Origin of the sequence: Mesorhizobium sp. WSM4311, assembly GCF_002295115.1 — a bacterium.
Lineage (GTDB): Bacteria > Pseudomonadota > Alphaproteobacteria > Rhizobiales > Rhizobiaceae > Mesorhizobium.
Window position 1 is genome coordinate 1 of sequence record NZ_NSFV01000016.1, and the last position, 114028, is coordinate 114028.

At 62.9% G+C, this 114028-nt stretch carries 103 protein-coding genes, 1 tRNA gene and 1 pseudogene (1 of these 105 cut by a window edge); 66 read left to right on the forward strand and 39 right to left on the reverse strand.

Annotation, left to right across the window (positions count from 1 at the left end):
* Positions 1-413 precede the first annotated feature (413 nt).
* Positions 414-1166 (forward strand): DUF502 domain-containing protein, encoded by a 753-nt coding sequence (locus CK226_RS29030; protein WP_095789669.1) that lies wholly within the window; start codon positions 414-416, stop codon positions 1164-1166.
* On the opposite strand, the gene recG is transcribed toward CK226_RS29030, so the two are convergent.
* Positions 1118-3226 carry an ATP-dependent DNA helicase RecG gene (recG, locus tag CK226_RS29035; RefSeq protein ID WP_095793687.1) on the reverse strand — a complete coding sequence of 703 codons (2109 nt, stop codon included), beginning with the start codon at positions 3224-3226 and terminating at the stop codon, positions 1118-1120. The two genes, CK226_RS29030 and recG, sit on opposite strands and share 49 nt — an antisense overlap.
* A 92-nt stretch (positions 3227-3318) precedes the next feature.
* Here recG and CK226_RS29040 point away from each other — a divergent pair, with 92 nt between their 5' ends.
* The 3 genes from CK226_RS29040 to CK226_RS29050 all read left to right on the forward strand — a co-directional run bounded on the left by CK226_RS29040 (position 3319) and on the right by CK226_RS29050 (position 8684).
* Positions 3319-3606, forward strand: a complete 288-nt coding sequence (locus CK226_RS29040) for a succinate dehydrogenase assembly factor 2 (protein WP_095775332.1) — start codon at positions 3319-3321, stop codon at positions 3604-3606.
* Positions 3607-3678: 72 nt separating this feature from the next.
* Positions 3679-7176 carry a transcription-repair coupling factor gene (gene mfd / locus CK226_RS29045; RefSeq protein WP_095793688.1) on the forward strand — a complete coding sequence of 1166 codons (3498 nt, stop codon included), beginning with the start codon at positions 3679-3681 and terminating at the stop codon, positions 7174-7176.
* A 134-nt stretch (positions 7177-7310) separates the two neighbouring features.
* Positions 7311-8684 (forward strand): 3-deoxy-7-phosphoheptulonate synthase class II, encoded by a 1374-nt coding sequence (locus tag CK226_RS29050; protein WP_095775334.1) that lies wholly within the window; start codon positions 7311-7313, stop codon positions 8682-8684.
* Positions 8685-8797: 113 nt separating this feature from the next.
* Here CK226_RS29050 and CK226_RS29055 read toward each other — a convergent pair whose 3' ends face one another.
* Positions 8798-9868, reverse strand: coding sequence for a diguanylate cyclase (locus CK226_RS29055; protein WP_095793689.1), 1071 nt, complete (start codon positions 9866-9868; stop codon positions 8798-8800).
* 402 nt (positions 9869-10270) lie between these two features.
* On the opposite strand from CK226_RS29055, the gene CK226_RS29060 reads away from it, so the two are divergent.
* On the forward strand, positions 10271-10687 hold the full coding sequence (locus tag CK226_RS29060; protein ID WP_095775336.1) for a GFA family protein: 417 nt from the start codon (positions 10271-10273) through the stop codon (positions 10685-10687).
* 78 nt (positions 10688-10765) lie between these two features.
* Positions 10766-11125, forward strand: coding sequence for a diacylglycerol kinase (locus CK226_RS29065; protein WP_095793690.1), 360 nt, complete (start codon positions 10766-10768; stop codon positions 11123-11125).
* Between the two features lie 23 nt (positions 11126-11148).
* Here the strand turns inward: CK226_RS29065 and CK226_RS29070 are convergent, their stop codons facing one another.
* On the reverse strand, positions 11149-11736 hold the full coding sequence (locus CK226_RS29070) for a DedA family protein (protein ID WP_095793691.1): 588 nt from the start codon (positions 11734-11736) through the stop codon (positions 11149-11151).
* The gene (locus CK226_RS29075; protein ID WP_095775339.1) at positions 11733-12296 is read right to left on the reverse strand and encodes a DUF1003 domain-containing protein; all 564 of its coding nucleotides are present in this window, start codon (positions 12294-12296) and stop codon (positions 11733-11735) included. Before CK226_RS29075 ends, CK226_RS29070 begins: the two co-directional genes overlap by 4 nt.
* 86 nt (positions 12297-12382) lie before the next feature.
* On the opposite strand from CK226_RS29075, the gene CK226_RS29080 reads away from it, so the two are divergent.
* The 6 genes from CK226_RS29080 (at position 12383) to CK226_RS29105 (ending at position 20420) form a co-directional block, all read left to right on the forward strand.
* A complete protein-coding gene (locus CK226_RS29080) occupies positions 12383-13099 on the forward strand; it encodes a DNA-3-methyladenine glycosylase I (protein WP_095775340.1) in 717 nt (238 codons plus the stop codon).
* A gap of 73 nt (positions 13100-13172) precedes the next feature.
* A complete protein-coding gene (locus CK226_RS29085) occupies positions 13173-14849 on the forward strand; it encodes an NAD+ synthase (RefSeq protein ID WP_095793692.1) in 1677 nt (558 codons plus the stop codon).
* A 53-nt stretch (positions 14850-14902) separates the two neighbouring features.
* The gene (locus CK226_RS29090; RefSeq protein ID WP_095793742.1) at positions 14903-15313 is read left to right on the forward strand and encodes a GNAT family N-acetyltransferase; all 411 of its coding nucleotides are present in this window, start codon (positions 14903-14905) and stop codon (positions 15311-15313) included.
* Between the two features lie 392 nt (positions 15314-15705).
* Positions 15706-17511 (forward strand): ABC transporter ATP-binding protein, encoded by a 1806-nt coding sequence (locus CK226_RS29095; protein ID WP_095793743.1) that lies wholly within the window; start codon positions 15706-15708, stop codon positions 17509-17511.
* Between the two features lie 206 nt (positions 17512-17717).
* On the forward strand, positions 17718-18899 hold the full coding sequence (locus tag CK226_RS29100) for a hypothetical protein (protein WP_095793693.1): 1182 nt from the start codon (positions 17718-17720) through the stop codon (positions 18897-18899).
* Between the two features lie 147 nt (positions 18900-19046).
* Complete coding sequence (locus CK226_RS29105; RefSeq protein ID WP_095793694.1) at positions 19047-20420, forward strand: glutamate--tRNA ligase; 1374 nt, start codon at positions 19047-19049, stop codon at positions 20418-20420.
* Here CK226_RS29105 and CK226_RS29110 read toward each other — a convergent pair.
* From CK226_RS29110 to CK226_RS29125, 4 genes are all read right to left on the reverse strand, one after another.
* Entirely contained in the window at positions 20338-21543 is a 1206-nt protein-coding gene (locus CK226_RS29110) for a DUF2865 domain-containing protein (protein WP_095793695.1), read from the reverse strand. The genes CK226_RS29105 and CK226_RS29110 overlap by 83 nt on opposite strands.
* A gap of 155 nt (positions 21544-21698) precedes the next feature.
* A complete protein-coding gene (locus CK226_RS29115; RefSeq protein ID WP_245437877.1) occupies positions 21699-22352 on the reverse strand; it encodes an outer membrane protein in 654 nt (217 codons plus the stop codon).
* 219 nt (positions 22353-22571) lie between these two features.
* Entirely contained in the window at positions 22572-24896 is a 2325-nt protein-coding gene (locus tag CK226_RS29120) for an NADP-dependent malic enzyme (RefSeq protein WP_095793696.1), read from the reverse strand.
* Between the two features lie 176 nt (positions 24897-25072).
* The gene (locus CK226_RS29125; RefSeq protein ID WP_095793697.1) at positions 25073-25852 is read right to left on the reverse strand and encodes an SDR family oxidoreductase; all 780 of its coding nucleotides are present in this window, start codon (positions 25850-25852) and stop codon (positions 25073-25075) included.
* 152 nt (positions 25853-26004) lie between these two features.
* Here CK226_RS29125 and CK226_RS29130 point away from each other — a divergent pair, with 152 nt between their 5' ends.
* Positions 26005-26787, forward strand: a complete 783-nt coding sequence (locus tag CK226_RS29130) for a UDP-2,3-diacylglucosamine diphosphatase (RefSeq protein ID WP_179296547.1) — start codon at positions 26005-26007, stop codon at positions 26785-26787.
* A gap of 124 nt (positions 26788-26911) precedes the next feature.
* On the forward strand, positions 26912-28177 hold the full coding sequence (locus CK226_RS29135; RefSeq protein WP_095793698.1) for an MFS transporter: 1266 nt from the start codon (positions 26912-26914) through the stop codon (positions 28175-28177).
* On the opposite strand, the gene dgcA is transcribed toward CK226_RS29135, so the two are convergent.
* Positions 28097-29080 (reverse strand): N-acetyl-D-Glu racemase DgcA, encoded by a 984-nt coding sequence (gene dgcA, locus CK226_RS29140; RefSeq protein ID WP_095793699.1) that lies wholly within the window; start codon positions 29078-29080, stop codon positions 28097-28099. The two genes, CK226_RS29135 and dgcA, sit on opposite strands and share 81 nt — an antisense overlap.
* A 77-nt stretch (positions 29081-29157) precedes the next feature.
* Between dgcA and CK226_RS29145 the strand changes: the two genes are divergently transcribed.
* The 4 genes from CK226_RS29145 to CK226_RS29160 are packed head-to-tail and all read left to right on the forward strand — an operon-like array spanning position 29158 to position 33235.
* Entirely contained in the window at positions 29158-30345 is a 1188-nt protein-coding gene (locus CK226_RS29145) for an ABC transporter permease (RefSeq protein WP_095775350.1), read from the forward strand.
* 4 nt (positions 30346-30349) lie between these two features.
* Entirely contained in the window at positions 30350-31159 is an 810-nt protein-coding gene (locus CK226_RS29150; RefSeq protein ID WP_095775351.1) for an ABC transporter ATP-binding protein, read from the forward strand.
* A gap of 14 nt (positions 31160-31173) precedes the next feature.
* A complete protein-coding gene (locus CK226_RS29155; RefSeq protein WP_095793700.1) occupies positions 31174-32547 on the forward strand; it encodes an MlaD family protein in 1374 nt (457 codons plus the stop codon).
* A gap of 37 nt (positions 32548-32584) precedes the next feature.
* Positions 32585-33235, forward strand: coding sequence for an ABC-type transport auxiliary lipoprotein family protein (locus CK226_RS29160; protein WP_095775353.1), 651 nt, complete (start codon positions 32585-32587; stop codon positions 33233-33235).
* A gap of 25 nt (positions 33236-33260) precedes the next feature.
* Here CK226_RS29160 and CK226_RS29165 read toward each other — a convergent pair whose 3' ends face one another.
* Together CK226_RS29165 and CK226_RS29170 are read right to left on the reverse strand one after the other, a co-directional pair.
* Positions 33261-33875, reverse strand: a complete 615-nt coding sequence (locus CK226_RS29165) for a 3'-5' exonuclease (RefSeq protein ID WP_095793701.1) — start codon at positions 33873-33875, stop codon at positions 33261-33263.
* 99 nt (positions 33876-33974) lie between these two features.
* A complete protein-coding gene (locus tag CK226_RS29170; protein WP_095793702.1) occupies positions 33975-40388 on the reverse strand; it encodes a kinesin in 6414 nt (2137 codons plus the stop codon).
* Between the two features lie 273 nt (positions 40389-40661).
* Here CK226_RS29170 and CK226_RS29175 point away from each other — a divergent pair, with 273 nt between their 5' ends.
* The 3 genes from CK226_RS29175 to CK226_RS29185 all read left to right on the forward strand — a co-directional run bounded on the left by CK226_RS29175 (position 40662) and on the right by CK226_RS29185 (position 42800).
* Complete coding sequence (locus CK226_RS29175; RefSeq protein WP_032930394.1) at positions 40662-41030, forward strand: Hpt domain-containing protein; 369 nt, start codon at positions 40662-40664, stop codon at positions 41028-41030.
* A gap of 99 nt (positions 41031-41129) precedes the next feature.
* A complete protein-coding gene (locus CK226_RS29180; protein ID WP_010909663.1) occupies positions 41130-41450 on the forward strand; it encodes a 2Fe-2S iron-sulfur cluster-binding protein in 321 nt (106 codons plus the stop codon).
* Between the two features lie 318 nt (positions 41451-41768).
* Entirely contained in the window at positions 41769-42800 is a 1032-nt protein-coding gene (locus CK226_RS29185; protein ID WP_095789684.1) for an NAD(P)/FAD-dependent oxidoreductase, read from the forward strand.
* A gap of 9 nt (positions 42801-42809) precedes the next feature.
* Here the strand turns inward: CK226_RS29185 and CK226_RS29190 are convergent, their stop codons facing one another.
* Complete coding sequence (locus CK226_RS29190; RefSeq protein ID WP_245437878.1) at positions 42810-44303, reverse strand: MDR family MFS transporter; 1494 nt, start codon at positions 44301-44303, stop codon at positions 42810-42812.
* Positions 44304-44520: 217 nt separating this feature from the next.
* Entirely contained in the window at positions 44521-45141 is a 621-nt protein-coding gene (locus tag CK226_RS29195) for a DUF922 domain-containing Zn-dependent protease (protein ID WP_095775357.1), read from the reverse strand.
* Positions 45142-45240: 99 nt separating this feature from the next.
* Between CK226_RS29195 and folP the strand changes: the two genes are divergently transcribed.
* The 3 genes from folP to folK are packed head-to-tail and all read left to right on the forward strand — an operon-like array spanning position 45241 to position 46951.
* Positions 45241-46092: a dihydropteroate synthase gene (folP, locus tag CK226_RS29200; RefSeq protein ID WP_095775358.1), complete on the forward strand. Its 852-nt coding sequence runs from the start codon at positions 45241-45243 to the stop codon at positions 46090-46092.
* A gap of 3 nt (positions 46093-46095) precedes the next feature.
* Positions 46096-46455 (forward strand): dihydroneopterin aldolase, encoded by a 360-nt coding sequence (gene folB, locus CK226_RS29205; protein ID WP_095775359.1) that lies wholly within the window; start codon positions 46096-46098, stop codon positions 46453-46455.
* Entirely contained in the window at positions 46439-46951 is a 513-nt protein-coding gene (gene folK, locus CK226_RS29210; RefSeq protein ID WP_095775360.1) for a 2-amino-4-hydroxy-6-hydroxymethyldihydropteridine diphosphokinase, read from the forward strand. Before folB ends, folK begins: the two co-directional genes overlap by 17 nt.
* Before the next feature lie 3 nt (positions 46952-46954).
* Here the strand turns inward: folK and CK226_RS29215 are convergent, their stop codons facing one another.
* Entirely contained in the window at positions 46955-47500 is a 546-nt protein-coding gene (locus tag CK226_RS29215) for a DUF924 family protein (protein WP_095793703.1), read from the reverse strand.
* Positions 47501-47515: 15 nt separating this feature from the next.
* Positions 47516-49351, reverse strand: a complete 1836-nt coding sequence (locus tag CK226_RS29220) for a monovalent cation:proton antiporter-2 (CPA2) family protein (RefSeq protein WP_095793704.1) — start codon at positions 49349-49351, stop codon at positions 47516-47518.
* Between the two features lie 161 nt (positions 49352-49512).
* Here CK226_RS29220 and CK226_RS29225 point away from each other — a divergent pair, with 161 nt between their 5' ends.
* The 3 genes from CK226_RS29225 to CK226_RS29235 all read left to right on the forward strand — a co-directional run bounded on the left by CK226_RS29225 (position 49513) and on the right by CK226_RS29235 (position 52217).
* On the forward strand, positions 49513-50502 hold the full coding sequence (locus CK226_RS29225; RefSeq protein WP_179301153.1) for an AraC family transcriptional regulator: 990 nt from the start codon (positions 49513-49515) through the stop codon (positions 50500-50502).
* A gap of 59 nt (positions 50503-50561) precedes the next feature.
* The gene (locus CK226_RS29230; protein WP_095775364.1) at positions 50562-51770 is read left to right on the forward strand and encodes an MFS transporter; all 1209 of its coding nucleotides are present in this window, start codon (positions 50562-50564) and stop codon (positions 51768-51770) included.
* 180 nt (positions 51771-51950) lie between these two features.
* Positions 51951-52217, forward strand: coding sequence for a hypothetical protein (locus tag CK226_RS29235; RefSeq protein ID WP_019858327.1), 267 nt, complete (start codon positions 51951-51953; stop codon positions 52215-52217).
* 94 nt (positions 52218-52311) lie between these two features.
* Here the strand turns inward: CK226_RS29235 and CK226_RS29240 are convergent, their stop codons facing one another.
* From CK226_RS29240 to CK226_RS29255, 4 genes are all read right to left on the reverse strand, one after another.
* Positions 52312-52863, reverse strand: coding sequence for a hypothetical protein (locus CK226_RS29240; RefSeq protein WP_095793706.1), 552 nt, complete (start codon positions 52861-52863; stop codon positions 52312-52314).
* Positions 52864-52986: 123 nt separating this feature from the next.
* Positions 52987-54072: a YcjF family protein gene (locus tag CK226_RS29245; RefSeq protein ID WP_095793707.1), complete on the reverse strand. Its 1086-nt coding sequence runs from the start codon at positions 54070-54072 to the stop codon at positions 52987-52989.
* Entirely contained in the window at positions 54069-55544 is a 1476-nt protein-coding gene (locus CK226_RS29250) for a YcjX family protein (protein ID WP_095793708.1), read from the reverse strand. The genes CK226_RS29245 and CK226_RS29250 overlap by 4 nt, the downstream gene beginning before the upstream one ends.
* A gap of 140 nt (positions 55545-55684) precedes the next feature.
* On the reverse strand, positions 55685-56188 hold the full coding sequence (locus CK226_RS29255; RefSeq protein ID WP_095793709.1) for a histidine phosphatase family protein: 504 nt from the start codon (positions 56186-56188) through the stop codon (positions 55685-55687).
* Between the two features lie 246 nt (positions 56189-56434).
* On the opposite strand from CK226_RS29255, the gene dksA reads away from it, so the two are divergent.
* Positions 56435-56851 (forward strand): RNA polymerase-binding protein DksA, encoded by a 417-nt coding sequence (gene dksA / locus CK226_RS29260; RefSeq protein ID WP_010909647.1) that lies wholly within the window; start codon positions 56435-56437, stop codon positions 56849-56851.
* A 151-nt stretch (positions 56852-57002) separates the two neighbouring features.
* Here dksA and CK226_RS29265 read toward each other — a convergent pair whose 3' ends face one another.
* Positions 57003-57746 carry a flagellar biosynthetic protein FliO gene (locus CK226_RS29265; RefSeq protein ID WP_095775369.1) on the reverse strand — a complete coding sequence of 248 codons (744 nt, stop codon included), beginning with the start codon at positions 57744-57746 and terminating at the stop codon, positions 57003-57005.
* A gap of 328 nt (positions 57747-58074) precedes the next feature.
* Here CK226_RS29265 and CK226_RS29270 point away from each other — a divergent pair, with 328 nt between their 5' ends.
* Together CK226_RS29270 and CK226_RS29275 are read left to right on the forward strand one after the other, a co-directional pair.
* Positions 58075-60651 carry a PAS domain-containing sensor histidine kinase gene (locus CK226_RS29270; protein WP_095793710.1) on the forward strand — a complete coding sequence of 859 codons (2577 nt, stop codon included), beginning with the start codon at positions 58075-58077 and terminating at the stop codon, positions 60649-60651.
* 89 nt (positions 60652-60740) lie between these two features.
* The gene (locus tag CK226_RS29275) at positions 60741-61454 is read left to right on the forward strand and encodes a DeoD-type purine-nucleoside phosphorylase (protein WP_095793745.1); all 714 of its coding nucleotides are present in this window, start codon (positions 60741-60743) and stop codon (positions 61452-61454) included.
* A gap of 123 nt (positions 61455-61577) precedes the next feature.
* Here the strand turns inward: CK226_RS29275 and CK226_RS29280 are convergent, their stop codons facing one another.
* Positions 61578-61766: a hypothetical protein gene (locus CK226_RS29280; RefSeq protein WP_095793711.1), complete on the reverse strand. Its 189-nt coding sequence runs from the start codon at positions 61764-61766 to the stop codon at positions 61578-61580.
* 39 nt (positions 61767-61805) lie between these two features.
* A complete protein-coding gene (locus CK226_RS29285) occupies positions 61806-62213 on the reverse strand; it encodes a hypothetical protein (RefSeq protein ID WP_095789694.1) in 408 nt (135 codons plus the stop codon).
* Between the two features lie 342 nt (positions 62214-62555).
* Here CK226_RS29285 and urtA point away from each other — a divergent pair, with 342 nt between their 5' ends.
* The 6 genes from urtA to CK226_RS29315 all read left to right on the forward strand — a co-directional run bounded on the left by urtA (position 62556) and on the right by CK226_RS29315 (position 68751).
* The gene (urtA, locus tag CK226_RS29290) at positions 62556-63836 is read left to right on the forward strand and encodes an urea ABC transporter substrate-binding protein (protein WP_245437879.1); all 1281 of its coding nucleotides are present in this window, start codon (positions 62556-62558) and stop codon (positions 63834-63836) included.
* 107 nt (positions 63837-63943) lie between these two features.
* Positions 63944-65557: an urea ABC transporter permease subunit UrtB gene (urtB, locus tag CK226_RS29295; protein ID WP_095789695.1), complete on the forward strand. Its 1614-nt coding sequence runs from the start codon at positions 63944-63946 to the stop codon at positions 65555-65557.
* Positions 65554-66789 (forward strand): urea ABC transporter permease subunit UrtC, encoded by a 1236-nt coding sequence (gene urtC, locus CK226_RS29300; RefSeq protein ID WP_095793713.1) that lies wholly within the window; start codon positions 65554-65556, stop codon positions 66787-66789. Before urtB ends, urtC begins: the two co-directional genes overlap by 4 nt.
* A gap of 5 nt (positions 66790-66794) precedes the next feature.
* Positions 66795-67541 (forward strand): urea ABC transporter ATP-binding protein UrtD, encoded by a 747-nt coding sequence (urtD, locus tag CK226_RS29305; RefSeq protein WP_095793714.1) that lies wholly within the window; start codon positions 66795-66797, stop codon positions 67539-67541.
* 69 nt (positions 67542-67610) lie between these two features.
* Positions 67611-68306 (forward strand): urea ABC transporter ATP-binding subunit UrtE, encoded by a 696-nt coding sequence (gene urtE / locus CK226_RS29310; protein WP_013895283.1) that lies wholly within the window; start codon positions 67611-67613, stop codon positions 68304-68306.
* A 268-nt stretch (positions 68307-68574) separates the two neighbouring features.
* Positions 68575-68751, forward strand: coding sequence for a hypothetical protein (locus tag CK226_RS29315; protein WP_019858306.1), 177 nt, complete (start codon positions 68575-68577; stop codon positions 68749-68751).
* 72 nt (positions 68752-68823) lie between these two features.
* On the opposite strand, the gene CK226_RS29320 is transcribed toward CK226_RS29315, so the two are convergent.
* The 8 genes from CK226_RS29320 to CK226_RS29355 form a co-directional block, all read right to left on the reverse strand.
* Positions 68824-69972 carry a GGDEF domain-containing protein gene (locus tag CK226_RS29320; protein ID WP_095793746.1) on the reverse strand — a complete coding sequence of 383 codons (1149 nt, stop codon included), beginning with the start codon at positions 69970-69972 and terminating at the stop codon, positions 68824-68826.
* 183 nt (positions 69973-70155) lie between these two features.
* Entirely contained in the window at positions 70156-70962 is an 807-nt protein-coding gene (locus tag CK226_RS29325) for a DUF72 domain-containing protein (protein WP_095793715.1), read from the reverse strand.
* 59 nt (positions 70963-71021) lie between these two features.
* Entirely contained in the window at positions 71022-71492 is a 471-nt protein-coding gene (locus tag CK226_RS29330; RefSeq protein WP_095793716.1) for a GNAT family N-acetyltransferase, read from the reverse strand.
* 34 nt (positions 71493-71526) lie between these two features.
* On the reverse strand, positions 71527-74448 hold the full coding sequence (gene uvrA / locus CK226_RS29335; RefSeq protein ID WP_095793717.1) for an excinuclease ABC subunit UvrA: 2922 nt from the start codon (positions 74446-74448) through the stop codon (positions 71527-71529).
* Between the two features lie 700 nt (positions 74449-75148).
* Positions 75149-75409 (reverse strand): hypothetical protein, encoded by a 261-nt coding sequence (locus CK226_RS29340; RefSeq protein ID WP_245437880.1) that lies wholly within the window; start codon positions 75407-75409, stop codon positions 75149-75151.
* A 121-nt stretch (positions 75410-75530) separates the two neighbouring features.
* Positions 75531-76136: an ATP-dependent Clp protease proteolytic subunit gene (locus CK226_RS29345; RefSeq protein ID WP_095775382.1), complete on the reverse strand. Its 606-nt coding sequence runs from the start codon at positions 76134-76136 to the stop codon at positions 75531-75533.
* A 22-nt stretch (positions 76137-76158) separates the two neighbouring features.
* Positions 76159-76629, reverse strand: a complete 471-nt coding sequence (locus CK226_RS29350) for an SRPBCC domain-containing protein (RefSeq protein WP_245437881.1) — start codon at positions 76627-76629, stop codon at positions 76159-76161.
* Between the two features lie 14 nt (positions 76630-76643).
* Positions 76644-76958 carry a metalloregulator ArsR/SmtB family transcription factor gene (locus CK226_RS29355; protein ID WP_010909628.1) on the reverse strand — a complete coding sequence of 105 codons (315 nt, stop codon included), beginning with the start codon at positions 76956-76958 and terminating at the stop codon, positions 76644-76646.
* Between the two features lie 226 nt (positions 76959-77184).
* Here CK226_RS29355 and CK226_RS29360 point away from each other — a divergent pair, with 226 nt between their 5' ends.
* Positions 77185-77703 (forward strand): single-stranded DNA-binding protein, encoded by a 519-nt coding sequence (locus CK226_RS29360; protein ID WP_064985641.1) that lies wholly within the window; start codon positions 77185-77187, stop codon positions 77701-77703.
* A 129-nt stretch (positions 77704-77832) separates the two neighbouring features.
* Positions 77833-78258 carry an OsmC family protein gene (locus CK226_RS29365; RefSeq protein WP_095793719.1) on the forward strand — a complete coding sequence of 142 codons (426 nt, stop codon included), beginning with the start codon at positions 77833-77835 and terminating at the stop codon, positions 78256-78258.
* Positions 78259-78284: 26 nt separating this feature from the next.
* Here the strand turns inward: CK226_RS29365 and CK226_RS29370 are convergent, their stop codons facing one another.
* The 3 genes from CK226_RS29370 to CK226_RS29380 all read right to left on the reverse strand — a co-directional run bounded on the left by CK226_RS29370 (position 78285) and on the right by CK226_RS29380 (position 79956).
* Complete coding sequence (locus CK226_RS29370) at positions 78285-78914, reverse strand: MarC family protein (protein ID WP_095775385.1); 630 nt, start codon at positions 78912-78914, stop codon at positions 78285-78287.
* A gap of 101 nt (positions 78915-79015) precedes the next feature.
* The gene (locus CK226_RS29375; protein ID WP_095789741.1) at positions 79016-79393 is read right to left on the reverse strand and encodes a VOC family protein; all 378 of its coding nucleotides are present in this window, start codon (positions 79391-79393) and stop codon (positions 79016-79018) included.
* A gap of 32 nt (positions 79394-79425) precedes the next feature.
* The gene (locus tag CK226_RS29380; protein WP_095793720.1) at positions 79426-79956 is read right to left on the reverse strand and encodes a hypothetical protein; all 531 of its coding nucleotides are present in this window, start codon (positions 79954-79956) and stop codon (positions 79426-79428) included.
* An 85-nt stretch (positions 79957-80041) separates the two neighbouring features.
* On the opposite strand from CK226_RS29380, the gene CK226_RS29385 reads away from it, so the two are divergent.
* A complete protein-coding gene (locus tag CK226_RS29385) occupies positions 80042-80926 on the forward strand; it encodes an AraC family transcriptional regulator (RefSeq protein WP_245437882.1) in 885 nt (294 codons plus the stop codon).
* Here CK226_RS29385 and CK226_RS29390 read toward each other — a convergent pair.
* Positions 80890-81513 (reverse strand): ParB-like protein, encoded by a 624-nt coding sequence (locus tag CK226_RS29390; protein ID WP_095793721.1) that lies wholly within the window; start codon positions 81511-81513, stop codon positions 80890-80892. The genes CK226_RS29385 and CK226_RS29390 overlap by 37 nt on opposite strands.
* Entirely contained in the window at positions 81510-83213 is a 1704-nt protein-coding gene (locus tag CK226_RS29395; protein WP_095775439.1) for a SulP family inorganic anion transporter, read from the reverse strand. The genes CK226_RS29390 and CK226_RS29395 overlap by 4 nt, the downstream gene beginning before the upstream one ends.
* A gap of 210 nt (positions 83214-83423) precedes the next feature.
* Between CK226_RS29395 and gyrA the strand changes: the two genes are divergently transcribed.
* Positions 83424-86225 carry a DNA gyrase subunit A gene (gyrA, locus tag CK226_RS29400; RefSeq protein ID WP_095793722.1) on the forward strand — a complete coding sequence of 934 codons (2802 nt, stop codon included), beginning with the start codon at positions 83424-83426 and terminating at the stop codon, positions 86223-86225.
* Between the two features lie 67 nt (positions 86226-86292).
* Here gyrA and CK226_RS29405 read toward each other — a convergent pair whose 3' ends face one another.
* Entirely contained in the window at positions 86293-86445 is a 153-nt protein-coding gene (locus CK226_RS29405) for a hypothetical protein (RefSeq protein WP_019858284.1), read from the reverse strand.
* Positions 86446-86640: 195 nt separating this feature from the next.
* Between CK226_RS29405 and coaD the strand changes: the two genes are divergently transcribed.
* From coaD to tgt, 7 genes are read left to right on the forward strand one after another with little or no spacing between them, the layout of a single operon-like run.
* Positions 86641-87141: a pantetheine-phosphate adenylyltransferase gene (gene coaD, locus CK226_RS29410; protein WP_095775389.1), complete on the forward strand. Its 501-nt coding sequence runs from the start codon at positions 86641-86643 to the stop codon at positions 87139-87141.
* A gap of 17 nt (positions 87142-87158) precedes the next feature.
* Complete coding sequence (locus tag CK226_RS29415) at positions 87159-87746, forward strand: peptidylprolyl isomerase (RefSeq protein ID WP_095789706.1); 588 nt, start codon at positions 87159-87161, stop codon at positions 87744-87746.
* A 28-nt stretch (positions 87747-87774) separates the two neighbouring features.
* Positions 87775-88287 carry a peptidylprolyl isomerase gene (locus CK226_RS29420; RefSeq protein ID WP_095775391.1) on the forward strand — a complete coding sequence of 171 codons (513 nt, stop codon included), beginning with the start codon at positions 87775-87777 and terminating at the stop codon, positions 88285-88287.
* 12 nt (positions 88288-88299) lie between these two features.
* On the forward strand, positions 88300-88749 hold the full coding sequence (locus CK226_RS29425; protein ID WP_095775392.1) for a DMT family transporter: 450 nt from the start codon (positions 88300-88302) through the stop codon (positions 88747-88749).
* Complete coding sequence (gene queA / locus CK226_RS29430) at positions 88749-89834, forward strand: tRNA preQ1(34) S-adenosylmethionine ribosyltransferase-isomerase QueA (protein ID WP_095793723.1); 1086 nt, start codon at positions 88749-88751, stop codon at positions 89832-89834. Before CK226_RS29425 ends, queA begins: the two co-directional genes overlap by 1 nt.
* Entirely contained in the window at positions 89827-90096 is a 270-nt protein-coding gene (locus tag CK226_RS29435; protein ID WP_095793724.1) for a hypothetical protein, read from the forward strand. The genes queA and CK226_RS29435 overlap by 8 nt, the downstream gene beginning before the upstream one ends.
* The gene (tgt, locus tag CK226_RS29440) at positions 90089-91219 is read left to right on the forward strand and encodes a tRNA guanosine(34) transglycosylase Tgt (protein WP_095793725.1); all 1131 of its coding nucleotides are present in this window, start codon (positions 90089-90091) and stop codon (positions 91217-91219) included. Before CK226_RS29435 ends, tgt begins: the two co-directional genes overlap by 8 nt.
* 62 nt (positions 91220-91281) lie before the next feature.
* Here tgt and CK226_RS29445 read toward each other — a convergent pair whose 3' ends face one another.
* Positions 91282-91701, reverse strand: coding sequence for a DUF4864 domain-containing protein (locus tag CK226_RS29445; protein ID WP_095775396.1), 420 nt, complete (start codon positions 91699-91701; stop codon positions 91282-91284).
* Positions 91702-91954: 253 nt separating this feature from the next.
* On the opposite strand from CK226_RS29445, the gene CK226_RS29450 reads away from it, so the two are divergent.
* From CK226_RS29450 to CK226_RS29525, 16 genes and pseudogenes are all read left to right on the forward strand, one after another.
* Positions 91955-92191 carry an Lrp/AsnC family transcriptional regulator gene (locus tag CK226_RS29450; protein ID WP_010909609.1) on the forward strand — a complete coding sequence of 79 codons (237 nt, stop codon included), beginning with the start codon at positions 91955-91957 and terminating at the stop codon, positions 92189-92191.
* Positions 92192-92361: 170 nt separating this feature from the next.
* On the forward strand, positions 92362-93774 hold the full coding sequence (locus CK226_RS29455) for a circularly permuted type 2 ATP-grasp protein (RefSeq protein ID WP_179301152.1): 1413 nt from the start codon (positions 92362-92364) through the stop codon (positions 93772-93774).
* 139 nt (positions 93775-93913) lie between these two features.
* Positions 93914-94855, forward strand: a complete 942-nt coding sequence (locus CK226_RS29460) for an alpha-E domain-containing protein (protein ID WP_095775397.1) — start codon at positions 93914-93916, stop codon at positions 94853-94855.
* Between the two features lie 7 nt (positions 94856-94862).
* On the forward strand, positions 94863-95654 hold the full coding sequence (locus CK226_RS29465) for a transglutaminase family protein (protein ID WP_095793727.1): 792 nt from the start codon (positions 94863-94865) through the stop codon (positions 95652-95654).
* Between the two features lie 31 nt (positions 95655-95685).
* Positions 95686-96417, forward strand: a complete 732-nt coding sequence (locus tag CK226_RS29470) for a peptidase (protein ID WP_010909605.1) — start codon at positions 95686-95688, stop codon at positions 96415-96417.
* A 206-nt stretch (positions 96418-96623) separates the two neighbouring features.
* Positions 96624-98035, forward strand: a pseudogene (locus CK226_RS29475) (aspartate aminotransferase family protein).
* Between the two features lie 126 nt (positions 98036-98161).
* Positions 98162-98929, forward strand: coding sequence for a DeoR/GlpR family DNA-binding transcription regulator (locus CK226_RS29480; protein WP_095775440.1), 768 nt, complete (start codon positions 98162-98164; stop codon positions 98927-98929).
* Positions 98930-99058: 129 nt separating this feature from the next.
* Positions 99059-100585, forward strand: coding sequence for a glycerol-3-phosphate dehydrogenase (glpD, locus tag CK226_RS29485; protein ID WP_095793728.1), 1527 nt, complete (start codon positions 99059-99061; stop codon positions 100583-100585).
* A 41-nt stretch (positions 100586-100626) separates the two neighbouring features.
* Complete coding sequence (locus CK226_RS29490; protein ID WP_095775401.1) at positions 100627-101706, forward strand: ABC transporter ATP-binding protein; 1080 nt, start codon at positions 100627-100629, stop codon at positions 101704-101706.
* A 10-nt stretch (positions 101707-101716) separates the two neighbouring features.
* Entirely contained in the window at positions 101717-102784 is a 1068-nt protein-coding gene (locus CK226_RS29495; RefSeq protein ID WP_095775402.1) for an ABC transporter ATP-binding protein, read from the forward strand.
* Complete coding sequence (locus CK226_RS29500) at positions 102785-103651, forward strand: sugar ABC transporter permease (RefSeq protein ID WP_013895315.1); 867 nt, start codon at positions 102785-102787, stop codon at positions 103649-103651.
* Between the two features lies 1 nt (position 103652).
* Positions 103653-104570, forward strand: coding sequence for a carbohydrate ABC transporter permease (locus CK226_RS29505; RefSeq protein ID WP_095775403.1), 918 nt, complete (start codon positions 103653-103655; stop codon positions 104568-104570).
* Positions 104571-104572: 2 nt separating this feature from the next.
* Positions 104573-104860, forward strand: coding sequence for a DUF2160 domain-containing protein (locus CK226_RS29510; RefSeq protein WP_038652733.1), 288 nt, complete (start codon positions 104573-104575; stop codon positions 104858-104860).
* 79 nt (positions 104861-104939) lie between these two features.
* Positions 104940-106664, forward strand: a complete 1725-nt coding sequence (locus CK226_RS29515) for an ABC transporter substrate-binding protein (protein WP_095775404.1) — start codon at positions 104940-104942, stop codon at positions 106662-106664.
* 90 nt (positions 106665-106754) lie between these two features.
* The gene (gene glpK / locus CK226_RS29520; protein ID WP_095775405.1) at positions 106755-108248 is read left to right on the forward strand and encodes a glycerol kinase GlpK; all 1494 of its coding nucleotides are present in this window, start codon (positions 106755-106757) and stop codon (positions 108246-108248) included.
* 34 nt (positions 108249-108282) lie between these two features.
* Positions 108283-108759, forward strand: a complete 477-nt coding sequence (locus tag CK226_RS29525; protein ID WP_095789718.1) for a DUF6882 domain-containing protein — start codon at positions 108283-108285, stop codon at positions 108757-108759.
* A 114-nt stretch (positions 108760-108873) separates the two neighbouring features.
* On the opposite strand, the gene CK226_RS29530 is transcribed toward CK226_RS29525, so the two are convergent.
* Entirely contained in the window at positions 108874-109320 is a 447-nt protein-coding gene (locus tag CK226_RS29530; RefSeq protein ID WP_095793729.1) for a BA14K family protein, read from the reverse strand.
* Between the two features lie 304 nt (positions 109321-109624).
* Here CK226_RS29530 and CK226_RS29535 point away from each other — a divergent pair.
* From CK226_RS29535 to CK226_RS29545, 3 genes are all read left to right on the forward strand, one after another.
* Positions 109625-109700, forward strand: a tRNA-Lys gene (locus tag CK226_RS29535).
* 431 nt (positions 109701-110131) lie between these two features.
* On the forward strand, positions 110132-112555 hold the full coding sequence (locus CK226_RS29540) for a phosphoketolase family protein (protein WP_095793747.1): 2424 nt from the start codon (positions 110132-110134) through the stop codon (positions 112553-112555).
* Between the two features lie 51 nt (positions 112556-112606).
* A complete protein-coding gene (locus CK226_RS29545) occupies positions 112607-113806 on the forward strand; it encodes an acetate/propionate family kinase (protein ID WP_095775409.1) in 1200 nt (399 codons plus the stop codon).
* Here CK226_RS29545 and CK226_RS29550 read toward each other — a convergent pair.
* Positions 113803-114028 carry the end of a GNAT family N-acetyltransferase gene (locus tag CK226_RS29550; RefSeq protein ID WP_095775410.1) on the reverse strand. Its footprint extends 290 nt past the window's final position, so 226 of the gene's 516 nt are visible here — the last part of the coding sequence; its start codon lies beyond the right edge, outside the window; it ends in the stop codon at positions 113803-113805. The two genes, CK226_RS29545 and CK226_RS29550, sit on opposite strands and share 4 nt — an antisense overlap.

Genomic DNA, 114028 nt, shown 5'->3' on the forward strand with positions numbered 1-114028 from the left:
TCATCCTGCCGGACGTGCCGGAAATCATCTCGCCGATCATCTACGCGCTGCCGATCCAGATGCTGGCCTATTTCGCCGCCGTGTTCATGGGCACCGACGTCGACCAGCCGCGCAATCTGGCGAAATCGGTCACGGTGGAATAGCACTGTCACTGCTTGCTCGGCGGGCAGCAATTCGAAGTCCAGCTGGCGATAGCCCTTCTTTCGTCATCCACGGGCGGAGCAAGAGCGAAGCTCTGTCGCGCAGACCCGAGGATGACGAGGGAGGGATGTTTCGGCCTAATCGCGAACGGCAGCAGCTTCCGTTTGGAACACTGAGAGCCGCGTCATAGAGCGGGTCCTTTTAAAAACTTCGCAGTTCCAAACGGCGTCCCGGTTCACTAATGTTGCGCTGCAACCCGCGCCCGGTGAACCATGTCCGATGCTTCCAAGACCTCAGGCATGACCCGGCTGAGGAACTATTTCCTCACGGGGTTCGTCGTCTGCGCACCGCTGGCGATCACCGCCTATATCGCCTGGTCGTTCATCGGCTGGGTCGATTCCTGGGTAAAGCCCTATATTCCGGCGCGTTACAGCCCCGATACCTATCTGCCGTTTCCGGTCCCCGGGTTCGGGCTGATCGTCGCACTGATCCTGGTCACGCTGATCGGTTTCCTCACCGCCAACATTGTCGGCCGCGCCATTGTCGGTTTCGGCGAGCGCCTGCTTGGCCGCATGCCGCTGGTGCGCGGCATCTATGGCTCGCTGAAGCAGATCTTCGAGACCGTGCTGTCGAACAAGGGCGACATGTTCCGCCAGGTCGGACTGGTCGAATATCCGCGCAAGGGCGTGTGGTCGCTGGTGTTCGTCGCCAGCGAGAAGGAAACCGAGATCAATGAGAAGCTCGATCAGGAAGGCGATCCGCTGATCGCCGTGTTCATGCCCTGTACGCCGAATCCGACGACCGGGTTCCTGATGTATGTGCTGAAGTCCGACATCGTGCTGCTCGACATGACGATCGAGGACGGCGCCAAGCTGATCGTTTCGGCCGGGCTGGTGGCGCCCGAGGTGAAAAGCAAGATGGTGACGCTGAATGGCGAGCCGATCAACGGAACCGTCGCCAATCCGCCATTGGGGCCTCACCCGGCGCGCAGAAGCCGAACGGCCGCGTCGCGGCCGAACAAATAGAGCAGCAGGCGCAGCGCCTGGCCGCGGTCGGATTGCAGCTCCGGGTCGCGTGACAGGATAAGCCTTGCATCGTCGCGGGCTGCCTCCAGGAGATCGGCATGCGCCTCGATGCGCGCCACCTGGAAGCCCGGTGTGCCGGACTGGCGGGTGCCCAACAGCTCGCCTTCGCCGCGCAATTTCAGGTCTTCCTCGGCGATCAAAAAGCCGTCCTCGGTCTCGCGCATCACCGACAGCCGGCGTTTTGCCGTCTCGCCGAGCGGGTCCTTGTAGAGCAGCACGCAAGAGGATGGCTTGTCGCCGCGCCCGACCCGGCCGCGCAGCTGGTGCAGTTGCGCAAGGCCGAAGCGCTCGGCATGCTCGATGACCATGACGGTGGCATCGGGCACGTCGACGCCGACCTCGATGACCGTGGTGGCGATCAGGATGCGCGTCTCGCCCTCCTTGAAGGCGCGCATCGCCTCGTCCTTCTCGGTGCCCTTCATGCGGCCGTGGACAAGGCCGATGCGGTCGCCGAACAACGGTTTCAGCGAGGCAAAGCGATCCTCGGCCGACATCAGCTTGATCTCTTCGGATTCCTCGACCAGCGGGCAGATCCAGTAGATTTTCTGGCCCCCGGCGACGGCATCCTCCATGCGGTCGACCAGTTCGTCGAGACGCTCCAGCGGCAGCGTGACGGTACGGATCGGCTGTCGCCCGGCGGGCTTTTCCGTCAGCTTGGAGACATCCATGTCGCCGAAGGCGGTCAGTACCAGCGTGCGCGGGATCGGTGTGGCGGTCATCACCAGCATGTCTGGCGCGTCGCCCTTGGCGGTGATGGCAAGCCGCTGGTGGACGCCGAAACGATGCTGCTCGTCGATGACGGCGAGCACCAGATCGTGGAAGGTCACCGTCTCCTGGAATAGCGCGTGGGTGCCGACGACGATGTCGAGCTCGCCGCTTGCCAGGCCGGCCAATGTTTCGGTGCGTTCGCGGCCCTTTTCGCGGCCGGTGAGGATGGCGATGCGCAGGCCGACCTTGGCGGCGAGCGGCGCGATCGTCGCCAGATGCTGGCGCGCCAGGATTTCGGTCGGTGCCATCAGTGCCGCCTGGCCGCCGGCCTCGACGGCGCGCGCCATGGCAAGCAGCGCGACCACCGTCTTGCCCGAGCCGACATCGCCCTGTAGCAGCCGCAGCATGCGCTCGGGGTCGGCAAGGTCGGCATTGATTTCGGCCAGCGCGAATTCCTGGCTTGCGGTCAGCGAATAGGGAAGGGCTGCACGGAGTTTCTCGACGATGCGGCCGTCGCCGACCAGGGGGCGGCCGGACAGGCGGCGGATCTTTGCCCGCACCAGCGCCAGCGAGACCTGGCCCGCCAGCAACTCGTCATAGGCAAGACGCCGCCAGGCCGCGCCGTCGATGGAAACGTCGATGGGATCGGCCGGATTGTGGATGCGGGTAAGCGCGTCGGCAAAGCTGGGAAAGGTGTGCCGGCGCATGAAGGCGCCGTCCTGCCACTCCGGAAATTCGGGCAGTCGCGCCAGCGCCTGGCCGATCGCGCGGCGCAGCACCTTGCCCGAGAGGCCCGCGGTGAGCGGATAGACCGGCTCGACCAGCGGCAGGTTCTCCGCTTCGCTGGCCAGCGCGATGTGGTCGGGGTGAACCATGGTCGGGCGGCCGTTGAACCATTCCATGCGGCCCGAGACCACGACATGCTCGCCCACGGGCATTGCCTTTTCGAGATAGGCGGCGTGCGCATGAAAGAAGGTCAGGCCGATCTCGCCGGTATCGTCATGGGCGTAGACCCTGTAAGGCACCGACCGGTTGCCGCGCGGCGGCGGCTGGTGGCGGTCGATGCGCACGTCGAGGGTCACGATCTGGCCTTCCGCGGAACCGGCAATGCCCGGCCGACTGCGGCGGTCGATGACGGTATGCGGCAGCACGAACAGAAGGTCGCCGGCGCGGGCCGCTCGATCACCAAGATCAGCGGTGACGACCTTCTCGATCAGCGCGCCGACCTTCGGTCCGACGCCGGCAAGCGAAGTGATCGGAACAAACAGCGGATCGAGGATGGAAGGACGCATGATGTCAGCTTATGTCGCGACGGCTACAGCGCAAGGCTGACAGCCCCTTCTATCCACGCTATATGCGCCGCAGCAAGTGAGGATGCGCCACAATGACCGGAACGAAACGATCAAGCGAGGGGCTGGACGCCCACCGCCGCAAGCTGTTGTTCCGCTCCTGGCATCGCGGCATGCGCGAGATGGATCTCATCCTCGGCACCTTCGCCGACGCCGAGATCGGCGCCTTGACGGCTGATGAAATCGAACAATATGAGGGGCTCCTCGACATTTCCGACACCGAATTCCTACCGCTTATCACCGGTGAACGCCCGATCCCGGCGGATATCGATTGTCCTGTCCTGCAAAAGATCCTGGCGTCCCGCCGGACCATGACTTTCTGAACAACAGCAATTCCAGGAAAAGTGCGAAGCGGTTTTCCCACAGGAATTGCGACAAACAAAGACCGTGATTTGATGAGCCTCATTCCCACCATTGGTCTGCCGAAAGGCCGTGCCGGCCAATTCATCGTCGATGGTGTCGCCGATGGGTACGAGGCGTTCGCACTGGTGCAGGCCGCACTCGAGATCGCGCCCGACAAGCCGGTGCTGTTCGTGGCGCGTGACGGCCAGCGCCTGCCTGTTATCATCGAGGCACTGGCCTTTGCCGCGCCCGGCCTGCCGGTGCTGGAACTGCCGGCTTGGGACTGTCTGCCCTACGATCGCGTCTCGCCCGGCTCGGATGCCGCCGCCAAGCGCCTCGATGCCCTGACAGCGATGATCGCGCTGGCGAAGAAGCCGCATCGCGCCGTCATCCTCACCACCGCCAATGCGCTTCTGCAGCGCGTTCCGCCGGCCGACCTGGTCGAGGCACAGACCTTTCATGCGAGGCCTGGCAACCAGATCGACATGAACGTGCTGATTGCGCGGCTGGAAACGTCCGGCTTCGAGCGGGTGCCGACAGTTCGCGGCATCGGCGAGTTCGCGGTGCGCGGCGGCATTCTCGACCTGTTTGCTCCGGGTTGGACCGAGGCGCTGCGCCTCGATTTCTTCGGCGATACGCTGGAATCGATCCGCGTCTTCGATGCCGCCACGCAGCGCACCACCGGCCAGCGCAAGTCGATGGCGCTGCAGGCGATGAGCGAAGTGGCGCTGACGCCTGAAACCATCAGCCGCTTCCGCCGCTCCTATATCGAAGCGTTCGGCGCGCCGCAGCGCGACGACGGGCTCTACACGGCAGTCAGCGAGGGCAGGCGGTTCGCCGGCATGGAGCATTGGCTGCCGTTCTTCTATGAGCGGCTGGAGACGGTGTTCGACTATCTGCCGGATACGCCTGTCGTTTTCGACCATCTGGCGCATGAAGCGCTGGCCGAACGCCACACGCTGATCCTCGACCATTATGAAGCGCGCAAAAAGCAGGCCGACGCCGCGCTGAAGGATGCGGTGCCCTACAAGCCGGTTGCGCCCGATCTGCTCTATCTCTCGCCGGAAAACCTGATCGCCTCGCTCGGTCCGCGCGAAGCGATCGACTTCACGCCCTTCGACGCGCCCGATGCCGGCGCGAAAAAGGTCTACCACGCCGGCTCGCGCCATGGCCGCAGTTTCGTTGAGGAGCGCGCCGATCCGAACGTCAACGTCTTCGACGTCGTCGCCAGGCATATCGCCGACGAGCGCGCGGCACGTCGGCGTATTGTCATCGCCGGCTGGACGGAAGGTTCGCTCGACCGGCTTGGCCAGATCCTCACCGAGCATCACCTCGGCAATCTCAAGCAGGTCGGGACGCTGGCGGAAGCCGAACAGCTCGAGCCGGGGCAGGCGGCATTGGCCGTGCTGCCGCTCGAATCCGGCTTCGAGACCGAAAAACTGGTCGTCGTCGCCGAACAGGATATTCTGGGCGACCGGCTGATCAGGCGTTCAAAGCGCAAGAAGCGCGCCTCCGACTTCATTGCCGAGGCTTCGGCGCTGTCGGCCGGCGATATCGTCGTCCATGCCGACCATGGCATTGGCCGCTTCATCGGTCTGCGCACCATCGAGGCGGTCGGCGCGCCGCATGATTGCCTGGAAATCCACTATGCCGGCGACGACCGGCTGTTCCTGCCGGTGGAAAACATCGAGCTGCTGTCGCGCTACGGTTCTGACACGGCCGAAGCGACGCTGGACAAGCTCGGCGGCGGCGCCTGGCAGTCGCGCAAGGCCAAGCTGAAGCGGCGCCTGCTCGACATGGCCGGGCAGCTGATCCGCATCGCCGCCGAGCGGCAGATGCGCGCCGCGCCGGCTCTGGTGCCGGCCGAAGGCCTCTATGACGAATTCGCCGCGCGTTTCCCCTACGAGGAAACCGACGACCAGCAGACGGCCATCGACTCCGTCAGGGATGACCTCGGCGCCGGCAAGCCGATGGACCGGCTGATCTGCGGCGATGTCGGCTTCGGCAAGACGGAAGTGGCGCTGCGCGCCGCCTTCATCGCGGCGATGGAAGGGTTCCAGGTCGCGGTCGTGGTGCCGACGACGCTGTTGTCGCGCCAGCATTACAAGACGTTCTTGCAGCGTTTCTCAGGCCTTCCCATCCGCGTCGCCCAGGCCTCGCGGCTGGTCGGCGCCAAGGAACTGGCGGAGACGAAGAAGGCTTTGGCCGAGGGGCAGGTCGACATCGTTGTCGGCACGCATGCGCTGCTCGGTTCGTCGATCTCGTTCAAGAATCTCGGCCTGCTGATCATCGACGAGGAGCAGCACTTTGGCGTCAAGCACAAGGAAAGGCTGAAGGATCTGAAGACCGACGTCCATGTGCTGACGCTGTCGGCGACGCCGATCCCGCGCACGCTTCAACTGGCACTGACCGGGGTGCGCGAGCTGTCGTTGATCGCCACGCCGCCGGTCGACCGCATGGCGGTGCGCACTTTCATCTCGCCCTTCGATCCGCTGGTCATTCGCGAGACGCTGCTGCGCGAGCGCTATCGTGGCGGCCACTCCTTCTATGTCGTTCCACGTATCAGCGACCTCTCGGAAATCCATGATTTCCTGAAAGAATCCGTGCCCGAACTGAAAGTGGCGGTTGCCCATGGCCAGATGCCGCCGGGCGAGCTCGACGACATCATGAATGCCTTCTATGACGGGCAATACGACGTACTTCTGTCGACCACCATCGTCGAATCCGGCCTCGACATCCCGACCGCCAACACGCTGATCATCCACCGCGCCGACATGTTCGGCCTGTCGCAGCTCTACCAGCTGCGCGGCCGGGTCGGGCGCTCGAAGGTGCGCGCCTATGCGCTGTTCACGCTGCCGGCCAACCGCAAGCTCACCGACACGGCCGAGCGCCGGCTGAAGGTGCTGCAATCGCTCGACACGCTGGGCGCCGGCTTCCAGCTCGCCAGCCACGATCTCGATATAAGGGGCGCCGGCAATCTCCTGGGCGAAGAGCAGTCCGGCCATATCAAGGAGGTCGGCTTCGAACTCTACCAGCAGATGCTGGAAGAGGCTGTCGCCGAGGTGAAGGATTCCGGCGAGGTCCTGGATGGCGGCTGGTCGCCGCAGATCGCCGTCGGCACGGCGGTGATGATCCCCGAAAGCTACGTGCCGGACCTGCAGCTCAGGCTGGCGCTCTACCGCCGCCTCGGCGACCTCGAAGACACCGAGGAGATCGACGCTTTCGGCGCCGAACTGATCGACCGTTTCGGCCCGCTGCCGGACGAGGTAAAGCATCTGTTGAAAATCGTCTTCATCAAGGCGCTTTGCCGCAAGGCCAATGTCGAGAAGCTCGACGCCGGGCCGAAGGGCGTCGTCATTCATTTCCGCAAGCGCGAGTTCTCCAACCCGGTCGGCCTGGTCAAGTTCATCGGCGAGCAGGGTTCGCTGGCCAAGATCCGCCCGGATCACAGCGTCGTCTTCGCCCGCGAATGGCCGACCGCCGAGAAACGGCTGGCGGGCTCGGCGGTGGTCATGACACAACTGGCGCGCCTGGTTGAGAAGGCTGCGTAGCCCCCCGACCCATTCGCCAGCGCTGAAATTCCGGTCTAGAATAGGAAATCGGCTTCGTGTATGGAGCCGCCAACCCATATAGGGGCGGAAATGGCGGGCGAGGGTGCTCGCCGGAAAGAGTGTTGGGTGCAGCGATGACGAAATGGTCGCCGAATTCGTGGAGAGCAAAGCCGATCAAGCAGGTTCCTGCCTATCCGGACCTTGCCGCGCTGAAGAACACCGAAGCCCAACTCGCCACCTACCCGCCACTGGTCTTTGCCGGCGAGGCGCGCAAGCTCAAGAAGCAGCTCGCGGCGGTCGCCGCTGGTGAGGCGTTCCTGCTCCAGGGCGGCGACTGCGCCGAAAGTTTTGCCGAGCACGGCGCCGACAACATCCGCGACTTCTTCCGCGTCTTCCTGCAGATGTCGGTCGTGCTGACTTTTGCCGGCGCACAGCCGGTGGTGAAGGTCGGACGCGTCGCCGGCCAGTTCGCCAAGCCGCGTTCGTCCGACAATGAGACCAAGGGCGAGGTGACGCTGCCGAGCTATCGCGGCGACATCATCAACGGCATCGAATTCGACGCCAAGTCCCGTATTCCCGATCCTGCCCGCCAGGAAATGGCGTACCGCCAGTCGGCGGCGACGCTCAACCTTCTGCGCGCCTTCGCCCAGGGCGGCTATGCCAGCCTGGAGAACGTGCATAGCTGGATGCTCGGCTTCGTCGCCGACAGCCCGCAGGGCGAAAAATACGGTGAGCTCGCCAACCGCATCACCGAGACGATGGACTTCATGAAGGCCGTCGGCATCACCTCGGAGACCAATTACGCGCTGCGCGAGACCGATTTCTACACCAGCCATGAAGCGCTGCTGCTTGGCTATGAGGAAGCTCTGACCCGTGTCGATTCGACCTCCGGCGACTGGTATGCCACGTCGGGTCACATGATCTGGATCGGCGACCGCACGCGCCAGCCCGATCATGCCCATGTCGAGTATTGCCGCGGCATCAAGAACCCGCTCGGCCTGAAATGCGGCCCGTCGCTGACCGCTGACGGCTTGCTGGAGCTGATCGACCTGCTCAACCCCGAGAACGAGCCCGGCCGGCTGACGCTGATCGCCCGCTTCGGCTCCGACAAGGTCGCCGACCATCTGCCGAAGCTGGTGCGCGCGGTGCAGAAGGAAGGCCGCAGCGTGGTCTGGTCGTCGGACCCCATGCATGGCAACACGATTGAGGCCGCCGGTTACAAGACGCGGCCGTTCGACCGCATCCTGAAGGAGGTGCAGACCTTCTTCGAGGTGCACCGCGCCGAAGGCACGCATCCGGGCGGCATCCATGTCGAGATGACCGGCAAGAACGTCACCGAATGCACGGGTGGCGCGCGCGCCATCACGGCCGAGGAATTGCAGGACCGTTACCACACGCATTGCGACCCGCGCCTCAATGCCGACCAGGCGATCGAGCTCGCCTTCCTGGTGTCGGATCTCCTGAAGAAAAGCCACCCGGTCCAGCACAAGCAGGCCGTCAACGGCTGATGCCGGCCAATGACCCGATTAAGGAAAGGCGCTGGAGAAATCCGGCGCCTTCTTCGTTTTAGCTCACGTTTGTGTTCTCAGCAGCTGCCAGCGCGATCAGCTGATAGAAGGCGTCAATCCTTCTTGTAGAGCAGCCAGCTCTTGCCGGCGCGGCCGACCATCGTCGAATGCTTGGTGACGCGGTTGCGGCCGCTCACTTTCGAACGGTAGAGTGCACGGTCGGCCTTGGTGTAGAGGTCCTCCGGGCCCTCGGCCTCGGATGCCATGCAGATGCCCATCGAGACGGTCACGGTTCCGTAATTCATGCCGGTCTGGCTGCTGGTGAACGGCGTCTGCTCGATCAGGGCGCGAATGCGCTCGGCGATCTCGTAGGTGGCGTCTTCGCTGGCACCCTCGATGATCAGCGCGAACTCCTCGCCGCCGGTGCGGGCGACGAACATGTCGCCGCGAATGCTGGTTTGGAAAATCTCGGCGATGATCTGGATGATCTTGTCGCCGACAGGATGGCCGTAGCGGTCGTTGATGTCCTTGAACCGATCGATGTCGGCAAGGATCAAGGCGTTGAACAGGATACCCTTGTTGCTGGTGTAGATCCGGGTGATTTCCTTGTCGAAGGCGCGGCGGTTCCGAATCTGGGTCAACGGGTCCGTATCGGCCAGCCGCTTGTATTCCTCGAGCTTCGACTTGACGCTTTCGAGTTCGGCCGTCTTGTCGCTGAGCGTCGAAGCGATCTGCTTGCCGTGATCGATCGTCGAATTGGTGGCAACGGCCATGGCGTTGGCGATTTTTTGCAGAAGGTCCTGCGAGAGCAAGCTGCGGCCACTCAGGCCGTTCGATGTCTCGTCGAGGATCCTGCCGTATTTTTCGATGTGGCTGCGTTCGCTCCGCAAAAGCGCCGCGACCTCCTCGAGTTCCCGGGCGATGACGTCCCGCGCATGCTCGACGATACCGGGGCCGTGGTTCTGGGCAAAGAAGGCGCGTCCGATCTTATCCAATTCATCCTGCGTCGGCCGGCTGCTCAGCGACACGACGGCGAGACTGAGCTCGCGGTTGGTGCCGCTCAATGCCTCGTAGAAGATTTCGTAGTTGCGCGGCAGGCCGAGGACGCCAAGCTGGCGCATGGTCGCGACAACCGTGGCTGCGATGTCGGTGTTTCGTTCGGTCGTGGCTGCTGCCGGCTGCATGTCTGATCCACTCTTCCCCTCGGATCCCGACGCGGAATTTGCGGGTTCCATTGATCGCCGACCTGGGGAGCGCGACCCGATAGTCCAGAACATCTTGCGAAGAGACGCGTCCCCACCCGCCATCTTCGCTTGGCGTGACCATAGATGCGGTGGCGCTAAAGTTTCCTTAATCCGCGCGACCTCCATGGGTTTTTCGCTACCTGTGGCTGTAGAAGCATAGATCTTGTACCACCACAGCGGGAAAGCGTCCGGTTTGAGGGCTTTGACTTCGAAATCCGCCTGTTGTGCCGATGGAATTTCGAATCTGTCACGCCAATCGATGTCGCATTTGCTTGCGCGCAACCACCGCAAAGCTGGAATCCTGGCAATGATGCTGGGCGAGGTTTCTCCAGGAGCGCCGAAATGAGTGACAGTCACCAGGGATCATGCCTGTGCGGAGCGGTCCGCTTCCGGACAAGGGGAGCATTGCGCGGCGTCGTCTACTGTCATTGCTCGCAATGCCGGAAGCAAAGCGGGCATTTCTATGCCGCGACCAATGTCGCCGACGCCGACATCGTGATCGAAGGCGCCGAAAGCATCACATGGTATGAAGCGTCCGCTTTCGCCGGGCGCGGCTTCTGCAAGACTTGCGGCTCCGTGCTGTTCTGGAAGCCAAGGGCTCAAGATTATATTTCGGTCATGGCGGGAGCGTTCGACAAGCCGACAGGTCTCAAGGGCGACTGTCATATCTTCGTTGGTGACAAGGGCGACTATTATTCGATCGACGACGGGTTGCCGCAGTTTGAAAAGTCGACGCCTTCGATAGCGGTCGCTGAATGAATTTTGGACAAGACGCCTTATTCCCTTGATCGGGCCGTTGCTTTATCTCGTGCCGGTAACTCGCAAAGAGGTTTGGGCATGCAGCGGCTGATCGACGCTTTTTTCAATTCGGTGCGGGCGTTTCGCAAGCTGGCCGCCAGCGAGAAGGCTTTCCAACAGGAACTGATGCTGCTGGTGCTCGCCTTGCCCGCTGCGTGGTTCGTTTCAGTCTCCTGGCGTGGTTATGCGCTTCTGGTCGGGGCGGTGCTGTTGCTGATCATGGTCGAGGTGCTGAACACCGGCATCGAGGCGGCCTGCGATGCCTTCAGCCGCGAGTTCAATGTCGACATCCAGCTGGCCAAGGATTGCGGTTCGCTGGCGGTGCTGATCTCGGTGGTCATCGTCGCCGGCGTCTGGGGCATCGCGCTCATCGAGCGGATCACCGGCCTTCCAATCTGACCTTCCGAGCGAGGCCGGCGGCATCACTGCTCCCGGCGACGTTCCCACTTGGCGATGTGGCGGGCGACAAGCCAGGCCAGCACGGCCACGGTGAGGCCAATGCCGAGCCCGATGAACAGCCGCTCGTGGCGCATCAGCGCCTGGCCGACGAAATGCTCGGCGCCCAGCCCGAAGACATAGCCGATCGTACTGAACAGCACCGCCCAGATCGTCGATGAGATGGCGTTGAGGATAACGAAGCGGGGTGCTGCTATGGTCGACAGGCCGGCCGCGATGCCACCAACCAGGCGCATGCCGTAGACATAGCGATTCGACAGCACGAAGATGTTGGGATGGGTGTTGAGCAGACGGTAGGCGCGGCGGAAGCCCGGCCGCCTGCGCAGCCTGACGACATGGCGGTTATCGGCAAAACTTCTGCCCAGGATGAAGAAGCAGGTGTCGCCGGCGAAGGCGCCGAGCGCTGCCGCGACAACAGCGTGCCACAGCACGAAAACATTCTGGTGGGCGAAGAAACCGCCGAGGATGGCGGCGCTTTCCCCTTCGGCGACGCAGCCGAGAAAGACGGCAAGCAGCCCATATTGTTCGATGAAAGGATGGATCGCTTCGGTCATGAGGCCGACTGCTGCCGCGCCAGCCTCTCGTCGATGCGCTTGACCGCTTCCGTCAGCCGCACGATCTCGTCGCGCATGCCGATGATCTGGCTGTGGCGCAGTTCATCGAGTTTCTCGTGCAGCGCCATGATCTCGATCTCGGCCTTCAGATTGACCTCATAATCATGGGCGGCGTCGATGCGGTCGCGTTCGGTCTGGCGGTTCTGCGCCATCATGATCACCGGCGCCTGCAAGGCGGCGACCATCGACAGCACCAGATTGAGGAAGATGAACGGGTAAGGGTCGAAGGCATCGCGCGTCAAAAGCCAGACATTGCCGACTGTCCAGACAACCAGGAAAGCGATGAAGCCCAGGATGAAGGACCAGGAGCCGCCGATGCGGGCGATCGTATCGGCGAGGCGGTCGCCAAAGGTCTGGTGGAAAGCGACGGCCTTGTTGGTGTCCCTGGAGATCGTGGTGCGCTCGAGCGTCGATTGCAGCACGCGGCTCTCCAACTGGCTGAGGCCGTCCGGCCGTCGCTTGAGCCAGCGGTTCGCCAGGTCGTCGATTGTCTTGTTCATGGCCGTCTCCGTCGTCAGTGGAGATAGACGTAGAGGCTGCCGCCTCTCGCGGGAAGTGTTACATTCAAGCCAGCAGCGAGGGACCCATGGCCGATTTCCAGAAAATTCGCCTGCGCGCGGCAAAGCGCAAGGGCGGCGAAGCCGAGCTTGCAACGCTGCTTGGGCCAGTGCCCGACAATGCCGCGGTCGCCGATACCCCGGACGACCGCATTCTCTCGACCATGGCCGAGCGGATCTTTGCCGCCGGTTTCGTCTGGCGGGTCATCGAGCAGAAATGGCCCGGTTTCGAGGAGGCGTTTCTGCGCTTCGAGCCGAAGCGGCTGTTGTTCCAGCCTGACGATTTCTGGCACGATCTGGCTTCCGACCAGCGCATTGTGCGCAACCCGCAGAAAATCAAATCCGTGCGCGACAACGCTGCCTTCGTCGAACGCGTGTCGAAGGAGCATGGCGGCTTCGGCGAATTCCTCGCCAACTGGCCTGCCGACGACCAGGTCGGGCTGATGGCCTATCTCGGCAAGCATGGCAGCCGGCTGGGCGGCAATACGGGCCAGTATTTCCTGCGCTGGCTGGGCTGGGATGCCTTCGTCATCTCGGCCGACATGGCAGCAGCGCTTCGTGACGCCGGCCTCGACATCGCCGAAAGCCCGACCTCGAAGAGGGACCTCGACAAGATCCAGGCGCAGATCAATCAATGGGTGGCGGACACCAGCCTGCCGCGCCGGCACATTTCGCGCATCCTGGCGATGTCGATCGGCGAGAACCATTCTCCGCAGTCGCTGCGCGAATATATGGGCGACGACTGATCGACGGTCTCGGTCGGGGTGGTCCAAGCCAACGCCATTGCGAGGCGAATTGTGCCGCGCTAAGTCAGCAGGCATGACCAAGAAGCCCGACCTACTGCGCATCGCGATCGCCCAGCTCAACCCGACCGTCGGCGATGTCGCCGGCAATCTCGCCAAGGCCCGCGAGGCGAGGGCGGATGCCAGGCGCCAGGGCGCCGATCTCGTGCTCTACACCGAGCTTTTCCTCGCCGGTTATCCTCCCGAGGACCTGGTGCTGAAGCCGGCCTTCCTGAAGGCCTGCGAAAAGGCGGCGCAGGAGTTTGCCGCCGATACATCGGATGGCGGCCCCGGCGTCATCATCGGCACGCCGCTGAAGCGCAAGAGCGGCACGCACAATTCGATCGTCGTCGCCGATGGTGGCAAGATCATCGCCGAACGCTACAAGCTCGACCTGCCGAATTATGGCGAGTTCGATGAGAAGCGCGTGTTCCAGGCAGGACCCGAGATCCAGGGACCTGTCAATTTCCGTGGCGTGCGCATCGGCATTCCGATTTGCGAGGACATCTGGGGCGATGTCGGCATCTGCGAATCGCTGGCGGAAAGCGGGGCAGAAATCCTGCTGGTTCCGAACGGCTCGCCTTACTATCGGGCCAAGATCGATGTCCGCCATCAGGTCGTCATCCGCCAGGTCATCGAATGCGGATTGCCCATCACCTATGCCAATCAGCTTGGCGGTCAGGATGAGCTGATCTTCGACGGCGCGTCGTTTGCCATCGGCGCCGACAAGACATTGGCTTTCCAGATGAGCCAGTTCGAGGAAGCGGTCGACGTCATCACATGGAAGCGCGGGGAGGACGGCTGGGTCTGCTCGGAAGGGCCAATGTCGAAGATCCCCGAGCGGGAGGAGGCCGACTATCGCGCCTGCATGCTGGGCCTGCGCGACTACGTCAACAAGAACGGCTTCAAGAATGTGGTGCTCGGCCTGTCCGGCGGCATCGATTCGGCGATCTGTGCCGCCCTTGCCGTCGACGCGCTCGGCGAAGAGCGGTTGCGCGCGGTGATGATGCCCTACCGCTACACCTCGAAGGATTCGCTCAAGGACGCCGAGGATTGCGCCCGCGCGCTCGGCTGCCGTTATGACATCGTGCCGATCTTCGAGCCGGTCGAAGGTTTCCTGCATGCGCTGACGCAGCTCTTCGAGGGCACCAAGGAAGGCATCACCGAGGAAAATTTGCAGAGCCGTGCGCGCGGCACCATCCTGATGGCGATTTCCAACAAATTCGGCTCGATGGTGGTCACGACAGGCAACAAGAGCGAGATGTCGGTCGGTTATGCCACGCTCTATGGCGATATGAATGGCGGCTTCAATCCGATCAAGGACCTCTACAAGATGCAGGTCTACGCGCTGTCGCGCTGGCGTAACAGCCATGTGCCGCCTGGCGCGCTCGGGCCGTCGGGCGAGGTCATCCCGAAGAACATCATCGACAAGGCGCCGTCGGCGGAGTTGCGCGAGAACCAGACCGACCAGGATTCGCTGCCGCCCTATCCGGTGCTGGACGACATTCTCGAATGCCTGGTCGAGAATGAGATGGGCGTCGACGAGATCGTCGCGCGCGGCCATGACCGGGCGACGGTGACGCGCATCGAACACCTGCTTTACATCGCCGAATACAAGCGCCGGCAGGCGGCACCGGGGGTGAAGATCACCCGTAAGAATTTCGGCCGCGATCGCCGCTATCCCATCACCAACCGTTTCAGGGATCGTGGGTAACGCGCAGTTCGTCCAATGGGCGAAAATACGCGATGCCGCGAGGCGAGACAGCCATGCTGGACTGTGAGATCAGCTTCGACCTTGCGCGAATCGACTTCCGTGCGACCTCCAACCTGCTGATGGCGAGCTATTGGGGGGCTGGACGCAGCGACGAGTTTCATCGCCGGGCCTTCGCCAATTCGTTCTGCGCCGCCGCCTACATCGACGGAAAGCAGGTCGGTTTCGGCAGGGCGATCACCGACCGCACGGTGTTCGCCTATCTTGCCGACATCATCGTCTGGCCCGAGAATCGCGGGCAGGGCATTGGCCAGCGGCTGGTGCAGGCACTCATCGATCATCCCGAGCTCGGCACCGTCTCGCACTGGAGCCTGTCGACCGGTGATGCGCATGGGGTCTACGAAAAGCTGGGCTTCAAGGCATCGACCGATGGCCGATACATGCGCTTGGACCGCACGCCCCAGTGACCGCAACGCGGCGAAAGCTCCCGCCGCCGTTGTTGCAAAATAATCGCACTGGTTGCACCGGATACGCTTTTTGGCAAGGCCCGTCTTGGCGTTGCATCAGAGCGTCTCTATAAGGACCACTCCGCGATTCATTTGCGGGAGGTCCGAATGGCAGTATTTAAAATGGTAATGCGAGGCCGCGAAGCCTAGGCCTCATCTGGCGCCGCGCGAAGGTCCGCCCTTCGCATCGGAGCCAAATTGAGCACAGGCTTATGCCGATGCCGGTCGCCGCCCGATTACGGGCGTGACGCCAAAATATGCCATTCCGCTTCTGGGCAATCATTCGCCCCTTGCGCGGCTTCTTCAATTTTCGACCTTACTGGGATCGGGCTCGTTTGCGCCCGAATGACATCATGGCTCGTTTCAAGATCGATTTGCGCGCGAGCGCCTTTCGCAGCGTTCTTGGTTTCACACTTACCCATTGGCGGCGCCAGCCCTGGCGGCTTTCGCTGATCATGGGTGGTTTCCTGCTGTCGACGCTGGCCGACGTCCTGACGCCGCTCTATTCCGGCCGCCTGGTCGACGCCGTCGCCAGCAGCGCCGGCGCGGACGCCATTGCCTGGAACGCCGCCATGACGGCGTTTTCGATATTGATGGCGCTTGCCTTGACGGGCGTCGTGCTGCGCAACCTGGCATTCATGGGCATCGTCGAACTGACGCTGAAGATGATGGCCGACATTGCCGCCGATGCCTTCCATCGCGTCCAGCGCTTTTCCACCGACTGGCACGCCAACAGCTTTGCCGGCTCGACCGTGCGCAAGGTGACGCGCGGCATGTGGGCGCTCGACCTGCTCAACGACACCATCCTGATCGCGCTCTTGCCATCGGTGGTCATGCTCGTCGGCTCGACGCTGCTGCTTGGCTGGTTCTGGCCGCTGATGGGCGTGGTCGTTGCCGTCGGCTCGGTGCTGTTCATCACTGTGACGGCGATGCTGTCGCTTGGCTATGTCGCGCCGGCGGCCAGGCTCGCCAACACCTGGGACACGCGCCTTGGCGGTTCGCTTGCCGACGCTGTCAGCTGCAACGCCGTGGTCAAGGGCTTTGGCGCCGAGGTGCGCGAAGAGCGCCGCCTCGCCAAGGTTGTCGCCAAATGGCGGGCGCGCACGCGGCGCACCTGGGTGCGCGGCACCGTCAACGGCACCACGCAAGGGGCGTTGCTGCTGGTCATGCGCGCCGCGGTGATCGGCCTGTCGCTGCTGCTGTGGTCGTGGGGGCAGGCGAGCGCCGGCGACGTCGCCTTCGTGCTGACCTCGTTCTTCGTGCTGCAGGGCTATCTCAGGGATATCGGCACGCATATCCGCAATTTGCAGCGTTCGATCAACGACATGGAGGAACTGGTCGATTTCCAGTCCGAACCGCTCGGCATCGAGGACCGGCCCGGCGCCAGGCCGATCCGGATCACGCAAGGGTCGATCAGCTTCGACAAGGTCACTTTTCACTACGGCAATCACCGGTCGCCGCTCTATCGCGACTTTTCGGTCGATATCGCGCCGGGTGAACGCGTCGGGCTCGTCGGTCACTCCGGTTCGGGCAAGACGACATTCGTCAAGCTGATCCAGAGGCTCTATGACGTCAATGCGGGCAAGATCCTGATCGACGGCCAGGACATCTCGCAGGTGGCGCAGGCGTCGCTGCGCGGGCAGATCGCGATCGTCCAGCAGGAGCCGATCCTGTTCCATCGCTCGCTGGCCGAAAACATCGCCTATGCCAGGCCAAACGCGACGCAGGAGGAGATCGAGCATGCCGCGAAGCTGGCCAGCGCGCATGACTTCATCACCAGCCTGCCAAAGGGTTATGGCACGCTGGTCGGCGAGCGCGGCGTGAAATTGTCGGGCGGCGAGCGGCAGCGCGTGGCCATCGCGCGCGCCTTCCTGGCCGATGCGCGCATCCTGATCCTGGACGAGGCGACGTCGAGCCTCGATTCGGAATCGGAGGTGCTTATCCAGCAGGCGATGGAGCGGCTGATGGTCGGCCGCACCACGCTGGTCATCGCGCACCGGCTGTCGACGGTGCGAGCGCTCGACAGGCTGCTGGTCTTCGATCGCGGCAACGTCGTCGAGGAAGGCTCGCATGACGAACTGATCCGGCTGAAGGGTGGCATCTACCGCCGCCTGTTCGAGCGTCAGGCGCTCGAACTCACCAAGGGACTGGTCATCTGACCTGAGATGGCCTCCGCCATCGGCCGGAGGCCATCTCCATCAGGCGCTGTCAGACAGAGTGACCTGCGCGGCATACTTTTTTATAATGCCGGGGTACAACACGCTATTTCTACCACTGGTTGCGGGTTGTTTACGCAAAAGCAACCCAGGGATCGTAAGCCCGTGCCCTGGGATCAAACTGGTCAGCGCAGGATTTCGGCTTCACTATGCATCTTGCTTCCGAAGATACCGGTGCGGAAAAAGTAGCTGCGCCGCCGGTGCTGGCAATTCACCATGGCTCGGTTCGGCCACTCGCCGCCGAAGATCTCGAGCGGGTCGCCGCACTCTTCCTGACGAAGTTTCGCCGTCGGCGACGTCACCTCCTCGATCGCGCCATCGCTGAGACGGCCGAGTATATGAGAAAGATCTATCTCGACCCTGCCGGCCAGCCAGGCGCGAGCAACGCTCTTGTCCAGATCAACCCGCAGGGAGATCTGGGTGGCTTCCTCGGTGTCCTGAAGGCCCGCTACGAGCTCAACGGCGCGACATTGAATGCCGCGATCATCGGTCCGCTCATGGCTGACACCGGCACCGATCACGGTTCGGCCGGGCCGCAATTGCTGCGTGCCGTGCATCAAGGCGAATTCGATCTGCACCTGACCGATTCGGCCAACCGGGTATCCCTGGCCTTCGCGCGCCCGATGAAATACCAGTTGCTGCCGACGCATTGTCTGGGATGGACCCGCATTTTCCGCCCGGCCGCGGTGGCATCGGCCGTGGCGCGCGGTAAATGGCCGGGCCTGCCGCGCTTCGTGCTCGATCCCTGCGCCCGAGCATTCGATGCTTTTACGAGAAAAAGGTTCGAGCCGCCTGTCCAGCATTCCTCGTCACACCGGATCCATCGCGAACCGATGGATGCCGCGCTATTTGCGGAGCGGCTGCCGACCCTTGTCTCAGATTACTCGCTGCGGCCGCGCTGGCAGGATGGCGAGCTGCCACGGCTGCTGGCGCTGGCGGCCGAGAAACGGGCCGACGGCCCCCTTCATTTTGGTGGGACCTACGACGAAGCCGGTAAAATGCTCGGTTGCTACGCTTTCTACGGTCAGGCCGGCGGCATCGCGAACCTGCTGCAACTCCAGTCCTCTGGACCTCACTGGGGTGCGACGCTGGATGGCGTGATGGAGGACGCGTGGAATATGGGCTGCGCCGGCATCATCGGGCAGACGCAGAGCAGGTTCATGCCGCAACTCTTCAGCTACAAGAATGTCTTCTTCCGCTATGCCGGGGGGACGATGGTGCGCTCGCGCATCCCCGAGGTCGCGCAAGCGGTCCGCTCCGGCGACATCTTTATCGGTGGGTTGATGGGCGACCGCTGGACCCGCCTCAGTTCCGACGACTTCGGCCGCTGATCGCTTTCAACCAGCTGTTCTGATCGGATAAGGGCCATGCGCCGCGCATGGCCTCAGTCTTTTCATCGCCCGCGTCATGTTCTATGTGTGCCGACCAGCGCGGGGGCGCATCTTGTCAATCACAAAGGCATCCGGTACGCCCCGCTCATGACAGTTACCGTTCGTTTCGCCCCGTCACCGACCGGCCGCATCCATATCGGCAATGCGCGCACCGCTCTGTTCAACTGGCTGTTTGCCCTGAACAACAAGGGCCGCTTCATCCAGCGCTTCGACGACACCGACATTGGCCGTTCGAAGCAGGAATTCGCCGACGCCATCCTCTACGACCTGCATTGGCTGGGCATCTTCCCCGATGCCACCGAATATCAGTCGCGGCGCTTCGAGGTCTATGACGCGGCGGTCGAGCGGCTGAAGGCGGCGGGCGTTCTCTACGCCTGCTATGAAACGCCGGAAGAACTCGACCTGAGGCGCAAGGTGCGCCGCACGCGGGGCCTGCCGCCGGTCTATGGCCGCGAGGCCCTGGCGCTGACACAGGAGCAGGTGGCCGAATACCGGGCCGACGGGCGCCGGCCGCACTGGCGCTTCCTGCTACCCAATTTCACCAGCGATCCGCTGCAGCCCGAACGCACGGAGGTTCATTGGAACGATCTGGTGCGTGGCGACGAAACGGTCGATCTCGCTTCGCTCTCGGATCCAGTGCTGGTGCGCGAGGACGGCACCTATCTCTACACTTTGCCATCCGTCGTCGACGACATCGAGATGGGTGTCAGCCACGTCATCCGCGGCGACGACCATGTCACCAACACCGGCGTGCAGATTGCCCTGTTCAAGGCTCTGGACGCCGAGCCGCCTGTCTTCGGCCACCACAATCTCTTGACCACCGTCTCGGGCGAAGGGCTGTCTAAGCGCAGCGGCGCACTCTCCATCGAAAGCCTGCGCGAGGATGGCATCGAGCCGATGGCCGTCGCGTCGCTCGCCGTTCTGGTCGGCACCTCGGAGAATGTCGCGGCCGCGCATGATCTCGCCGATCTCGCCGGCCATTTCGACCCGGCCGCGACCTCGAAATCATCGGCCAAGTTCGATCCGGACGAACTGTTCGTGCTCAACCGCGTGCTGCTGCACCACATGCCGTTCGACGAGGCGCGCGACAGGCTGATGGTGCTTGGCATCTCCGGCGAACAGGCCGAGCCGTTCTGGCTGGCGGTACGCGGCAATCTCGACCGGCTCGCCGATGCGGTGGGCTGGTGGCGCATCCTGCGCGAGGGGCCGCAGGACAGACCGGAGTTCTCCGACGACGATCGTGACTTCCTCGGACAGGCCTTCGAAGTCCTGCCCGAAGAGCCCTGGAACGGAGCGGTCTGGAAGGACTGGACCGGCAAGATCAGGGAAGCGACAGGGCGCAAGGGCAAGGGGCTGTTCATGCCGCTGAGGCTTGCCCTTACTGGACTGCCTTCGGGGCCGGAGCTTGCAGATTTATTGCCGCTGATGGGTCGGGAAGGAACGTTGGCCCGACGACCCTGACCTTGCGCTGCTCCGGCGGCAAGGCGGATACCGGCGACGTCACCGGCTTGGCGGAAAGCCGCTTGATGGCGTCGCGGTCGAGCCCGCCGTCCCTGTTGGCCAGGGTTTCCGGGTCGGCCCCCGGATCGGGCTTGGAGGCCGGCATGGGAACCAACGGTGCCGCTTCCGTTTCCGGCAGCGACTGTTGCGGGGCCGGCGGGTTGCCGCCAATGATCTGGAAGTTCTGCGCGGCATTGCAGCCGCAGGCCGGCGGCCGCGATATGTTGGACTGCTTGTAGAGATAGGCGGTCGGCAGCTCGCTGTAGGGCCTTCCGGTGACCGATGAGGTCATCGAGGCCGAATCGTCGTCCATGCCGCGCGAATAGAAGACCTGCATCTCCGTGCCGGGGCAGCTGGATTCGCAATTCTTCTGGTCTCGCTCGAAATCGCCGACCGAGGCGGCATTCGACATCGGGAAGAAATAGCCGTCGCAGGTGCGCACGCAGGTGGTGTGGAACTCGCCGCCGGTGCCCGGAGCGTCTGGAACGCCGGGCAGGTTCAGGACGCGGCCGACATTGCGTTCCTCACCGGGATCGTCCGTCTGGTCAGGCGTGTCGCTCGGCTGGTCGTCGCCGCCGAAAAGCTGGTCGAACAGGTTGGCGTTGCCGTCTTCCTCGCGGTCGGCTTCCTGCAGCGGCGCGCGGCGCGGCGCAACCGTGTCGTCGCGGCAGCCATTGGCGTCGAGTGCGGCCAGGATGCGGCCACGGTCGCGACGCGAGCCGCCGCCACCGGCGAGTTGGGCACGCTTGGCCTGGAGACCGTCGAGATTGGCGTTCATGCGGTCGATGGTGGCGTTGAGCCCGGCGCATCGATTGATGTTGCGGGAAAACAGCGAAAACCCGCAACCGGCATTGTCCGCCTGGCTGCGGGCCTTGGAGATCTGTTCGCGCTGCCGGTCGATCGCGGCATCGTATTTGCGGATCATTGCCGGACCACCGCCGCCGCCACGCGAAGCCGCGGCAAGATCGGCCTCCAATTGACGGCAGACCCGCGAGGCGGCCTGTGGTTCGGCGATGGTGGCGCCTGACAGCAGGAGGCCAAGCAGCATGGCAGCATGCGCCCGCTTCAACCCTCCGCTTGTCATCCGCCTCAATCCCGCTGGCCTGTGCCCGCCAAACTACCCCGTTGCCGGTTAATCGTCTATTTCGGATGCGGTCCGCTACCTGCCCTCGATCGCGGCAGCGGGCGGGTTCAATCAGCCGGAAAGCGACGGGGCGCGGCAGATCTCTCCACCGACTGTCAGAACTTGTAATTCATACCGATCTTGACCGCGTTGAACGTGTTGTCGAACGTGGTGTTGGAGTTCGGGGCATAGTCGATGGTCTGGTCCCTCAGATCGACATATTGATATTCGAACTTCGCCGACCAATGGTCCGTGATCGCCTGCTCCAGTCCGGCGCCGATGGTCCAGCCAACCTTGGTGTTCTTCTCGGAAAAGCTATCGAGGGGACCGTCGAGATACCGGTTTTCGACGTTTCCAAACGCCAGGCCACCGGTGCCGTAGATCAGGCTACGATCGAGCGCGTAGCCCGCCCTGGCGCGCAGCGTACCAAACCAGTCCACCTTGGTGTCGTAAACATCGCCCAAGCCGGAGGTGATCTCGTCGGAGTGCCCCTTGATGTCGGCTCCGGAAACATCGGCCTCGACGCCAAGAACCGCGGAGTTGATCTGATAGTTGTAGCCGATCTGCACGCCGCCCAGGAAACCATCGGTATCGTAATCCTGCGAACCCCGGATCGTTGGGGTGTTCGGCAAATTGTAAGTCGCGTCAGTCCGTCCAAAACCGTAGCCGATCTGACCGCCGACATAGACCCCGGACCAGTCATGAACCGTCGCGGGCTCGGCACTGATGGCGTCCGCGGCCAGAGCTTGTCCGCCGATCAGCGACAGCAATGCGGATGCGAGCAACAAGCCTTTCATGACGTCCTCGCCGTCAGATCAGATGCGCAACCATATCAGGTCGGTCTTCCCCGCGAAATCCGCTTCCGGGCAACGTTGATTTTCCGCAATCGCAAGTTGCCGGTCGGCAACACCCCGTTTGCAACAACTTGTCGCCGGCATGTGAGGATGCTGCCCGGAAGACCGGGCCAGCCTGTTGAAGCCGGCTTCAGCCTAGTCCAGATTGGCGATGGCCTGCGCCTTGTGCGCGGCCTCGACCACCGCGAGAGCCGTCATGTTGACCACACCGCGCGACGTGACCGAGGGCGTCAGTATGTGCGCCGGCTTGTCGGTGCCGAGCAGGATCGGCCCGACATGGAGAGCATCCATCATGGCGCGCAACGCCGTCAACGTGATGTTGGCTGAATCGAGGTTGGGGAACACCAACAGATTGGCTTCGCCCTTGAGCCGCGAATGCGGATAGACGCGCTGGCGCAGATGCTCGGACAGCGCGGAATCGGCATGCATTTCGCCGTCGCACTGCAATTCCGGCGCGATGCGCGCCAGGATTGCCGCCGCCTGGCGCATCTTTAGCGCGCTTGGTGAATCGCGCGAACCGAAATCCGAATGCGACAGAAGGGCCGCCTTCGGCTCGATGCCGAACCGCTGGATTTCCTCGGCCGCCAGCACGGTCATCTCGGCGATCTCCTCGGCCGTCGGGTCGACGGAGACGTGGGTGTCGGTGAGGAAGATGATGCCGCGCTGCGAAATCAGCATCGAAAGCGTCGACAGGTCATAGTCCTTGATGCCGGCGCGAGGGCCAATGATGAGCGTCACGTTGCGCAGATGCCGCTCGAAGCGCCCTTCGAGGCCGCAGACCATGGCATCGGCGTCGCCACGCTTGAGCGCCAGCGCCGCGATCACCGTGTTGTCGGTGCGCACCATGGTGCGCGCGGCTTCCGTCGTGACGCCGCGCCGGCCGGCAAGTTCGATCAGCAGGTCGACATAGTGGCGATAGCGCGGATCGTCCTCGGGATTGATCAGGCCGAAATCGACGCCCAGCTTGATGCGCAGTCCGTAGCGCTTCAGCCTGACCTCGATGACGTGCGGGCGACCGATCAGGATCGGCTCGGCGATGCCTTCCTCGAGCACCACCTGGGCGGCGCGCAGCACGCGCTCGTCCTCGCCATCGGCATAGATGACGCGCTTGGCGCTCGATGCCTTGGCGGACGAGAATACCGGCTTCATCACCAGGCCGGAGCGGAAGACGAAGCGATTGAGCTTGTCGATATAGGCGGCGAAGTCGGTGATCGGCCGTGTCGCCACACCGGTGTCGCAGGCCGCCTTGGCGACGGCCGGCGCGATGCGCAGGATGAGCCTGGGATCGAAGGGCGAGGGAATCAGGAAATCGGGTCCGAAGATCGGCGTCTCGCCCGAATAGGCGCGTGCGGCGACGTCCGAAGGCTCTTCGCGGGCAAGGGCGGCGATGGCCCGCACCGCAGCCATCTTCATCTCCTCGTTGATGGCGCTGGCGCCGCAGTCGAGCGCGCCACGGAAAATGTAAGGAAAGCACAGGACGTTGTTGACCTGATTGGGAAAATCGGAGCGGCCGGTGCAGATCATGGCATCGGGACGCGCCGCGCGCGCCACTTCCGGCATGATCTCGGGATTGGGATTGGCGAGCGCCAGGATCAGAGGTTTTGGCGCCATGTGCTGCAGCAGTTCCGGCTTCAGCACACCCGCCGCTGACAGGCCGAGGAAAACGTCGGCGCCAGGGATGACATCGGCCAGCGTGCGCGCCTCGGTATCCTTCACATAGGGGTCTTTCCAGCGGTCCATCTCGTCGGTGCGGCCCTTGTAGGCGACGCCGAAACGATCGGTGACCCAGATGTTTTCGATGCGCACGCCGAGCGAGACCAGCAGGTTCAGGCAGGCAAGGGCGGCGGCACCGGCGCCGGAGGTGACGACCTTGATGTCCGAGATGGTCTTGCCGGCGAATTCCAGTCCGTTGAGCACGGCGGCGGCGACGATGATGGCGGTGCCATGCTGGTCGTCGTGGAACACCGGTATGCTCATGCGAGCTTTCAGCCGTTCCTCGACTTCAAAACACTCCGGCGCCTTGATGTCCTCGAGGTTGATGCCGCCGAAAGTGGGTTCGAGAGCGGCGACGGTCTCCACCATGCGCTCGATCTCGGGTGCGTCGATCTCGATGTCGAAGACGTCGATGCCGGCGAACTTCTTGAACAGAACCGCCTTGCCTTCCATGACCGGCTTGGAGGCCAGCGGGCCGATATTGCCGAGGCCGAGCACGGCCGAGCCATTGGAGACGACGCCGACGAGGTTGGCGCGCGCCGTGTAATCGGCGGCGGTTGCCGGATTGTCGCGGATCTCAAGACAAGGCGCCGCCACGCCGGGCGAATAGGCGAGCGCCAGGTCGCGCTGGTTGCCGAGCGGCTTGGTTGCCTGGATCTCGAGCTTTCCCGGCGTCGGGTGCTTGTGGAAGTAGAGGGCGGCTTCGTCGAGGTCCGAACGTGCCGTTTTCTTGTTCTCGCCTTCCATGCGGCCGCTCCCTCGAAACCTGTGTCGGGAGTCCTTTTAGCATGCGGCCAAGATTTTTCGCGACGCTAATTGACGCGCCGGCAGCATTAAGTGACGGCGCGTCGAAAAGCAAAAAATATCAAATGCTTATGATCATTTCATGCCACACGAGTCGCGCCGCTTCGCAGACCTTGCGATCAAAACGCGCTGACGTAGAGGCCGCCATCGACCGGTATGTTCTGGCCCGTGAGATAGCCGGCATGGACCGAGCAGAGGAAGGCGCAGATCTGGCCGAATTCCTCCGGCGTGCCGAGCCGCTTGGCCGGGACATCGGCGCTGATGCGGCTCTTGCGCGCGGCCGCCGCGGCAGGGTCCTCGACGGTGCCGGCCTCATGCGGGCCGCGCAGCCGGTCGGTGTCGAGCTTGCCGGGCAAGAGGCTGTTGATGGTGACGTTGCGGTCGATCACCGTTCGCGCCACGCCGGCGAGGAAGGAGGTCAGGCCGGCGCGCGCTCCCGACGACAGGTCGAGACCGGGAATTGGGACATAGACCGACAGCGAGGTGATGTTGACGATGCGGCCGAACCCGCGCTTCGCCATGCCGTCGAGGACGGCCTGCACCAGTTCGATCGGCGTCACCATGTTCTGGGTCACGCCTTCGAGGATTTTCACACGATCGAGTTCGCGGAAATCGCGCAGCGGCGGGCCGCCATTGTTGTTGACAAGGATGTCGGGTTCCGGGCAGGCGGCGAGCAGCGCCTTCTGCACTTCCGGTTTCGAAACGTCGCCGACGACTTCCGTCACCGTCACGCGGTAACGCGCGCGCAGTTCCGCGGCGGTCTTGGCCACCAGTTCGGCGTTGCGCCCATTGACGACGATATCGCAACCGGCCTCGGCCAGCGCCATGGCGCAGCCTTTTCCAAGACCCTTGCTCGAAGCGCAGACGATGGCCTTCTTTCCGCGGATACCAAGATCCATGACGATTTCTCCTGTGATTTGGCCGGCAAGCTAGTCCCTAGGCTGGACCAATCGCAACCGTCATACGGTTGTTGCATGAATCGGGGCATAGGCTGCGCGAAAGCAAGGATGAAATCGCGATGCCAGGCCACGAGCCCCGCACTTTCCGCAGCATGTTCATTTCCGACGTCCATCTCGGCTCGAAGGCGGCGAAGGCCGAGTTCCTGATCGATTTCCTGCGCTACCATGACGCCGATATCATCTATCTGGTCGGCGATATCGTCGATGGCTGGCGGCTGCGGCGCAGCTGGCACTGGCCGCAAAGCCACAATGACGTCGTGCAGAAATTGCTGCGCAAGGCGCGCAAGGGCGCCTCGATCACCTATATCGCCGGCAATCACGACGAATTCGCCCGCCAGTTCCAGGGCGTGCATTTCGGCGGCATCGTCGTCGCCGACCGCGCCATCCATGAAACCGCCGACGGCAAGCGCCTCCTCGTCATCCATGGTGACCAGTTCGACACCGTCGTCCACAATCAGCGCTGGCTCGCCTATCTCGGCGACCACGCCTATGACGCGGCTATGAACGTCAACCGGGTGGTGACCCGGCTGCGCCAACTGCTCGGCCTGCCTTACTGGTCGTTCTCGTCCTGGGCCAAGGTCAAGGTCAAGAAGGCGGTCAACTTCATCGGCTCGTTCCAGACCGTGCTGACCGAGGAAGCCCGCCGCTCGCATGTCGACGGCGTCATTTGCGGCCATATCCACCATGCGGCGATCGAGAATTTTGACGACGTTCGCTACATCAACACCGGCGACTGGGTGGAGAGCTGCACGGCCGTGGTGGAGCACTTCGATGGCCGGATGGAAATCCTGACCTGGGCGCAGGTGCTGCCGGAGTCGTGGGACGAACCTTTCATCCCGATGCTCATCGAGGATCGGGTCGGGCAGGCGGCCTGACACGAAGTTCGCGACGACTTTAAGCGTCAATCATTGGTCCAGCCGGTTCCGCCTGCTTTTCCGCCATGTTAAGGGATCGATCCACGTCGCCGGCAGATCGAGCGCGGCGTAATTGGATCGATTCATGTCCCTGCCGCCGCTTTCGCCAGAACAGCTCGTCAAGCCGCGCCATTTCGAACTGCGCATGAGCCTGATCTTCGGCACACTGTTCATATCGCTCGGCACGCATCTGCCGTATTTTCCGCTCTGGCTGCAGGCCAAGGGGTTTCACGCCGAGCAGATCGCCGTCATCCTGGCCGCGCCGATGTTCCTGCGCGTGGTGACCACGCCGCTGCTGACGACGCTCGCCGATCGCGCGAGGGACCGCGCCAATGTCTATGTCGCGCTGGTGGCAGCCTCGCTGCTGCTCTCGGCGGGCTATTTCCTCACCCCGACCTACGCGATGGTGCTGGCTGTGTCGCTGGCGCTCACCGTTGTCTGGACGCCGCATTCGCCGATCGCCGATTCGCTGGCGCTTTCGGGCGTGCGCCGCTTCGGCTCGAACTATGCCAGCATGCGCAAATGGGGATCGATCTGTTATCTCTGCGCCAATGTCGCGGGCGGCTTCATCCTGGCGGCCACCGGACCCCAAGCCGTTCCGGTGATCATAGTCCTTGCCCTTGGCGCGGCGCTCGTCGCCGGGCTGCTGGCGCCGCGCATGGGGCGCCCGCGCAAGGCCTCGCCGTTGTCGGCAGTGGAAATCCAGCACGCGGCCCCGAGCCTGTTCAATGCCTATTTCCTCTACTTCACCTTTGGCGTCGGCATTATCACCGCCAGCCACGCCTTCCTCTACGGTTTCGTTTCCATTTACTGGAAATCGATCGGCATCAGCGATTCCGTCGTCGGCCTGCTGTGGGCATGGGGCGTGGTGTCCGAAGTCTGCATGTTTTTGTTTTTCAACCGCATTTTCGCTTCCGTGTCGGTCGTCAAAGTGATGGTGATCGCCGGCATCGGCTCCATCGTGCGCTGGATCATCTTTCCATTGGTCTGGCCGCTCGGGCTCGGTATCGCCGGCTTCTTCGCCGTGCAGTCACTGCACTCGGTGTCTGTCGCCATGGTGCTCATCGGCCTGCAGAGAATGATCGCCGAGACCGTCTCCGAAGAGCGCACGGGTGCAGCGCAAGGCATCGCCTATTTCTTCAACGGCTTCTTCATGGCCGCCGTTACGCTGGCTTCCGGCCCGCTCTATGACCGTCTCGGCGTCGATGGTTTCCTGGTGATGATCCCGATCGCGATCGCCGGCCTGGTGCTGATCGGGCTTGCCGCGCGCTCAGCCCCAAAGCGCCCGGTCCGGGGGGGAGACGAGCGATCCCTGGTAGACGAGACCCGGCACACGGTCGCCGGCAAGTAGCAGCGGACCGTCAAGGTCGACGAAATCGGCGTCCTGGGCGAGCAGCACCGCCGGCGCCATGGCAAGCGACGTGCCGACCATGCAGCCGACCATGATGCCGAAACCGAGCTCGCGGGCGCGGTCGCGCAGCATGAGCGCCGCCGTCAGTCCGCCCGACTTGTCGAGCTTGATGTTGACGGCATCGTAGAGGCCGAGCAGCGTTTCCAGATGCTTCGCCTCATGCACGCTTTCATCGGCGCAGATCGGCACAGGATGGGCGATGTGGCGCAGGATCTGGTCCTGGCCGGCGGGCAGGGGCTGTTCGACCAGCGCAATGCCTCGCTCCGCCGCAAAAGCGAGGTTTGCCACGATGTTGTCGTCGGTCCAGCCCTCATTGGCATCGAGGATGATTCGGCTCCGAGGCGCTGCCTCCGTCACGGCGCGAATCCTGGCCACGTCGTTGTCGCCGCCGATCTTGACCTTCAGCAGCGGCCGGCCGGCATTGGCGCGGGCCTGTGCCGCCATCGCTTCGGCTTCGCCGAGCGACAGTGTGTAGGCGGTTTCCAGCGGACGCAGCGGCGCCGGCCAGATTGCGCTTGCCACCGGCTTGCCGCTAATCTTGGCTTCAAGGTCCCACAGCGCGCAGTCGACGGCGTTGCGGGCGGCTCCCGCCGGCATAGCGTCGAGCAAAGCGGTCCGGTCGATGCCATCGGCGATCCGCTCGCGCATGGCCTCAATCGCGGCGTGTACGCCGTCCATGGTTTCCCCATAGCGCTTGTAGGGAACGCACTCGCCGCGCCCGCTATGACCGTCCTGGCTGATCGTGCAGGTGATGACCTCGGCCTCGGTCTTGGAGCCGCGCGAAATGGTGAAGGTGCCAGCGATTGGAAAACGCTCCGCCTCAACCGAAATGACACGCGCCATATTTTTCTGCTCCGGCTGTGCGAGAAGGGTTGTCGGCAAATCGACAAGGTCGGACCCATCAGGCTAAACAGGACGCCATGTTGACCATCGGCAAGCGCGACGCAAGCGGCACCACCGCCTCGGAGGCTGACCACCAACCGCGCGTCGCGGTCGGCGAGGAGGGTGGCGTGCTCGGCTGCGCGTTCTCCGGAATCTGGACGACACGGACTGTGGCGCTGGTCGACGCCGACATGCGCAAGATCGAGAAACGAAACGGTTTCAAGACTTTGGCGCTCGATCTTTCGAAAATCGAGAAGATCGATACCGCCGGCGCCTGGTTAATCGACCGGCTCGTCAGCGCCTTCGAGAAGAAGAAGGTCGAGGTTCGGCTGCAAGGCCAAAGCGAGATCGCCGCCATCCTGCTCGACGCGGTCGGCGAGGCTGTCCGGCGCGAACCCGAATCCGGCCCGGCGCGGCCGCCCAATATCGTCATTCGTGCCCTCGAGGCGGTTGGCCGGCGCGTCTACGAGATGCGTGACGATTTCCTCGCCTCGATGAATATTCTGGGCGCCACCATCCGCGGCGCGCAGATGAAGCTCGGCCGTGGCCATGCCGTCAACCCGGCGGCGATCTTCAACCAGATCGACCGCATGGGCGTCGGCGCCATTCCCGTGGTGGTGCTGATGTCGGCGATCGTCGGCGCCATCGTTGCCCAGCAAGGCGCCTACCAGCTCAGCTATTTCGGCGCCGACATCTTCGTCGTCGACCTCGTCGGCGTGCTGATCCTGCGCGAACTCGGCGTGCTGATGACGGCAATCATGATCGCCGGCCGCTCCGGCAGCGCGATCACCGCCGAGATCGGCTCGATGAAGATGCGCGAGGAGGTCGACGCACTGAAGGTCATCGGTCTCAATCCGATTGGCGTCCTGGTCTTTCCGCGCCTGGTTGCGCTGGTGATCGCCTTGCCGTGCCTGACGATCATCGCCAATTTCGCGGCACTCGGCGGCGGCATTGCCGCGGCCTGGCTCTACTCCGATATCCCACCCGCCGCATTCATCGACCGCCTGCGTGTCGCCATCGATCTCAGCACGATTTTCGCCGGGCTGATCAAGGCGCCGTTCATGGCCATGATCATCGGCACGATCGCCTCGGTCGAAGGCATGAAGGTCGGCGGCAGCGCCGAATCGCTCGGCCAGCACGTGACCGCCTCCGTGGTGAAGTCGATCTTCGTCGTCATCATCCTCGATGGGCTTTTCGCCATGTTCTACGCAGCTATCGAGTTCTGACACAATGGCGAAGGGCAATGGCATCAAGACGGAGGAAAAGGACCAGAACGAGATCGTCCTTTCGGTGCGTGACGTCACCGTTGCCATCGACGACAAGCTGATCCTCGACAAGCTTTCGCTCGACATCAAGCGCGGCGAGATCCTGGGGTTCGTCGGCGCTTCGGGCGCCGGCAAGTCCGTCCTGTTGCGCACCATTCTCGGGCTGATGCCCAAGCAGTCCGGAACGATCAGGCTGTTTGGCGTCGACGTCGACAAAGCAAGCGATATCGAGCGCCTGCGCATCGACATGCGGCTTGGCGTGCTGTTCCAGCATGGCGCGCTGTTTTCGGCGCTGACCGTGCAGGAGAATGTGCAGGTGCCGATGCGCGAATATCTCGACCTGCCAAGGAAGCTGATGGACGAGCTGGCACTGCTCAAGATCGAGCTGGTCGGGCTGCCGCCGGACGCGGCGCAGAAATTCCCATCAGAACTTTCCGGCGGCATGATCAAGCGCGCAGCACTTGCGCGCGCCCTGGCGCTCGATCCGGATATCGTCTTTCTCGACGAGCCGACGTCCGGCCTCGATCCCATCAGTGCTGCCGAGTTCGACGAACTCGTCGTCAAGCTGCGCGACACCATGGATCTGACCGTCTATATGGTCACGCACGACCTCGACACGCTGTTTACCGCTTGTGACCACGTGGCGGTGCTCGGCAAGAAGAAAGTATTGGTCGAGGGCACCATCGACGACATGCTGAAGAGCGAGGAACCGTGGGTGAAATCCTATTTCCGCGGAAAACGCGCCCGCCAACTTGATCTTGCCGCACGTGCATAGCCATAAGTGAAATAATGGAAACCAGAGCCAACTACGTCATTGTCGGCATCTTTACGCTGGTTGCGATCCTGGCGGCGTTCGGCTTCGTCTACTGGACGGCGGCGATCGGTGACAGGGGCGAGACGACGCTGCTGCGCGTGCGCATCCCTGGTTCGGCTTCCGGTCTTGGCCGCGGCAGCTTCGTGCTGTTCAACGGCGTCAAGGTCGGTGACGTCAAGCGCGTCTATATCGACGTCGACAATCCGACGGTCGCCATCGCCGACACCGAGATCGATCGGATGACGCCGATCACCAAGTCGACGCAGGCCGATATCGGGCTTGCCGGCCTCACCGGGCAGGCCAATATCGAGCTCAAGGGAGCCGATCCCAAGGAAGTGAAACTTCTCGATCAGGCCGAGAAGGAAGGCAAGGTCGCCGAGATCGTAGCCAACCCTTCCGCCGTGACCAATCTGCTGCAGACGGCGCAGAACATCTTCACCCGCGCCGACAAGGTGCTGTCCGAACTCGAGGGCTTCACCAGGGATGTTCGCGGGCCGCTGACACAGACTGTCCAGAACGTGCAGACATTCTCCGATGCGCTGGCCAAGAATTCCGACGGCATCGACAAGTTCCTGTCCAGCGTCAGCGCGCTGTCCGAAGAACTGAAGGGCGTGTCCGGCAAGCTCGACGGCACGCTGAAGGCGGCGGAGGGCCTGCTCAACGCCGTCGACAGGGACAAGATCAAGAGCATCGTCGCCAATGTCGATACGGTGACCGCGAACCTCAAGCAGACATCGCAGCAGCTCGACGGCGTGATCAAGAATGTCGACACGGCGGTCGGGTCAGTCAATGATTTCGCCAAGCAGACGCAAGGCACGCTGACCAAGGTCAACGGCGTGCTCGACGGTGTCGACCCGGCGCAGGTGCGTACGGCTCTGGCCAACATCCAGAAGGCCAGCGAAAACGCCAACAAGGCCGCCGCCGACATTGCAATGGTGACCGACAAGTTCGCCAACCGCGCCGACGATATCAATCAGACGATCAAGGACGCCAAACAACTCGCGCAGCGCCTCAACGATGCCTCGGTGCGGGTCGACGGCATTCTGGCCAAGGTCGACAATTTGCTCGGCTCCGGCGAGGCCAACGGCGTGATGGCGGACGCCAGGGCCACGCTGAAGTCGTTCAAGCAGGTCGCCGACACGCTGAATGCGCGCCTTGGCACCATCACCGACAATCTGTCGCGCTTCTCAGGCCAAGGCCTCTCGAATGTCGAGGCGCTGGTGCAGGACAGCCGCCGCTCGATCACGCGTATCGAGGAAGCGGTCACGGATCTCAGCCGCAATCCGCAGCGCATTCTTTCAGGTGGCGAGGGCGAGGTTCGGCAATTCGACGGCAGGGCGCGGCGTTGACTTCGGCGTCTGCTCGCCCCAAGAACATGAGCCGCGGATGCGGGTTGATCTTACGATCCGGGGACAACGGGGATCGCGCGTGAAGTCGGTATGGGTGAGAACGGGTGGATTGACACCGGCTGCGGCGCTGCTTGCGCTATCGCTTGCCGGCTGTGCGGTACTGGGCGGCAAGCCTGCGCCGCTCGACACATTCGAGCTTTCGGCGCCGTCGGTTGACGCCCGTGGCCATAGCCGCAAGCAAATCCTGATCGCCCAGCCCTCGGCGCTCAAGGCGCTGGACAGCCAGAACATCGTCATCAAACCCTCCGACCGCTCGATCCAGTATCTGAAGGGCGCGCAATGGGCCGACCGGCTGCCGGTGATCGTGCAGGCGCGGCTGGCGGAGACCTTCCAGCGTTCGGGCAGCTTTGCCGGCGTCGGCAAGCCGGGCGAGGGCCTGGCGATCGACTACCAGGTGATCGTCGAGATCCGTTCCTTCGAAGTGAGTGTCGACGGTGGCGAACATGCCGAAGTCGACCTGTTCGTGCGCCTGCTCAACGATCGCAACGGCGAGGTACGCGCTTCCAAGAGCTTCACCGCGTCCGCGCCGGTTTCGGGCAGCGGCAATCCTGCCTATGTCAGTGCGCTCGACAGCGCGTTCGGCGATGCCGCCAAACAGATCGTTCGCTGGACCGATTCGGTGATCTGAGCGCAATCCCGCCAGACGCTTCAATCTACAAGCTGTCGAAGGCTTCCGGCTGCAGCTTTCCAGTCTTCATCAAGTGCTGCAGCGTGTAGGTGACGGACAGCGCGTCGTCGAGCGCGTCATGTCCCTGCAATGGCGGGTGTTCGACGCCATGATAGTCCGCAAGCTTGTTGCTTGGCGTCCGTGCGAGATCCTCGAGCGGCATCCCCGCCGCGATCAGCAGCTTGACGGCGTTGTCGAACCGGGTGGCGGGGATGGACGGCTGAATGCCCGCGACATAGCAACTGATGGCGATCATGTTCAGTTCGTCCTTGCCCCAGGACCAGAACCGCGCGCCATCGGAAAAGCGATCGACCCTGGCAAGTGCTTCTCCAAGCGCAACCCCTTCGGTCTCGATGTTTTTCTCGGTTATGCCGGTCAGTCTGGTGAAGAACGGATCGAGTTCGTATTTCCGGCCAAACCGGTCGATCGGTCTGATATAGGCCTTGTGCGTGCCGAGCAGCGGAAAGTCGTCTTCGAGACCAAGCCTGACCGCGCCGATCTGCGCTATGACAGGGTCGGGATCGTGAGCCGCGCACCAAAACCGACGTTGCGACCCCTCAAGGCAGAGAAATTCGCAGTCGAATATGATTGCCGTCTTCACGGTCAGCCCCCTTTTATCGGTGAACCGGGCGTTTGGGTGCCTGCTTGCGGAAACGCAGAGGTTTCCGCAAGCAGATCCCGGCCATCTGGCCGCTGACGCTTAGTGCAGGCGCCCGCTGGCGTGGGCCAGCATGGTGTAGACCTTGCCGGTGTCCGAGGTCAGGTAGGTCTGCGCCATGATGTTGTCGCGGTCGTTGCGCGAGACGTCCTTGAGCAGTTTTTCGAAGTCGTCGCAGTAACGGTCTACGGCGGCGCGGAATTCGGCCTCGCCCTGATACTTGCGGCGGATTTCGTCGAACGTCTGCTGGCCCTTCAGCGTGTAGAGCCGGCGCGTGAACACGTCCCGCTCGCCACGCCGATAGCGGTTCCACAGCTCGATCGAAGCATCGTGGTCAATTGCCCGTGCGATGTCGACGGATAGCGAGTTCAGCGATTCCACGACATGCAGCGGCGAGCGCTGGGCAGGGGCCGCGCGCGGCGCTTCCACGGGCGCCGAGGGTGCTGCCGCCGGCCTGAGATCCGCATCGTTCGACGCCGCTGTCAGGAGGTCGCGCACCCAGCCGCCCTGTGGCGTGCGGGCGCCGGCTTCGGGACGCTGGCGCGGCTCGGCCGGACGCTCGAGATCGAGCGTGCCGCGCAGCGCCGTGCCGCCCAACGGCGCCTGAGGCGTGCGAAGCTCCGGCTGCGGTGCTGCCGGCGCGCGACGTGGCGGTTCGGCGGGACGTGCTGCCGGCGCTTGCGGCGCCGGGCGCAGATTGCGTGGCTCCGAGGTGTCGCCGCCGCCGCGGCCGGACTTCGCGACGATGTCGGAAAGCTCCTTCAAGGCGTTGATCTGCTCGGAAACGGCGCGGCGGATCGCCGAGGTCGATTCCTTTGCCTCTTCCGGCATCTCGATGACGCCCTTCTTGAGTTCGGCGCGGGTGAGGTCGAGTTCGCTCTTGATCGAGCTCGCGGTGCGCCGCATCTCATCGGTGGCATCGGCGAAGCGCTTGGTTGCCGAATCGACCACGTCGGTGATGGCATTGCGGATCTTGTCGGCCGACTCCATCGTCTTGCCTTCGGCGTTCTGCAGCGTCTGGCCGACGAGGTTTTCGAACGAGCGCATGACCCTTTCGAGATCCTCCGACTTCTTGACCAGACCGACGGCGAGGTCTTCGAGCGATGACTGCCTTTCCAGCGTGTGCTCGAGGTTGCTCTGGGCCGAGCTCAACAGGTCCGAGGCGCTGGCCAGGAGGCGGCTGTGTTCATCGAACTTGGTGGCGATCGAGGCCACTTCGCGCAAGGTCGACGACGACAGTTCCGTCAGCCTTGTGGTGTTCGAATCGACAAGGCGCGCCGAGCTGGCAAAGGTCTGCGCCGCCTTTTCTGTTGTCGCCGCGAAGCTCTGCGTGCTGCCGGTCAGGCGTTCGTCGACCTGACCGAGATTGACCGCGGCCTGCTCGATCAGCTGACCGAGCTGCGAGCTGGACTTGGTCATGCGGCCGATGAGATCGGCAACACTGTCGGACAGCGACGAGCGGGCGCCTTCGACCGCCGACAAGGTCTCGGCGGTGCGGTTGGCGAGCGCGTTGACCAGGGCGGCATTTTCGCTGCGCAGCTTCTCGGTGGCGCGTTCGGTGACCTCTTCCATGCTCTTTTGCAGTTCCGAGCCACCCTGGGCGAAGCGTTCGACCAAAGGCCGCGCGGTTTCGTCGAGGATCTTCGACATTTCGGCCGACCGCGCCGCGAGCATGGTGTTGAGTTCGCGTGTGTTGGCGCCGATCGTCTTGGCGGCGTCGTTGGTGCTCTGGCCGATATGCTGGCCTACAGCGGTGAAGGTCTCGGCGATCACATTGGCGCGCGAAACGAGCTGTGCCTCGGCGCTCGACACCTGCTCATTGAGCCTCTGGCCCATTGTTTCGGTGGTATGGGCGAGGCGGTTCTCGACGCTGGCGATCTGCTCCTCGACACGGGCGGCCGCAGCCGCCGCGGTCGATGCAAGACGCTCGTCGGCGCCGGCAAGTGCCTGCTCGATTTCGCGGGCGTGCACGGCCAGTTCCTGGCCGGTCTGGCGCGCACGGTCGGCGACCTTCTGCTCGGTGCTGGCGAAAGCCCCGACGATGGTCTGCGCATGCTCGCCGATCGTCGAAGAGCTGTCGGCGATGCGCGAGACCAGGCGTTGGTCGGCCTCGTCGAAGATGCGGCCGATCTCGGACGCACGGCTGGACAGAGCATCCGAACCTTCGGCGATGCGCGAGACCAATTGCTGATCGGCGGCATCGAAGATGCGGCCAAGGTCGGTTGCGCGGGCGGCGAGCGCCTCGGCGGATTCGCCGATGCGCATGCCGAGCCGCTGGTCGGCGCTTTCGAAGTTGCGCAGGATGTCCCCGGCGCGGGCGGCCAGCGATTGTGCCGTCTCGACAGCGCGGGCGACCAGTTTCTGGTCGGCTGCGTCGAAGGTGCCGGCAATCTCGCTTGCACGGGCCGCCAGATGGTCCGCGGTATCCTGGGCCCGGGCAGCCAGCTGGTCGGCCGTTTCCTGGGCGCGGGCGGCGAGCTTCTGGTCCGCCAGTTCGAAGGTGCCGGCGATCTCGCCGGCGCGGGCGGCCAGTTGATCGGCGGTTTCGTGGGCGCGGGCCAGCAGCGAGCTGGAGGCGTCGTCGGCGCGGGCGAGCAAGGCGTTGGACGTATCTTCCGCACGGGCGTGCAGGCGACGGTCGGCTTCCTCGAAGGTGCGGGCGATGTCTTCGGCCCGCGCCAAAAGGGCGGCGGACGTCTGTTCGGCGCGCTCGGCGATCTTGCGGTCGGCATCGCTGAAGGCTGCACCGGCCTGCTCATGCAGCGCGCTGGTGACCTCCAGAACCTTTTCGCGCAAGGCGCCGGCGACGAAGACCGCGCTCTTTTCGAGCACGCTGCGGACATTGTCGACGCCGGTCGAGAGCGCGCGCTCCATGGTTCCGGCGCGTTCCTCGATGATCCCGGTCTGACGGCTGAACGCCTGCTCGATCTTCTCTACATCGGCGGCGATTGCGGCCGAAATGTCGGTGCTTCTGGCAGCGATCTGGTCGATGTGGCCGGACAGCGAACGGTCGACGTCCTTGCGGGTCTCTGCGAGCTTGCCGAGATCGTCTTCCAGCGCGCGGCTCAGCATGTTGCGGCCTTCGGCCAGCTTGCCGACATGGCCAGCGATGACGCCGTCGATCTCGCCGCGGCTTTCGCTCAGCTTCTGCAGGTCGGCCTCGAGGGCGCGCTTGAGAATGTCACGGCCTTCGGCGAGCTTTTCCACCTGGCCGGCCACCAGCCCGTCGATGCTGGAGCGGCTTTCGGCGAGCTTGGCGAGATCGGCTTCGAGGGCGCGTTTGAGAACGTCGCGGCCTTCGGCCAGTTTCTCCACCTGGCCGGCGACCAGGCCGTCGATGCTCGAACGGCTCTCGGCCAGCTTGGCAAGGTCGTCCTCGAGCGCCCTGGACAGGGTCGAGCGCTCCTGGACAAGCCTGTCGGCGTGGCTGCCGACCAGGCCGCTGACGCTTTCGAGGTCGGCTTCCAGCGCCTTCGACAGCGTCGAACGGTCCTGGATGAGTCGCTCGGCATGGCTGTTGACCAGGCCGTTGACGTTGTCGAGGTCGACTTCCAGCGCCTTCGACAGGGTCGAACGATCCTGGACGAGCCGATCGGAATGGCTGCTGACCAGGCTATTGACGCTTTCGAGATCGGCTTCGAGCGCCCTGGCGAACTGGGCGCGGTCGTCGACCAGCTTCTGCGACTGGTCGGCAACGGTGTTCTTGATGGTGTTGAGGTCGGCTTCGAGGGCGCGCTTGAGAATGTCGCGGCCTTCGGCCAGCTTCTCGACCTGACCAGCGACCAGCCCGTCGATGCTGGAGCGGCTGTCGGCCAGCTTGGCGAGGTCGTCCTCGAGAGCCTTCGACAATGTCGAACGATCCTGAACGAGCCTGTTCATGTGGTCGGCGATGACGCTGTTCACATTCTGCAAGTCGGCTTCGAGGACCTGCGAAAGCAGTCCGCGATCCTCCGCCAGCCTTTCCGATTGGCTCGATATGACATCCTTGATGGTGTTGAGGTCCGATTCCAGCGCGCGCTTGAGAATGTCGCGGCCCTCGGCCAGCTTCTCGACCTGACCGGCGACGAGGCCGTCAATGCTCGAGCGGCTTTCGGCCAGCTTGGCAAGGTCGGCTTCCAGCGTCTGCGACAGCAGGCTGCGGTCGTTGGCGAGTTTGACCGAATGATCGTCAAGCAAGCCCCTGATGCCAGATAGGTCGTCCTCGAGCGAACGGCCGAGTTGGCTGCGGTCATCCACGAGCTTTGCCGAATGCGCCTCGATCAGGCCCTTGATGCCGGCGATATCGTTTTCCAAGGCCTTGGCGAGCACCGCACGACCTTCGGCGATCTTCTCGACCTGACCGGCGACCAGCCCGTCAATGCTGGCACGGCTGTCGGACAGTTTGCCGAGGTCGGCTTCCAGGGCGCGCGACAGGATGTTGCGGCCTTCGGCGAGCTTTCCAACATGACCGGCGACCATTTCATCAATGATTGTGCGGGCTTGCACGAGTTTTCCGGAGTCTTCGTTGAGAGCCAGCGAAAGCCTGTTGCGGCCTTCTTCCAGCCTTTCGAGGTGGCTGCCGAGCGACGCGTCGATGGCGGCCCGCGATTCGTTGACCTTGCGCAGATCCTCTTCGAGGGCGCGCGCGATCAGGCTGCGGCCTTCGGCCAGCTTCTGCACCTGGTTGGTCACCGCGGCATCGATACCGTCGCGGCTTTCGGCGAATTTCTCCAGGTCCGCCTGCATGGCGGCCGCCATGCGCTCGCGGCTTTCGGACAGCTTGCGGCTGTGGTTTTCGACGGCTTCCTCGATGCCGACACGGGCGTCGGCGAGCCGCTGGATGTCGCTATCGAAAGAACGCGAGACGACATGACGCGCCGCTTCCATGCGACCGGCAAAGTCGCTGGCGCGAGCCTCCAGCATGCTCGATGTCGAGGTGACGATGTCGGCCATGTCGGCGCCGATCTGGGTCTTGCCCTGATCGATCATCGCGGCCAGCGTATCCTTGCTCTCGGCGAAGGTGTGGGCAATTTCGCGGGCGCGCTCGACCAGCGTCTCGTTGATCTGGCGGGCGCGGGCCTCGAGCGCTGCGTTGAGCTTCTGCGTGCCGGTGTCCAGCGCTTCGGCGCGGGTCTGGAATTCGCTGATCAGGGCCTGACCGCGTTCGGCCAGCGTACGTTCGATGCCGTTGAGGCTGGCTTCGAATTCCGAATTGAGGGTGCGCGCGGCGCCGCCGAGCAGCGAAACCATGCCGGTGGTGCGATCGTCGAGCAGATCGGTCAGCGACCGGGTCAGGCCGTCCGTCGTATCCGTCAGCTTGGCGATGCGCGTGTCGAGCAGGCTGGCGAAGGCCTCGCCGGAGGTCGAAAGCTTGTCGGTGATGGTGTCGAGCCGGCCTTCCACCGAATCGAAGATCGACATCGAGCTTTCATTGATGCGGTCGATGAGCGTGTCGCCGGAATCGGTGATCGTCATCGACAGCTTGGTCGACGCATTGAGGATCGAGTCGCGGATGATGTCGCTGGCGGAGCCGATTTCATCCCTGAGCGTCTCATGCGCACCGGCAATCGAGGCACGGACGCGCTCGGCATGGCTGACGACCGCCTCGCGCTCGCTGCCAAGCCCGTCGACGAGCGAACGGATGCGGGTTTCGTTTTCCGAATAGGAGCGCTCGATCTGGTTGACTTCGCTGTGGACCAGCGTTTCCAGCTCCACGGCGCGGGCCAGCGTGCGTTCGATGCCTTCGCCCATGGCCGCCACCTCGCGGCGAACGGCCTGGCCGATCATCATGACGCGATCCTGCGCCATGTTTTCCGGCTCGGTCAGGCGGAAGGCCACTTCCGTCATCGACTGGGCGGCAATGCGCATGTCCTGGGCGCGGCGAATCATGGCTGCGAAGGCCCAGAACAGGATGATCGGCACGATCGCCGCGACGGCGAGGCCAATCAGTTCGGGACGGGCAAGGAACTGGTCGAGGGTGCGGATCCTCCAGATGCTCGGTCCGAACAGCAGGTTGGCGAGCCCGCCGGCGCCGGCGATCCAGGCGAGCGAGACGAAGGCGACGATCCAGTAGACGGTGTTGGAGGCGCGCCTGTTGAGGCCGTGCAGGAGGGTCTTGTAATCCTTCTGGCGATCATCATTGGCCGGCGCGAAGCCCGTGGGCTGCGCGCCGTTGCCATTGCCATTGCGTGTCTCCACGGGGCGCAGTTCTGCCGGCTTGGCCTTCGGCGCGGGACTCGCGGGCTGATTGGCAATGGGGGCCTGATTGGCGGCGGGTGCCGGCTTCTGGTTGCGTCCCTCGCGTGCCAGCTCGTCGGCGGCCTGGGATATCTGCGCTTCCAGATCTTCCATCGAAGCCGCGATATCGAGATCGCCGCTGCCGATGTCGCCGCTGAGGTCGAGATCGAGCGCTTTTTCCAGTTCCCTGGCCACGTCGCTGTCGAGATTTCTCGTCGTCGTCGTTGGTTTCTTTGCCATGCCTTCGCTACCCTGTACTAGCTGCCGCGGGGCTTATAATTGTCTTTGTCGTACCCCCGCGCAGGAGGCTGAAAATGGACCCTCGTATCGTAATGACACAGGGGGGTAAAGAAAACATGCATTCCGCGGGATACGTAAAACTTTAAATATAAGGTTAACGGAACCGTGATCCGTGCGCCGCTTTCGCAACATTTTTCCAGGCCATTCATTAACCCGTTGTCCATTGGATTCGCCTAGTTTTTCAGGCGGCCGAAGAAAACGGAGTTCGAGTTCATGCGTGGCGAAAGCGGCATTGCCTTTTCAATGCCCGGAGGCGACGTCTCGGGAACCAGGCAGTCCCGACCGGTCGATTTGGCACACCTTGCCCGGCAAACGATGGGCGACCGCGCCCTCGAGCAAGAGGTGCTGGCGCTGTTTGTACAGCAGGCGCTGTCGGTACGCGACAAAATTGTCGATGCCGATCTCAAGGACCGGCTTCTGCTTGCGCATGGGTTGAAAGGGTCTGCTCGCGGCGTTGGCGCCTTCGCCATCGCCGATTGCGCCACCGAGATCGAGCGGCAGCCGGAAGACGGCCAGACCCTCAAGCGGCTCGGCAAACTGATCGACGAAGTGCGCGATTTCATCGCCGCCATCAATCGCTGACCCGGTTTGTGGAAAAACGTCACCGAGCGGCGCTTTCGCACGGCAGTTGACTTGTCTGCCGGAGTGATTATCTCGGCGGAAACTCCCTTCAGGTGACAAATGACCAAGTTGACCTTCATCGCCCATGACGGCACACAATTCGACGTGGACGCCGAAAACGGCTCGACGGTCATGGAAAACGCCATCCGCAACGCCGTGCCGGGGATCGAGGCGGAGTGCGGTGGCGCCTGCGCCTGCGCCACCTGCCATGTCTATGTCGACGAGGCCTGGACGGCGGAAGTGGGCGAGCCGGAAGCGATGGAAGAGGACATGCTGGACTTCGCCTACGACGTCCAGCCGAACTCGCGTCTGTCCTGCCAGATCAAGGTACGCGACGCGCTTGACGGCCTGGTGGTGCGGGTGCCGGAGCGCCAGGGCTAGGGCGTGTTGATATTCGGGTGATGCCGGCCTGCAAACGGCGGCTTCCTCCGGCCTTCGCCGGCCGAAGCACTTGACGAGGGATCGTGGCAGCTAGGGCTATGGCCCGGGGTAGGCCGGTACTCGCATATGAAAAGTACGTTGCGCTCCGGTTCTCGGTATCAACCCTGTTTGGTCGCTTCGCGCCGTCTTCGACGCCGGCTCGGCCTGACCTGAATCTCAATATGCCTTCGGCGACGTTCCAATTTCTTTGACATTGGCTGCTTGGCAGCAGGCCACGGCTCATGCAGTCTCGCCCCATTCCCAAGGGGACCACATCGCATGACCGAAACAATCAAGACGGATGTTCTCATTGTCGGGGCAGGGCCTGTCGGCCTTTTCGCCGTGTTCGAGCTCGGCCTGTTCGACATGAAATGCCACCTGATCGATATCCTCGACAAACCCGGCGGCCAATGCGCGGAACTCTATCCGGAAAAGCCGATCTACGACATTCCCGGCTGGCCCTCGATTTCGGCGCAAGGGCTGGTCGACAAGCTGCTCGAGCAGATCCATCCGTTCAAGCCTGACTTCACCTACAACCGCATGGTCTCCAGCCTCCAGAAACTGGAGGATGGCAGCTTTCGCGTCACCACCGACGAGAACGAGGTGTTCGAGGCCAAGGTGGTGGTGATCGCCGCCGGCGGCGGCTCGTTTCAACCCAAACGCCCCCCGATCCCGGGCATCGAGCCCTATGAAGGCAAGAGCGTCTTCTATTCAGTGCGCCGGATGGAGGATTTTCGCGGCCACGACCTTGTCATTGTCGGCGGCGGCGACTCGGCGCTCGACTGGACACTGAACCTGCAGCCGGTGGCAAAAAGCGTGACGCTGGTCCACCGGCGCCCTGAATTCCGCGCGGCGCCCGACAGCGTCAACAAAATGTATGCCATGCAAGAGATGAAGCAGCTTGCGTTCAAGGTCGGCCAGGTGACCGGCCTGACCGGCGCCGACGGCCAGCTGTCATCGGCCACCATCAAGGGTGGTCCGGAAGGCGATATCGAAGTGCCATGCACACGCATGCTGCCCTTCTTCGGCCTGACGATGAAGCTCGGGCCGATCGCGGAATGGGGGCTCAATCTCCACGAGAACCTGATTCCGGTCGACACCGAGAAATTTCAGACATCGGTGCCCGGCATTTTCGCGGTGGGCGACATCAACTCGTATCCGGGAAAGCTGAAGCTGATCCTGTCGGGCTTCCATGAAGTGGCGCTGATGGCGCAGGCGGCCAAGCGCATCGTCAGTCCCGGCGAGCGGATCGTGTTCCAATACACGACCTCGTCGACCAGCCTGCAGAAGAAGCTCGGCGTGGTGGAGTAAAGACCGCTCCTATTCCGTGAGGACGGGCGCAACCGCTTCGTCGCGTCCGCGCAGCGCCTTTTCCGGCATCAGCATCATGGCGACGAGCGCCAGCACCAGGGTGATGCCGGCGGTGATGAAGATCATCACGAACGGCAAGGCTGATGCCAGCTGGACATGTGTCTGCGAACCCTCGGCGGAGAGCGGCAGGCCATAGCCGAGCGCGACCGCGCCGAGCAGGGCGACGCCCAGCGCGCCACCCAGCGTGCGCAGGAAGGTCAGCACGCCTGTCGCAACCCCGAGATGGGTTCGATCGACGGCGTTCTGGACAGAGACGGTCGCGACCGGGAATGTCGTTCCGCTGCCCAGGCCGATCAGGGTTGTCAGGATCTCGACCGCGAGCAGCGAGGCGTGTCCAGCAATGGCGCTGAGCACGCCAATGCTGACAATGGCCAAGGCGATGCCGATCATGGCGATGCGCTTGTAGTGCACGAAGCGGGGGATCAGGCGGCCGCTTGTGGCGGCACCGGCGACCGTGCCGAGCAAAAGGCCGAGCATGGCCATTCCCGATTCGCTGACGGAAAGCCCGATGACGGTTTGCAGATAGACCGGCAAGTAGACCGAAGCGCCGATATTGGCCGCCTGCAGCAGGAACATCGACAGCGCACCGGCTAGCACGATCGGATTGCCCAGCACTTCAAGCGAGATCAGCGGTTCGGCGGCCCTCATCAGTCTCACTGCGAACAGGGCCCAGAACACGGCCGAACCGGCCACCAGCCCGAGGATTTCGTGGGAAAACCAGGGATAGGTGCTGCCACCCCAGTTGAGCGCCAGAAGCAGAAGGGCCGTGGCGATAACCAGAAGCACGGCGCCCAACCCGTCGATGCGGTGATGTTTGGCTGCGATCGGCAGCTTCTTCAGCGGCTTGTTGATGATCGCCATGGCCAAAAGCCCAAGCGGAATGTTGATCCAGAAGATCAGCGACCAGTGCAGATGCTCGGCAAAGGTGCCGCCCAGCAGTGGCCCGGCAATGCTGGCGACGGCCCAGGTGCCTGACACCCAGGCCGCATAGCGTGCGCGTTCGCGCGGCGGCACGAGGTCGCCGATGACGGTTTGCGCCAGCGCAAACAGGCCGCCGCCGCCGGCACCCTGGATCGCGCGCCCGATCACCAGCACGAACATGTTGGGGGCCATGGCGCTGACCAGTGATCCGGCGAGGAAGATGAGGATCGCCGCGTAGACGGTCGGGCGACGGCCATAGACGTCGGAAATCTTGCCGTAGAGCGGTGCCACGGCGGTGGCGGTCAGGAGATAGCCGGTGACCATCCAGGGCAGATATTCGGCGTGGCCGAGCGCTCGCGCGATGGTCGGCATGGCGGGTGCGATGATGGTCTGGTCGAGCGCCGCCAGCAGCATGGACAGAAGGACGCCGCCGATGATGGCGTTCTTCTCGCTTTCGGTCAGCGGTGTGGCGGCAGCCGGTATAGTCTGCTTGTCGACAGCCTGGTCCATAGTCTTGTCCATGTGTTTTGCGCGCGATCCGGGTCGACGATTGGGCTTGCCTGACGCGTTCGCCGCGCGATCGGTCGTGGTGCTCGTGCCTTGAGGATTGTACTTGCCAACCCGTGATATGTCGTTCCGTTTAGGCCGATTTCGACCGCCGTTCGAAAGTTTTCCGACGCTGGCACTATGCTTCGGCCCGGTTGGCTTGCACCGGCGCCATCGAGTGCGCCGATGAAATTCAGCCAGGTGGCAGCCGGCCGTTCTCGATGCGCTGGATGCGGTAGCGCATGAGCCGCAGGATACGGCTTTCGAAATTGACGCTCTCGACGCGATCGAACTGCACCTGGGCGCGGTCGTGCCTGGCGAGAATGGCGGCGGTGATCTCGGCCGCCTTGGCCTTGGCCGCAGCGCAATCCGTCCGCGGGTAGGTCGCCTTCAGCGCGTTTTCCAGCTCGCGGCCATAGTTCTTGGCGATCTCGACATGGCGTTCTTCATGGCGCTTGATGTCGGCCGACAGCGTGTCCCAGAACAGCTTCACGTCGGGATCCGCCTTGCGCGGGCGGCGCCATTCCGGAAGGATCACCTTGACCTTGACCGTCACGGCGGCGTCGGCGATCCGGCAGGAGCCAGCCTGCCTGGCGTAGCTGATCCGGGTGGTGAAGGCCATCTGGGTGGCGCCGGGGTGGCGCGAGCCCGTGCTTTTGACCTGCGGCCCATGTTTGGAGAGCTGCGTCTCGATGTCTTCGAGCGTGCTGCCGCCAATGGAAAAATAGCTGTATGTCTTGAGGAGATTGGCCGCGCCCGCCGGAACAGCGGTCACGGCAAGCAGTAGCGCGCAAAGCAGGGATCGTTTCATCATATTGCCTCTTTACCCACCTTGCGTTACGGCCGTTGCCGGCGCAACGGAATTGATCCTTTGCGGATCACACATCGTTGATGAGCCCATGGTTGATGAGCAATGACGGCGAGGCGATGGCAGCTGGCGCATGGACGTTATCTCGACCTTGGCGGCAAGGCCGTGGTCGTCGGCATCCTCAACGTCACTCCCGACAGCTTTTCCGACGGCGGACTGTTCGCTGCGCCCGAAGCGGCGCTGACCCAGGCGCGCCGGATGATCGAGGAAGGGGCACGGATCATCGATGTCGGTGGAGAATCGACCCGGCCGGGTGCCGCCGCCATCTCGGCCAGCGAGGAACAGGCGCGCGTCCTGCCGGTGATCGAGGCGCTGGCGCGCGCCGGTGACGTGCTGATTTCGGTCGACACCTATCGCGCAGACACAGCGCGGCTGGCCGTGGCTGCCGGCGCCCATATCGTCAACGATGTCTGGGGCCTGCAGCGCGAGCCCGACATCGCGCGGGTCGCCGCCGAAACCGGAGCCGGGCTCATCATCATGCATACCGGGCGGGATCGCGAGAAGCTGACCGACGTGATCGCGGACCAGTTTGCGTTCCTGGAAAAATCCCTGGAGATCGCCCGTCGTAACGGCATTGCGGACGATCGCATCGTGCTTGATCCAGGTTTCGGCTTCGCCAAGGAGACGGCTGAGGAAAATCTCGACCTGATGGCGCGGTTTTCCGAGCTCCATGCGCTTGGCTTTCCGCTGATGGCAGGCACCTCGCGAAAACGCTTCATTGGCACCGTCACCGGGCGCGATGCGGCAGACCGGGCGGCCGGAACGGCGGCGACCAGCGTCATTCTCAGGCTCAAGGGCGCGCATCTGTTTCGCGTCCATGATGTCGCAATCAACGTGGACGCGCTGGCAGTGGCGGATGCTATGCTGGCGCTTGAAACCGCCGCATCGGAACGCTGAGCCATGTATGTCATCCGCCTGAAGAACTGCGCCTTCTTTGCACGGCATGGCGTGCTCGACGAGGAGGAAGCCCTTGGCCAGCGTTTCTATGTCGACGCGGTGCTGTCGGTCGAACCCGGGCGCGCGCTTGTCGACGACGCGATCGAGGAAACCGTCAACTACGGCATTGCCTTCACGGTGATCGAGAAGATCATTACCGGGAAGCGGCGCTTCCTGATCGAAGCTCTGGCCATGGAAGTGGCAAAGGCGCTGACGGAGCGGTTTCCGCAGATCAAGAGGGCCGAAATCACCGTGCGCAAGCCGAACGCGCCGGTGCCTGGCGTGCTCGATCATGTCGAGGTGACCGTTGTCTGGCCCGAGTAACACCGTCTTCCTCAGCCTCGGCGGCAATCTGGGTGATCCGGCGGCCTCGATGGCGGCGGCGCTGCGCATTCTCGACGCCGATGCGGGCACGCGCGTCACCGCCGTTTCGTCGCTCTACCGCACACCGCCCTGGGGCAAGCTCGATCAGCCGGATTTCCTCAACGCCGCCGCCGAACTGTCGACCCGGCTCTCGCCGCGGGCGCTGCTCGACCTCTGCCTCGACGCCGAGCGGAAGCTGAAGCGGGTGCGCGAGGAGCGCTGGGGGCCGCGCCTGATCGATATCGACATTCTGGTGTTCGGTGACCGCGTCATCCATGAGACCGGTCTGGAAGTGCCTCATCCGCGTATGCTGGAGCGCGCTTTCGTGCTGGCGCCGCTGGCCGAAATCGCGCCGGATCTTGCCGTCGGCGGGAGAAGCGTGTCGGAACGGCTCGGCGCTGTCGACGCCGCCGGAATCGAGCGGTTGCCGTCCGGCCGGGACTGGTGGCTGACCTAGCTATCAGCCGGAAAATCCGCCTTCGTCGAGAAACGCCTGCTCCTGCGGTGTCGTCTCGCGGCCAAGCATCCTGTTGCGATGCGGAAACCGCCCGAAGCGGCGGATGATGTCGCGATGCTCCAGCGCGTATTTCAGGTTGAACTCGGCCCTGGCGGTGTGCAGCTCGACCGAAATGTCCTGGTCGGCAAGGTTTTCCGCATGTTCGAACGGTAAATACAGGAACACGCGGACTTGCGGTTCCAGCGCCAGGTCATGCCCGGCAGCGACCGCTTTATGGGCAAAGTGCTTCGCCAGCGGATCGGTGGCATACATGTGGCCGGTGCCGCGGAAGCAATTGCGCGGAAACTGGTCGAGCAGGATCATCAGCGCCAGCGAACCTTCGGCATGGCCCGACCAGGCGTCGCACTCACGCCGTGCCGCGGCATAGTGCAGGTCGAGAAAGCGATCGCGGAAATCGGCATCGAAAGCGTCGCTCTTCTCGAACCAAGCATCCTCGCCGGCGTCGCGCCAGAATTTGGTGACCGACAGGGCTCTGCTGTCCAATTCCATGCATGATTCCTTGGTTCAATCGGCTGTTTCGGATTTGTGCAGAACGCCAGCCGTCTCCTCGTTGAGGGCCTGACCGGGGCGGCGCGGCGTGGAGAGCGGTGTGGGAATCGGCGTGCCGATATTGCCACGCAGGAAGCGCTGGCCGGCGCGAATGCCTTCGGCGAGCTGGGTTTCGAAACGGTCGGTGTCGCGACGCCTGACGTCCTCGATCGTTTCCGCCACATCTTCGGGATCAACGCCAAGCGATTCCAGGGCCGAGCCGCCGAAAACCAGCGCCGATTCGAAGGTCTCGCGCAGCTGATAGTCGACGCCGGCGCGAATGAGCTGCAGCGCGGTGCCGCGGTCGAAAGCCCGGGCAAGCACGGTGAGCAGCGGAAATTCGGCCTTGATCAACTGGGCGATGCGAACGGCCGCATCGGCCTTGTCGACGCAGATCAGCACGGCGCGCGCCCGGCCGGCGCCGGCCGCGTGCAGGATATCCAGCCGGGTGCCATCGCCATAATAGACCTTGAAGCCGAAGTCGGCGGCCGCCTGGATCATCTCGACATCGTTGTCGATGATCGACACATCGATGCCGCGCAGCAGCAGCGGCTGGCTGGCGATCTGGCCGAAGCGGCCGAAACCGATGATCAGCACGCTGCCGGTCAGTCCGTCGGCGACGTCGACGCCGTCGAGCGACTGCTCGTCGCGCGGGGTGACATAGCGCAAGGCGATGATCGCCAGCGGCGTCAGCACCATGGAGATGATGACGATCGCCGTCAGCATCGCGTTGGCCTGGTTGTCGATGATGCCGACGGCGGCGGCGGCTGAGTAGAGGACGAAGGCGAATTCGCCGCCTTGCGCCATGAAGACGGCGCGTTCCAAGGCTTCGCGATGGCCGGTCTTGAGGATGCGGGCGACGATGTAGATGCCGAGCGCCTTCATGACCATGTAGGCGACGACATAGATTGCGATCAGCTTCCAGTTCGCGGCGACCACATGCAGGTCGAGCGACATGCCGACCGCAAGGAAGAACAGGCCGAGCAGGATGCCGCGGAACGGCTCGATGTCGGCTTCCAGTTGATGGCGGAAGGTCGATTCCGACAGAAGCACGCCGGCCAGGAACGCGCCCATCGCCATCGACAGGCCGCTGAGCTGCATGGCAAGCGCCGATCCAAGCACCACCAGCAGTGCCGCGGCCGTCATCACCTCGCGGGCGCGGGCATCCGCCAGGATGCGGAAGAACGGGTTGAGCAGATAGCGCCCCGCCAGCACAAGTCCGATGATCGCGGCAAGGCCGATGCCGACCTCGGTCAGCCTTTCCGACAGGCTGGTGTCGGCGCCGCCGGGCGCCAGGAACGCGATCAGGGCCAGCAGCGGCACGATGGCCAGATCTTCCAGCAGCAGGATGGAGACGATGCGCTGGCCTTTCGGCGAGGCGATGTCGCCGCGTTCCTCGAGAAGCTGCATGACGATCGCCGTCGAGGTCAGCACGAAACCGGCGCCGGCGACGAAGGATTGCGAGACCGGAAAACCGCCGGCCATTCCCACGCCGGTCAACAGGACCGCGCAGACTCCGACCTGCAGCGCGCCGAGCCCGAAGATTTCGCGCCGCAGGCCCCAAAGCCGCGACGGCTGCATTTCCAGCCCGATGATGAACAGGAACATGACGACGCCGAGTTCGGCGACGTGGAGGATGGCTCCCGATTCGGAAAAGATGCGAAGACCAAACGGGCCGATCACCACGCCGGCCGCCAGATAGCCCAGGATCGAGCCGAGGCCCATGCGTTTGAAGATGGGGACGGCGACGACCCCCGCAGCAAGCAGCGCTACCACCTGAATGAGATCGCTGCCTGATGTTTCCGCTGCCATGCCTCTTGTCCCTATGTCCTACAGCACTCCTTGCATGCAGTTGGAGCGGGAGGCAAGGCCGGGTAGTCTGCCAGGACGGGTAGGATGCCGTCGAAGCGTTTCCCCTGGTGGCACTACGGTCTCCGCTTGCCCGTCGGACGATTGGTATGTATATTGACGTGATGACCGACCATTCGTCCTGGCCGTCTCCTGCGCCGCATATTCCGATGGATGCGCTCAGCGAAGTCCTGCAAGACTTTCGCCTGAGTGGCGTCAATTATGGCCGCTGCGAGCTCCGACATCCTTGGAGCATAGAATTTCCGCAACAATCGCTGCTTCGTTTTCACTTTGTCGGTCAGGGTCCATGCTGGATCCACACCGAAGTGCAAGGCTGGCAGCAGCTGCGCGATGGCGATCTGGTGCTGCTGCCACAAGGCATCACCCATCGGCTGGCCAGCGCGCCAGACGTTGCAGGCGGCTCGCTCGATGATTGCCGGGTGACCAAGTTGGGGGGCAACGTCTGCGAAGTCGTACGGGAAGGCACGGGCGCGACAAGCACCCTTTTCTGCGGCTCAATGGCCTTGGGCGCCTATGCGTTGAACCCGTTGATCACGCTGATGCCGCCTATCATCAAGGGTTGCGACGTGGCCGGCAATGACCCGGTCATTGGTCCTTTGCTGGCGGCCATGACCGCGGAGGCCGCGCAACCGCAGATGGGCAGCGCCACCATCTTGTCGCGTATGGCGGACTTGCTGACAGCCCGGCTCATTCGCTGCTGGGTCAATTGCACGGGAGCTTCGACCACCGGTTGGCTCGCCGCCATCCGCGACCCCAATATTGGCCGCGCTCTGGCAGCCATGCACAGAGACCCCGGCCATAACTGGACGCTCGAAAGCCTCGCCAGCCTGGCAGGCCAATCGCGCTCGATTTTCGCCGAGCGCTTCAGCGCTGTATTGGGAGAAGGCGCGGCACACTATCTCGCCCGTTTGCGCATGCAGCTTGCCCGCGAGTTGTTGGGGCAAAACGGTTTGTCGGTGGCCGAGGTTGCTACCCGCCTGGGCTATGATTCCGAGGCATCCTTCGCTCGCGCCTTCAAGCGCATCACCAATGTCTCCCCTGGCGTTGTGCGTCGCACAATTCCCGGACGAATAGACATGAATTTCGGATTCTAAGATACATTTCATCCGACCGGACTCGGTTATGAAGATCTCCAAACTTTGGAGATACGTCCGTGACAGACACAACATTACAGCTTGAAGACGCGGCGATAGACGTTGATGCGGCTGCGCCGGCCAGGTGGGGCGCAACCACCTGGTTCGCGGTCATTTCATTGGCCGCCACCAGCTTTGCTCTGGTGTCAGCCGAATTTCTGCCGGCAGGTCTGCTGACGCCCCTGGCGCGCGATCTCGGTATCAGTGAAGGAACAGCCGGACAGGTCGTCACCGCCACAGCTTCTGTCGGCGCCGTGACGGCCATGTTGAGCAATGTTCTCATCGGCCGATTGAACCGCAAGGCAGTGCTGGTTGGTCTCAGCGCCTTGGCGGTCGGTTCCAACATTCTTGCGGCGCTGGCGACCGATTTCTGGTTATTGTTGCTGGGTCGGGCCGGACTGGGGATCGCACTCAGCGCCTTCTGGGCACTTTCGGTCGCCGTGGTGGCGAGGCTGGTTGGCGCCAATGCGACTGGGCGGGGCATGGCTATCGTCACCCTCGGCGTCTCGCTCGCAACCATTGCCGCACCGTCGATGGGCGCGTTGATCAGCGACTGGCTGGGTTGGCGCAGCGCCATGGCCATGACAGCGGGGTTGGCCTTGCTTGCCATGCTGCTGCAGTTGCTTAGCCTGCCGTCCTTGCCTGCAACGGCAAGCAATAGTCTTGCAGACGTCCTTCGTCTGACACGGAGACGTGGCGTTCAACTTGGTATGCTTGCCATCCTTTTGCTGATGACGGGGCATTTTGCCGGCTCGGTCTATGTGCGTCCCTTTCTCGAACATGTGACGCACCTTGCAACCGGGCCAATTGCCCTGGCTTTGCTCGGATTTGGCATCGCCGCGGTGATCGGCAATATTGCCGGTGGCCGCATGGCCGACGCCAATATCCACGTGGCTCTCGTGGTCACCGCCGCATTGATGGCGTTTGCGGCGCTGTCATTGGTGCTTTGGGGCGTGCACATTGGCGTTGCCTTTGGCTTCGCGACGCTGTGGGGCTTCGCCTTCGGCATGGCGCCGGTGGTGTTGCCGACAAATCTGTCTCGCGCAGCGCCGGACGCGCTGGAAGCGGCGGGCAGCCTGATGGTCGCCTCTTTTCAGGTCGCCATCACCATCGGCGCGGTTGTCGGCGGCTATGTCGTCGACACCTATGGCCCTACAGCGCCTTTGACCGTGACTGCCATCCTTGCAGCATCGACAGCCGTATTGGCGATGTTACAGCCGCGCAGCTGAACTTTGCCGCCGCTGACGCGGGCAGCCCGAATCCGGCCCGGATAATATTGCAGACGCGTTACACAAGTTTACGCAATGCGCGCGTTGCTTGTTGCCACAATCGAAGGCTAAGGACGCTCGGCTTCGGCCATTGGAGGGTGAGCGACGATCAAGTCGCGCCCTTTTGAGGAGATGACTGACATGAAGAAGTTTTTGCTTGTTGCCGTCGGCCTGGCGGTGCTTGCGGGTTCGGCCTGTTCGAAGGCGCCGGAATGCACGGCCGAGATCGCGACCAAGAAGGCACAGGATATGGCCGCCGCACTGCAGGAAGCGATCACCAAGGATCCGTCCAAGGCGGCTGACCTGACCGCCAAGGTCCAGGCGGTGACAACCAAGTACCAGGGCACCACGACACTCGCCGACGCCTGCAAGGCGTATGACGAGGTGACGGCCGCCATCAAGGGCTAAGCGCCTTTCGACCGGTTCAAAAGGGGGCGGTGGCGATGGGCCGCCGCCTCTTTGCTTTTGGGGATGTGTTTGGGGGTAGGGCGCGATAATGCGCTCAGTTCGGGGCGATGGAGCCGACTTCGACGGTATCGACGCGCTTCAGGCTCATACCAATGACCGGCACCAGCTGATCCTGGACCCGCACGGCAACCGTCACGGTCATCGAATTGTCGTCGGGAATACGGGCTTGCATGACGCCGCGCAGCTGGTTGCGGTTGATGGTGAAGACCACCTTGCGGGCATCGACGACGTTGCCGCCGATGATGTCCAGGCCCGCACCGTCAGCGCCCCCCATGAAGGAACCCTTGTAATCGCGGCCCTTGCGTTCGATCTTGGCCGACATCTGCTGGGTGAACATACCGACACGGCAGCCGCCATCCAGAGTCATGCCCATCTTGCCGTCCGGCGTGGAGCCGGTGAAGCTGCAGTTGAATTTCGTGCCCTTGTACTTGCCGGCGACGATTTCGCCCGGGCCGACCCATTTGCCTTCGGCCGACTGGAAGAACTGCTTGTCGGGCTCTGCGGCGGAAGCCTGCGAGGCGAGACCGACGACTGCTGTGATCGCAACGGCCAGGGGCAGGACGCTGGACAGAATTACGCTTTTCATCGACGACACCCGGCAACAAAGAGGCTGTTTGGAACCGGTTCGACCATGAAGAAGATTGGTTAATGCTTCGTCACTGCGGGGCCTCGAAACGGCAATCCGCTCATCGTTAGGAAGAACAGGACGCTATTTGCCGGAGCCCGTGGTTTCGGTGTCCTTCTTCGCGGCAAACGATGTCAATGCCGAGAGGAAATCGCCCAGTCCCGGGCGCTTCGCGGCGCTGAAGGGCAGGGGACGCGCGGTTTCCATCGCCGCGATGCCGATGCGCGCAGTCATCATGCCGTTGACGACGCCCTCGCCAAGCTTGGCCGAAAGCCGTGCCGCCAGGCCATGGCCGACGATCTGCTGGACGAAACTGTCGCCGACGGCGATCGAACCGGTGACCGCCAGATGTGCCAGCACGCTGCGCGCCAGGCGGAAGAACCCCAGCGTTCCCGGGCGTCCGCCATAGAGTTCCGAGAGACGGCGAATGAGGCGTCCGGCCTCGAACACGACATAGGCGACATCGACGAGCGCGCGCGGGCTGACCGCCGTCACCAGCGAGACGCGTCTGGCGGCTTCGAGAATCATCACCTTGGCCCTGGCATCGAGGGGGCCGAGGATTTCCGCTTCAGCTAGACGCACCAGATTGCCGCCGTCGATGATTTCGCCGCGCAGTTCGGCCAGGGCGCGCCGGCCGGCCGCGGTCTCGGGCTTGGCCGCGACGAAAGCCGAAAGCTCGTCGACCACCGATCGTGCCGCCTTGGGGTCGTCGCGCGCGATGGCGTCGAGCGCGCGTTTTTGCAGTTTCTCGACTTCGGCAAGGCGGGCGATCGCCAGGAATTCGCGAATCATGATCACCACAAGCGCCAATATGGCGATCGCTGCCATGCCGGCGGCCAGCCAACCCAGCCATTCGGCGCGGGCGAAGAGATCGCGAATCAGCTGGTCGGTCCACAGGCCGACAGCCAGCGAAACCAGCACGCCGATCGCGCCGAAGAGGATGCCGCCGAATAACGAGCGTTTCCTGGGGGCGACCGCCGGTGGCGGTTCGGCGGCAACGATGTCGGGTTCGTCGAAGACGTCGACTTCCGCCGGTATGACCAGCGCGACATCGGTCTTCAGCCCGCGGGGTTTGCGCGGGGGCTCGGCCTGCCGCGTCTTTGACGCCTCTTGTGTCGGCGCGGCCTCCGGCTCGATGCGGAAGGCCGCCGGTTTGCGGGGCGCGGTCATGCCAGATGGTCTCCGATCAGGAACTGCAAGGCACGGTCGAGCCTGATATGCGGCAGAGACAGCGTGACACCTTCGGCCGTGCGTTCGAGTTTTGGCGGGCGGAATCGGACAAAGCGGATTGCCGGGTCCGTGGAATCCTGCCTGTGGTCGGGTCCTGAGACGTCGAACACCGCATCAATCTTCTCCGGTAAGTCACCGGGAAATATGGCAGTTTCGGTCTTTCCGTCGAACGTTTCACCGTTGATCTTCTCGCTGGCGATCGGCGTGCCGATGATGACAGGCAACGCCTCACGGCCTTGCTTGACCGTGCCTTCGCGGGTCGCGCGCACCGCCGCCATGGCGACCACGTCGACGTCGGCGCCGGTGAAGTTCGCTCGCGCCACGGCGCGGTCGGCCAGCCGCCGCACGATCGCCTGCAACCGGTCATGGCTTTCGTGGTGCAGGTGATCGGCCTTGGTCGCGGCGACCAGGATGCGATCGATGCGCCGCGAAAAGAGGTCGGTGAGGAAGCTGCCCCGGCCGGGGCGAAAGCAGCCGAGGATCTCGGTCACCGCACGCTCGAGGTCGGCCATGGCGCCGGGGCCGGCGTTCAACGCCTGCATGGCGTCGATCAGGACGATCTGGCGATCGAGGCGGGTGATGTGTTCGCGGAAGAAGGGTTTGACGACATGCGTCTTGTAGGCCTCGTAGCGCCTCTCCATCATGGCGTGCAGCGATCCCGGGCGCGGGCGCCTGTCGAGGCCGGCCAGCGGTGCGAAGGTCAGCGCGGGCGAACCTTCGAGGTCGCCAGGCATCAGGAAACGGCCGGGCGGCAGGGTCGAAAGCGCGCGCTCGTCGAGCTTGCAGGCCTTGAGATAGGCCGCGAAGCTTTCGGCGAGGCGGCGGGCGGTCATCTCGTCGGCGTCGGCATTCGGGTCGATTTCCGCCGAGATTGCCCGCCAGGCCCGCGAAAGGTCCTCGCGCACCGGCAAAGTGGCCATCTCCACGGCCTCGCGTGAAAAATCGGCGAAGGATTTGCCGAGCAGCGGCAGGTCGAGCAGCCATTCGCCGGGATAATCGACGATGTCGACCGACAGTTTGCCGGATGAGAACATACGGCTCCAGCCGGAGGCCGATTCGTATTCGATGGTCAGCCGCAGTTCCGAAATAGCGCGCGTGGAATCGGGCCAAGCACGGTCGTTGACCAATGCAGCGATATGATCCTCGTACTGGAAGCGCGGCACGGCGTCGTCAGGCTGCTCTTCCAGGAAGGCGCGGGCGATACGCCCGGATTTCTGTGCCTCGAACAGCGGCAGGCGTCCGCCGTGGATCAGATTGTGGACCAGCGCGGAGATGAACACCGTTTTGCCGGCGCGCGAAAGGCCCGTCACACCCAGCCGCAGCGAGGGAGAAAAAAGCCCGGTGGCGCGTCCCGACAGCGTATCGAGGGCAATTCTTGCCTCGTCGGTGAAGGTGGTCAGCGATGATGCCAAAATGTGATCTCTCGGGGCTGCGGTCCGTCCGATATAGGCGTTGGAACCCGGCTTTGAAATGGCGCCGGAAATCGATGCCGAAGCAATTCCAGGAAAGTGCGGAGCGGTTTTCCCGTCCGAAATCGCGCCAAAACAGAGAGTTAGAGATCGGCCGGTGTCAGGAACGCCTCGAGATAACCCGATTCCTGGGCCGCTTTCGCCAGATCGTCGAGGAAACGCACGACCGCCAGGCCCGAGGTCGGGAACCCATGGTTGAGCATGGCACGCGCCGTCTCGTCGCCATCGCCTGACACTGCCATGGCAAGATCCTCCGTCATCGGATTGTGACCGATGACCAGCAGTGACCCCGGCCCGCCATGTTCCCGGATGAGGCGGAGATAGCCGGCCGCGTCTTCGCTGTAGAGCGTGTCGAAAAACAGCACCTTGCCGGTGTCGGTCTGGCCGGCCAGCCCTTCGAGCGTTTCCTTGGCGCGCCGGGCGTTGGAGCACAATGTCAAATCGGGGACATAGCCACGGGAGCGCATGGCAGCGCCCATCGTCTCGGCATCGGCGCGGCCGGATGCATCAAGCGGTCGATCGAAATCGCGCATGCCGGGCAGCGCCCAGCCAGCCTTGGCGTGCCGCAACAGATAGAGCCTGCTCACCCAACCTCCGATGATGCCGAAGCCGCGGCACGATTAGCCACGAGAAGGGCGCCGCGCACAATGGCCCCTTGTTCTTCCTCGCAAAGAATCATGCGGCACTTTCTCCATCGAATCAGCGACATCTCGCCCCGACGGGTGCCGCCGGGGCACTTTAACAATTGCGTGAGTCGGTGACTGATTGCGCTTGTGCAGGCGTCGGGCGGCGAATATATAAGCGCCAAATTTGGGGCAGTTTGGGTGAGTCGAATGAACGACATCGTTACCGCCGATTACGTACCCTCCGAAGACGAGCCGTTCATGAACGAGCGGCAGAAATCCTACTTCCGCCTGAAGCTCGTCACCTGGAAAAATGACATATTGCGCGAAGCGCGCGAAACTCTCGAAATCCTGCAGCAGGAAAACGCCAACCACCCCGACCTCGCCGACCGCGCCTCTTCCGAGACAGACCGCGCCATAGAGCTCCGGGCTCGCGACCGTCAGCGCAAACTCATCGCGAAGATCGATTCGGCGCTGCAGCGCATCGATGAAGGCACTTACGGCTACTGCGAGGAGACCGGCGAGCCGATCGCGCTGAAACGGCTCGACGCCCGTCCGATAGCCACCTTGTCGATCGAAGCGCAGGAACGGCATGAGCGCCGCGAAAAAGTCTATCGCGACGACTGACGCATTGCTTCTGGACTGCATCTCAAGGCAGTTACAAGTGAAGTCATTGTCAAAAATGGCCGGGCTTTCCGGCCATTTTTGTTGGTTGTATCACAAATCCGTTGCAGCAAGCGAAAGCAAACCCCGGCCGGCGGGGCGCCTCAGGCGCCAATCATTTCTTCTGGCTTGAAAGTTCGCCTAGAAGCCTGGTCATTTCATCGTCGAGCGATTGCGGCGCCTTGGCCACCGGTTTGCCAACAGGACCACCGGAGCGCGGCTGGTCGAGCGAAACCTCCAGGTCCTTCATCAGCTCGTCGTCGATACTGCTCTGCGGTGGCGATGGCGCGTGCCTGACGGCATTGGCGTTGGCTGAGCCATAGGCAGGCAGCGGCGTGACGTTGGTCGATTGATGGGGTTGCGCCGGTTTCGGTGCGGGGGTTGGGGCTGGTGGTGGCGCTGCCGGGCGCTGGCGGGCAGGCGGCGGCGCCGCGGTCGCCGGCTGCGGCGCCGGTCGTGCCGGTGCGGGAGCCGGCTGAGGCGGCCGCGGTTTTGCCGCCGGGGCCGCGGTGGCCGGGACAGGTTGCAGACCACTATCTCCGGTCAGCGCTGGACGGCGCGGTGCGGCAAGGCGTATGTCGCGTTCGACGACGACGTCGGTCGGGCCGCCGATCAGCAGCAGATGTTCGATATCGTCGCGGCGCACCAGCACCAGCCGGCGATGGCTGTCGACGGCGGTGGCGTCCATGACGGCCAGCCGCGTCTTGCGGTTCCGGCCACCGGCGACGAACGTGCCGAAAGTCAGGTTGCGAACGAGCCTGACGATGACGAGCACGATGACCAGCAGGATCAGCGCCGCGAAGGTCCACAGGAGTGCCGCCGCATAACCAGGGCCCGCCACGCTATCCAGCCACTGCATTGGTTTCCCCTGATCGGTTTTGGAAAGTGACGCGACACTAGACCGTTGCGGCTGGCCACCGCAAGTTGCCTTTCACGCATCGTGAACAGCTTGAAACACTGGGAAGGCCGGCCGGCATCATTTTTATCTGACATTTGCCGCCCGGGCCTTTTCCGGACTGGGAGAATGTGATTCAACCGGCTAAAGCGGGTCGCGCTGAAGCGGATTCACGCGAGGCGCGCTAGGGCCTTGTTTTTGTGCATGTCGTTTTCCCAAAACCGAAGTCACTTTTGGGCGACATGCATCAGGGGCGGGTGTCGGAACGTCGGACTTCACGAGCAGGGGGCATATGGCCAAGGAAGCGCGCGGCGATTTCTATCCGGTACCGATCGTCGACCAGAACACGCGACCGGGCGCGGTCACCCGGCTCATCATCTTCATCGTCGTTCTGACGGGGGCCGCGATCGTCTTCGGCCTGTTCCGCGAGCGCCTTGGGGACCCCTTCCTGCTCGGCATGCTTGGCGTGCTGGCGATGATCGGCGTCGGCTTCCTGTTTGCGACCGCGATCGGCTTCGTGCAGGTCACGCCGCGCTCGACCGGCGATGAACTGTCCAAGGCTTTCGTCGATTCGATGGCGCAGGGCCTGCTCGTGACGGACACCAAGGGCCGCGTCGTCTACGCCAACCGTGCCTATGCCGACATGACCGGAGCTTCCTCGGCCGCCGACCTCAAGACGGTCGAAGGGCTGCTTTCGGATGTTCCCGAGGCCTCGGTGACGATTTACCGGCTGGCCTCCGGCCTGCGTGACGGGCAGCCGGGCGACGGCGAGTTTCGGCTGGCGCAGTCGATCCGGCCCGGCGCCGAACCGGGCGCCCGCTGGTACCGGGCGCGCGCCCGCACCTTCAACGTTCCGGGCCAGCGCTTGCCGATGCTGGCCTGGCAACTCGCCGACATTTCGCAGGAGCGGGCCGAGCAGGAGCGTTTCTTCCTCGATCTGCAGAAGGCCATCGATCACCTGGACCACGCCCCGGCCGGCTTCTTTTCCGCCGACCAGGACGGTCGCGTCACCTACATCAACGCCACGCTCGCGGAGTGGCTGGGCATCGATCTTGCCAGCTTCACACCCGGCGCGGTGACCTTGCCGGATATCGTTGCCGGCGACGGCATGGCTTTGGTGCGCTCGGTCAAGGCCGACCCCGGCACGACGCGCAACGCGGTCATCGATCTCGATTTGACGACGATGACGGGAGAGGCGCTGCCGGTGCGCTTCATGCATCGCGTTTCGGCCAGTCGCGAAGGTGTCGGGGGTCCGACACGCACGATCGTGCTCAACCGCACGCAAGGCGAGGATGCCTCGGCCGATCTGCGCGCCTCGGAAGTGCGCTTCACCCGCTTCTTCAACTCGACGCCGATGGCGATCGCGGGTGTCGATGCCAGCGGGCGCATCCTGCGCACCAACGCCCCCTTCCTGTCGCTGTTTTCCTCGGTCGTCGACCGGGACGCCGTGGATCGCCGTGTGCGGCTCGATACGGTGATCCACGAGCGAGAGCGTCCGGCCTTTGCCGCCGCATTCGAGAAGGCCCGGCAGCGGCAGGCCGACATCGAGCCGATCGACACCGTGCTGCCCGGCAACGAGGAGCGGCACATCCGTTTCTACGTCAATGCCGTCGCCGACGGCACGGGCGGCGAGGGCGCAGAGGAATCGGCCATCGTCTACGCCGTCGAGACGACCGAGCAAAAGGCGCTCGAAGGGCAGATGGCGCAAAGCCAGAAGATGCAGGCGGTCGGGCAACTCGCGGGCGGCATCGCCCACGACTTCAACAATGTGCTGACCGCCATCATCATGGCGTCGGACCTGCTTTTGACCAATCACCGGCCGTCGGACCCGTCCTTTCCCGACATCATGAACATCAAGCAGAACGCCAATCGGGCGGCTTCGCTGGTCAGGCAGTTGCTGGCCTTCTCGCGCAAGCAGACGCTGCGGCCGGAAGTGCTGAACCTCACCGACGTGCTCGCCGATCTCAGAATGCTGCTTGCCCGTCTGGTCGGCAACGACATCAAGCTGAAGATCGACCACGGCCGTGACCTGTGGCCGGTCAAGGTCGATATCGGTCAGTTCGAGCAGGTGGTGGTCAATCTGGCGGTCAATGCGCGCGACGCCATGCCCGCCGGCGGCGATCTCACCGTGCGCACCCGCAACGTCACCGCCGAGGAGTGCAAGACCTTCTCCTATCGCGAACTCGCCGCGGCCGACTATGTCGTGGTCGAGGTCGAAGACACCGGCAGCGGCATCGCGCCGGATGTGCTGAAGAAGATCTTCGAGCCGTTCTTCACCACCAAGGAGGTCGGCAAGGGCACGGGCCTTGGCCTGTCCATGGTCTACGGCATCATCAAGCAGACCGGCGGCTTCATTTTCTGCGATTCCGAGGTCGGCAAGGGATCGACCTTCCGCATCTTCTTGCCGCGTCATATCGCGGAAGCGAAAAAGGCGGCCGAACCCGGGGAAACCCCGAGTGCCGCGCTGGTCAAGCCGGTCGACAGCACCAAGGACCTGTCGGGGTCAGCCACGGTGCTGCTGGTCGAGGACGAGGATGCCGTGCGCATGGGCGGCATGCGGGCGCTGACCTCGCGTGGCTATACGGTGCATGAGGCATCCTCCGGCGTCGAGGCGCTGGAAGTCTTCGAAGCCCTGGGCGGCAAGGTCGACATCGTCGTTTCGGATGTCGTCATGCCGGAAATGGACGGGCCGACCCTGCTTGGCGAGTTGCGCAAGCGCCAGCCGGATATCAAGTTCGTGTTCGTGTCCGGTTATGCCGAGGACGCCTTCGCCAGGAACCTGCCGGCCGACGCGCATTTCGGCTTCCTGCCGAAGCCGTTCTCGCTCAAGCAACTGGCGACGATCGTCAAGGATATGCTGGAGTCCTAATTTAGTTTTCTCCAATGGTCTGCCTTGCACAACGCCCCGACAGCGCCATGATTGCGCGCGAGGGCCAGGCGGGCTTGGGGGAGCGGCGATTGACGCCACACATAGAGGCAGGCAGGGGCGATTACGCCGAAACGGTGCTGTTGCCGGGCGACCCGCAGCGCGCCGAATGGATGGCGCAGACATTTCTCGAGGCGCCACGCTGCGTCAATCGCAGGCGGGGTGCTTTCGGCTTTACCGGCCTTTATCGCGGCTGGCCCATCAGCATCCAGACAACGGGTATCGGGGTTTCGTCGTTCCTGATCTATACCCATGAATTGCTCGACTATTATGGCGCCCGAACATTGATCCGCACCGGGACCTGCGGCGGCCTGAGCGCCGAGGTAAAGCTGCGCAGCCTGGTGATCTCGCAATCGGCACGGCCGGAAAACAAGCAAAGCGGCCAGGTCTTTGGCCTTTATGAGGCTGACGCCGGCCCGGATCCGGCGTTGCTCGCCCGCGCATTGGCCAAGGCAGCCGAACTCGGCATCGACCACCATGCCGGCCTGACAGTCTGCACCGACATATTCTATCATCCTGAAACGCACACCCGATATGCCGAGGCAAGGGCGCTCGGAGCGCTGGCCGTGGACATGGAAACCAGCGCGCTCTACCGCATCGCGGCGCATTTCGGCGCGAGGGCGTTATCGCTGCTGACCGTCGTCGACAATCTGGTTACCGGCGAACAGGCCGACTATTCCGAGCGCCAGGCGCTTTTCACCGATATGAGCCGGCTGGCGCTCGAGGTTGCCGCAGCGGCGCGCTAAAGTGCTTCCGGTGAAAGCAGAATCGCCGTCAAGCAGTTCGGCGTGACCGTCGCCGGTGATTGCCGTCTTCCCGGACCGGTGTGCGGAGCGCGCCAGGCGCTCCGCATTTTTGTCGGATATAGGTCAGGCGCCGACCGGCAGGCCGTCCATGCGGCGGATGGCGACCACTGACGGCCTCGGCGGCTGGCCGTCCCTGAAATCGGGCCACAATGTTTCCGCCTTGTCGAGCGTCTCGGCGTCTTCCGCGGGGTGCTGGACCGACAGGAACAAGGTCGTGCCATCCGGCGTGAGATGACACGAGAAGGCGGACACGGCTTGCGGGCCGTACGGCGGCGCCGTTCCAGGGCAGGCCTACGGATTGCTCCGCCGGGTGCAGGTCGAGGCGGTGAAGGCGCCGTCGGGTTGCTTCATGATGATGTCGAAGGAGGGCGGGTTCTGGCCATCCAGCGTTGCCTGGGTCATCGACAGCGAGTTGCCGCCCGTGGTGTAGCCGCCGAGCGGTCCCAGCCAGGAGATCTCGCCGTTTGCATTCATCTGATAATTGTAAGCCTGCTGGGCGGTTCCGAAGGTTACCGGGCCTGTATAGACGTTCCCCTTGACCGTGATGTCGCCGAGGTCGAGGAACAAGCCGAGCAGGTAGACTTCGCAGTGATAGGTGCCGTCAGGCATCTTGCCGTCGCTGAAGTCGGCCTGTGCGGCGCCGGTCGCTGCCGCCAGAAGCGCTATGCCGATAAAAATGCGTGAAATCAGGGATGTCATGACGTCGCTCGGTTGAGCAGAGAGCTTGCCCTATTTTTGCGCTGTGCTGCAACTTCATAGCCCCACCTCGCACGTTGAGGCCAAAATCTAGGCATTTGGCGAAATTGGGCAAAAATTAGGCAGATGCTAAATGCGCTGCGCAAATTTCTCTCAACCAATTTTTAACCGGCTCTCTTTGATTTGTTCAAACTAATATAATAAACGCTTGATAATGCCTGGTTATTTGCCGTTTTTCAGCATCCCCGGCAGCGGTTGGCATGGGGGTTGCATTGTATTGTTGCGGTGCAATCAACCAGCGTGGGAGACTTCCGTATGAGGGGTAATTTCTCGACAATAACAAAAATGTTTTCGGCGAGCGTCGTTGCCGCCGGCCTGTTGATGTCGGCTCCCGCCAGGGCGGCCGACGATACGATCAAGGTCGGCATTCTCCATTCGCTGTCGGGGACCATGGCGATTTCGGAGACGACGCTGAAGGACGCCATGATGATGCTCATCGATGAGCAGAACGCCAAGGGCGGCCTGCTCGGCAAGAAGCTTGAAGCCGTCGTCGTCGATCCGGCTTCCAACTGGCCGCTGTTCGCCGAAAAGGCGCGCGAGCTGATTTCGAAGGACAAGGTCGCGGCGGTGTTCGGCTGCTGGACCTCGGTGTCGCGCAAGTCGGTGCTGCCGGTGTTCTCCGAGCTCGACAACATCCTGTTCTATCCCGTCCAGTATGAGGGCGAGGAAAGCGAGCGCAACGTGTTCTACACGGGTGCGGCTCCGAACCAGCAGGCCATTCCGGCCGTCGACTATCTGATGAGCAAGGACGGCGGTTCGGTGAAGCGTTGGGTGCTGGAAGGCACCGACTACGTTTATCCGCGTACCACTAACAAGATCCTCGAGGCCTATCTGAAGTCCAAGGGCGTCGCTGCCGAAGACATCATGACCAACTATACGCCGTTCGGCTTCTCCGACTGGCAGACCGAAGTTTCTGCGATCAAGAAGTTCGGTTCTGCCGGCAAGAAGACCGCCGTCGTTTCGACCGTCAATGGTGACGCCAACGTGCCATTCTACAAGGAACTCGGCAACCAGGGCATCAAGGCCGAGGACATTCCGGTCATGGCCTTCTCCGTCGGTGAGGAAGAGCTTGCCGGTCTCGACACCAAGCCGCTGGTCGGCCATCTCGCCGCCTGGAACTATTTCGAGAGCGTCAACACGCCCGAGAACAAGAAGTTCATCTCCGATTGGCACAAGTTCATCAAGAACAACAAGCGCACCACCAACGACCCGATGGAAGCCCATTATATCGGCTTCAATATGTGGGTGAAGGCGGTTGAAAAGGCCGGCACCACCGATCCGGACAAGGTCATCGATGCCATGATCGGCGTTTCGGTGCCGAACCTGACCGGCGGCTATTCGACGATGATGCCAAACCACCACATCACCAAGCCGGTGCTGATCGGCGAAATCCAGGCCAATGGCCAGTTCGAAACGGTTTCGAAGACACCGGGTCTGGTGATGGGCGATGAATGGTCCGATTACCTGCCGGATTCCAAGGACCTGATCTCCGATTGGCGCAAGCCTCTGTCCTGCGGCAACTTCAACGTTGCTACCGGCAAGTGCGGCGGCAAGGGAACGAACTGACCTCCCAGGTCTGGACTGTTGGGTCCATGACCAGACCGCAGCGTCCGGACGGTTTCCTCCGCCGTCCGGACGTCCAATTCAAACCTTCAAGGGGTTAACATAAGCCGATGACCTTGATCCGCGCGGGCCTGACACTGCTGTTCCTGCTGACGACGCTGTCGTCTTCGGGCGCCGCGGAAGCCGACCTGCGTGGCATCATCGCCAAGTTCGCTACGGTAACGGACTTTTCTGAGACGGGAGCTGTCGTCCAAGAATTGACAGCCACAGGGGATTCCGCTGTCGAACGGCCGCTTGCTGCATTGGCTGACGGCAATCTTTACATTCGCACCGCCGACTCGATGGTTTTTGTCGGCAAGGAAGGCGATGAAGGCGTCCAGCTTTTTGACCCGCTGAGCGGCGAGGCAGCTGGCGAGGCCTCCGAGGACGACATAACCAAGATCACTGTCAACAACACCTTGCGCCGCGCCATCCGTGATGCATTGGGCACGTTGACGCTTGGTTCCAAGGATCCGACCGTTCGCATCGCCGCGGCCGACACCATGTTCAAGACACCGGACGCCGCCAATATCGAACCGCTCGACGCAGCGATCGCCAGTGAAAGCGTGGCGAGCGTCAAGGCTTTGCTAGAGCAGGCGCGTGGCGCTTCCATACTGGTTTCAGACAAGCCTGATGCAGACAAGCTCGCCGCAATCGCGCTGATCGGTGCGCGTGGCGACCGTAATGCGGTTTCGCTACTCACCTCCGTCGAGGCCAACGCCTCCGGAGCGGTCAAGGAAGCGGCGACGGCCGCAATCGCAAGCATTAATTCAACGCTCGCCATCTGGGATGCCGGGCAGAACATCTGGTACGGCATTTCGCTAGGGTCGGTGCTGCTGCTCGCGGCGATCGGGCTCGCCATCACCTTCGGCGTCATGGGCGTCATCAACATGGCGCATGGCGAGATGGTCATGCTCGGCGCCTACACGACCTTCGTTGTCCAGCAAGTGATCCGCACATCCTTTCCCGGCCTGTTCGACTGGTCGCTGGTCATCGCGCTGCCGCTTGCCTTCCTGGTCGCCGCGCTCGTTGGTCTTGCCATCGAACGCGGCGTCATCCGCTTCCTCTACGGACGGCCGCTGGAGACGCTGCTGGCGACCTGGGGCGTGTCGCTGATCCTGCAGCAGGCGGTGCGCTCGATCTTCGGGCCGACCAACCAGGAGGTCGGCAACCCCTCCTGGATGTCGGGTTCGTTCGATATCGGCCAGCTGGCCATCACCTGGAACCGGCTGTGGATCCTGGTCTTCGCGCTCACCGTCTTCGGCGTCCTGCTCTATGTGATGAAGCGCACGCCCTGGGGACTGCAGATGCGCGCCGTCACCGCCAACCGCCGCATGGCGGCCTCGATGGGCATCAGGACGCCATGGGTCGACGCGCTGACCTTCGCGCTCGGATCCGGCATCGCCGGCATTGCCGGTGTCGCGCTCAGCCAGATCGACAATGTCTCGCCCAATCTCGGCCGCGGCTACATCATCGACAGCTTCATGGTCGTCGTCTTCGGCGGCGTCGGCAATCTCTGGGGCACGCTGGTCGGCGCCTTTTCGCTGGGCATCGTCAACAAGTTCCTCGAGCCTTATGCCGGCGCCGTGCTCGGCAAGATCGTCGTGCTGGTGCTGATCATCCTGTTCATCCAGAAGCGCCCGCGCGGCCTGTTCGCCCTCAAGGGCAGGGCGGTGGAAGCATGATCACGGGACGCTTCTTCGCCGCCGGCGCCGACCGCCGCATCGCCATCACCATCTTCATCCTGCTGGCCGCGGCCATTATCGTGCCGCTGCTCAACCTTGCGGTGTCGCCAACCAGCGCCTTCTACGTCCCGGCCTATATCGTGGCGCTGACCGGCAAATATCTCTGCTATGCGCTGCTGGCGCTCGCGCTCGACCTGGTCTGGGGCTATTGCGGCATCCTTTCGCTCGGCCACGGCGCCTTCTTCGCGCTCGGCGGCTATGCGATGGGCATGTATCTGATGCGCCAGATCGGTTCGCGCGGCGTCTATGGCAACCCGATCCTGCCTGATTTCATGGTGTTCCTGAACTACAAGGAATTGCCGTGGTTCTGGCATGGCTTCGATCATTTCTGGTTTGCGGCGATCATGGTGCTGGCGGTGCCCGGCCTACTCGCCTTCGTCTTCGGCTGGTTCGCCTTCCGCAGCCGCGTCACCGGCGTCTATCTCTCCATCATCACCCAGGCGATGACCTATGCGCTGCTGCTCGCCTTTTTCCGCAACGATATGGGTTTCGGCGGCAATAACGGCCTGACTGATTTCAAGGACATTCTTGGTTTCAACGTGCAAGCCGACGCAACGCGTTCGGCGCTGTTCGCCGCCAGCGCGGTGATGCTGGCGCTCGCCGTGTTCATCACCTGGGCGATCGTCGGCTCCAAATACGGCAAGCTCCTGATGGCGGTGCGCGATGCCGAAAGCCGCACGCGCTTCCTCGGCTGGCGGGCGGAGAATGTGAAACTGTTCGCCTTCACCGTCTCGGCGGTCATGGCCGGCATTGCCGGCGCGCTCTATGTGCCGCAAGTCGGAATCATAAATCCCGGCGAGTTCGAACCGTCCAATTCGATCGAGGTGGTGATCTGGGCCGCCGTCGGCGGACGTGGCACCATTGTCGGGCCGATCATCGGAGCGCTGCTGGTCAATGCCGGCAAATCCTGGTTCACCGGCGTGCTGCCGGAATTGTGGCTGTTTGCGCTGGGCGGCCTGTTCGTTGCCGTCACCTTGCTCTTGCCAAAGGGCATCATCGGCATGTGGGACAGCTGGGGCGGCAATGCGAAGGCGTTGCGCGCGGCCTCCGTCGCTGAAGAGGCCGCCACCAAGGTTGCAATGCCGTCCGCGACCTCGAAGCCCGCTCGCTCGCCGGCGAGGAATCCGGGCGAATGGTCCTTGTCCGACCCTGAACCGCAGGCGGCGGAGTAGCGACCATGAGCAAGTCGAACACCATCCTCTATCTCGACGGCGTCTCGGTCTCCTTCGATGGTTTTCGCGCCATCAACAATTTGTCGCTGGTGCTCGACAAGGGCGAGATGCGCGCCATCATCGGCCCCAACGGCGCCGGCAAGACGACGATGATGGACATCGTCACCGGCAAGACGCGGCCCGACGAGGGCGAAGTGTTCTTCGACGGCCAGGTGGATCTCACCAGGCATGACGAGGCCGAGATCGCCATGATGGGCATAGGCCGCAAGTTCCAGAAACCGACAGTCTTCGAAAGCCACACGATCGAGGACAATCTGATGCTGGCGCTGAAGGGGCCGCGTTCGATCTTCCCGGCGCTGTTCAACCGCCGCTCTGCGGCCGAGGCGCGGCAGATCGACGACATTCTCGGCATTATCCGGCTGGGCAACAAGCGCCACGAGCTGGCCGCCAATCTCAGCCACGGCCAGAAACAGTGGCTGGAGATCGGCATGCTGCTGGCGCAGGACCCGAAGCTGCTTTTGGTCGACGAGCCGGTCGCGGGCATGACCGATGCCGAAACCGAGGAGACGGCGCGGCTGCTCAAGGACATTGCGCGCGACCATTCCGTCATCGTCGTCGAGCACGACATGCATTTCGTTCGCGAACTCGGCGTCAAGGTCACCTGCCTGCACGAGGGCTCGGTGTTGTCGGAAGGCACACTCGATTTCGTCTCGGCCGACGAGCGCGTCGTCGAAGTCTATCTGGGGAGATGACCATGGTCTGGCGGGTGCAGTTTCATCGCTTCGATCTGTCGTTTCTCCGGTTCTGGAGAAGGCGCTGACATGCTCGAAGTTTCCAACGCCACGCTCCACTACGGCGCCGCCCAGGCGCTGCGCGGCGTTTCGCTGAAGGCGGGTGCCGGCAAGATCACTTGCGTGCTCGGCCGCAACGGCGTCGGCAAAACCAGTTTGATGAGATCGATCGTCGGCCACCACCGGCTGACGAGCGGAAGCGTTGCCTTCGAGGGGAAGGCGCTCGACCGGAGCGCGGCGTATGACCGCGCCCGGTCGGGCATCGCATTCGTGCCGCAGGGCAGGGAGATCTTTCCCCTGCTCACGGTGCGCGAAAACCTGGAATCGGGTTTTGCGCCGTTGAAGCGTGCCGACCGCAATGTGCCGGCGCATGTCTTCGAGCTGTTTCCAGTGCTGAAGCAGATGCTCGGCCGCCGTGGCGGTGATCTTTCGGGCGGTCAGCAACAGCAACTCGCCATCGGCAGGGCGCTGGTGATGCGGCCGAAGCTGCTGGTGCTGGATGAGCCCACCGAGGGCATCCAGCCATCGATCATCAAGGACATCGGCCGCGCCATCCGCTATTTGCGCGACCAGGCCGGTATCGCGGTGCTGCTGGTCGAACAATATCTCGACTTCTGCCGCGAGCTTGCCGACGAGGTCAATATCATGGACCGGGGCCAGATCGTCCATACTGGACCGGCGGAAGATTTAGACCGGGCTGATGTGCGAAAGTTTCTTACCGTCTAGAATCGGTGCTGGACTTCAGCTGACGATCCAAAGTCCTTGGCAAGTCGAATATTTCTTTCATCCAGCGATCCTCGTCTCTGGCGCGCCAGAGGCGGCATGCTAGTCTTTTTGTTGGCTTTGTGAGTCGGCCGCTTCCGTATCAGTCTGGTTATCGCAGATCGAGGGCGCGGCGAAGGCCGGCAAGTTCCACGCAAGCAAGGCTTCCTAGCTTCTCTCCTGCGATCTTTGTCGTTCAAACGCGTTTGGGCACACAGGCTAAGGGACAGCCATGGAACGTTTCGTCGAGGACTACCAGAAGCGGCGGCTTACCGAACGGGTCGATATCATCGCGGCCATCAACATTTTGAGGTCACAGGGCTGCGAATATGACGACCTGATCGAGGAGATCACCAAGGTGTTCTACGTCGACCTCGATACTTTCAATGAAATCGTGATGGCGGCATAGAGCCGCTTTCGCCCATCCAATAGAGTCGCTTTCGCCCATCCAATAGTCACAGCTCGGCATTGATAAGCGCGGTCAGCTCGCGCGCCGGAACACAGAGGCGGTGACGCGGTTGCGGCCGCCGCGCTTGGCGTCGTAAAGCGCCTTGTCGGCGGCGCTGAGCACCTTGTCGAAGCTGAGCCCCTCTTTGCTGCCGAATGCAAAACCGGCACTGACCGTGCATCTCAGGGAGCCGGTTTCGGTCTCTATCTGGCGTGTCGCGAAGGCGGTTCGGATGCGCTCCGCCGCGCCCTCGACCGTTTCCGGCAAGGTGCGCTTCAACACCAGCGCGAATTCCTCGCCGCCCATGCGCGCGGCAACGTCGGTCTGGCGAAGATTGCCGGCGAGTTCGCTCGCAAATACCTTCAGCACCTCGTCGCCGGCCGCGTGGCCGAACTCGTCGTTGATGGCTTTGAAATTGTCGAGATCGAAGACGACCACGGCGGTAAAGGCACCGACCGGGAGATGGCCATGCATGTCGAACAGTGCGCGCCGGTTGAGCAGGCCGGTCAAGGGATCGGTGAGCGCGTTGCGGCGGTGGTGTCTCGCCAGGCGCCCCTGATTGAGCGCAAGGGACAGGGCGCCAATGCCCGTCATACTGGCGATGACGACAATGAGGCTCAGTTCCTCGGCCCAGTTGCTTGGTGCATGGCCGAGAACCAGCTTGCCGTCCCATGCCAGGACCGCCGCGCACAGCATGAAGGAAACGGCGGTGGCCGAGTAGAGCGTGGTGATGCCGACCGTCAGGGCAGGGGCTTCGTCGCGGCCGCGCCAGTATTCGAATGCCGTCGCGAACAGGAGCAAGGCGGCGAACAGGTTCTCGAACATGAAGCCAAGGCCATCATAACCCAGAGCCATGGGGGGCAGCGTCACTGCCAGTGAAACACAGCCCAACAATGCTCGCGGCAGCGGCGAGCCGCCGGTTCTGAACTGGTAGGCCGCACCCAGCATGGTTGAGAAACCGAGCAGCAACAGGGCAAGGGTGGCGATGCCGAGCAAGCGCCCGGGCATGTCGATATAGGCGTCATAGACAAAGATATCGCCGACCACGAATACCAGGCTGATCGCCCATGTCAGCAGGAACCGTTCCGTGCGGGCGGTCAGCCACATGCCGAACAATGTCAGGCTCAGGCAAGCAGCGGAGAAACCGACAGCCAGCAGAAGTGAAGTGTAGTCGAGCGACATGCCCCTCTTTCCCTGCCGGCGGCGGCTCCAGCTCTGCAGCTTGGCGTCGCCGCATACATGCAGCAAGGAAGTGTCGATAAGGTTACGATCGTGGCGAAGATGCCCGGGAATAGGCGCTTTGCTACGCGCAAAACGCATAGATGATGCACTTACAGCATGTAGCCGAACAACAACGAATGCTCGTCAGCCGGCTATGCGCTTCATCAGCGCCATCGCCCCGAACGGTGCGCGCACTTTGCCCTCGGTGATGAAGTAGACGAACACGTCGCGCGGCTGAACGGGCGCGTCGGTGGCGGGATCGGCGCGTCGCAAATCGGCCGGCTGCTTGCCTTCAGCCCATGTCTTTGCCCGCGCCGCCCACTCGTCGAGCCCCTTCGGCGTGTAGCAATCGGGATTGTCGTCCGATCCGGTCTGCAGTCGTGCGTAGACGAAGTCGCCGGTGACGTCGGCGATATCAGGATATTTGGCATGGTCGGCACAGACGATCGCCGCCTTGTATTTGCGGGCAAGTGCCGCGAATTCCGGCACGATGAAACTGTCGTTGCGGACTTCCAGCGCATGGCGCAGCGCGACACCGTCCTGTTTCTCCGGCAGCAGTTTCAAAAAAGCTTCGAAATCGTCCGGATCGAACTTTTTCGTCGGCGCGAACTGCCACAGGATCGGGCCGAGCTTGACGCCGAGCGCGGCAACGCCGGAGCCGAGGAAGCGCATCATCGATTCACCGGCCTCGCCCAGCACGCGGCGGTTGGTGACGAAGCGGTTGCCCTTCAGCGAATAGACGAAACCGTCCGGCGCCTCGCTTGCCCATTTGACGAAGGTCGGCTCCTTGAAGCTGGAATAGTAGGTGCCGTTGACCTCGATGCTCGGCACCTGCCGGCTGGCGTAGTGCAGTTGCTTGGCCTTCGACAATTTGTCCGGATAGAAGGACGTATCCCAGGGCTCGAAGGTCCAGCCGCCCATGCCGGAGCGGATTGTTCCCGATTTGCTCATTATCGTCCTCCCGAGTGCGGTGTCTGGCCAAATTCAGAAGTCTGGCCGCGTTCAGAAAATCAGGCCGTCGTGGTCTCGTCGACCGGCTTTGCCATGTCGACAAGCACCCATCCTGGCTGGTAGGGGTTGGGCCGGCGACCCGTTTCGCGATAGCCGTAAGCGAGATAGAGCGCGATGTTCCGCTCCATTTTCGCATTGGTGTAGAGCCGTATCTCCGGCAGGCGCCACTGGCGCGTCTGCTCGTCGGCGTGTTTTAGCAATGCGATACCGAACCCCTTGCCCTGGAAGGCGGGCGACACCGCGATGGAGAAGATCATGGCGTGATCCGCATGCCGCTCCAGTGTGAGCACTCCGGCAGGTTCGCCGCCGCTCTCCAGCAGCCAGACCTCGGCGTTCGCGATGCGCGGCGCGTAGTCTTCGGTCACCGGGATCGGCGGTGCGTCGAGCATGGCGTTGTAGGGGGCGTAGGCGGCTTGCGTCAGCGAAACGACTGTTTGGATATCACCGGCAAGCGCTCTTCTGATTGTCATCCAAACACTCTCCAGGCGCCAACCGGTCCGCCGATCACTCCGCCGCTTCGCGCTTGCCTCCGGGGCGCCGCTCCAGCAGTTCCTTGAGGAACTGCCCGGTGTAGCTGCGCTTCTCGCGCACGATCGCTTCCGGTGTGCCCTGGGCAACCAGTTCACCGCCGCCGTCGCCGCCTTCGGGGCCGAGGTCGAGCACCCAGTCGGCGGTTTTGATCACTTCGAGATTGTGCTCGATGACCACCACCGTGTTGCCCTGGTCAACCAGTTCGTGCAGCACTTCCAAGAGTTTGGCGACGTCGTGGAAATGCAGGCCAGTGGTCGGCTCGTCGAGGATGTAGAGCGTCTTGCCTGTTGCCTTGCGCGACAGTTCCTTGGCGAGCTTGATGCGCTGCGCCTCGCCGCCGGACAGTGTCGTCGCCTGCTGGCCGATATGGATGTAGCCGAGGCCGACCTGCTTCAGCGTATCGAGCTTGTCGCGCACGCCCGGCACGGCGGCGAAGAAGTCGACGCCTTCCTCGACGGTCATGTCGAGCACGTCGGCGATCGACTTGCCCTTGAACAGGACGTCGAGCGTCTCCCTGTTGTAGCGCTTGCCGTGGCAGACGTCGCAGGTGACGTAGACGTCAGGCAAAAAGTGCATCTCGATCTTGATGACGCCGTCGCCCTGGCAGGCCTCGCAGCGGCCACCCTTGACGTTGAACGAGAAGCGTCCCGGCTGGTAGCCGCGCGCCTTGGCCTCGGGCAGGCCGGCGAACCAGTCGCGGATCGGCGTGAAGGCGCCGGTATAGGTGGCGGGGTTCGAACGCGGGGTCCGTCCAATGGGCGACTGGTCGATGTCGATGACCTTGTCGAGGAATTCCAGGCCCTCGATGCGGTCATGCTCGGCCGGATGCTCGCGCGAGCCCATGATGCGGCGCGAGGCTGCCTTGAACAGCGTCTCGATCAGGAAGGTCGACTTGCCGCCGCCCGATACGCCGGTGACGGCGGTGAAGGTGCCGAGCGGGATTTCGGCAGTGACGTTCTTCAGATTGTTGCCGCGCGCGCCGACGATTTTCAGGCGCCGGTTCTTTTTCGCCTCGCGCCGGACCCCGGGGGTGGCTACTTCAAGCGCGCCCGACAGGTATTTGCCGGTGATCGAGTTGGGATTGGCCATCACTTGCTGCGGCGTGCCCTGGGCGATGATCTCGCCGCCATGGATGCCGGCGGCCGGACCCATGTCGACGACATAGTCGGCATGCAGGATGGCATCCTCGTCATGTTCGACGACGATGACGGTGTTGCCGATGTCGCGAAGGTGCTTGAGCGTATCGAGCAGGCGCGTGTTGTCGCGCTGGTGCAGGCCGATCGACGGCTCGTCCAGCACGTAAAGCACGCCCGTGAGCCCCGAGCCGATCTGCGACGCTAAGCGGATGCGCTGGCTCTCGCCGCCCGACAGCGTGCCCGAATTGCGCGACAATGTCAGATAATCGAGCCCGACATCGTTGAGGAAGCGCAGCCGCTCGCGGATTTCCTTCAGCACGCGCACCGCGATCTCGTTCTGCTTGTCGTTGAGCTGCGCAGGCAGGTCGGTGAACCATTTGTCGGCGTTGCGGATCGACTGTTCCGTGACTTCGCCGATGTGCTTGCCGCCGATCTTAACCGCCAGCGCTTCCGGCTTCAGCCGATAACCTTTGCAGACGGGGCAGGGCGTCGCCGACATGAAGCGCTCGATCTCCTCGCGCATCCAGGCGGATTCGGTTTCCTTCCAGCGCCGTTCGAGATTGGGGATGACGCCTTCGAAGGTCTTGGTCGTCTTGTAGGAGCGCAGGCCGTCATCATACTGGAAGGTGACTTCGCGCTCGCCGGTGCCGCGCAGGATCGCGTCCTGGGCCTCGGCGCTCAAATCCTTGAACTTGTCGCCGAGCTTGAAGCCGTAGGCCTTGCCTAAGGCCTCAAGCGTCTGCACGTAATAGGGCGAGGTCGACTTCGCCCATGGGCTGACGGCGCCGTCGCGCAGCGACACGTTTTCGTCGGGCACGACGAGATTGGGGTCGATGGCGCGCTGGCTGCCGAGACCGTCGCAGGTCGGGCAGGCGCCGAACGGGTTGTTGAACGAGAACAGCCGCGGCTCGATTTCGGGAATGGTGAAGCCGGACACTGGGCAGGCGAATTTTTCCGAGAACAGGATGCGCTCATGCGTCTCGTTCTTCGATTTGTTGACCGAATCCTCGCCGGTCTGGCTGGAATCGAGCGGCCTGTCGGCGAACTCGGCCACCGCCAGCCCCTCGGCGAGCTTCAGCGCCGTCTCGATGGAGTCGGCAAGACGCGTGGCCAGATCGCCGCGTACGACGATACGGTCGACGACGACGTCGATGTCGTGCTTGTATTTCTTATCGAGCGCCGGAACATCGGATATCTCATAGAAGACACCGTCGACCTTGACGCGCTGAAAACCCTTCTTCTGCAGCTCCAGCAGTTCCTTGCGGTACTCGCCCTTGCGGCCGCGCACGATCGGCGCCAGCAGGAACAGGCGCGTGCCTTCCTCCAGCGCCAGCACCCGGTCGACCATCTGGCTGACCGTCTGGCTCTCGATCGGCAGGCCGGTGGCCGGCGAATAAGGTACGCCGACACGCGCGAACAGCAGGCGCATATAGTCGTAGATCTCGGTGACGGTGCCGACCGTCGAGCGCGGGTTCTTCGAGGTAGTCTTCTGCTCGATCGAGATGGCAGGCGACAGGCCGTCGATCTGGTCGACGTCGGGCTTCTGCATCATCTCGAGGAATTGCCGGGCATAGGCCGACAGGCTCTCGACATAGCGGCGCTGGCCTTCGGCATAGATGGTGTCGAAGGCCAGCGACGATTTGCCGGAACCAGACAGGCCGGTCATGACGATCAGGCTGTCACGCGGCAGGTCGAGATCGACATTCTTCAGATTGTGTTCGCGCGCCCCGCGAATGGAAAGGAATTTATGGTCGGCCATCGCCGGTCGCCGCCTCAGATCTGGAATTCGTGGGATTGGCGGGATTGTCCCAGCCATCCCCTATGTAGGTGTTTTTGCCGCCACGTCGAGAGACGCCACAATTCCCGACAAAGTCGTTTAACCGTCTTTCGCGCGAAGGGGCAAGCAGAAAGAACAAAGGCCGAACACGCTCCTGACAAAGCTGTGTAGAAACCTGACCTGTACGTAACCTCCCGGCGATCACAATTTTCCGTAACCGGCTATTGAAGGTTGACGTGGCCGGCTCACGGGGGCAGTCTCCCGGGGTCAGCGAAGCCGGCCGTCTTTCGATGGCCTCGCCGCCCCAAGGCGGCCTGCGAGACGCCGCAGGCATTTGCGATTTGCGCTTCGCTACGACAATGTCGCAACGGACACAGGAGCGGAGCATGACGCCACCGGACAGTCCCCAAGGGCTCCACGCCTCGTTGGAGCCGCGGCAGGCATAAGTGCCAGGGTTTAGCGTTTGCGCCACCCGACAAACCGTGACTTGCCGTATCCCCAAAATCAGAGACCGCTAGTCGGATCGTCGGCTGACGCCGCGTAGCATCCGAAATCAAACGCCGGCAGTACACTCCCGGCAAAATTTGGATTTGAGATCCAGAAAAGCCCCGTCCGTTTGCCTAGGGCACGGCGGGGCTGTTCTTTTGACGACATGGCTGCACCGGCCCCAGCGGAGGGCTGCTCACCTCGGCGGCTTAAACCCGCCCGTGGCCATATCGACCGTGATGGTGCCGGAAATCCTGACATCGGTATCGCCGATTTTGAACGTGCCGTTGCCGTTGCTGGGGAACGCATCGTCGGGTTCCGGCCGGGGACCCGGCTTGGCGATGCGATAATCACCGTTCACACCGGGCAGTGCGCGTTTCTGTGCCTGCGGTGCGCTGTCGCCGGCGAGGGCCATACCGCTCGCGAGGCTGGCAAAAGTGAGCACCGCTGCGACCATGAGGCGATGCGACGTCCTGGGCGAATGAGTGTCGATCATCCCGGGATTATAGGGACCAGCCGCTCCCGGAACCAGAGCGGTGTCGTCAAATCATCGACAGCGGGCAGAAATCCGAGCTGGTTCACGCCGCCTTTTTGCGCGTGTCGAACACATGGTCGACAATGCCCCATGCCTGGGCCTCGCGGGCGGTCATGAAATGGTCGCGGTCGAGCGTGCGTTCGACCTCCTCATAGCTGCGGCCGCAATGCTGGGCGTAGAGTTCGGCCATATGGCGTTTGGTCTTGCCGATCCGCTCGGCATGGCGCTGGATGTCGGAAGCCTGGCCCTGGAAGCCGCCCAGCGGCTGATGCAGCAGAATGGTGGCGTTGGGCAGCGCGATGCGGCGCCCCGGCGTGCCCGCCATCAGCAGGAACGAACCCATCGAGGCGGCAAACCCCATGCACACGGTCGATACCGGGCAACTGACATACTGCATCGTGTCGTAGATGGCGAACCCGCTGGTCACCACGCCGCCCGGCGAGTTGATGTAGAGCGATATCTCCTTGTCGGGATTGTCTGACTCCAATGACAAAAGCTGCGCGCAGACCAGCGCCGAGACGTCGTCGTTGATCTCGCCATTGATGAAGATGATGCGCTCGCGCAGCAGCCGCGAGAAAATGTCGAAGGCGCGTTCGCCGCGGCTCGATTGCTCGATCACCATCGGCACCAGACTGGCAAGACCGCTCATTTTTCGTCTCCGATTTCCGTGTTCAGGCTGCAAGCAGCAGGGTGTTCGGTATGTTCGCGGCGACAGGCTTTGCGCGCCCGTCCACTCCAAGCGAGAGCCGGCAGCCGGCGCCCGCCGTGGCGACGGCGGGCATCGCTTTCCCTGCAAAACCGTCATGGACGATGCGCAGATGCGTGCCGCCGGAAACGGTGCGGGCGAGTGTGAAGGTAACGACACTGTCGAGCGGATCCCCGGCGTCGCCCGGCTGCTCTCGCCAGGAATAGCGCAGCAGGCGCTCCGGCTCGGCGTCGAGGATTTCGCATTCGATGGCAGCTTCGGTCCCGGCGAAGGCAAAACGATTGCCGATTTCCGGCCTGATGTCGTTCGGCATCATCCATGCGGCGAGCAATTCCGGCACTGTCAGCGCCCGCCACACTTTTTCCGGCGGTTCGGCAAGGTCGTATTCGAACTCGAGCACATCCGGGGAGGCTTCGCCCTGGGTCTTGGCGTTCATCGATCCCAAATCCTTCATTGATCCATGTCCTTCAAAACCGTCTTGAGCCTTTCGATCCGCTCCGGCCAGAAGGTCCGGTAGCGTTCGATCCAGGAGAGCAAGGGGGCGAGCCCCTGCGGATCGGCACGATAGTAGGCGTTGCGTCCGGCCCGCCGCTCGACCACGAGGCCGGCGCCGCGCAGCACCGCCAGATGCTGCGACACTGCCGGCTGCGACACCGTCAGGCCGCTGCGCAATTCGGACACGCTCATTTCAGCTGCGGCGAGGCGCTCGAAGACGGCGCGGCGCGTCGGGTCAGCCAAAGCGCGGAAAATCTCTGCTTCGATCATGACAAAAGCATAAGTCGATACTTATTGATTTGGCAAGCGCTGTTTTGAAACCCATATGTCAGGCTCAGGCACTGTTGCCATTCCTTGACAATCAGCGGCAGTGCATATAGGAACGAAAAGGGAACAAAAACCTTGTGGGAAAAGCCAGCCTTAGCAGGCGGCTGACGTCCGCAGCCTGTAAGGTGCTGCGACAAAAATTTGTTTCGGATGAGCGCGGAGAAAAATCATGGCGGGTAGCGTCAATAAGGTCATTCTGGTCGGCAATCTCGGCGCGGACCCTGAAATCCGCCGCCTGAACTCTGGCGAGCCGGTCGTCAACATCCGTATCGCCACGTCGGAAAGCTGGCGCGACAAGAATTCCGGCGAGCGCAAGGAAAAGACCGAGTGGCACAATGTCGTCATCTTCAATGAGGGCATCGCCAAGGTGGCCGAGCAGTATCTGAAGAAGGGCATGAAGGTCTATGTCGAGGGCCAGCTGCAGACGCGCAAATGGCAGGACCAGACCGGCGCCGACAAGTACACGACGGAAGTCGTGCTGCAGCGATTCCGCGGCGAACTGCAGATGCTCGACGGGCGCCAGGGTGAGGGCGGGCAGGTCGGCGGTTATTCCGGCGGCGGCAGCAGCCGCGGTTCCGATTTCGGCCAGTCCAGCCCGAACGAGAGCTTCAACCGTGGCGGCGGCGCCCCCAGGGGCGGCGGTGGCGGCGGTTCGTCGCGCGAACTGGACGACGAGATCCCGTTCTGATCGAAAGCAACATCAGACGGCTGATGTCGCGTGATCGATGCCCCGAGGGTCCTGCATGGACTTTCGGGGTTTTGCATTGTTGATTTGGCCTGACAGCAGGCGCGGCCAAAGGACTGAAAGGACAAAGCGGTGAAGGCACGGATAAAATGGATCGAAGAGCGCACCTTCGTCGGCGAGTCCGGCAGCGGCCACAAGCTGGTGCTGGGAACGGCACCCGGCCCTGAAGGCAAGACGCCAGGCCCGAGCCCGATGGAACTGGTGCTGATCGGCACCGGCGGCTGCTCGGCCTATGATGTCGTGCATATACTGGAAAAGGGTCGCGAGGCGGTCGAGGACTGCGTCGTCGAACTCGACGCCGATCGCGCCGAGACCGACCCGAAGGTGTTCACCCGCATCCACATGCATTTCATCGTCAAGGGCCGCGCGCTGTCGCCCGACAAGGTTCAGCGGGCGATCAATCTTTCGATCGAAAAATACTGTTCGGCCTCCGCCATGATGGCCAAGACGGCCACGATCACGCATGATTTCGAAGTCATCGACACCACCGCAAAGTAGGGCAGTGGGGCAGTAGGGACTGCCGTTCACCCCGCCATCAGCGCCTTGATGCCGTCGGCCACGAATTGCACGGCCAGTGCGGCCAGGATGACGCCGAGCAGGCGGGTCAGGATCGAGCGGCCGGTCTGGCCGAGGATGCGGTCGATGCGTTCCGACAGCACGAACACCAGATAGGTGATGGCGAGGCAGACGAGGATGATGCCGACAAGTGCTGCCTGCGCGGCAAAGCCCTGAAACGAGCCGGAGAGCAGCACCGTCGCCGAAATCGCGCCGGGGCCGGCGATCAGCGGGATCGCCAGCGGGAAGGCGGCGATGTTGTGGATCATGTCCTTGGTGATGGCGACGTCGCCGATCTTCTCCTTGCGGTCCTGTCGCCGCTCGAAGACCATCTCGAAGGCGATGAAGAACAGCAGGAAACCGCCGGCGACGCGGAAGGCCGGCAGCGTGATGCCGAACACCGACAGGATCGAGGCGCCGGCCACAGCGAACAGCGCCATCACCAGGAAGCCGATGACCGAGGCGCGGACCGACACCTGCTGGCGCTCCTCGCGGTTCATGCCGCGCGTCACGGCGAGGAACAGTGGCGCCAGGCCGGGCGGATCGATGGTCACGAGAATGGTGACGAAGGCATTGAACAGGCTGTCGAAACTCGGCATCGCTGACCCTCCCGCCGGGCCGAGCCCGTACCATGCCATTGGTAGAGCAAAGCCTGGTCGGTGGAAACTGTCAGGACCGCGAAACCACGGCTCTCGACGGGTCAGCCGGCAGCGCCGCAATAGGCCTCGAGGCGATAACCATCCGGGTCGATAACAAAGGCGGCGTAATAATTGTCGCCGTAGTCGGCGCGCGGGCCCGGCGCGCCATTGTCGCTGCCGTCTTCGCGCAAGGCAGCGGCATGGAAGGCATCGACGCTGTCGCGTGTCGGCGCGGCGAAGCAGAAATGCAGGCCTGATTTTTCGTTCGCCGGAACCGGCCGCGCTGCCTCGTTGACCCATAGCGCGACGCTTTCGGCGCCATAGCCGAGCGAACCCGGTGACTGGCTGAGGCAGGTGTAGCCGAGCGGCTTCAGCGCTGCGTCATAGAAGCGCTTGGAGGTGTTGGCGTCGCGAACACCGATCGAGATATGATCGAACATCGTTTTCTCCATTGTTACAAAGTGTTGCGGCGTCAGGCTGTTGTCGCTCGCCGTGCAAGGAACTCGACTTCGAGCCGCCATGTCGCGCCATTGTCGTGCGAGCGCTCGCCGAGCCAGCGGAAGCTGTCTTCGGTGATCCGCGAAAAGCTCCAGCGCACCGAGGAGCCGGTGCCGTCGGCACCGACCTGCACGATCGTATCACCTTTGGCGCGGCCGAGCTGGCGGCTGAAATACTGATTGCGCGGATCGCTCCAGAAAATGTGCCAGGCGTCCGCGCCGGGATCATAGACCCGCAGCGTCGTGCCGCAGAACGTCCACTTGCCGAGCGACGGCGAGGGGCCAGCATTACGCGCGGGCAGGATCCAGACGTCCTGGATGGCGCGGCCTTCGAGCACCCAGCCGAAATGCACCTCGCCACGTCCGGTCAGCACGGTGCCATCCTCGAGGTGGCGTGAGGCATCGAAAGTCCAGGCGCCGACGAAGCGGCCATAAAGGTTCAGTTCTTCGGCGAGCCCGTCGATTGGTCCGGGACTGTGCAGGGCTTCGGCAAAGGGGTCGAACATGGCTGCGGCCTCTTTCTGTCAGGAGACCGGGAGGAATAGGCGCTGACGGGGTTCTGGGCTTGGGAAAAATTGCTATATTTCGGCCATGACAGCGACGACCCGCACTCTCGCATCCGGACCCGGCTGGCACGTGGCGGATGTGATCTGCACGGCCGGCGCGGGCGACCGGCCGTTCGAGGAAGCCCATCAGGATTTCTGTGTTGCAGCGGTCACCGGCGGCACGTTCCGCTACCGCGCGCAGCAAGGCACCGCCATGCTGGCGCCAGGCGCGCTGCTGCTCGGCAATTCCGGCACATGCTATGAATGCGGACACGAACACGGCAGCGGCGACCGCTGTCTCTCGTTCCATTTCAAGCCTGCCTACATGGAACGGATTGTCGCCGGTTTGCCGGGCGCGAGCACGCTTGCCTTCGATGCGCCGCGCCTGCCGCCCTTGCCGGCCTTGGCGCCGCTGCTGGCCGAGGCGGAAGCCGCGCGGGGGACGGGCGACAGCGAGGCCTTCGAGGAACTCGGTGTGCGCATCGCTGCTGCGGCTGTGGCCACGATTTCCGGCGCTACGTCCATCAGGCGCGGACCAAGCCGTCGCGATCAGAAACGGGTGGCCGAAGCCGTGCGGCGGATCGAACTGGATGCCGACGGGCCGGTTTCGCTGTCTGCGCTGGCGGAAGAGACGGCGACCAGCCCGTATCATTTCCTGCGTATTTTCCGGCAGGTTGCCGGCATGACGCCCTACCAGTTCCTGCTCAAGATCCGTCTCCACCGTGCGGCATTGCGACTGCGCCTGTCGGATGATGCGATCTCGGCGATCGCCTTCGACGCCGGCTTCAACGACCTGTCGACGTTCAATCGCCGCTTTCGACGCATCATGGGCGAGACGCCAGGCGATTATCGAGCCCGCCAGTCAAACGGCATCGCGCCTCGGCCGAAGCAGGCTCAATCCGAGGTCGGGCCGCACCAGCCCGGCAGATAGTCCGCGTCCTTGCCCTTGGCCAGGCTAAGTGCCTCTTTCATCGCCTTGTCGAAGTTCTTCGCAACCGCGTTGCGATCGATGCGCCGACGAAGGAAATCCGCCCAGATGAATTCGCTGAACGGCGTCGTGTCCTTGGCAAAGCCGCCCATCCGGCGCAGTTCGCCCGCCATGCTCCGGTAAGGATCGTCAATCAGTTCGCCGATTGTCTTCGGAATGGCCGAGTAATCGCGGCGCCGGCCGCTCTCATCGAACGGGTGCATCCAGCCTCTGTTATCGAGCACGAAAAGAAACGTGTCCTTGTCGAGCGCGGACAGGTCGCTGATCACGGCCACAAGCACGTCCTTGACGCCTTCCTCGAGCAGGGCGCGGGCGAGGTGATGGTGATCGGTGACGTAGCTGCGATTTTTGGGACCCAATACGACCGGCACCATGTGTTTGCCGAGAAAAGCGCCGGTCTTCTTCTTGGCGTCCTGCTCCCGGATCATCTGGCGCTTCAACGCAACTTCTCTCATGCCCACCGTTATCTGCGTCGGCCTCAGTCCCTCGACGGGAACCGGCGTCACAATGGGTTCTCGCGGGTCGATCATGACACTCCATCCTGTCCTTGCTGGTGCTGTTTTCCCGGACCAAGTGATTTGATCGCCGCGTCGACGCTGTGGAATATGCGCTGCGGTCCGACCATTTCAGCGATGCCGAACCGCGCCAGCGCCGCCTGGGCGCGCAGCGATTCCAGCCGCGCTATGGCAAAGACCGCGCCCGCCTTGCGGCAATGAAGGATGGTGTCGATCAGGGCCTGCGCGGCGGTGTAGTCGATCTCGACGATGTTGCTGGCCTCCAGCACGACCAGTTTCACGGTTTCGTCCCTGGCATCGACAAGGTCGCAAACGCCGCGCTTGAAGCGATCGGCATTGACGAAGGACAGTGGCGCCTGGAAGGCCGCGACCAGCACGCCCGGGAGTTGTTCGCCAGCGCTGGGCTTGGCCGGAGGCCACCAGACGGACGTGCCCGGCACCTGTTCGAGTTCGATCGGCTCCGTGCGCGTCGCGCTCCATATGCCATGCAGCAGCGACAGGCCGATGCCCACCGCCACGCCGGTTGCGATCGGCAACACCACGATTGCCGCCATGGTGACCAGGATCAACACGAATTCGACCGGCGCCTGCCGATAGACGCTGGCGAGCACCTTCCAGCGCAATATGTGCTGGGCAACGAACATCAGGACGCCGGCAAGGGCTGCCTGCGGAACATTGGCGAGCAGACCGCCGCCAAAGGCACCGAGCGCCAGCACGATGGCCGCGGCAATGAGGCCGGACAGTTGCGAGCGGCCACCCGACTGGGAGACGATGGCCGTGCGCGGCGGGCTGGCATTGACGGCAAAGGCGCCGAACAGGCCCGACAAAATGCCGCCGGCGCCGACGCCGATGAAATCGCGGTTGACGTCGGGTGCGTCGTCCTGCTGCGAGGCAAAGGACCGCGAGGTGGCGGCCGTCTGCACCATGACGACAATGGCGATCAGCAGCGCCAGTGGCACCAGCGCCTGGATATCGTCGAGGCTGGCCTCCGGCAGGTCGGCTCGCGGCAGGCCGTTTGGCAAGGCGCCTAGCACCTCGACGCCGCGATCCCCGAGGCCGAAGACGACGACCGCAAGCGTGGCAAGCACCATGCCGATCAAGGCGCCGGGGATGCGGGCGCTGATCCGTTCCGAACAGAACACGATGGCGAACACGCCGAGGCCGAGCCCTAGGCTCCAGGGATTGGTGAGATGGAGATTGCCGCCGATCTCGCCGATACGCCGCAACGTTTCTCCACTCTCGGCCGGCAGGCCAAGCAGCCCGGGCATCTGCGAGACGATGATATGGACGGCGATGCCCGCCAGAAACCCTGTGGTGACCGGCACGGACAGGAGATCGGCGATCCAGCCGAGGCGAAAGACGCCGCTCAAGGATACGATCAGCCCCACCATCAACGCCAGCATGGCTGCCAGTGCCAGATAATGCGGCGAGCCGGATGTGGCGAGCAGCGCCAGGCTGCCGGCGAACAGCGGCGTGATGGTCGAATCCGCGCCAACCGAGAGGTGACGATTGGCGCCGAACAGGGCAAACGCCACCGAACCGGCGACAAAAGCGAAAAAACCAATCTCGGGAGCAAAACCTCCGAGCCGGGCCGTTGCCATCTGCTCGGGAATGGCGATCGCGGCCAATGTCAGGCCGGCGATCAGATCACCATTGAGATCCCGGAACTGCCAGCCACTCAGCGCCTGCAAAGGCAGCCGCCGGCGCCAATTCATGGCGCTTGCGGCTTTCGCTTGGGAAAGTTGGTCCATTGCCGGCTTTTGCCTTGTGGCGGCGAAAAGCGTCATGGCCATATCGTCGCAATCAGCGGTATCCTTTTGAAATTACCACCAAAAATGACACTGGAAAAGTGCCGCGAACATTGGAGTTTCGGCCTTGCTTCCTATATAAGCGGTCAGTGATTCCTGATTAGATTGTGATCCGATTTGACCGACCAAAAGACACCGCGCGGCGCCGACGGCGGCCCCACCGGCATCGAGCCGATCTCCATCATCGAGGAGATGCAGAGCTCCTATCTTTCTTACGCCATGAGCGTGATCGTCAGCCGTGCGCTGCCGGATGTGCGCGACGGCCTGAAGCCCGTGCATCGCCGCATTCTCTATGCGGCGCATGAGAGCGGCTACCACTGGAACCGCAAATATGTGAAGTCGGCCCGCCCGGTCGCCGACGTGATGGGTAAATACCATCCGCATGGCGACGCCTCGATCTATGACGCCTTGGTGCGCATGGCGCAGGACTGGTCGCTGCGCGTGCCGCTGATCGACGGGCAGGGCAATTTCGGCTCGATCGACGGCGACCCGCCGGCGGCGATGCGCTACACCGAATCGCGGCTGACCAAGGTCGCGCATGAGCTGCTGGAGGACATCGACAAGGACACCGTCGATTTCCAGGAGACTTATGATGCCTCGGACACCGAACCGAAGGTTCTGCCGGCGCGCTTTCCCAATCTGCTGGTCAACGGCTCCGGCGGCATCGCCGTCGGCATGGCCACCAACATCCCGCCGCACAATCTGGGCGAAGTCTGCAACGGTGCCATCGCCATCATCGACAATCCGGCGATCGACCTGCCGGCGCTGATGGAGATCATTCCTGGGCCCGATTTCCCGACCGGCGGCATCGTGCTTGGCCGCTCCGGCATCTACAGCGCCTATTCGACGGGCCGTGGCTCGATCGTCATGCGCGGCAAGGTCAACATCGAACAGCGCGGCAATGACCGTGAATCGATCATCATCACCGAGGTTCCCTACCAGGTGAACAAGGCCTCGATGATCGAGAAGATGGCCGAGCTGGTGCGCGACAAGCGCATCGAAGGCATTTCCGACATCCGCGATGAAAGCGACCGCCAGGGTTATCGCGTCGTCATCGAGCTGAAGCGCGACGCCGTCGCCGACGTCATCCTCAACCAGCTTTACCGCTTCACGCCGCTGCAGACCTCGTTCGGCGCCAATATGGTGGCGCTGAATGGCGGCAAGCCAGAACTGCTGACGCTGACCGACATGCTGAAGGCGTTCGTCTCCTTCCGCGAAGAGGTCATCACAAGACGGACGAAATTCTTGCTGCGCAAGGCGCGCGACCGCGCCCATGTGTTGGTCGGCCTTGCCATCGCCGTCGCCAATATCGACGAGGTCATCAAGCTGATCCGCACCGCGCCGGACCCGCAGACGGCGCGCGAGCAGTTGATGGAACGGCGTTGGCCCGCGGGTGATGTCGAGTCGCTGATCCTTTTGATCGACGATCCGCGCCATCGCATCAACGAGGACGGCACCTACAATCTGTCCGAGGAACAGGCCCGCGCCATCCTCGAACTGCGCCTGCAGCGGCTGACCGCGCTCGGCCGCGACGAGATCGCCGACGAGTTGAACACGATCGGCGCCGAAATCGTTGATTATCTGGACATTTTGTCGTCCCGGGCGCGTGTCCAGCAGATCGTCAAGGACGAGCTTGCGGCCGTGCGCGACGAGTTCGGCACGCCACGCCGCACCGAACTCACCGACGGCGGCGCGGACATGGAAGACGAGGACCTGATCCAGCGCGAGGACATGGTCGTGACGGTGAGCCATTCCGGCTACATCAAGCGCGTGCCGCTTTCGCTCTACCGGGCGCAGCGCCGCGGCGGCAAGGGCCGCTCGGGCATGTCGACCAAGGAAGAGGATTTCGTCACCCGGCTGTTCGTGGCCAACACGCACACGCCGGTGCTGTTCTTCTCTTCACGCGGCATCGTCTACAAGGAAAAGGTCTGGCGGCTGCCGATCGGCAACCCGCAGTCACGCGGCAAGGCACTGATCAACATGCTGCCGCTCGAGCAGGGCGAGCGCATCACCACCATCATGCCGCTGCCCGAGGACGAGACCAGCTGGGGCGAACTCGACGTGATGTTCGCCACCACGCGCGGCACCGTGCGCCGCAACAAGCTGTCCGATTTCGTGCAGGTCAACCGCAACGGCAAGATCGCCATGAAGCTGGAGGAGGAGGGCGACGAGATACTCGGCGTCGAAACCTGCACCGACAATGACGACGTGCTTTTGACCGCCAGTTCCGGCCAGTGCATCCGCTTCTCCGTCGGCGACGTGCGCGTCTTCCAGAGCCGCAACTCGGTCGGCGTGCGCGGCATCACCATGGCCGAGACGGACCGCATCATCTCGATGTCGGTGATCGAGAATGTGGACGCGTCGCCGGCAGAGCGTGCCGCATATCTCAAGCGCGCAGCGGCCGAGCGCCGCCTTGCCGCTGGCGCCAGCGGCGAGGAGGAAGAGATTGCGCTGACCAATGAGGAGATCGGCGAGGAGGCCGAGCTTTCAGACGAACGCTATGAGTTCCTCAAGGCGCATGAGCAGTATGTGCTGACGGTGACCGAATATGGCTACGGCAAGCGTTCGTCGTCCTACGATTTCCGCCTGACTGGCCGCGGCGGCAAGGGCATCCGCGCCACCGACGTGTCGAAGACGGCTGAAATCGGCCGGCTGGTGGCGACCTTCCCGGTCGGCAACGATGATCAGATCATGCTGGTGTCGGATGGCGGCACGGTTATCCGGGTGCCGGTCAATGGCATCCGTTTCGCCAGCCGCGCCACCAAGGGCGTGACCATCTTCAATACCGCCGAGGGTGAGAAGGTGGTTTCGGTCGAGCGGATTTCCGAGCCGCAATCGGACGAGGAAAGCGAAGAGATCATCGAGGGCGGCGCTGGGTCTGCTCCAGAGGCTGATGCCGGTCCGAACAGCGGCGAGTAAATCCTGGGCCTGCTTTTGACATAGCAACGCCGGCCCAACGGCCGGCGCGGCAGCAAGTCCAGACGGCTTAGTAGTGACGATACGGCTTGCGGGGGCCGAAACCTTCGAAGCGCTTGGTGGTTGCCTTGACGCGAATGCGTTGCGCCTCCTGATGCAGCCCGAATACGGTGGCGATCAGCATGGCGACTGTCATTGCGGTGGCGAGCATGTAGATCAGCATTTGCGTGTTCTCCTGCGCCTTACAACGGATAGATGGGATTTTGGTTTCATCTTATTAAGGTGCAACCTAGTGAACGCTGCGTGAAGGCTTCGTGATCAGCGTGTTCATCTGTCGTTCATGTGCCGGAAAAGGTTCATGGGCTCGCGCGCCGATCGGATTTGCCTTTGCGAGAGAGGCTCGCTAGAAGCACCTGCCATGACTGAACGCATCGCCCTTTACGCCGGCTCCTTCGACCCGCTGACCAACGGCCATCTCGATGTGCTGAAAGCGTCGCTGGCGGTGGCCGACATCGTCTATGCCGCGATCGGCATTCATCCGGGCAAGAAGCCGTTGTTTTCCTTCGAGGAGCGGGTGCAACTCATCGAAGCCGCCACGAAGGCCGAATTCGGCCGCGACGGCGCTCGCATCAAGGTCGTTGCCTTCGACGGGCTGGTGATCGATGCCGCCAGGAAGCAGGGCGCCTCGATCATGATCCGCGGCCTGCGCGACGGCACCGATCTCGATTACGAAATGCAGATGGCCGGCATGAACGAAACCATGGCGCCCGAGCTGCAGACGGTCTTTCTGCCCGCCAGCCCGTCCGTGCGCACCATTACCGCCACACTTGTGCGCCAGATAGCCTCGATGGGCGGCGACATCCGCGCCTTCGTGCCGGCGGCTGTTGCTGGCGCGCTCACCGCAAAATTCGCGAAATAAGCCCGGAGAAAATCCTCATGCAGCTCAAAAGGCTCGCCTCGTTCCTCGTCGTGCTTGCCGGTCTTGTGACCGCCTCGGTCTCGGCCTATGCCGCCGATCCCGAAAACACCATGATCATCACGCTGAAGGACGGCGACGTGACCATCGCGTTGCGGCCCGATCTGGCGCCCAAGCATGTCGCGCAGATCAAGAAGCTCGTGCGTGACCATGCCTATGACAATGTCGCTTTCCACCGCGTCATCGACGGCTTCATGGCGCAGACCGGCGACGTCAAGTTCGGCAACATGAAGAAGGGATTCAACTCCCAGGCCGTCGGCACCGGCGGTTCGGACCTGCCTGACCTGCCGGCCGAATTCTCGCAGACCGAGCACTATAAGCGCGGCGTGGTCGGCATGGCCCGCTCGCAAGATCCGAACTCCGCCAATTCGCAATTCTTCATCATGTTCGCGCCGGCGCCGCCGCTCGACGGCCAGTACACCATCGTCGGCAATGTCGTCGGCGGCATGGAGCTGGTGGACCACATCAAGAAGGGTGACGAGGCGGACAATGGTACGGTCTCCGACCCCGACCGGATGATCAAGGTGCGCATCGCCGCCGACAAGTAATTTCTGTTTTCTCAAAAGGATATCTGACATGGCCGAAATCAAGGACCGCGAGAACGCGCTCATCATGGAAACGACCAAGGGTAAGGTCGTGATCGAACTTTTCCCCGATCTGGCCCCCGGCCATGTCGCCCGCATCAAGGAACTGGCCAGGGAAGGCGCCTATGACGGCGTGGTCTTCCACCGCGTCATCGACGGCTTCATGGCGCAGACCGGCGACGTGAAGTTCGGCAATTCCTCGAAACCCACCTTCGCGCCGTCGCGCGCGGGCATGGGCGGCTCGGACAAGCCGGACCTTAAGGCTGAGTTCTCCAACGCCAACCATGGCCGCGGCACCTGCTCGATGGCCCGTTCACAAAATCCGAACTCGGCCAATTCGCAGTTCTTCATCTGCTTCGACGATGCCGCCTTCCTCAACCGCCAGTACACGGTCTGGGGTCAGGTCATCGAAGGCATGGACAATGTCGACAAGATCAAGCGCGGCGAACCGGTGGTCGATCCCGACAAGATCGTGACGCTGAAGGTCGCGGCCGACGTCAAGTAAGGCGAAACGACAATGATGGGCGTCGTCTGGTCGCTTCTCGGCATCCTGTCCGGCGCCTTCATTGCCATTCAGGCACCGATCAATTCGCAGCTTGCGCGCGGCCTGGGTCTCCCGGTCGCGGCGGCAGCGTTTTCGTTCCTGTCGGGCGCCATCGTGCTCGGCATCATCGCGGCCACGGTGGTGAAGCTGCAAGGCATTTCGCTCGAATGGAAGGCGCCGGCACCCTGGCTTTTCGTCGCCGGCGGCATGCTCGGCGGCTTCTATGTCACGCTCTCCACAATCCTGACGCCGCGCATCGGCGCCGCCGCCCTGATGGCGTTCCTGGTGGCCGGCCAGCTGCTCGCCGGCATGCTCATCGACCGCATCGGCTTCCTAGGTGTCGCGGTGCGTGAAATCTCGCTCGGCCGCGTCGCCGGCGCGGTGCTGCTGCTGGTCGGAGCGCTGCTAGTCCGGCTCTACTGATGCGCGTCGATCTCTTCGACTTCGACCTGCCGGAGGAGCGGATCGCGCTTCGCCCGGCGGAGCCGCGCGACAGCGCCAAGATGCTGGTGGTCAAACCGGGCGAGGCGCTCGGCGACCGCACAGTCAGCGACCTGCCATCCCTGCTCAGGGCCGGCGACGTGCTGGTGTTCAACGATACCAAGGTCATTCCGGCGCAGCTCAAAGGCATAAGGCGCCGCGGCGAAGCCCAGGCGCAGGTCGAGGCCACGCTGCATATGCGCGTGGCGCCGGATCGCTGGCTCGCCTTCATGCGGCCGGGCAAGCGCATTGCCGCCGGCGACCGCATCCATTTCGGCCATGACGGCAATTCCTGCTTCCTCGGCCAACTCGATGCCACGGTGATAGAGAAGGGCGAGGGCGGCGAAGCCTTGCTTGGCTTCGACCTGTCGGGGCCGTTCCTCGACGAGGCGCTGCACGCCGTCGGCCACATTCCGCTGCCGCCCTATATCGCTTCCAAACGCGACGACGACGAGCGCGACCGGGCCGACTACCAGACAATCTATGCTCGGGAGGAAGGCGCTGTCGCGGCGCCCACGGCGGGCCTGCATTTCACACCGGAGCTGTTTGCGGCTCTCGACGCCAAAGGGGTCGAGCGCCACTTCGTCACTCTCCACGTTGGTGCGGGCACGTTCCTGCCGGTCAAGGCAGACGACACCGCCGACCACAAGATGCATGCCGAGATCGGCTCAGTCAGCGCGGCAACCGCCGATGCGCTGAACGCGGCCAAGGCAAGAGGCGGGCGCATCGTCGCGGTCGGCACGACCTCGCTGCGCCTGCTGGAGAGCGCGGCGCGCGAAGACGGGACGGTGCCCGCGTGGTCCGGGCCGACGGATATCTTCATCACGCCCGGCTACCGCTTTCGCACCGCGGACATGCTGATGACCAATTTCCATCTGCCGCGCTCGACGCTGTTCATGCTGGTTTCGGCCTTCAGCGGCCTCGACACGATGCGCGCGGCCTATGCGCATGCGATTGCCAACCGCTACAGGTTCTACTCCTATGGTGACGCAAGCCTGCTGTATCGAGCGGAGACGAGCGATGGATGATGACCTGGAAACCCTCGGTCGCGATGCCCTGATCGCCGAGGTGAAGAAACTGCGCGCCGGCATTCGCGCTCATCGCGACACGTCAGGCCATGATCTCTGCTGGCATCACCCCGATCTGTGGGATCTGCTGCCGGAAAAGACCGAGCCGTCGATCGCGGTGCCGCCCTGGCCCAAATTCATGCGCGGCTGCATCCAATACCGCCAGTCGCTCGGCAGACAGGCGCCTGACGCGCCGATCCACGACAAGGAATTCAATGGCTAAGCCGTTCAGCTTCAAGGTCCTTGCCACCGACGGCAAGGCCCGGCGCGGTGTCATCGCCATGCCGCGCGGCGAAATCCGCACGCCTGCCTTCATGCCGGTCGGCACCGGCGGCACCGTCAAGACCATGTATATGGACCAGGTGCGCGGCGTCGGCGCCGACATCATCCTGGGCAACACCTATCACCTGATGCTGCGGCCCGGCGCCGAGCGTGTCGCGCGGCTTGGCGGATTGCATGAATTCGCGCGCTGGCCGCATCCGATCCTGACCGACAGCGGCGGCTTCCAGGTGATGTCGTTGTCGAAGCTCAGGAAACTGACCGAAAAGGGCGTCACGTTCCGCTCGCATATCGATGGCGCGCCCTATGAAATGTCGCCGGAGCGTTCGATCGAGATCCAGGGCCTGCTCGATTCCGACATCCAGATGCAGCTCGACGAATGCACGGCGCTGCCGGCCGACCTGAAGGAGATCGAGCGCGCCATGGAATTGTCGCTGCGCTGGGCCGAGCGCTGCAAGACGGCGTTCGGCGACCAACCGGGCAAGGCGATGTTCGGCATAGTGCAGGGCGGCGACAATGCGGCACTTCGGGCGCGCTCGGCGCAGGCGCTGAGCGCGATGGAGCTGAAGGGTTATGCGGTTGGCGGCCTGGCGGTCGGCGAGCCGCAAGCGGTGATGCTGGAAATGCTCGACATCACCTGTCCCGAACTGCCCGCGGACAAGCCACGCTATCTCATGGGTGTCGGCACGCCAGACGATATCCTGAAATCGGTGGCGCGCGGCATCGATATGTTCGACTGCGTGATGCCGACGCGGGCCGGCCGGCACGGCCTGGCCTACACCAGGCGAGGCAAGGTCAATCTGCGCAACGCCCGCCATGCCGACGATCCGCGCCCGCTGGACGAGGAAAGCGATTGTCCCGCGGCGCGCGATTATTCGCGCGCCTATCTGCATCATCTGGTGCGCTCCCAGGAGGCACTGGGCGCCATGCTGTTGACCTGGAACAACCTGTCCTACTATCAGAAGCTGATGCAGGACATTCGCGACGCGATCGAGACCGGCAGCTTCGAAGCGCGTGGGGCCGAGATCAAAGAGGGTTGGGCGAGGGGCGATATTCCCGTCCTATAGAGCATGATCCCGAAAAGTGGAGACCGGTTTTCGGAAAAGATAATGCTCGAACAAGAAAGTCCTCACGTGCTCAGCGAGTTGGATGCGCGCAGGCTGCAGCCGGTGATCTGGAACGTGCCGTCGGGTTGCTGCTGCAGCGTATAGACCGCCTCATAATCCTTGCCGTCGGGGCCGACGATCAGCACCTGCTGGATAATCGAGCCCGGACCCGTCTGCTCGACCTTGCCGAAGGCATAGGACTGTGGCCTGCGCACCGGCGGGTAGCCATTGGTCACCATGTTCATGAAGGCGTCGACGGTCGGGAACACCTGCTTCACATTCGGGGCGGCGAAGCTGTAGGCCTTGGCGCCGTCATCGGCCAGCAACGCCTTCAACTGACCGTCGATGACGACCTGGCCTGCCTTGATTTCGGCATCGCCGGCAAAGGCCGAGGATGTGAAGAGGAATGGAATGACTGCGAATGCGAAAAAAGCGCGGCGCATGGCCTGTCTCCGTTGTCCCTCGGAATGGTCCCTCAAAAATAATGTCCGATGACGCACGATAACATACGCTCGGCGGTGCATCCCGGTTTCACCGATTGCGAATATTCGCCACCGGAATGTCCTGCCGGTTGCCGGGCTACGCGAGGCCGTGGCCAGGGTCCGTGCCGGCCAAGTGCGGATTCCAGTGCTTGAAAGGCCGCCTCCAGTCTGCCAGAAGGGCCGCTTGGACTTGGACGTTTAGCGGGACGAAGCCATGAAGGCGTTTTTCGTGCAGATCAAATGCGAGTTGGGCAAATCCTATGAGGTTGCCAGCGCGCTTGCCGATGCCGAGATCGCTTCGGAAATCTATTCCACCGCCGGCAATTACGACCTGCTCGCCAAATTCTATGTCGATGACGAGGAAGATGTCGGCCATTTCGTCAACGAGAAGGTGCAGATTCTCCCCGGCATCAAGGACACGTTCACGGTCGTCACCTTCCGCGCCTTCTAGCCGGGAAGGCATTTGCCCGGGCACGAGGCAAAGCCTGATCAAGGTCGTATTTCGACTGCCTCAATTTTAGGCAGCCGCAACATACTGATCGTCCGCATCTCCCAAATCACCGATTGCGCTTGATTTTCTTCGGCGACGCCAGTGAAATGGCGTCACAGGGGAGTATGCGATTGGCAGCGTTCGATGAAATGCTTCCGGAAGTTTCCGGATTGAGAAGACCGTATTCGGCTTATGATCGCTGGCTGAAGGAACAGGATCCAGCCAGACTTACCGAGAAGATGCAGGACGCCGAACGCGTCTTCCGCAAGACCGGCATCACCTTCGCCGTCTATGGCGAGCAGGAAGCCTCCGAGCGGCTGATCCCCTTCGACATCGTTCCGCGCATCATTTCAGGCAATGAGTGGCGGCGCCTGACGCAAGGCATCGAGCAGCGCGTGCAGGCGCTGAACGCCTTCCTCGACGACATTTACCATCGCCAGGAGATCCTGCGTGCAGGCCGCGTTCCCAGGGACCTGATCGCCAAGAACGAGGCGTTCCTGCGGGAGATGATCGGGGTGCGGCCGCCGGCCGGCGTCTACACCCACATCATCGGCGTCGATATCGTGCGCATCAGCGAGGACGAGTTCTACGTGCTGGAGGACAATGCCCGCACCCCGTCCGGTGTCTCCTACATGCTGGAGAACCGCGAGACGATGATGCAGCTGTTCCCCGAGCTGTTCCAGAAGATCAAGGTGCGGCCGGTGGAGAACTACCCGCAGCTGCTGCGCCAGTCGCTGGCGGCGGTTCGGCCGCAAAGCACCAAGGGCGCGCCGACCATCGCCGTGCTGACGCCCGGCAGCTTCAATTCCGCCTATTTCGAACATGCCTTCCTTGCCGACCAGATGGGCGTGCAACTGGTCGAGGGCCAGGATCTGCGCGTCGTCGACGGCCATGTGGCGATGCGCACGACCGAGGGCTACAAGCAAATCGACGTGCTCTACCGCCGCGTCGACGATTCCTTCCTGGACCCGCTGACCTTCCGGCCGGATTCGGCCCTCGGCATACCCGGCATCATGGATGTCTATCGCGCCGGCAACATCACCATCGCCAACGCACCGGGAACCGGTATCGCCGACGACAAGGCGATCTATTCCTACATGCCCGAGATCGTCGAATTCTATACCGGCCGCAAGGCGATCCTCGGCAACATCCCGACCTGGCGCTGTTCGGAGGCGGACAGCCTGAAATATGTGCTCGAGCACATCCACGAACTGGTGATCAAGGAAGTACACGGCTCCGGCGGCTACGGCATGCTCGTCGGACCGGCGGCGACCAAGAAAGAGTGCGAAGCCTTCGCCAAGAAACTGGCGGCGAAGCCTTCCAACTATATCGCCCAACCGACGCTGGCGCTGTCGACCTGCCCGATCCTGACCGACAAGGGACTGGCGCCGCGCCACGTCGACCTCAGGCCCTACGTGCTGGTTTCCGACCGCATCCAGATCGTGCCCGGCGGCCTGACGCGCGTGGCGTTGAAGGAGGGCTCTCTGGTCGTGAACTCGTCGCAGGGCGGCGGAACGAAAGATACCTGGGTGTTGGATGATTGAGATGAGATGAGTGAGTAGGGAATAGTCGGTAGTGAGTAGTCAGCAGTAGAGGAGAAGCGCATGCCATATTCCATTGAAATTCAACTATTTACTACTGACTACTCACCATTCCCTACTCACTAGCCCAAAGGGCCTTCCTATGCTTCTCGGCCGCACCGCCAACGGGCTCTACTGGATGAACCGCTATATCGAGCGGGCCGAAAACATGGCGCGGCTGGTCGATGCCGGCCTGCGCATGGCGCTGACCCGCACGCAAAGCGCGTCGGAGGAATGGAATTCGGTGCTGCTCAGCGCCGGCTCCGACGTGGCCTTCAAGCAGAAGTATTCGGACTATACGGCCGCCGATGTCGCTGATTTCCTTTTGCGCGACACCTCGAACCCGTCGAGCACCATGTCGTCGATCGAGACGGCCCGCAACAATGCCCGCATGGTGCGCACCGCGCTGACGCGCGAGACCTGGGAAAGCATCAACGAAGCCTGGATGTCGCTGAAGCGGATGCTGGCGAGGCCAATCGACGAGCGCGACCTGCCAAACGTCCTCGACGCCATCAAGCGCGAGACGGCGCTGATCCGCGGCTCGTTCTACGGCACCATGCTGCGCAACGAGATTTTCGACTTCTCGCAGCTCGGCACCTATGTCGAGCGCGCCGACAACACGGCGCGCATCCTCGACGTGAAATATTACGTGCTGCTGCCGTCGATCTCCTGGGTTGGTTCGACGCTCGACAACTATCAATGGGAATCGATCCTGCGCTCGGTGTCGGCGCACCGCTCCTACCGTTGGGTCTATGATGCGGACTACAAGCCGACCAACATCGCCGACTACCTGATCCTCAACGTCCGCATGCCGCGTTCATTGACCTTCTGCTACCGCTTCCTGTCCGAACATCTGAAGTTCCTGAGCGACGATTACGGCGAGCGCCACGCCTGCCACGCGACGGCGGAAAAAACGCAAGCCATGCTGAGGGCCGGGTCGATCAAGGATATATTCGACGCGGGTCTGCACGAGTTCCTCGCCGGGTTCATTCGCGACAACACCCGGCTCGGCGACGAGATCGCGCAGGATTACCGGTTTTATTGAGGACCTCGTGCGGCTCAAGATCACCCACCGGACCGAATACCGCTACGACGCGCCGGTGCAATATCTGCTGCAGCGGCTGCGGCTGCTTCCGGTCAGCGGACAGACACAGACGGTGCTGTCCTGGGCGCTGAAGGTCGAAGGCGCGCGCGAGGAAGTGCGGTTTACCGATCACTACGGCAACGACACAAGGCTGTTGAGTGTCGAGGGTGACCGAGATTTCATCACGGTCGAGGCGTCCGGCGAGGTGGCGACGCGCGACACGTCAGGCGTTTGCGGGTCGCATCAGGGCTTTGCGCCGCTGTGGCTGTTCGCGCAGGAAACGCCCTTGACCACCATCGGCGGCGGCATCCGCAAGCTGGCCGAAGCGGTCGGCACGGGCACCGACATCGAACGGCTGCACCGGCTGATGGCCATGATCGGCGAGCGCGTCGCCTACACGCCAGGCACAACCAATGCGACCACACCGGCCGAAGCGGCGTTGGCGCTGAAGACCGGGGTTTGCCAGGACCATAGCCATATCTTTGCCGCCGCCGCGCGCGCCATGGGATTTCCGTCGCGCTACGTCTCCGGCTATCTGATGATGGATGCTGTCGAGCAGGCGGCAAGCCATGCCTGGGCTGAAGCGCATGTTCCGGGTCTCGGCTGGGTTGCCTTCGACCCAGCCAATGGTATTTCTCCCGACGAGCGTTATGTGAAGGTGGCGACCGGCCGCGACTACCGCGACGCCTCGCCGGTGTCGGGAATTCGACTGGGACAGGCGGAAGAACGGCTTGCGGTCACCGTCACGGTAGAGCAGTAATCCCGCAAGGATTAGTGCCAGAAGAGATTCCATGACCTATTGCGTCGGCCTGAAGATCGATCGCGGGCTCGTGTTCATGTCGGACACGCGCACCAATGCCGGCATGGATTCGATCTCGACCTTCAAGAAGATGCATGTCTGGGAACAGCCGGGTGAGCGCGTCATCGTCCTGATGTCGGCCGGCAATCTGGCGACGACGCAGGCCGTGGTCAGCCTGCTCGACGAACGCACCAAGGCGGTGACCGACCGCCACGAGAAATTGCTCGAGACACCATCCATGTACCAGACGGTGCGATTGGTGGGCGACACGGTGAAAGAAGTGATCGCGCAATCGTCTCCCGCCGGCGAGAAGGCCGATTCCTATTTCAACGCCTCCTTCATCCTCGGCGGGCAGATCTTGGGCAGTCCGCCGCGGCTGTTCATGATCTATCCCGAGGGCAATTTCATCGAATCGACCGACGACACGCCGTTCTTCCAGATCGGCGAGACCAAATACGGCAAGCCGATTATCATCCGCGCCTATGAGCGGACGATGAGCCTGGCCGAGACGGTGAAGCTGCTGCTGGTGTCGTTCGATTCGACACTCAAGTCCAACCTGTCGGTCGGCTTGCCGCTCGACCTGCTGTTCCTGGAGAAGGACGCCTTCAAGGTCGGCCTGAAGAAGCGGATCGCTCAGGACGATCAGTATTACCGCACCATCTCCGACGGCTGGTCGAATGCGCTGAAGAGCGCTTTTGCCAGCCTGCCGGATTTTCCGGGGTGATGCATGCCGCCCAAAAAGTGGCCCCGGTTTAGGGGGAACGACATGCGCAATGGATCTAAAGCTCATCGCTTGGATCCTATCAAGCGATGCGCTTTAGGGCGCTTGCCGTAGCGCCAGCGCTTGCATCTATTTCACATGTTAATTATTGATGGAATTTGAGAGCCGGGCGAAGCGTGCCGGCATTGAATTCGTGTCGGGAGGACAGGATGAACAATGACGAGTTCCGGCAGTGGTCGCGGCGCGCCGCCGACTGGGGCGCCGACTATCGCAATTCACTGCGCGAGCGGCCGGTGCGGCCGCTGGTCGAACCGGGTGACATTTTCAGGAGCATTGAGGCCTCGCCGCCGGAAAACGCCGAACCGATGGACAGGATCTTCGCCGACTTCGAAGAGAAGATCGTGCCGGGCATGACGCATTGGCAGCACCCGCGCTTCTTCGCCTATTTCCCGGCCAATGCGGCGCCGGTTTCGGTGGTGGCTGAGTATCTCGTCTCCGCAATGGCCGCGCAGTGCATGCTTTGGCAGACCTCGCCGGCGGCGACCGAACTCGAGACCCGCACCGTCGACTGGATGCGCCAGGCACTTGGCCTTCCCGAGGGGTTTTCCGGCGTCATCCAGGATTCGGCTTCGTCGGCGACACTCAATGCCGTGCTGACCATGCGCGAACGGGCGCTGGATTGGCAAGGCAACAAAAAGGGATTGGCCGGGCAGGGCCAGTTGCGCATCTATTCCTCGGATCAGGTGCACACGTCGATCGACAGGGCGATCTGGGTGTCGGGCATCGGCGAGGACAATCTGGTGCGCATTCCGGTCTCGGGCCGCTTTCGTGCGATGGATATCGCCGCCCTGGAGGCGGTCATCGCGGCCGACCGGAAAGCCGGCCTGCTGCCGGCGGGCGTCATCGCTTGCGCCGGCGGCACCAGCACCGGCGGCACGGACGACATTGCGGCGGTCGCCGCGGTCGCCAAGCGGCATGGACTGTATCTTCATGTCGATGCGGCCTGGCCGGATCGGCGATGATCTGCCCCGAGTACAGGCATTTCTGGACCGGTATCGAAGGCGCCGATTCGATCGTCTTCAATCCGCACAAATGGCTGGGCGCACAGTTCGACTGCTCGATCCAGTTCCTGCGCGACCCCGAAAGCCATGTCAGGACGCTGGCCATCAAGCCGGACTATCTGAAAACCGACGGTCATGACGGCATCATCAACTATTCCGAATGGTCGGTGCCGCTCGGCCGGCGCTTCCGAGCCCTGAAACTGTGGTTCCTGCTGCGCGCCCACGGGCTGGAAAACCTGCGCGCCATGATCCGCAACCATGTGAACTGGAGCGAGGGCCTTGCCGGGCGGCTGGCAAGGGAGTCGGATTTCGAGATCGTCAGCGAACCGATGCTGTCGCTGTTTTCGTTCCGGCACAGGGCGCCCTCAAGCGCCGATGCCGACGCGCACAATCTGCGGTTGGTCAATGCGATCAACGACGATGGCCGCATCTACCTGACGCAGACGAGGGTCGACGGGCAGGTGGCAATCCGCTTCCAGGTCGGCCAGTTCGAGGCGACCGCTAGCGATGTCGATGCGGCTTTTGCCGTCATCACCGAAATCGCGCGCGGCCTGGTCTGACAGGCCCATGTAGGATTGCGCTGGAGTTTGCCTTTGCAATCAGGTGATTTCCCTTAGCCGGCTTATGCCTTTTCATTGCTTTCGTTTTCGGCTATAGACAAGAAAAACGAAAACGGGAGGCCGCCCATGTATCTGTCGCCACGCCATGCCGAGATCATCCAGATGGCCAAGGACCATGGCCGCGTGCTGGTCGACGATCTGGCCACGCGTTTCAACGTGACGCCGCAGACCATTCGCAAGGATCTCAATGATCTCTGTGACCAGCGCCTGCTTTCCCGCATTCATGGCGGCGCATTGTTCCCGTCCGGTATCGAGAACATGGAGTATGAGGCGAGGCGCAAGATCGCCGCGGACGAGAAGGAAGCCATCGGCCGCGCGGCGGCAAGGTTGATCCCCGACAACGCCTCGCTGTTCATCAATATCGGCACCACGACGGAGGCGGTCAGCAAGGCGTTGCTCGACCATAACGGCCTGATGGTGATCACCAATAATATCAATGTTGCCAATAGGATGCGTATATATCCTTCGATCGAGGTGGTGATTGCCGGCGGGGTGGTGCGCGGGTCGGATGGCGGCGTCGTCGGCGAGGCAGCGGTCGATTTCATCAGGCAGTTCAAGGTCGACTACGCCGTTATCGGCGCCTCGGCCATCGACCATGACGGCGCCTTGCTCGACTTCGATTTTCGCGAGGTGAAGGTGGCGCAGGCGATCATCGCCAATGCCAGGCATGTGATTCTGGTCTCCGACCAGACCAAGTTCGAGCGCACGGCGCCGGTGCGCATCGGTCACCTGTCGCAGGTCAACACCTTCATCACCGACCGCTGCGACATCCCCTCGGTGCGCAAGATCTGCCAGGAGGCCGAGGTTCAGCTGATCGAGACGTCGCTGGGGTGAGGCCCTTTCCCGATCGTCTCACGGGTTTGTTATATATTTCGTTTGACATTCGTTATGAGTTCGAAATAATTCCGTCACGGTTTCGCAAAAGACCAAAAATGGTGCAATGCGAAATCGTGGAGGAGTTAAGTGGACACGTCTTCAGTCCGGGACATTTTCGTCATAGGTGGCGGTATCAACGGCTGCGGCATAGCCCGCGATGCCGTTGGGCGCGGGTTTTCGGTTTTTCTCGCCGAGATGAACGACCTCGCCAGCGGAACCTCCTCCGGTTCCACCAAGCTGATCCATGGCGGCCTGCGCTATCTCGAATTCTACGAGTTCCGCCTGGTGCGCGAGGCGCTGATGGAGCGCGAGGTTCTGTGGAAGAACGCGCCGCACATCATCTGGCCGATGCGCTTCGTGCTGCCCTATGCCAAGGGGCTGCGTCCGGCCTGGCTGATCCGGCTCGGCCTGTTCCTCTACGACCACATTGGCGGACGAAAATTGCTGCCGGCGACCAGGACGCTCGACATGGCGAGCGATCCGGCTGGCAAGCCTTTGAAGCCGTTGTTCAAAAAGGCGTTCGAATATTCTGACGGCTGGGTCAACGATGCGCGGTTGGTGGCGCTCAACGCACGCGATGCCGCCGATCGTGGTGCAACGATCCGGACCCGCACGAAGGTGGTCGGCGCGCGCCGCGAAAACGGCCTTTGGACAATCAAGATCGAGAACCTGCGGAGCGGAGAAACGGAAGAGATCAAGGCGCGGCTGCTGGTCAATGCCGCCGGACCTTGGGTCGATCATGTGCTTTCCGGCGTCGTCGGCCAGAACGACGTGCACAATGTCCGCCTGGTGCAGGGCAGCCATATCGTCATCGCCAAGAAGTTCGACGATCCGCGCGCCTATTTCTTCCAGAACAAGGATGGTCGCATCATTTTCGCCATCCCCTACGAGGACGAGTTCACGCTGATCGGCACCACCGACCGGGATTATCCCGGCGATCCGCACGATGTGAAGATCAGCGACACCGAGATCGATTATCTCTGCGCCGCGGCCAGCGAGTATTTCGCGCAATCCGTCAAGCGTTCGGACATCGTCTGGACCTATTCGGCTGTCCGTCCGCTCTACGATGACGGCGCCTCCAAGGCGCAGGAAGCGACACGCGACTACGTGCTCAAGGCCGATGGCGGTGAGGGTGCAGCCCCGATCGTCAATGCTTTCGGCGGCAAGATCACCACCTATCGCCGGCTGTCGGAATCGATGCTGGAAAAGATCGAGGGTTTTCTCGGCAAGCGCGGCAAGCCGTGGACATCGGACGCGCCGTTGCCGGGCGGCGATTTCCCGGCGACCGGGTTCGACGCGCAGGTGGCGAAGCTGAAGACAGCCTATCCTTTCCTCGATGCACGCCTCGCCCGGCGGTTGACGCGGCTCTACGGGACGCGGGCCCAGCGTCTGCTTGGTCTTGCCAAGTCGAATGCCGAGCTCGGCCGCAGTTTCGGCGGCGATCTCTATGAGGCCGAAGTGCGCTATCTCGTTGAAAATGAGTGGGCCGTCACATCAGAGGATGTACTGTGGCGTCGCACAAAGCGCGGCCTGCATCTCAACCGCGAGCAGGTGGCGGCACTCGATGAATTCATGCGCGGCATAAGCCGGCGGCATGTCGCGGCTGCCGAATGAAGAGGGTTTGAGCTGATGCGGAAAGCCTGGGAGGAGGCGTCATGCTGGAACTGAGAAACGTCACCAAGACGGTCGGTGCGGCCGAGCATATCCGCGACGTGTCGCTGACGCTTCAGCACGGCTCGCTCAACGTGCTGCTCGGGCCGACGCTTTCCGGCAAGACCAGCCTGATGCGGCTGATGGCCGGCCTGGATGTGCCGACCTCCGGCTCGGTCTGGTTCGACGGCCAGGATGTCACCGGCGTGCCGGTGCAGAAGCGCAAGATCGCCATGGTCTACCAGCAGTTCATCAACTATCCGGCGATGACCGTCTATGAGAACATCGCCTCGCCGCTCCGGGTGGCCGGCGCGGAGCAAGGCAAGATCGACAGCCAGGTGCGCGAGGCCGCGGCGCTGCTGAAGCTGACGCCCTATCTCGACCGCACCCCGCTCAGCCTGTCGGGAGGCCAGCAGCAGCGCACCGCACTGGCGCGCGCCATCGTCAAGAATGCCAGCCTGGTGCTGCTCGACGAGCCGCTTGCCAATCTCGACTACAAATTGCGCGAGGAACTGCGGGCCGAACTGCCGAGGATCTTCGCCGCCGCCGGCACAATCTTCGTCTACGCCACGACAGAGCCGCATGAGGCGCTGCTGCTCGGCGGCAACACGGCAACGCTGTCGGAAGGCCGCATCACGCAGTTCGGACCGACCATCGACGTCTTCCGCAAACCGGTCGACCTGGTGACGGCTCGGACCTTCGCCGATCCGCCGCTCAACACCATCGTGCTGGCCAAGAAGGGCGCCGACTTCCTGCTCGAAGGCGGGGTGAAGCTGCCGGTGCCGCCCGAACTCGTCGGCATTGCCGATGGCAATTACACGATCGGTTTTCAGCCGCACCATCTTTCGCTCGAACGGCCCAATGCCAGCGCAGTGCCAGTGCGGGCCAAGGTGACCATCACGGAAATCACCGGGTCGGAGAGCTTCATCCATCTCGATTTTGCCGACGTGCGCTGGGTCATGCTGACCCACGGCATCCGGGATTTCGAGACCGACGAAGTGGTCGAGGTGTTCATCGATCCGCGTCACATCATGGTCTTCGACGAGCACGGCCGCGCCGTGACCGCGCCGAAGCTGGCGGCTTGAGGAGGGCGATATGGCGCGCATCGACGTCAACCATGTCAGGCATTCCTACCTGCCGAACCCGCAGAAGGATGCCGATTTCGCGCTCAGGGAAGTGCACCACACATTCGAGGATGGCGGCGCCTATGCGCTTCTCGGCCCATCCGGCTGCGGCAAGACCACGCTGCTCAACATCATTTCGGGCTTGCTGCATCCCTCGCACGGCCAGTTGCTGTTCAACGGCAGGGACGTGACCAATCTGTCGACGCAGGAGCGCAACATCGCGCAGGTGTTTCAGTTTCCGGTCATCTACGACACCATGACCGTCTACGACAATCTGGCCTTTCCGCTGCGCAATCGCGGCGTGCCGGAGGCCGACGTCGACCGCAAGGTGCGCGAGACGCTGGAGATGATCGATCTGGCGTCCTGGGCCAGGAAGAAGGCGAGGGGCCTGACCGCCGACCAGAAGCAGAAAATCTCGCTCGGCCGCGGCCTGGTGCGCTCCGACGTCAACGCCATCCTGTTCGACGAGCCGTTGACCGTCATCGACCCGCATATGAAGTGGGTGCTGCGCTCGCAATTGAAGCAGCTGCATCGCCGCTTCGGCTACACCATGGTCTATGTCACCCATGACCAGACCGAGGCGCTGACCTTCGCCGACCAAGTCGTGGTGATGTATGATGGCGGCATCGTCCAGATCGGCACGCCGGCGGAACTGTTCGAACGGCCGCGCCACACTTTTGTCGGCTATTTCATCGGCTCGCCCGGCATGAACGTCATGCCGGTGGCGATCGACGGCAGGACGGCGACGCTCGGGTCGCAGCGGATCGAACTGCCGGGCGCGCCGAAGGCCGACAGCGGCGCCATCGAACTTGGCATCCGCCCCGAATATGTGCGGCTCGGCCGCGACGGCATGGCCGTTTCGATCAGCAAGGTCGAGGATGTCGGGCGCCACAAGGTGGTGCGCGCCAAGCTGGAAGGCAGGGACATCGCTGCCGTCATCGGTGAGGACGAGACCGTGCCAGCCGAACCGAAGGTGCGGTTCGATCCGGCCGGCATCAACATCTATGCCGATTCCTGGCGTGTCGAGATGGGGGCATAGATGGACAAGACCTGGAACAACAAGGCCTGGTTCCTCGTGCTGCCGGTGCTGGTGCTGGTAGCCTTCACCGCCGTCGTCCCGCTGATGACGGTCGTCAACTATTCGGTGCAGGACACATTCGGCAACAATGTCTTCACCTGGGCCGGCACCGAATGGTTCGAGGAACTGCTGTCGTCCAGCCGCTTCTGGGAAGCGATGGTCCGCAACCTGATCTTTTCCTTCATCATCCTGGCGATCGAGGTGCCGCTCGGCATCTTCATCGCGCTCAACATGCCGAAGAAGGGCTGGGGCGTGCCGGTCTGCCTGGTGCTGATGTCGCTGCCACTGCTGATCCCGTGGAACGTCGTCGGCACCATCTGGCAGGTGTTCGGACGCAACGACATCGGACTGTTGGGCTATTACCTCAACGCGATCGGCATCGACTACAATTACGTGCAGGATCCGTTCGATGCCTGGGTGACGATCATCGTCATGGATGTCTGGCACTGGACCAGCCTCGTCGTGCTGCTCTGCTACGCCGGACTGGTCTCGATCCCCGATGCCTTCTACCAGGCGGCCAAGATCGACGGGGCCTCGCGCTGGGCGGTGTTCCGCTACATCCAGCTGCCGAAGATGCAGCGCGTGCTTTTGATCGCCGTGCTGCTGCGCTTCATGGACAGTTTCATGATCTACACCGAACCGTTCGTCGTCACCGGCGGCGGGCCGGGCAACTCGACGACCTTCCTGTCGATCGACCTCGTCAAGACGGCGCTCGGCCAGTTCGACCTTGGCCCGGCGGCCGCCATGTCGCTGGTCTACTTCCTCATCATCCTGTTGTTGTCATGGGTGTTCTACACCGTGATGACCAATTACGACGCGGAGCGCTGAAATGGCTGGCGCCAATGAACGAACCGAGCGCAATGCGATGAACGGGACTGCTTCGGGAGGTCTCGCCGGTACGCTGTCGCAGAGCGATCTCGACAGGCGCATGCGCCGGCGCGGCGAGGAATCGCGCTGGTGGTGGATCGTGCCGACGCTCTACATCATCGTACTTTTGCTGCCGATTTACTGGCTCATCAATATGAGCTTCAAGACCAATGCCGAGATCGTCAACTCGATGACGCTCTACCCGCACGCGCCGACAATCGCCAACTACGTCACCATCTTCACCGAGAAGGCCTGGTACTCCGGCTACATCAACTCGATCACCTATGTGGTCATGAACATGGTGATTTCGGTATCGGTGGCGCTGCCGGCGGCCTATGCCTTCTCGCGCTACCGCTTCCTTGGCGACAAGCATCTGTTCTTCTGGCTGCTGACCAACCGCATGGCGCCGCCAGCGGTGTTCGCGCTGCCGTTCTTCCAACTCTACTCGGCCTTCGGGCTTATCGACACGCATATCGCGGTGGCGCTGGCGCATTGCCTGTTCAACGTTCCGCTGGCGGTGTGGATTCTCGAGGGCTTCATGTCGGGCGTGCCGAAGGAAATCGACGAGACCGCCTATATCGACGGCTATTCCTTCCCGCGCTTCTTCGTAAAAATCTTCATGCCGCTGATCGCGAGCGGCATCGGTGTCGCCTGCTTCTTCTGCTTCATGTTCTCGTGGGTCGAATTGCTGATCGCACGCACGCTGACCACAACCGACGCCAAGCCGATCGCCGCCACCATGACGCGCACCGTTTCGGCCGCAGGCATGGATTGGGGCCTGCTCGCCGCCGCCGGCGTGCTGACGCTGATCCCCGGCGCGCTCGTCATCTGGTTCGTGCGAAATTATATCGCCAAGGGCTTTGCCCTGGGGAGGGTATGATCATGAACCTAGATCTCTCCTGGATGGCGTGGACGTGGCCGACGGCGGCCTTCTTCGCGACTGTTCTGCTGTTGCTGTGCGGCATGGCGGCCTGGGAATACGCCTCGCCGGGCGGCAATCCGCGCGTCGGCATCCTGCGCTTCGAGACGACGCGCGGCGATCGTCTTTTCCTGTCGCTGCTTGGCAGCGCCTTTATTCATCTCGCTTGGCTGGGTCTCGTTGGATCCAACCTGTGGTGGGCTCTCGCTCTCTCCGTGGTCTACGCCATCGGCGTGTTCCGCTACGTATAGAGGGGGATACTGTTGGAGCGGCCGCATGCCGGCGACCGCACCAGATCGCACTTCAAACCTGAAACAGTGGAGGAAACACATGCGACGGCAATTTTTAACATCAACAACGGCCCTTGTCCTGTTGCTCGGCGTCGGCAATGCCTATGCCGGGATGGATGAGGCAAAAGCCTTTTTGGACAAAGAGATAGGCGGCGTGTCGACGCTTTCCCGCGCCGACCAGGAAAAGCAAATGCAGTGGTTCATCGACGCGGCCAAGCCATTCGCCGGCATGGAAATCAAAGTCGTGTCTGAAACCTTGACCACCCACCAGTACGAGTCTCAGGTGCTGGCACCGGCCTTTACCGCCATCACCGGCATCAAGGTCACGCATGACGTCATCCAGGAAGGCGACGTCGTCGAGAAGATCCAGACCCAGATGCAGACCGGCCAGAACATCTATGACGGCTGGGTCAACGATTCCGATCTGATCGGCACCCACTGGCGTTACCAGCAGGTGCGCAACCTGACCGACTGGATGGCGGGCGAAGGCAAGGACGTCACCGATCCGATGCTCGACGTCGACGACTTCATCGGCACGAAGTTCACCACCGCGCCGGACAAGAAACTCTACCAACTGCCCGACCAGCAGTTCGCGAACCTCTACTGGTTCCGTTACGACTGGTTCAACGATGAGAAGAACAAGGCCGACTTCAAGGCCAAGTACGGCTATGATCTCGGCGTGCCGGTCAACTGGTCGGCTTATGAGGATATCGCCGAATTCTTCACTGGCCGCGACGTCAACGGCAAGAAGGTCTATGGCCACATGGACTACGGCAAGAAGGACCCGTCGCTCGGCTGGCGGTTCACGGACGCCTGGCTGTCGATGGCCGGCAATGGCGACAAGGGCCTGCCGAACGGTGTGCCGGTCGACGAATGGGGCATTAAGGTCGATGCGAATTCGCGGCCTGTCGGCTCGTGCACCGCGCGCGGCGGCGACACCAATGGACCAGCATCGGTCTATGCCATCCAGAAGTATCTTGATTGGCTGAAAGCCTATGCGCCGCCGGAAGCCCAGGGCATGACCTTCTCCGAATCCGGCCCCGTGCCGTCGCAAGGCAATGTCGCCCAGCAGATCTTCTGGTACACCGCCTTCACCGCCGACATGGTCAAACCCGGCCTGCCGGTCATGAACGAGGACGGCACGCCGAAGTGGCGCATGGCGCCGTCTCCGCACGGCTCCTACTGGAAGGACGGCATGAAGCTCGGCTATCAGGACGTCGGTTCCTGGACGCTGATGAAGTCGACGCCGACCGACCGCGCCAAGGCCGCCTGGCTTTATGCCCAGTTCGTCACCTCGAAGACCGTCGATGTGAAGAAGAGCCAGGTTGGCCTGACCTTCATTCGCGACTCCACCATCCATGACAAGAGCTTCACCGAACGTGCGCCGAAGCTCGGCGGTCTGATCGAGTTCTATCGCTCGCCGGCCCGTGTGCAGTGGACGCCGACCGGTACCAACGTGCCGGACTATCCGAAGCTGGCTCAGCTCTGGTGGCAGAACATCGGTGACGCATCGTCTGGTGCCAAAACACCGCAGGAAGCCATGGACTCGCTCTGCGCCGATCAGGAAAAAGTCATGGCACGTATCGAGAAATCCGGTGTCCAGGGCGACATCGGACCGAAGATGGCCGAAGAGCATGACCTTGCTTACTGGAACGCCGACGCGGTCAAGGGCGGCAATCTGGCGCCTCAGCTGAAGCTCGAGAAGGAGAAGGACAAGCCGATCACCATCAACTACGACGAACTGGTGAAGAGCTGGCAGAAATAGGACTGCCCTATGCGGGCGCTCGCGCCCGTGTGAAATTGGGGGAGGCGGCATGTTGCCGTCTCCCCTGTTTGTGTGAAGGCGGAGGACGCAATGAGCGGTTTTGTGCTGGCAATCGACCAGGGAACGACATCGACCCGGGCGATCCTGTTTGACGGTGAGATGAAAGTCGCCGGCAGCGGGCAGAAGGAATTCACCCAGCACTATCCGGCCTCGGGCTGGGTCGAGCATGACCCGGAAGAGATCTGGGCAAGCGTCGTGACGACCGTGAAGGCTGCGCTGAAGAATGCTGGCCGCGAAGGATCTGATGTCGCCGCCATCGGCATCACGAACCAACGCGAGACCGTCGTGATCTGGGACAGGGCGACCGGCAAGCCGATCCACAACGCCATCGTCTGGCAGGATCGGCGCACCGCGCCGCTCTGCCAGAAACTGAAGAAGCAGGGGCTGGAGAAGAATTTCACACGCAAGACCGGCCTTCTGCTCGATCCCTATTTCTCGGGCACCAAGATCGCCTGGATGCTGGACAAGGTGAAGGGGGCGAGGAAGCGTGCCGAGAAGGGCGAGCTGCTCGCCGGCACGATTGACAGCTTTTTGATCTGGCGGCTGACCGGCGGCAAGGTCCACGCCACCGATGCCACCAACGCTTCGCGCACGCTGGTCTACAACATCGAGAAAAATGTCTGGGACGACGAGCTACTGGCCATCCTGCGCATTCCCCCCGCGATGCTGCCCGAAGTGAAGGATTGCGCAGATGACTATGGCGTCACGGAGAAGAATCTCTTCGGCGCCGCAATAAGGATTCTCGGCGTTGCCGGCGACCAGCACGCCGCGACCATCGGCCAGGCCTGCTTCGAGCCGGGCATGATGAAATCCACCTATGGCACCGGCTGCTTCGCGCTGCTCAACACCGGCGGCGATCTGGTGCGTTCGAAGAACCGGCTCTTGACCACCATCGCCTATCGGCTGAACGGCAAGACCACCTATGCCCTGGAAGGCTCGATCTTCATCGCCGGCGCTGCCGTGCAATGGCTGCGGGACGGCATCAAGGTGATCGGCAAGGCCGAGCAGAGCGGCAAACTCGCTGATGAAGCCGATCCGACGCAAAACGTCTATCTGGTGCCGGCCTTTGTCGGTCTCGGCGCGCCGCATTGGGACGCCGAGGCGCGCGGCGCGATTTTCGGACTGACACGCAATTCCGGTCCTGCGGAGTTCGCGCGCGCCGCCCTGGAGGCCGTCGCCTATCAGACCCGCGACCTGCTCGACGCCATGCGCAAGGACTGGAAGGGCACTTCGGCGAAAACGGTGCTGAGGGTCGATGGCGGCATGGTCGCGTCGGACTGGACCATGCAGCGGCTGGCCGACATTCTCGATGCTCCCGTCGATCGCCCGACCATCCTCGAGACGACCGCGCTGGGTGCGGCCTGGCTTGCCGGCTCGAAGGCTGGTGTCTGGCCCAAGGCGAAGGAATTCGCCAAGAGCTGGGCGCTCGAGCGGCGGTTCAAGCCGGAGATGGATAGCGCCACGCGATCCGCCAAGCTGGCAGGCTGGCGCGATGCTGTGCGCAGGACTCTGAGCGTGTCATAACGGTCACCACAGGAACGGACTTGAGGTGGGGGACATGCAGCCAGACTGGTATCCTGCTTGGCGGGACGAGGCTTTTGAACAGCTGACCGCGAAGAATGCCATTTTGGAGAAGGAGTTTCGCCTCGGCCGCTGGCCGCGCTATGACTATGACCTGACGACCGGCAGGCTTTTGTTTTCGGACAATGGTGCCGTCAAGGTCGTTGCCGAGATTCAGATTGCTGGCTCGACAAGCGCCAAGGCCGGCAACTGGCTTTGGGCGTGGTCGAATTCCAACTTGCCCAACGAACTTCTTGCCGACGCCAATCGCGTTCGTTCCTTCGGCGAGGAGAATGATATTGCCGAACTTCAGCAGGCTTTTGTGACCGACACGACAGATGACCTGGAAGCACTCGGCTGGGAACTGGCCGCGGCAATGGTGCGAGTCTGCGACGCGCTCGGAGCCTATCGCTCTCCGCGCGGAGAAGGTGGAGGCCTTTATCTGATGCTCAAAAGCGCAAGCTGGACCAACTGACAGGAAACTTCATTCCGTTGACCGGGATGCTGAAAGTCTCAACGAAAAGGCCCGCGCCATTTCCAACGCGGGCCTTGTAATCAGACTTGCCAGCCACTGACACTCATCCCTGGGTCAGTAAGGCGAACGGCACTCCTGGCGCGGTCCGTAGTTCGGCTGGAATGTGTTGTCCGAAGCACGATAGCTGCGATAGCGGTCGTAGCACCACTGCACATGCGCATTGCCTTCGGAGACGCGGTTGTTCTCGCTGTTGACGATGGCACCCGTAATCAGCGCGCCAGTCGCGAAAGCTGCCAGCGGAAACCAGTAGTCGCCGTGGCGGCGATAGCCGCGATGATATTCGCGATAGCCGCGATGGCCATTCCAATAGGCGTCGCCGTTACGCGCGAAGTTACGGTTGCCGTCGAAATGGCGGTTCATCCACGGCTTGTAATCGACCGTCTGCACAGCGCTCGAAGCCGCCTGCGGCACCAACATCTGCGTGGCATTGGCAGGCAGTGCAGTCGCGGCAAACGAAGCCGACAGGGTGGTCGCCAGTATACCCGATACGATCTTGTTCATGACCTTCTCCTTCGAAAGGGTGATTGACGTCCCTTGAGGCGAGACAACGGGTGGTTTTGGGGAAGGTTCCTCGCTAAATCCCAAGTTGCTGAATTGTAATGTTTCTGAGGCCTCCCACCAGCGCCGACGTGGGGTGATGCCAGCGCTTCGCCGGGGGCGTTGCGCCTTTGATCGAAGCAGGCGGAGTGCCACAGTGGGAATGCTTGCGCGGTATGGCTTGCGGATGCTCTTTTTCCGGTTGACCGGTCGAGGCACTCTCCCTATGTTCCGCGCAATTTCGAGGGCCGCCTTTTCGCGCCCGCGGGAGCGCGTAGCTCAGCCGGTAGAGCAACTGACTTTTAATCAGTAGGTCATGGGTTCGAATCCCATCGCGCTCACCAATATTTCAATGAAATCAATAAATTACACGAGGCTGACGGGGTTGTTTTGCCACAGCGCCGCATTTGTGTCCGCGTACGCGGCGTCTGGTGGGCCTCCAGACCGAGCATGCCCAACCTTCATTCCTCGACCGCACCGATGGCAGCATTTGCGGTGAATCAATGCAGCGCTGTCCGCGGCCTCCATAGATGTCGTGAGCGCAGGCATCCTGTGGTTCGGCCCTGTTGCGAAGGAGGCGAAATCTCATGAAGCCAATAGCATGTCTCTGCATGGCATACCCGGAGGCGCGCGCGCTCGAGGACACGGATACGTAAGGTTGCGAAGCGATGAACGGAAAGCGTGCACACGCGTTGGTGTCCATTCCCCGCGGATCGACGAACACAAGCCCATGTCGCGCTCCGGCGACAGGGCGCCAACAGGATGGGAGCCAGACATGACCGAGCATAGGACGATACCAGCTTCCGGCGGCCTTCGGTCGGATCGCGAGCTGCATGATATCGATGCCTATTGGCGCGCAGCCAACTATCTGACGATCGGCCAGATCTACCTGCTCGACAATCCGCTGCTGCGCGAACCGTTGCTGCTTGAGCACGTCAAGCCGCGTCTCCTCGGCCACTGGGGAACGTCGCCCGGATTGAGTTTCATCTATGCCCACCTCAATCGCGTCATCCGGCTCAGGGACGCGAATGTGATCTATATCTGCGGACCCGGTCATGGCGGCCCGGCAATGGTGGCGAATACCTATCTGGAAGGCACCTACAGCGAGCTCAATCCGGACATTGCGATGGACGAGCAGGGGATGCGCAAGCTGTTCCGGCAGTTCTCGTTTCCCGGCGGCATACCGAGCCATGCCGCACCGGACGTGCCGGGCTCGATCCATGAGGGCGGCGAGTTGGGCTATTCGCTTTCGCACGCCTATGGCGCGGCCTTTGACAATCCTGATCTCATCGTTGCCTGCGTCGTCGGTGACGGTGAAGCAGAAACCGGACCGTCGGCGGCCGCGTGGCACTCCAACAAATTCCTCAACCCGACGCGCGACGGGGCCGTGCTGCCGATCCTGCATCTCAACGGCTATAAGATCGCCAATCCAACTATACTGGCCCGCATTCCCGAAGAGGAATTGCGCGCGCTGTTTGCCGGCTACGGCTATGAGCCGCTGTTCGTGGAAGGCCACGAGCCGGTCCTGATGCATGAGCGGATGGCGAGCGTGCTCGACGATGCGTTTGATCGCATCAAGCTTATCCAGCATGCCGCGCGCAACGGACTAGCCCCGACCGAGCCAAGACCAAAATGGCCGATGATCGTGCTGCGCAGCCCTAAGGGGTGGACCGGGCCGAAAGAGGTCGACGGACTGAAGACAGAGGGCTTCTGGCGCTCGCACCAGGTTCCATTGTCGGGCCTTGCCGAAAACCCCGCGCATCTCAAGCTGCTTGAGGAGTGGCTGAGAAGCTACCGGCCCGAGGAACTGTTCGACGCCGCTGGCGCTCCTGTCGCTTCGATCCGCGCCACGGCCCCGCAGGCAACGAAACGAATGAGTGCCAACCCGCACGCCAATGGCGGGCTGCTGCGCAGGTCCCTCGAACTGCCCGGGTTGCATGACCACGCCATTGCGGTCGAGCGCCCCGGCGCCATCAAGGCCGAGTCGACGCGGGCGATGGGCAGCTTCCTGCGGGACGTCATGCGGTTGAATGAGGCCGCGAAGAACTTCCGCATCGTCGGCCCGGACGAGACTGCCTCAAACCGTCTTCAGGACGTGTTTGAAGTCACCGAGCGCGGCTGGATGGAAAAGATTCTGCCCGAAGACGTTCATCTCGGGCGCGACGGCCGAGTTCTCGAAATCCTCTCCGAGCACACCTGCCAGGGCTGGCTGGAAGGCTACCTGCTCACCGGGCGCCACGGCCTGTTTTCCTGCTACGAGGCGTTTATCCACATCGTCGATTCCATGTTCAACCAGCATGCGAAATGGCTGGATGCCTGCCGCGAGATCCCGTGGCGCCGGCCGATCGCATCGCTGAACTATCTGTTGTCCAGCCATGTCTGGCATCAGGAACATAACGGCTTCAGCCATCAGGACCCTGGTTTCATCGACGTCGCCCTCAACAAGAAGGCCGACATCGTACGGGTCTACCTGCCACCGGACGCCAACACCTTGCTGTGCGTGACCGACCATGTGCTGCAGACCTGGAACCGCATCAACGTCATCGTCGCAGGCAAGCCGCCGTCATGGCAGTGGCTGCCGATGGACAAGGCGATCGTTCACTGCCGGGCAGGGATCGGCATCTGGGACTGGGCGTCGACGGACGATGGGGCTGAGCCCGACGTCGTGATGGCTTGCGCCGGCGACGTCCCGACCCTCGAAACGCTGGCCGCCGTGCAGATCCTCAGGCAACAGGCTCCCGACCTCAGGATCAGGGTGGTCAATATCGTCGACCTGATGACGCTTCAGCCGAAGGAATATCATCCGCACGGTCTGTCGGATCGTGATTTCGATGCGCTGTTCACCCCGGATAAACCGGTCATCTTTGCCTATCATGGCTATCCCTGGACCATTCACCGCCTGACCTATCGGCGCACCAACCATGACAACATCCATGTGCGCGGCTACAACGAGGAAGGGACGACGACGACCCCTTTCGATATGACGGTGCTGAACGGCCTTGACCGCTTTCATATCGTCCAAAGCGTCCTCGACTGGGTTCCGCGACTGAAGGGCATGCGGGTCAGCCTGAAGCAGGCGATGGACAGCAAGCTGCTTAAACATCGAGCCTATATTCGCGCCCATGGGCAGGACATGCCGGAGATCCTTGACTGGAAGTGGGGACAGGATGCTGATGCGGCGCCGAAGCGTCCGGATTGAACGGACACCCGTTCGCAAGCGCATGGGAACGGCAACATTTCGGATGGCTTCATGACCGACGCGATCCTTGTTCTCAACGGCGGTTCTTCGAGCCTGAAGTTCGCCGTATTCGGGCGACGCGGTGAGCTGGCGCTGCTGCTGCGCGGCAACGTCTCCTCTCTGGGTCAACAACCGCGGCTGCGTGTCGAGGCCGTAGCCGGCAGCTCCAAAGTCGACAGGAGCCTGAGCAAAGAACCAATCGATATGGACAAGGCGTTCGCGGCGGTTGCCTCCGTGCTCGTCGAAAACGATCTCTTGCGTCGCATCGACAGGGTAGGGCACAGGATCGTTCACGGCGGGCGCGACTTCACCGAAGCAACGCAGCTCGACGAACGCACGCTCAAAGCACTGCGCTTGCTCGAGCCAATGGCGCCCATCCACCAACGGATCAATCTCGAGATTGTCGCGCTGGCCACTGCACTCCTCCCGCAGGCCGTCCAGGTAGGATGCTTCGACACGGCGTTTCATTCGACCCGGCCGGAGCTTGCCAAAACCTACGGGCTGCCGCGCGCGATGACCGAGGCGGGCATCGTTTCCTACGGCTTTCATGGGCTGTCCTACAGCCACATCGCTGCGAAGCTGCATGACCGATACGGCGCCGTCGCCGGCGGCCGCACGATCGTCGCTCATCTCGGCAGCGGCGCCAGCCTGTGCGCCATGGACTCTGGACGAAGCGTCGCCACGACCATGGGGTTTTCGACCCTGGACGGCCTTGTCATGAGCACGCGTTGCGGTGCGCTCGATCCGGGGGTCATCCTCCACTTGCTGCAGGAACGGCGGCTGTCCGCCGAAGAACTGGTCATGCTTCTCTACGAGCAATCAGGCCTACTCGGCGTGTCTGGTATATCTGGCGATATGCGGACCCTGATCGGCTCGGAGGATCCTGCTGCCGTTCAGGCTGTCGATCTCTTCGTTTATCGGATCGGACGCGAGATAGGATCGCTGGCCGCTGCCATGGGAGGACTGGACACACTGGTGTTCACTGCCGGCATTGGCGAAAACGCGCCGTTGGTCCGGGAAAGGATCGGCGCCGCCGCGGCCTGGCTTGGAGTTGGCATCGATGAACAGCGAAACCGACGAGGCGAGGACGTTGTTAGCAATCGCAATTCCCGCGTCGATGTCCTTGTCATTCCAGCAGATGAAGAACGTGCCGTCGCGGTAGAGATGTCGATCTTTGCGTCTTCGGCAAACCAGGAGGGGCCGAGCCCCTAACCGGCTGATCGTGCGCCCAGTTCCCTTCGAACCTGGACGAGTGTCGCATCGTCGGGATCGGTGGTCACGGTGAAACCCATGTCGCGCTCGACCTCGATGGCGGCACGGTTTTCACGGCTCTCGATCGCTTCGATCGCTTCGAGTCCAAGTTTTTCGGCATATTTCGAGATATAGGCGAGCAGTTCCCAGCCAACGCCCAGATGCTTGCGATCCGCGCGAATG

What these genes read in the sequence shown, in the direction of transcription:
- recG (WP_095793687.1), bottom strand. Translation starts at nt 3,226, where the DNA reads ATGCGTCCTTCCATCCTCGATCCGCTGTTTGTTCCGATCACTTCGCTT.
- CK226_RS29350 (WP_245437881.1), bottom strand. Translation starts at nt 76,629, where the DNA reads ATGAACGCCAAGACCCAGGGCGAAGCCTCCCCGGATGTGCTCGAGTTC.
- CK226_RS29160 (WP_095775353.1), top strand. Translation starts at nt 32,585, where the DNA reads ATGCGGGTTGATCTTACGATCCGGGGACAACGGGGATCGCGCGTGAAG.
- CK226_RS29385 (WP_245437882.1), top strand. Translation starts at nt 80,042, where the DNA reads ATGACAGCGACGACCCGCACTCTCGCATCCGGACCCGGCTGGCACGTG.
- mfd (WP_095793688.1), top strand. Translation starts at nt 3,679, where the DNA reads ATGAGCCTCATTCCCACCATTGGTCTGCCGAAAGGCCGTGCCGGCCAA.
- CK226_RS29420 (WP_095775391.1), top strand. Translation starts at nt 87,775, where the DNA reads ATGGCCGAAATCAAGGACCGCGAGAACGCGCTCATCATGGAAACGACC.
- CK226_RS29235 (WP_019858327.1), top strand. Translation starts at nt 51,951, where the DNA reads ATGAAGAAGTTTTTGCTTGTTGCCGTCGGCCTGGCGGTGCTTGCGGGT.
- CK226_RS29155 (WP_095793700.1), top strand. Translation starts at nt 31,174, where the DNA reads ATGGAAACCAGAGCCAACTACGTCATTGTCGGCATCTTTACGCTGGTT.
- CK226_RS29540 (WP_095793747.1), top strand. Translation starts at nt 110,132, where the DNA reads ATGACCGAGCATAGGACGATACCAGCTTCCGGCGGCCTTCGGTCGGAT.
- uvrA (WP_095793717.1), bottom strand. Translation starts at nt 74,448, where the DNA reads ATGGCCGACCATAAATTCCTTTCCATTCGCGGGGCGCGCGAACACAAT.
- CK226_RS29170 (WP_095793702.1), bottom strand. Translation starts at nt 40,388, where the DNA reads ATGGCAAAGAAACCAACGACGACGACGAGAAATCTCGACAGCGACGTG.
- CK226_RS29100 (WP_095793693.1), top strand. Translation starts at nt 17,718, where the DNA reads ATGCATCTTGCTTCCGAAGATACCGGTGCGGAAAAAGTAGCTGCGCCG.
- CK226_RS29320 (WP_095793746.1), bottom strand. Translation starts at nt 69,972, where the DNA reads ATGTCGCTCGACTACACTTCACTTCTGCTGGCTGTCGGTTTCTCCGCT.
- CK226_RS29325 (WP_095793715.1), bottom strand. Translation starts at nt 70,962, where the DNA reads ATGAGCAAATCGGGAACAATCCGCTCCGGCATGGGCGGCTGGACCTTC.
- dgcA (WP_095793699.1), bottom strand. Translation starts at nt 29,080, where the DNA reads ATGGCGCGTGTCATTTCGGTTGAGGCGGAGCGTTTTCCAATCGCTGGC.
- CK226_RS29180 (WP_010909663.1), top strand. Translation starts at nt 41,130, where the DNA reads ATGACCAAGTTGACCTTCATCGCCCATGACGGCACACAATTCGACGTG.
- CK226_RS29135 (WP_095793698.1), top strand. Translation starts at nt 26,912, where the DNA reads ATGTCCCTGCCGCCGCTTTCGCCAGAACAGCTCGTCAAGCCGCGCCAT.
- CK226_RS29220 (WP_095793704.1), bottom strand. Translation starts at nt 49,351, where the DNA reads ATGGCAGCGGAAACATCAGGCAGCGATCTCATTCAGGTGGTAGCGCTG.
- urtE (WP_013895283.1), top strand. Translation starts at nt 67,611, where the DNA reads ATGCTCGAAGTTTCCAACGCCACGCTCCACTACGGCGCCGCCCAGGCG.
- CK226_RS29080 (WP_095775340.1), top strand. Translation starts at nt 12,383, where the DNA reads ATGGCCGATTTCCAGAAAATTCGCCTGCGCGCGGCAAAGCGCAAGGGC.
- CK226_RS29175 (WP_032930394.1), top strand. Translation starts at nt 40,662, where the DNA reads ATGCGTGGCGAAAGCGGCATTGCCTTTTCAATGCCCGGAGGCGACGTC.
- CK226_RS29090 (WP_095793742.1), top strand. Translation starts at nt 14,903, where the DNA reads ATGCTGGACTGTGAGATCAGCTTCGACCTTGCGCGAATCGACTTCCGT.
- CK226_RS29340 (WP_245437880.1), bottom strand. Translation starts at nt 75,409, where the DNA reads ATGGTCGCAGCGGTGCTCACTTTTGCCAGCCTCGCGAGCGGTATGGCC.
- queA (WP_095793723.1), top strand. Translation starts at nt 88,749, where the DNA reads ATGCGCGTCGATCTCTTCGACTTCGACCTGCCGGAGGAGCGGATCGCG.
- CK226_RS29445 (WP_095775396.1), bottom strand. Translation starts at nt 91,701, where the DNA reads ATGCGCCGCGCTTTTTTCGCATTCGCAGTCATTCCATTCCTCTTCACA.
- CK226_RS29425 (WP_095775392.1), top strand. Translation starts at nt 88,300, where the DNA reads ATGATGGGCGTCGTCTGGTCGCTTCTCGGCATCCTGTCCGGCGCCTTC.
- CK226_RS29240 (WP_095793706.1), bottom strand. Translation starts at nt 52,863, where the DNA reads ATGAAAAGCGTAATTCTGTCCAGCGTCCTGCCCCTGGCCGTTGCGATC.
- CK226_RS29315 (WP_019858306.1), top strand. Translation starts at nt 68,575, where the DNA reads ATGGAACGTTTCGTCGAGGACTACCAGAAGCGGCGGCTTACCGAACGG.
- CK226_RS29495 (WP_095775402.1), top strand. Translation starts at nt 101,717, where the DNA reads ATGGCGCGCATCGACGTCAACCATGTCAGGCATTCCTACCTGCCGAAC.
- CK226_RS29285 (WP_095789694.1), bottom strand. Translation starts at nt 62,213, where the DNA reads ATGACATCCCTGATTTCACGCATTTTTATCGGCATAGCGCTTCTGGCG.
- CK226_RS29490 (WP_095775401.1), top strand. Translation starts at nt 100,627, where the DNA reads ATGCTGGAACTGAGAAACGTCACCAAGACGGTCGGTGCGGCCGAGCAT.
- CK226_RS29525 (WP_095789718.1), top strand. Translation starts at nt 108,283, where the DNA reads ATGCAGCCAGACTGGTATCCTGCTTGGCGGGACGAGGCTTTTGAACAG.
- CK226_RS29195 (WP_095775357.1), bottom strand. Translation starts at nt 45,141, where the DNA reads ATGATGAAACGATCCCTGCTTTGCGCGCTACTGCTTGCCGTGACCGCT.
- CK226_RS29060 (WP_095775336.1), top strand. Translation starts at nt 10,271, where the DNA reads ATGAGTGACAGTCACCAGGGATCATGCCTGTGCGGAGCGGTCCGCTTC.
- CK226_RS29070 (WP_095793691.1), bottom strand. Translation starts at nt 11,736, where the DNA reads ATGACCGAAGCGATCCATCCTTTCATCGAACAATATGGGCTGCTTGCC.
- CK226_RS29345 (WP_095775382.1), bottom strand. Translation starts at nt 76,136, where the DNA reads ATGAGCGGTCTTGCCAGTCTGGTGCCGATGGTGATCGAGCAATCGAGC.
- CK226_RS29120 (WP_095793696.1), bottom strand. Translation starts at nt 24,896, where the DNA reads ATGGAAGGCGAGAACAAGAAAACGGCACGTTCGGACCTCGACGAAGCC.
- CK226_RS29375 (WP_095789741.1), bottom strand. Translation starts at nt 79,393, where the DNA reads ATGTTCGATCATATCTCGATCGGTGTTCGCGACGCCAACACCTCCAAG.
- CK226_RS29450 (WP_010909609.1), top strand. Translation starts at nt 91,955, where the DNA reads ATGAAGGCGTTTTTCGTGCAGATCAAATGCGAGTTGGGCAAATCCTAT.
- CK226_RS29470 (WP_010909605.1), top strand. Translation starts at nt 95,686, where the DNA reads ATGACCTATTGCGTCGGCCTGAAGATCGATCGCGGGCTCGTGTTCATG.
- dksA (WP_010909647.1), top strand. Translation starts at nt 56,435, where the DNA reads ATGAACGACATCGTTACCGCCGATTACGTACCCTCCGAAGACGAGCCG.
- CK226_RS29500 (WP_013895315.1), top strand. Translation starts at nt 102,785, where the DNA reads ATGGACAAGACCTGGAACAACAAGGCCTGGTTCCTCGTGCTGCCGGTG.
- urtD (WP_095793714.1), top strand. Translation starts at nt 66,795, where the DNA reads ATGAGCAAGTCGAACACCATCCTCTATCTCGACGGCGTCTCGGTCTCC.
- CK226_RS29190 (WP_245437878.1), bottom strand. Translation starts at nt 44,303, where the DNA reads ATGGACAAGACTATGGACCAGGCTGTCGACAAGCAGACTATACCGGCT.
- CK226_RS29185 (WP_095789684.1), top strand. Translation starts at nt 41,769, where the DNA reads ATGACCGAAACAATCAAGACGGATGTTCTCATTGTCGGGGCAGGGCCT.
- CK226_RS29040 (WP_095775332.1), top strand. Translation starts at nt 3,319, where the DNA reads ATGACCGGAACGAAACGATCAAGCGAGGGGCTGGACGCCCACCGCCGC.
- CK226_RS29105 (WP_095793694.1), top strand. Translation starts at nt 19,047, where the DNA reads ATGACAGTTACCGTTCGTTTCGCCCCGTCACCGACCGGCCGCATCCAT.
- CK226_RS29480 (WP_095775440.1), top strand. Translation starts at nt 98,162, where the DNA reads ATGTATCTGTCGCCACGCCATGCCGAGATCATCCAGATGGCCAAGGAC.
- CK226_RS29050 (WP_095775334.1), top strand. Translation starts at nt 7,311, where the DNA reads ATGACGAAATGGTCGCCGAATTCGTGGAGAGCAAAGCCGATCAAGCAG.
- CK226_RS29510 (WP_038652733.1), top strand. Translation starts at nt 104,573, where the DNA reads ATGAACCTAGATCTCTCCTGGATGGCGTGGACGTGGCCGACGGCGGCC.
- CK226_RS29215 (WP_095793703.1), bottom strand. Translation starts at nt 47,500, where the DNA reads ATGGAATTGGACAGCAGAGCCCTGTCGGTCACCAAATTCTGGCGCGAC.
- CK226_RS29355 (WP_010909628.1), bottom strand. Translation starts at nt 76,958, where the DNA reads ATGATCGAAGCAGAGATTTTCCGCGCTTTGGCTGACCCGACGCGCCGC.
- CK226_RS29055 (WP_095793689.1), bottom strand. Translation starts at nt 9,868, where the DNA reads ATGCAGCCGGCAGCAGCCACGACCGAACGAAACACCGACATCGCAGCC.
- CK226_RS29380 (WP_095793720.1), bottom strand. Translation starts at nt 79,956, where the DNA reads ATGTTCGACCCCTTTGCCGAAGCCCTGCACAGTCCCGGACCAATCGAC.
- coaD (WP_095775389.1), top strand. Translation starts at nt 86,641, where the DNA reads ATGACTGAACGCATCGCCCTTTACGCCGGCTCCTTCGACCCGCTGACC.
- CK226_RS29095 (WP_095793743.1), top strand. Translation starts at nt 15,706, where the DNA reads ATGGCTCGTTTCAAGATCGATTTGCGCGCGAGCGCCTTTCGCAGCGTT.
- CK226_RS29460 (WP_095775397.1), top strand. Translation starts at nt 93,914, where the DNA reads ATGCTTCTCGGCCGCACCGCCAACGGGCTCTACTGGATGAACCGCTAT.
- CK226_RS29505 (WP_095775403.1), top strand. Translation starts at nt 103,653, where the DNA reads ATGGCTGGCGCCAATGAACGAACCGAGCGCAATGCGATGAACGGGACT.
- CK226_RS29065 (WP_095793690.1), top strand. Translation starts at nt 10,766, where the DNA reads ATGCAGCGGCTGATCGACGCTTTTTTCAATTCGGTGCGGGCGTTTCGC.
- CK226_RS29545 (WP_095775409.1), top strand. Translation starts at nt 112,607, where the DNA reads ATGACCGACGCGATCCTTGTTCTCAACGGCGGTTCTTCGAGCCTGAAG.
- CK226_RS29125 (WP_095793697.1), bottom strand. Translation starts at nt 25,852, where the DNA reads ATGGATCTTGGTATCCGCGGAAAGAAGGCCATCGTCTGCGCTTCGAGC.
- glpK (WP_095775405.1), top strand. Translation starts at nt 106,755, where the DNA reads ATGAGCGGTTTTGTGCTGGCAATCGACCAGGGAACGACATCGACCCGG.
- CK226_RS29435 (WP_095793724.1), top strand. Translation starts at nt 89,827, where the DNA reads ATGGATGATGACCTGGAAACCCTCGGTCGCGATGCCCTGATCGCCGAG.
- CK226_RS29395 (WP_095775439.1), bottom strand. Translation starts at nt 83,213, where the DNA reads ATGAATTGGCGCCGGCGGCTGCCTTTGCAGGCGCTGAGTGGCTGGCAG.
- tgt (WP_095793725.1), top strand. Translation starts at nt 90,089, where the DNA reads ATGGCTAAGCCGTTCAGCTTCAAGGTCCTTGCCACCGACGGCAAGGCC.
- CK226_RS29265 (WP_095775369.1), bottom strand. Translation starts at nt 57,746, where the DNA reads ATGCAGTGGCTGGATAGCGTGGCGGGCCCTGGTTATGCGGCGGCACTC.
- urtB (WP_095789695.1), top strand. Translation starts at nt 63,944, where the DNA reads ATGACCTTGATCCGCGCGGGCCTGACACTGCTGTTCCTGCTGACGACG.
- CK226_RS29110 (WP_095793695.1), bottom strand. Translation starts at nt 21,543, where the DNA reads ATGACAAGCGGAGGGTTGAAGCGGGCGCATGCTGCCATGCTGCTTGGC.
- CK226_RS29270 (WP_095793710.1), top strand. Translation starts at nt 58,075, where the DNA reads ATGGCCAAGGAAGCGCGCGGCGATTTCTATCCGGTACCGATCGTCGAC.
- CK226_RS29330 (WP_095793716.1), bottom strand. Translation starts at nt 71,492, where the DNA reads ATGACAATCAGAAGAGCGCTTGCCGGTGATATCCAAACAGTCGTTTCG.
- urtA (WP_245437879.1), top strand. Translation starts at nt 62,556, where the DNA reads ATGTTTTCGGCGAGCGTCGTTGCCGCCGGCCTGTTGATGTCGGCTCCC.
- urtC (WP_095793713.1), top strand. Translation starts at nt 65,554, where the DNA reads ATGATCACGGGACGCTTCTTCGCCGCCGGCGCCGACCGCCGCATCGCC.
- CK226_RS29085 (WP_095793692.1), top strand. Translation starts at nt 13,173, where the DNA reads ATGACCAAGAAGCCCGACCTACTGCGCATCGCGATCGCCCAGCTCAAC.
- folB (WP_095775359.1), top strand. Translation starts at nt 46,096, where the DNA reads ATGTATGTCATCCGCCTGAAGAACTGCGCCTTCTTTGCACGGCATGGC.
- CK226_RS29530 (WP_095793729.1), bottom strand. Translation starts at nt 109,320, where the DNA reads ATGAACAAGATCGTATCGGGTATACTGGCGACCACCCTGTCGGCTTCG.
- CK226_RS29225 (WP_179301153.1), top strand. Translation starts at nt 49,513, where the DNA reads ATGACCGACCATTCGTCCTGGCCGTCTCCTGCGCCGCATATTCCGATG.
- CK226_RS29030 (WP_095789669.1), top strand. Translation starts at nt 414, where the DNA reads ATGTCCGATGCTTCCAAGACCTCAGGCATGACCCGGCTGAGGAACTAT.
- CK226_RS29075 (WP_095775339.1), bottom strand. Translation starts at nt 12,296, where the DNA reads ATGAACAAGACAATCGACGACCTGGCGAACCGCTGGCTCAAGCGACGG.
- CK226_RS29130 (WP_179296547.1), top strand. Translation starts at nt 26,005, where the DNA reads ATGTTCATTTCCGACGTCCATCTCGGCTCGAAGGCGGCGAAGGCCGAG.
- CK226_RS29390 (WP_095793721.1), bottom strand. Translation starts at nt 81,513, where the DNA reads ATGATCGACCCGCGAGAACCCATTGTGACGCCGGTTCCCGTCGAGGGA.
- CK226_RS29515 (WP_095775404.1), top strand. Translation starts at nt 104,940, where the DNA reads ATGCGACGGCAATTTTTAACATCAACAACGGCCCTTGTCCTGTTGCTC.
- CK226_RS29150 (WP_095775351.1), top strand. Translation starts at nt 30,350, where the DNA reads ATGGCGAAGGGCAATGGCATCAAGACGGAGGAAAAGGACCAGAACGAG.
- CK226_RS29245 (WP_095793707.1), bottom strand. Translation starts at nt 54,072, where the DNA reads ATGACCGCGCCCCGCAAACCGGCGGCCTTCCGCATCGAGCCGGAGGCC.
- CK226_RS29145 (WP_095775350.1), top strand. Translation starts at nt 29,158, where the DNA reads ATGTTGACCATCGGCAAGCGCGACGCAAGCGGCACCACCGCCTCGGAG.
- CK226_RS29370 (WP_095775385.1), bottom strand. Translation starts at nt 78,914, where the DNA reads ATGCCGAGTTTCGACAGCCTGTTCAATGCCTTCGTCACCATTCTCGTG.
- CK226_RS29405 (WP_019858284.1), bottom strand. Translation starts at nt 86,445, where the DNA reads ATGCTGATCTACATGCTCGCCACCGCAATGACAGTCGCCATGCTGATC.
- folP (WP_095775358.1), top strand. Translation starts at nt 45,241, where the DNA reads ATGACGGCGAGGCGATGGCAGCTGGCGCATGGACGTTATCTCGACCTT.
- CK226_RS29360 (WP_064985641.1), top strand. Translation starts at nt 77,185, where the DNA reads ATGGCGGGTAGCGTCAATAAGGTCATTCTGGTCGGCAATCTCGGCGCG.
- CK226_RS29415 (WP_095789706.1), top strand. Translation starts at nt 87,159, where the DNA reads ATGCAGCTCAAAAGGCTCGCCTCGTTCCTCGTCGTGCTTGCCGGTCTT.